Origin of the sequence: Marinobacter sp. EN3 (genome assembly GCF_000475315.1) — a bacterium.
In the GTDB taxonomy this organism is placed as follows: Bacteria; Pseudomonadota; Gammaproteobacteria; order Pseudomonadales; family Oleiphilaceae; genus Marinobacter; species Marinobacter nauticus.
This window is the reverse complement of record NZ_AXCC01000074.1, coordinates 56,622-171,964: the sequence shown is the minus strand read 5'-3', so window position 1 is coordinate 171,964 and position 115,343 is coordinate 56,622. Positions and strand designations below refer to the sequence as shown.

General features: G+C 59.0%; 97 protein-coding genes and 1 pseudogene (1 of these 98 only partly in view). 54 read left to right on the top strand and 44 right to left on the bottom strand.

Features of this window, described 5'->3' with window-relative positions:
* Positions 1 to 16 precede the first annotated feature (16 nt).
* The 3 genes from Q675_RS36170 to Q675_RS36160 all read left to right on the top strand — a co-directional run bounded on the left by Q675_RS36170 (position 17) and on the right by Q675_RS36160 (position 1,453).
* Complete coding sequence (locus Q675_RS36170; protein WP_023012122.1) at positions 17 to 736, top strand: lysophospholipid acyltransferase family protein; 720 nt, start codon at positions 17 to 19, stop codon at positions 734 to 736.
* 71 nt (positions 737 to 807) lie between these two features.
* Complete coding sequence (locus tag Q675_RS36165) at positions 808 to 1,050, top strand: GlsB/YeaQ/YmgE family stress response membrane protein (RefSeq protein ID WP_011787088.1); 243 nt, start codon at positions 808 to 810, stop codon at positions 1,048 to 1,050.
* A gap of 1 nt (position 1,051) precedes the next feature.
* The gene (locus Q675_RS36160; protein ID WP_011787087.1) at positions 1,052 to 1,453 is read left to right on the top strand and encodes an MAPEG family protein; all 402 of its coding nucleotides are present in this window, start codon (positions 1,052 to 1,054) and stop codon (positions 1,451 to 1,453) included.
* Between the two features lie 57 nt (positions 1,454 to 1,510).
* On the opposite strand, the gene Q675_RS36155 is transcribed toward Q675_RS36160, so the two are convergent.
* Positions 1,511 to 1,951, bottom strand: coding sequence for an OmpA family protein (locus tag Q675_RS36155; protein ID WP_022993252.1), 441 nt, complete (start codon positions 1,949 to 1,951; stop codon positions 1,511 to 1,513).
* 225 nt (positions 1,952 to 2,176) lie between these two features.
* Between Q675_RS36155 and Q675_RS36150 the strand changes: the two genes are divergently transcribed.
* Complete coding sequence (locus Q675_RS36150; protein WP_023012121.1) at positions 2,177 to 3,628, top strand: rhomboid family intramembrane serine protease; 1,452 nt, start codon at positions 2,177 to 2,179, stop codon at positions 3,626 to 3,628.
* Positions 3,629 to 3,646: 18 nt separating this feature from the next.
* On the opposite strand, the gene Q675_RS36145 is transcribed toward Q675_RS36150, so the two are convergent.
* On the bottom strand, positions 3,647 to 5,101 hold the full coding sequence (locus Q675_RS36145; protein WP_031211822.1) for a hypothetical protein: 1,455 nt from the start codon (positions 5,099 to 5,101) through the stop codon (positions 3,647 to 3,649).
* 264 nt (positions 5,102 to 5,365) lie between these two features.
* Between Q675_RS36145 and Q675_RS36140 the strand changes: the two genes are divergently transcribed.
* From Q675_RS36140 to Q675_RS36130, 3 genes are all read left to right on the top strand, one after another.
* Positions 5,366 to 5,935, top strand: a complete 570-nt coding sequence (locus tag Q675_RS36140) for an SCO family protein (RefSeq protein WP_023009437.1) — start codon at positions 5,366 to 5,368, stop codon at positions 5,933 to 5,935.
* A gap of 11 nt (positions 5,936 to 5,946) precedes the next feature.
* A complete protein-coding gene (locus Q675_RS36135; protein ID WP_023012119.1) occupies positions 5,947 to 7,470 on the top strand; it encodes a methyl-accepting chemotaxis protein in 1,524 nt (507 codons plus the stop codon).
* A gap of 180 nt (positions 7,471 to 7,650) precedes the next feature.
* A complete protein-coding gene (locus Q675_RS36130; protein ID WP_226538079.1) occupies positions 7,651 to 8,952 on the top strand; it encodes a methyl-accepting chemotaxis protein in 1,302 nt (433 codons plus the stop codon).
* Here Q675_RS36130 and Q675_RS36125 read toward each other — a convergent pair.
* Both Q675_RS36125 and Q675_RS36120 read right to left on the bottom strand, forming a co-directional pair.
* A complete protein-coding gene (locus Q675_RS36125; RefSeq protein ID WP_023012117.1) occupies positions 8,949 to 9,941 on the bottom strand; it encodes a two-component system response regulator in 993 nt (330 codons plus the stop codon). The genes Q675_RS36130 and Q675_RS36125 overlap by 4 nt on opposite strands.
* A complete protein-coding gene (locus tag Q675_RS36120; protein ID WP_023012116.1) occupies positions 9,935 to 12,835 on the bottom strand; it encodes an MHYT domain-containing protein in 2,901 nt (966 codons plus the stop codon). Before Q675_RS36120 ends, Q675_RS36125 begins: the two co-directional genes overlap by 7 nt.
* Before the next feature lie 215 nt (positions 12,836 to 13,050).
* On the opposite strand from Q675_RS36120, the gene acnA reads away from it, so the two are divergent.
* Positions 13,051 to 15,813 (top strand): aconitate hydratase AcnA, encoded by a 2,763-nt coding sequence (acnA, locus tag Q675_RS36115; protein ID WP_023012115.1) that lies wholly within the window; start codon positions 13,051 to 13,053, stop codon positions 15,811 to 15,813.
* Here acnA and Q675_RS36110 read toward each other — a convergent pair.
* The 4 genes and pseudogenes from Q675_RS36110 to Q675_RS36100 form a co-directional block, all read right to left on the bottom strand.
* A complete protein-coding gene (locus tag Q675_RS36110) occupies positions 15,810 to 17,726 on the bottom strand; it encodes an ATP-binding protein (protein WP_023012114.1) in 1,917 nt (638 codons plus the stop codon). The two genes, acnA and Q675_RS36110, sit on opposite strands and share 4 nt — an antisense overlap.
* A 12-nt stretch (positions 17,727 to 17,738) precedes the next feature.
* On the bottom strand, positions 17,739 to 18,419 hold the full coding sequence (locus Q675_RS38675) for a sensor histidine kinase (protein WP_413771522.1): 681 nt from the start codon (positions 18,417 to 18,419) through the stop codon (positions 17,739 to 17,741).
* Positions 18,420 to 18,527: 108 nt separating this feature from the next.
* Positions 18,528 to 19,784 (bottom strand): annotated as a pseudogene (locus tag Q675_RS38670) (GAF domain-containing protein); the annotation flags it as partial.
* Positions 19,771 to 21,495 (bottom strand): ATP-binding protein, encoded by a 1,725-nt coding sequence (locus Q675_RS36100; RefSeq protein ID WP_023012112.1) that lies wholly within the window; start codon positions 21,493 to 21,495, stop codon positions 19,771 to 19,773. The gene Q675_RS36100 and the pseudogene Q675_RS38670, both read right to left, overlap by 14 nt.
* 161 nt (positions 21,496 to 21,656) lie before the next feature.
* On the opposite strand from Q675_RS36100, the gene Q675_RS36095 reads away from it, so the two are divergent.
* From Q675_RS36095 to Q675_RS36065, 7 genes are all read left to right on the top strand, one after another.
* Positions 21,657 to 23,342 (top strand): diguanylate cyclase, encoded by a 1,686-nt coding sequence (locus Q675_RS36095; RefSeq protein ID WP_023012111.1) that lies wholly within the window; start codon positions 21,657 to 21,659, stop codon positions 23,340 to 23,342.
* Positions 23,343 to 23,366: 24 nt separating this feature from the next.
* The gene (locus tag Q675_RS36090) at positions 23,367 to 24,506 is read left to right on the top strand and encodes a response regulator (protein WP_023012110.1); all 1,140 of its coding nucleotides are present in this window, start codon (positions 23,367 to 23,369) and stop codon (positions 24,504 to 24,506) included.
* Positions 24,503 to 24,895 (top strand): response regulator, encoded by a 393-nt coding sequence (locus Q675_RS36085; RefSeq protein WP_023009447.1) that lies wholly within the window; start codon positions 24,503 to 24,505, stop codon positions 24,893 to 24,895. The genes Q675_RS36090 and Q675_RS36085 overlap by 4 nt, the downstream gene beginning before the upstream one ends.
* A 69-nt stretch (positions 24,896 to 24,964) precedes the next feature.
* The gene (locus Q675_RS36080; RefSeq protein ID WP_023012109.1) at positions 24,965 to 25,285 is read left to right on the top strand and encodes a DUF2288 domain-containing protein; all 321 of its coding nucleotides are present in this window, start codon (positions 24,965 to 24,967) and stop codon (positions 25,283 to 25,285) included.
* A 61-nt stretch (positions 25,286 to 25,346) separates the two neighbouring features.
* A complete protein-coding gene (locus Q675_RS36075) occupies positions 25,347 to 26,255 on the top strand; it encodes a lysine exporter LysO family protein (RefSeq protein ID WP_023012108.1) in 909 nt (302 codons plus the stop codon).
* A gap of 108 nt (positions 26,256 to 26,363) precedes the next feature.
* On the top strand, positions 26,364 to 27,320 hold the full coding sequence (locus tag Q675_RS36070; protein WP_011787072.1) for an ABC transporter substrate-binding protein: 957 nt from the start codon (positions 26,364 to 26,366) through the stop codon (positions 27,318 to 27,320).
* On the top strand, positions 27,317 to 29,596 hold the full coding sequence (locus Q675_RS36065; RefSeq protein WP_023012107.1) for a diguanylate cyclase domain-containing protein: 2,280 nt from the start codon (positions 27,317 to 27,319) through the stop codon (positions 29,594 to 29,596). Before Q675_RS36070 ends, Q675_RS36065 begins: the two co-directional genes overlap by 4 nt.
* Here the strand turns inward: Q675_RS36065 and Q675_RS36060 are convergent.
* The 3 genes from Q675_RS36060 to Q675_RS36050 all read right to left on the bottom strand — a co-directional run bounded on the left by Q675_RS36060 (position 29,578) and on the right by Q675_RS36050 (position 33,269).
* Positions 29,578 to 31,185 carry a Na/Pi cotransporter family protein gene (locus Q675_RS36060; protein WP_023012106.1) on the bottom strand — a complete coding sequence of 536 codons (1,608 nt, stop codon included), beginning with the start codon at positions 31,183 to 31,185 and terminating at the stop codon, positions 29,578 to 29,580. The genes Q675_RS36065 and Q675_RS36060 overlap by 19 nt on opposite strands.
* 69 nt (positions 31,186 to 31,254) lie before the next feature.
* Positions 31,255 to 32,463 carry an HD-GYP domain-containing protein gene (locus Q675_RS36055; RefSeq protein ID WP_022993238.1) on the bottom strand — a complete coding sequence of 403 codons (1,209 nt, stop codon included), beginning with the start codon at positions 32,461 to 32,463 and terminating at the stop codon, positions 31,255 to 31,257.
* A complete protein-coding gene (locus tag Q675_RS36050; RefSeq protein ID WP_023012105.1) occupies positions 32,460 to 33,269 on the bottom strand; it encodes a TatD family hydrolase in 810 nt (269 codons plus the stop codon). The genes Q675_RS36055 and Q675_RS36050 overlap by 4 nt, the downstream gene beginning before the upstream one ends.
* Before the next feature lie 119 nt (positions 33,270 to 33,388).
* Here Q675_RS36050 and Q675_RS36045 point away from each other — a divergent pair, with 119 nt between their 5' ends.
* The gene (locus Q675_RS36045; RefSeq protein WP_023009454.1) at positions 33,389 to 34,219 is read left to right on the top strand and encodes a polyphosphate kinase 2 family protein; all 831 of its coding nucleotides are present in this window, start codon (positions 33,389 to 33,391) and stop codon (positions 34,217 to 34,219) included.
* Between the two features lie 10 nt (positions 34,220 to 34,229).
* Positions 34,230 to 35,501, top strand: coding sequence for a D-amino acid dehydrogenase (locus Q675_RS36040; RefSeq protein WP_023012104.1), 1,272 nt, complete (start codon positions 34,230 to 34,232; stop codon positions 35,499 to 35,501).
* Positions 35,502 to 35,503: 2 nt separating this feature from the next.
* Here Q675_RS36040 and Q675_RS36035 read toward each other — a convergent pair whose 3' ends face one another.
* The gene (locus tag Q675_RS36035; protein ID WP_022993234.1) at positions 35,504 to 35,875 is read right to left on the bottom strand and encodes a hypothetical protein; all 372 of its coding nucleotides are present in this window, start codon (positions 35,873 to 35,875) and stop codon (positions 35,504 to 35,506) included.
* Between Q675_RS36035 and Q675_RS36030 the strand changes: the two genes are divergently transcribed.
* Positions 35,874 to 37,118: a methyltransferase gene (locus Q675_RS36030; protein ID WP_031211812.1), complete on the top strand. Its 1,245-nt coding sequence runs from the start codon at positions 35,874 to 35,876 to the stop codon at positions 37,116 to 37,118. The genes Q675_RS36035 and Q675_RS36030 overlap by 2 nt on opposite strands.
* A 77-nt stretch (positions 37,119 to 37,195) precedes the next feature.
* Here the strand turns inward: Q675_RS36030 and Q675_RS36025 are convergent, their stop codons facing one another.
* Together Q675_RS36025 and Q675_RS36020 are read right to left on the bottom strand one after the other, a co-directional pair.
* On the bottom strand, positions 37,196 to 38,401 hold the full coding sequence (locus tag Q675_RS36025; protein WP_023012102.1) for an OmpA family protein: 1,206 nt from the start codon (positions 38,399 to 38,401) through the stop codon (positions 37,196 to 37,198).
* A 168-nt stretch (positions 38,402 to 38,569) separates the two neighbouring features.
* The gene (locus Q675_RS36020) at positions 38,570 to 40,894 is read right to left on the bottom strand and encodes an ATP-dependent helicase (RefSeq protein ID WP_031211811.1); all 2,325 of its coding nucleotides are present in this window, start codon (positions 40,892 to 40,894) and stop codon (positions 38,570 to 38,572) included.
* 57 nt (positions 40,895 to 40,951) lie between these two features.
* Here Q675_RS36020 and Q675_RS36015 point away from each other — a divergent pair, with 57 nt between their 5' ends.
* A complete protein-coding gene (locus tag Q675_RS36015; RefSeq protein ID WP_031211810.1) occupies positions 40,952 to 43,093 on the top strand; it encodes a tRNA(Met) cytidine acetyltransferase TmcA in 2,142 nt (713 codons plus the stop codon).
* A 69-nt stretch (positions 43,094 to 43,162) separates the two neighbouring features.
* On the top strand, positions 43,163 to 43,750 hold the full coding sequence (locus Q675_RS36010) for an ankyrin repeat domain-containing protein (RefSeq protein ID WP_011787060.1): 588 nt from the start codon (positions 43,163 to 43,165) through the stop codon (positions 43,748 to 43,750).
* 1 nt (position 43,751) lies between these two features.
* Here the strand turns inward: Q675_RS36010 and Q675_RS36005 are convergent, their stop codons facing one another.
* A complete protein-coding gene (locus Q675_RS36005) occupies positions 43,752 to 44,861 on the bottom strand; it encodes an enoyl-CoA hydratase/isomerase family protein (RefSeq protein WP_023012099.1) in 1,110 nt (369 codons plus the stop codon).
* Positions 44,862 to 45,075: 214 nt separating this feature from the next.
* On the opposite strand from Q675_RS36005, the gene Q675_RS36000 reads away from it, so the two are divergent.
* Complete coding sequence (locus Q675_RS36000) at positions 45,076 to 45,414, top strand: c-type cytochrome (RefSeq protein WP_011787058.1); 339 nt, start codon at positions 45,076 to 45,078, stop codon at positions 45,412 to 45,414.
* A gap of 26 nt (positions 45,415 to 45,440) precedes the next feature.
* Here the strand turns inward: Q675_RS36000 and ppnN are convergent, their stop codons facing one another.
* Positions 45,441 to 46,823, bottom strand: a complete 1,383-nt coding sequence (ppnN, locus tag Q675_RS35995; RefSeq protein WP_011787057.1) for a nucleotide 5'-monophosphate nucleosidase PpnN — start codon at positions 46,821 to 46,823, stop codon at positions 45,441 to 45,443.
* Between the two features lie 121 nt (positions 46,824 to 46,944).
* Between ppnN and thiI the strand changes: the two genes are divergently transcribed.
* The gene (gene thiI, locus Q675_RS35990; protein ID WP_023012098.1) at positions 46,945 to 48,399 is read left to right on the top strand and encodes a tRNA uracil 4-sulfurtransferase ThiI; all 1,455 of its coding nucleotides are present in this window, start codon (positions 46,945 to 46,947) and stop codon (positions 48,397 to 48,399) included.
* On the opposite strand, the gene Q675_RS35985 is transcribed toward thiI, so the two are convergent.
* On the bottom strand, positions 48,400 to 49,413 hold the full coding sequence (locus Q675_RS35985) for a histone deacetylase family protein (protein ID WP_023012097.1): 1,014 nt from the start codon (positions 49,411 to 49,413) through the stop codon (positions 48,400 to 48,402). It abuts the gene before it with no gap.
* Between the two features lie 205 nt (positions 49,414 to 49,618).
* Between Q675_RS35985 and Q675_RS35980 the strand changes: the two genes are divergently transcribed.
* Positions 49,619 to 51,067: an NAD-dependent succinate-semialdehyde dehydrogenase gene (locus Q675_RS35980; RefSeq protein WP_011787054.1), complete on the top strand. Its 1,449-nt coding sequence runs from the start codon at positions 49,619 to 49,621 to the stop codon at positions 51,065 to 51,067.
* 67 nt (positions 51,068 to 51,134) lie between these two features.
* Here the strand turns inward: Q675_RS35980 and Q675_RS35975 are convergent, their stop codons facing one another.
* The 4 genes from Q675_RS35975 to Q675_RS38485 form a co-directional block, all read right to left on the bottom strand.
* A complete protein-coding gene (locus Q675_RS35975) occupies positions 51,135 to 51,548 on the bottom strand; it encodes a substrate-binding domain-containing protein (protein ID WP_023012096.1) in 414 nt (137 codons plus the stop codon).
* Between the two features lie 9 nt (positions 51,549 to 51,557).
* Entirely contained in the window at positions 51,558 to 52,763 is a 1,206-nt protein-coding gene (locus Q675_RS35970) for a hypothetical protein (protein ID WP_023012095.1), read from the bottom strand.
* A gap of 28 nt (positions 52,764 to 52,791) precedes the next feature.
* On the bottom strand, positions 52,792 to 53,928 hold the full coding sequence (locus Q675_RS35965; protein WP_011787051.1) for a methyl-accepting chemotaxis protein: 1,137 nt from the start codon (positions 53,926 to 53,928) through the stop codon (positions 52,792 to 52,794).
* Between the two features lie 222 nt (positions 53,929 to 54,150).
* On the bottom strand, positions 54,151 to 54,405 hold the full coding sequence (locus Q675_RS38485; protein WP_023012094.1) for a hypothetical protein: 255 nt from the start codon (positions 54,403 to 54,405) through the stop codon (positions 54,151 to 54,153).
* Between the two features lie 252 nt (positions 54,406 to 54,657).
* Here Q675_RS38485 and uvrD point away from each other — a divergent pair, with 252 nt between their 5' ends.
* Positions 54,658 to 56,823 carry a DNA helicase II gene (uvrD, locus tag Q675_RS35960; protein WP_023012093.1) on the top strand — a complete coding sequence of 722 codons (2,166 nt, stop codon included), beginning with the start codon at positions 54,658 to 54,660 and terminating at the stop codon, positions 56,821 to 56,823.
* Positions 56,824 to 57,193: 370 nt separating this feature from the next.
* On the opposite strand, the gene Q675_RS35955 is transcribed toward uvrD, so the two are convergent.
* From Q675_RS35955 to arsH, 3 genes are all read right to left on the bottom strand, one after another.
* Complete coding sequence (locus Q675_RS35955; RefSeq protein ID WP_023012092.1) at positions 57,194 to 57,991, bottom strand: undecaprenyl-diphosphate phosphatase; 798 nt, start codon at positions 57,989 to 57,991, stop codon at positions 57,194 to 57,196.
* Between the two features lie 124 nt (positions 57,992 to 58,115).
* Complete coding sequence (gene arsB, locus Q675_RS35950; RefSeq protein WP_023012091.1) at positions 58,116 to 59,186, bottom strand: ACR3 family arsenite efflux transporter; 1,071 nt, start codon at positions 59,184 to 59,186, stop codon at positions 58,116 to 58,118.
* 9 nt (positions 59,187 to 59,195) lie between these two features.
* Complete coding sequence (gene arsH / locus Q675_RS35945; RefSeq protein WP_023012090.1) at positions 59,196 to 59,912, bottom strand: arsenical resistance protein ArsH; 717 nt, start codon at positions 59,910 to 59,912, stop codon at positions 59,196 to 59,198.
* Between the two features lie 90 nt (positions 59,913 to 60,002).
* Here arsH and Q675_RS35940 point away from each other — a divergent pair, with 90 nt between their 5' ends.
* The 8 genes from Q675_RS35940 (at position 60,003) to Q675_RS35905 (ending at position 67,072) form a co-directional block, all read left to right on the top strand.
* Entirely contained in the window at positions 60,003 to 60,359 is a 357-nt protein-coding gene (locus Q675_RS35940; RefSeq protein WP_022993220.1) for a metalloregulator ArsR/SmtB family transcription factor, read from the top strand.
* Between the two features lie 45 nt (positions 60,360 to 60,404).
* The gene (locus Q675_RS35935; RefSeq protein WP_023012089.1) at positions 60,405 to 61,409 is read left to right on the top strand and encodes an ArsJ-associated glyceraldehyde-3-phosphate dehydrogenase; all 1,005 of its coding nucleotides are present in this window, start codon (positions 60,405 to 60,407) and stop codon (positions 61,407 to 61,409) included.
* Position 61,410: 1 nt separating this feature from the next.
* On the top strand, positions 61,411 to 62,622 hold the full coding sequence (arsJ, locus tag Q675_RS35930; RefSeq protein ID WP_023012088.1) for an organoarsenical effux MFS transporter ArsJ: 1,212 nt from the start codon (positions 61,411 to 61,413) through the stop codon (positions 62,620 to 62,622).
* Positions 62,615 to 63,286 carry an SDR family oxidoreductase gene (locus tag Q675_RS35925; protein ID WP_023012087.1) on the top strand — a complete coding sequence of 224 codons (672 nt, stop codon included), beginning with the start codon at positions 62,615 to 62,617 and terminating at the stop codon, positions 63,284 to 63,286. The genes arsJ and Q675_RS35925 overlap by 8 nt, the downstream gene beginning before the upstream one ends.
* Positions 63,287 to 63,293: 7 nt before the next feature.
* Positions 63,294 to 63,902, top strand: a complete 609-nt coding sequence (locus tag Q675_RS35920) for an ATP-binding cassette domain-containing protein (protein WP_036193790.1) — start codon at positions 63,294 to 63,296, stop codon at positions 63,900 to 63,902.
* A complete protein-coding gene (locus Q675_RS35915) occupies positions 63,889 to 64,686 on the top strand; it encodes an ABC transporter permease (RefSeq protein ID WP_023012085.1) in 798 nt (265 codons plus the stop codon). The genes Q675_RS35920 and Q675_RS35915 overlap by 14 nt, the downstream gene beginning before the upstream one ends.
* Positions 64,687 to 64,764: 78 nt before the next feature.
* On the top strand, positions 64,765 to 65,940 hold the full coding sequence (locus tag Q675_RS35910) for an MFS transporter (protein ID WP_023012084.1): 1,176 nt from the start codon (positions 64,765 to 64,767) through the stop codon (positions 65,938 to 65,940).
* A 40-nt stretch (positions 65,941 to 65,980) separates the two neighbouring features.
* Positions 65,981 to 67,072 carry a DUF3524 domain-containing protein gene (locus Q675_RS35905; RefSeq protein ID WP_023012083.1) on the top strand — a complete coding sequence of 364 codons (1,092 nt, stop codon included), beginning with the start codon at positions 65,981 to 65,983 and terminating at the stop codon, positions 67,070 to 67,072.
* Here the strand turns inward: Q675_RS35905 and Q675_RS35900 are convergent.
* Positions 67,069 to 67,473 (bottom strand): acyl-CoA thioesterase, encoded by a 405-nt coding sequence (locus tag Q675_RS35900; RefSeq protein ID WP_011787037.1) that lies wholly within the window; start codon positions 67,471 to 67,473, stop codon positions 67,069 to 67,071. The genes Q675_RS35905 and Q675_RS35900 overlap by 4 nt on opposite strands.
* A gap of 192 nt (positions 67,474 to 67,665) precedes the next feature.
* On the opposite strand from Q675_RS35900, the gene Q675_RS35895 reads away from it, so the two are divergent.
* The 6 genes from Q675_RS35895 (at position 67,666) to Q675_RS35870 (ending at position 74,292) form a co-directional block, all read left to right on the top strand.
* A complete protein-coding gene (locus Q675_RS35895; protein WP_036149910.1) occupies positions 67,666 to 68,718 on the top strand; it encodes a substrate-binding domain-containing protein in 1,053 nt (350 codons plus the stop codon).
* A 141-nt stretch (positions 68,719 to 68,859) separates the two neighbouring features.
* Positions 68,860 to 70,248 (top strand): phosphate ABC transporter permease subunit PstC, encoded by a 1,389-nt coding sequence (pstC, locus tag Q675_RS35890; protein ID WP_011787035.1) that lies wholly within the window; start codon positions 68,860 to 68,862, stop codon positions 70,246 to 70,248.
* Positions 70,241 to 71,515, top strand: a complete 1,275-nt coding sequence (gene pstA, locus Q675_RS35885) for a phosphate ABC transporter permease PstA (RefSeq protein ID WP_011787034.1) — start codon at positions 70,241 to 70,243, stop codon at positions 71,513 to 71,515. The genes pstC and pstA overlap by 8 nt, the downstream gene beginning before the upstream one ends.
* Positions 71,516 to 71,526: 11 nt before the next feature.
* On the top strand, positions 71,527 to 72,414 hold the full coding sequence (pstB, locus tag Q675_RS35880; RefSeq protein ID WP_011787033.1) for a phosphate ABC transporter ATP-binding protein PstB: 888 nt from the start codon (positions 71,527 to 71,529) through the stop codon (positions 72,412 to 72,414).
* A 31-nt stretch (positions 72,415 to 72,445) separates the two neighbouring features.
* The gene (gene phoU, locus Q675_RS35875; RefSeq protein WP_023012082.1) at positions 72,446 to 73,168 is read left to right on the top strand and encodes a phosphate signaling complex protein PhoU; all 723 of its coding nucleotides are present in this window, start codon (positions 72,446 to 72,448) and stop codon (positions 73,166 to 73,168) included.
* A gap of 101 nt (positions 73,169 to 73,269) precedes the next feature.
* Entirely contained in the window at positions 73,270 to 74,292 is a 1,023-nt protein-coding gene (locus tag Q675_RS35870; protein WP_023012081.1) for a CNNM domain-containing protein, read from the top strand.
* A gap of 64 nt (positions 74,293 to 74,356) precedes the next feature.
* Here Q675_RS35870 and Q675_RS35865 read toward each other — a convergent pair whose 3' ends face one another.
* The 5 genes from Q675_RS35865 to mnmH form a co-directional block, all read right to left on the bottom strand.
* Positions 74,357 to 74,722 carry a histidine triad nucleotide-binding protein gene (locus Q675_RS35865; RefSeq protein ID WP_011787030.1) on the bottom strand — a complete coding sequence of 122 codons (366 nt, stop codon included), beginning with the start codon at positions 74,720 to 74,722 and terminating at the stop codon, positions 74,357 to 74,359.
* Positions 74,723 to 74,758: 36 nt separating this feature from the next.
* Positions 74,759 to 76,054: an FAD-dependent monooxygenase gene (locus Q675_RS35860; RefSeq protein WP_023012080.1), complete on the bottom strand. Its 1,296-nt coding sequence runs from the start codon at positions 76,052 to 76,054 to the stop codon at positions 74,759 to 74,761.
* A 77-nt stretch (positions 76,055 to 76,131) separates the two neighbouring features.
* Positions 76,132 to 76,689 carry an aminoacyl-tRNA deacylase gene (locus Q675_RS35855; protein WP_014422884.1) on the bottom strand — a complete coding sequence of 186 codons (558 nt, stop codon included), beginning with the start codon at positions 76,687 to 76,689 and terminating at the stop codon, positions 76,132 to 76,134.
* A 161-nt stretch (positions 76,690 to 76,850) separates the two neighbouring features.
* A complete protein-coding gene (locus tag Q675_RS35850; RefSeq protein ID WP_011787027.1) occupies positions 76,851 to 77,684 on the bottom strand; it encodes a mechanosensitive ion channel family protein in 834 nt (277 codons plus the stop codon).
* Positions 77,685 to 77,817: 133 nt separating this feature from the next.
* Positions 77,818 to 78,921 (bottom strand): tRNA 2-selenouridine(34) synthase MnmH, encoded by a 1,104-nt coding sequence (mnmH, locus tag Q675_RS35845; protein WP_023009473.1) that lies wholly within the window; start codon positions 78,919 to 78,921, stop codon positions 77,818 to 77,820.
* Positions 78,922 to 79,035: 114 nt separating this feature from the next.
* Between mnmH and Q675_RS35840 the strand changes: the two genes are divergently transcribed.
* Positions 79,036 to 79,692: a 50S ribosomal protein L11 methyltransferase gene (locus Q675_RS35840; RefSeq protein WP_023012079.1), complete on the top strand. Its 657-nt coding sequence runs from the start codon at positions 79,036 to 79,038 to the stop codon at positions 79,690 to 79,692.
* A 463-nt stretch (positions 79,693 to 80,155) separates the two neighbouring features.
* Here the strand turns inward: Q675_RS35840 and Q675_RS35835 are convergent, their stop codons facing one another.
* Entirely contained in the window at positions 80,156 to 80,560 is a 405-nt protein-coding gene (locus Q675_RS35835) for a teicoplanin resistance protein VanZ (RefSeq protein ID WP_023012078.1), read from the bottom strand.
* A gap of 95 nt (positions 80,561 to 80,655) precedes the next feature.
* Here Q675_RS35835 and cysZ point away from each other — a divergent pair, with 95 nt between their 5' ends.
* The 5 genes from cysZ to Q675_RS35810 all read left to right on the top strand — a co-directional run bounded on the left by cysZ (position 80,656) and on the right by Q675_RS35810 (position 87,733).
* Entirely contained in the window at positions 80,656 to 81,405 is a 750-nt protein-coding gene (gene cysZ / locus Q675_RS35830; protein ID WP_023012077.1) for a sulfate transporter CysZ, read from the top strand.
* A gap of 18 nt (positions 81,406 to 81,423) precedes the next feature.
* The gene (rapA, locus tag Q675_RS35825) at positions 81,424 to 84,285 is read left to right on the top strand and encodes an RNA polymerase-associated protein RapA (RefSeq protein ID WP_023012076.1); all 2,862 of its coding nucleotides are present in this window, start codon (positions 81,424 to 81,426) and stop codon (positions 84,283 to 84,285) included.
* A 138-nt stretch (positions 84,286 to 84,423) separates the two neighbouring features.
* Positions 84,424 to 86,871, top strand: a complete 2,448-nt coding sequence (locus Q675_RS35820) for an acyl-CoA dehydrogenase (RefSeq protein WP_011787021.1) — start codon at positions 84,424 to 84,426, stop codon at positions 86,869 to 86,871.
* 14 nt (positions 86,872 to 86,885) lie between these two features.
* A complete protein-coding gene (crcB, locus tag Q675_RS35815; protein WP_011787020.1) occupies positions 86,886 to 87,266 on the top strand; it encodes a fluoride efflux transporter CrcB in 381 nt (126 codons plus the stop codon).
* A gap of 260 nt (positions 87,267 to 87,526) precedes the next feature.
* On the top strand, positions 87,527 to 87,733 hold the full coding sequence (locus tag Q675_RS35810) for a cold-shock protein (RefSeq protein ID WP_008172950.1): 207 nt from the start codon (positions 87,527 to 87,529) through the stop codon (positions 87,731 to 87,733).
* 62 nt (positions 87,734 to 87,795) lie between these two features.
* Here Q675_RS35810 and Q675_RS35805 read toward each other — a convergent pair whose 3' ends face one another.
* Positions 87,796 to 88,599, bottom strand: coding sequence for a dienelactone hydrolase family protein (locus Q675_RS35805; RefSeq protein ID WP_011787019.1), 804 nt, complete (start codon positions 88,597 to 88,599; stop codon positions 87,796 to 87,798).
* A 260-nt stretch (positions 88,600 to 88,859) separates the two neighbouring features.
* Between Q675_RS35805 and Q675_RS35800 the strand changes: the two genes are divergently transcribed.
* The 3 genes from Q675_RS35800 (at position 88,860) to Q675_RS35790 (ending at position 94,249) form a co-directional block, all read left to right on the top strand.
* Entirely contained in the window at positions 88,860 to 89,471 is a 612-nt protein-coding gene (locus Q675_RS35800) for a Yip1 family protein (RefSeq protein WP_011787018.1), read from the top strand.
* Positions 89,472 to 89,682: 211 nt separating this feature from the next.
* A complete protein-coding gene (locus Q675_RS35795; RefSeq protein ID WP_011787017.1) occupies positions 89,683 to 91,413 on the top strand; it encodes an alkaline phosphatase D family protein in 1,731 nt (576 codons plus the stop codon).
* Between the two features lie 103 nt (positions 91,414 to 91,516).
* Positions 91,517 to 94,249 carry a cation-translocating P-type ATPase gene (locus tag Q675_RS35790; RefSeq protein WP_023012075.1) on the top strand — a complete coding sequence of 911 codons (2,733 nt, stop codon included), beginning with the start codon at positions 91,517 to 91,519 and terminating at the stop codon, positions 94,247 to 94,249.
* Here Q675_RS35790 and Q675_RS35785 read toward each other — a convergent pair.
* Entirely contained in the window at positions 94,230 to 96,650 is a 2,421-nt protein-coding gene (locus tag Q675_RS35785; protein WP_023012074.1) for a D-xylulose 5-phosphate/D-fructose 6-phosphate phosphoketolase, read from the bottom strand. The genes Q675_RS35790 and Q675_RS35785 overlap by 20 nt on opposite strands.
* Positions 96,651 to 96,830: 180 nt before the next feature.
* Between Q675_RS35785 and Q675_RS35780 the strand changes: the two genes are divergently transcribed.
* Positions 96,831 to 97,121, top strand: coding sequence for a type VI secretion system PAAR protein (locus tag Q675_RS35780; RefSeq protein ID WP_011787014.1), 291 nt, complete (start codon positions 96,831 to 96,833; stop codon positions 97,119 to 97,121).
* Here the strand turns inward: Q675_RS35780 and Q675_RS35775 are convergent.
* Entirely contained in the window at positions 97,118 to 99,721 is a 2,604-nt protein-coding gene (locus Q675_RS35775) for an EAL domain-containing protein (RefSeq protein ID WP_023012073.1), read from the bottom strand. The genes Q675_RS35780 and Q675_RS35775 overlap by 4 nt on opposite strands.
* A gap of 229 nt (positions 99,722 to 99,950) precedes the next feature.
* Between Q675_RS35775 and pbpG the strand changes: the two genes are divergently transcribed.
* Both pbpG and Q675_RS35765 read left to right on the top strand, forming a co-directional pair.
* Positions 99,951 to 100,877 carry a D-alanyl-D-alanine endopeptidase gene (pbpG, locus tag Q675_RS35770; RefSeq protein WP_023012072.1) on the top strand — a complete coding sequence of 309 codons (927 nt, stop codon included), beginning with the start codon at positions 99,951 to 99,953 and terminating at the stop codon, positions 100,875 to 100,877.
* A gap of 16 nt (positions 100,878 to 100,893) precedes the next feature.
* The gene (locus tag Q675_RS35765) at positions 100,894 to 101,373 is read left to right on the top strand and encodes an asparaginase domain-containing protein (protein WP_022993207.1); all 480 of its coding nucleotides are present in this window, start codon (positions 100,894 to 100,896) and stop codon (positions 101,371 to 101,373) included.
* A 10-nt stretch (positions 101,374 to 101,383) separates the two neighbouring features.
* Here the strand turns inward: Q675_RS35765 and Q675_RS35760 are convergent, their stop codons facing one another.
* The 4 genes from Q675_RS35760 to Q675_RS35745 form a co-directional block, all read right to left on the bottom strand.
* Entirely contained in the window at positions 101,384 to 102,079 is a 696-nt protein-coding gene (locus Q675_RS35760) for a pseudouridine synthase (protein WP_023012071.1), read from the bottom strand.
* A complete protein-coding gene (locus Q675_RS35755; RefSeq protein WP_022993205.1) occupies positions 102,079 to 103,107 on the bottom strand; it encodes a metal-dependent hydrolase in 1,029 nt (342 codons plus the stop codon). The genes Q675_RS35760 and Q675_RS35755 overlap by 1 nt, the downstream gene beginning before the upstream one ends.
* A 117-nt stretch (positions 103,108 to 103,224) precedes the next feature.
* Positions 103,225 to 103,938 (bottom strand): THxN family PEP-CTERM protein, encoded by a 714-nt coding sequence (locus Q675_RS35750; RefSeq protein ID WP_022993204.1) that lies wholly within the window; start codon positions 103,936 to 103,938, stop codon positions 103,225 to 103,227.
* Between the two features lie 152 nt (positions 103,939 to 104,090).
* The gene (locus Q675_RS35745; protein WP_022993203.1) at positions 104,091 to 105,323 is read right to left on the bottom strand and encodes a lytic murein transglycosylase; all 1,233 of its coding nucleotides are present in this window, start codon (positions 105,321 to 105,323) and stop codon (positions 104,091 to 104,093) included.
* 218 nt (positions 105,324 to 105,541) lie between these two features.
* Here Q675_RS35745 and Q675_RS35740 point away from each other — a divergent pair, with 218 nt between their 5' ends.
* Positions 105,542 to 106,438, top strand: a complete 897-nt coding sequence (locus Q675_RS35740) for a response regulator (protein WP_023012070.1) — start codon at positions 105,542 to 105,544, stop codon at positions 106,436 to 106,438.
* 11 nt (positions 106,439 to 106,449) lie between these two features.
* On the opposite strand, the gene phoR is transcribed toward Q675_RS35740, so the two are convergent.
* The 5 genes from phoR to Q675_RS35715 form a co-directional block, all read right to left on the bottom strand.
* Entirely contained in the window at positions 106,450 to 107,772 is a 1,323-nt protein-coding gene (gene phoR, locus Q675_RS35735; protein ID WP_011787005.1) for a phosphate regulon sensor histidine kinase PhoR, read from the bottom strand.
* An 85-nt stretch (positions 107,773 to 107,857) separates the two neighbouring features.
* Positions 107,858 to 108,550: a phosphate regulon transcriptional regulator PhoB gene (gene phoB, locus Q675_RS35730; RefSeq protein ID WP_023012069.1), complete on the bottom strand. Its 693-nt coding sequence runs from the start codon at positions 108,548 to 108,550 to the stop codon at positions 107,858 to 107,860.
* A 121-nt stretch (positions 108,551 to 108,671) separates the two neighbouring features.
* The gene (gene ubiA, locus Q675_RS35725; protein WP_023012068.1) at positions 108,672 to 109,556 is read right to left on the bottom strand and encodes a 4-hydroxybenzoate octaprenyltransferase; all 885 of its coding nucleotides are present in this window, start codon (positions 109,554 to 109,556) and stop codon (positions 108,672 to 108,674) included.
* Between the two features lie 66 nt (positions 109,557 to 109,622).
* On the bottom strand, positions 109,623 to 110,189 hold the full coding sequence (locus Q675_RS35720) for a chorismate--pyruvate lyase family protein (RefSeq protein ID WP_023012067.1): 567 nt from the start codon (positions 110,187 to 110,189) through the stop codon (positions 109,623 to 109,625).
* Positions 110,170 to 110,727: a hypoxanthine-guanine phosphoribosyltransferase gene (locus Q675_RS35715; RefSeq protein ID WP_023012066.1), complete on the bottom strand. Its 558-nt coding sequence runs from the start codon at positions 110,725 to 110,727 to the stop codon at positions 110,170 to 110,172. The genes Q675_RS35720 and Q675_RS35715 overlap by 20 nt, the downstream gene beginning before the upstream one ends.
* A gap of 281 nt (positions 110,728 to 111,008) precedes the next feature.
* Here Q675_RS35715 and Q675_RS35710 point away from each other — a divergent pair, with 281 nt between their 5' ends.
* From Q675_RS35710 to tesB, 3 genes are all read left to right on the top strand, one after another.
* Positions 111,009 to 111,176: a rubredoxin gene (locus Q675_RS35710; protein ID WP_008173532.1), complete on the top strand. Its 168-nt coding sequence runs from the start codon at positions 111,009 to 111,011 to the stop codon at positions 111,174 to 111,176.
* 15 nt (positions 111,177 to 111,191) lie between these two features.
* Positions 111,192 to 112,349, top strand: coding sequence for an NAD(P)/FAD-dependent oxidoreductase (locus Q675_RS35705; protein ID WP_023012065.1), 1,158 nt, complete (start codon positions 111,192 to 111,194; stop codon positions 112,347 to 112,349).
* 125 nt (positions 112,350 to 112,474) lie between these two features.
* Entirely contained in the window at positions 112,475 to 113,335 is an 861-nt protein-coding gene (gene tesB, locus Q675_RS35700; RefSeq protein ID WP_011786999.1) for an acyl-CoA thioesterase II, read from the top strand.
* On the opposite strand, the gene Q675_RS35695 is transcribed toward tesB, so the two are convergent.
* Positions 113,302 to 115,343, bottom strand: the 3' portion of a protein-coding gene (locus Q675_RS35695) for an EAL domain-containing protein (protein WP_031211799.1). It continues 520 nt past the right edge of the window; the window shows 2,042 of its 2,562 coding nt (coding positions 521-2,562); the start codon falls outside the window, past its right edge — the gene reads right to left on this strand; the stop codon is at positions 113,302 to 113,304. The genes tesB and Q675_RS35695 overlap by 34 nt on opposite strands.

Genomic DNA, 115,343 nt, shown 5'->3' with positions numbered 1-115,343 from the left:
GATCGGATCAAACAGAATGTCACAAGTTCGAAAAATCCTGGCCTGGCTCAGTGTTCCTGTCGTATGCCTGGTTATGATGTTGCTCTACCTCTTACGGCCTTTCAATCCTGACAACAACCGTATCCTGGGCTGGGTCGTGGCAAGAGTCGGCCGATGTATTCTGGGAATGAAGCGCCCCCTCTACGGCGCTGAAAACATGCCCAAGGATCGGCCGACCGTGATTATCGCCAATCATCAGCAGAACGATGATCTGTTTGTAATGGGTGATTTGCTACCGCCGCGTGGGGTGGCGGTTGGTAAATCTTCACTGGTTTGGGTGCCATTCTTCGGGCAGGTATTCTGGCTGGGAGGCAACATCATCCTGAATCGCGGCCGTGCGGCGAAAGCTGTGGCCACCATGCAGGCCACCAGCGACGCCATTAACCGGGAACGCAAGAGCATCTGGGTATTTCCGGAGGGAACCCGCAGCCGTGGCCGTGGCCTGGGTAGCTTCAAGAAAGGGGCATTTCACATGGCCGTTGCCGCTGGCGCACCCATCACCATGGTGTGTGCGGGCGAATACCATGGCAAATCCAGAGGCTGGACCGGACGACGGGAGCCTGTGCCTTTGCGGATTCTCCCGCCAGTCGAAACACAGTGCATGACCAGCGAAGACATTCCCGAATTGATGCACCGTTGTCGCCAACAGATGGAAGAGGCCATTGCTGACCTCGCACTTACCCACGGAACTGCTTGAACAGCCAGTGAAAACAGGGCAGTCTTTCGGACGAAACTGACGCTGATTCTGGACATCTGGGGAGTGACATAATGAACCTGATCTGGTTTCTGATCATTGGTGGTCTGGCCGGCTGGCTGGCCGGACTGATCATGAAGGGCAAGGGCTTTGGCGTGTTGGCCAACATTGGTATCGGGATTGTCGGCTCGTTTATTGGCGGCTTCCTGTTTGGCCTGTTGCAGCTGTCGGCCCACGGTGCCATTGGTCGCCTGGTTACCGCAACAGTCGGGGCCGTGCTGCTGCTGGCCATCGTCAACAAGATCAAGAAGGGCTGACATGATCGTACCTGTCACTGCTGTTTTTGCGGCTGTCACTGGCCTGCTGTTGCTGGTGCTGTCGGCTCAGGTGGTCAAGTACCGGCTGAAATACCGCAAGGGTCTGGGCGTCAATGAGGATCCGGAGTTCGAAGCTGCCGTGCGGGCCCACGCCAATCTTGTGGAATACGCACCGCTGGGTTTGATCATGCTCGCCATTGCCGAGCTCAATGGCGTTTCCGGTTCGCTGATCTACTGGACCGGGATGGCGTTGGTGGTCGGCCGCATTCTCCATGCCTGGGGAATGATCAACGGCAAGGGCGGGCCTCATTGGGCACGCATGATTGGGATCCTGCTAACCTGGCTGGCGATTCTGGTTGCGGCACTGTTGCTGTTCTGGAACGTCTGGCAGGTATATGGCTGAAACAGTGTCCAGCCATTGAAGAACGGGGCCTTGGGGCCCCGTTTGTGTTTCTGTCGATTACAGCGCCCGGGCGACGTCCAGGCTCAGGTATTCCAGTTCCACACGCCGGTTGGCGGCGTGGTCCTCCGGCCTGGTCAGCGGGCGATCCGAGCCCCAGGTGGCAAGCAGGATGGACGATTGCGACACGCCTTCCTGAATCAGTAGCCGGGCCACAGCGTTGGCTCTGAGCCGGGCCAGAAACCGGTTGTATTCGGCAGAGCCAAAGTTGTCGGCATGGCCGTGAATGCGAACCTGCATGCCGGGGTGCCCTTTGATATAGGCCGCGTGCCGCTTGAGCATATCGATATCCGGGGCATCCAGCGTGTGTTTGTTGAAACCGTAGTGGAATCGGGTACGGTGGGGGCGGTCGGCGTCGGCCGACAGTTGCCCGTTGGCGCCCGCGAAGGCCAGGGCGGCCTTGGCCAGCATATCGGGGTTGTCCAGAACAAGTACGGTCATTTGCTGCTTCCTCGAGTCGAGTGCCCGGCGTTTTTTGTTATGTCCCCTTCACTATTGATGTCAGAGGCCATAACGGCAATTGGCGAATGGTCGATAGCCGCCCGGGTTCTATAGCTACCGATTGAATGGCATTTGTGTGACTGTGTGATTACACCGGGAAAAGAAGGCCCCGCTGTGGTAAAAAGCAGCTTTTCAGGGACAGATTATGATGAATTGTGACCGCCCATGCTGATTATTCCTGCCGAGAATGCCGTAAACTGGAAACGCCCACCCTGGGTAACCCTGGGCCTGATCATGGCCTGCCTGCTCGTCTTTCTGTTCTACCAGGGCGGAGACGACCGCAAGCTCGAAGCCGCGCTGGAAGACTATCTGGAGAGCGATTTGCTGGCCCTGGAGGCCCCCGCCTATGAGGACTACCTGCAGCGGGAAATCCAGTTCGAAGGCAACCAGCAGCGGGTTCTGGAGTTGCAGGAGTTCCAGCAGCTTCAGGAAAATGAGGAGGAACTCTGGCAGGCGGTGACGCTGCTGCTGGATCGTGAGTTTTACCAGTATCTGCAGCAGAACCGGGATCTGATCTGGGCCCCGGCCGAGCGTAACCTGTGGCTGGAGCAGCGCTCGGCGATCGAGCAGCAGTGGATCAGCCGGATGAGCGCCTATCAGCTGGGACTGGTGCCGGCAGAGCTCTCGCTGTACACGCTCATTTCCTACCAGTTCCTGCACGGCGGCTGGGGCCACATTATTGGTAACCTGCTGTTCCTGTTCCTGCTGGGTTTTACCGTGGAAAAAGCGCTGGGCCCGGGGCGCTTTCTGGTGGCTTATCTTGTCTGCGGTGCCTTGTCCGGCCTGGTATTTACCGCCTTTTCCATGGGTAGTCAGGTACCTCTGGTGGGCGCGTCCGGCTCCATTTCCGGGTTGATGGGTATGTATGTGGCTATTTACGGGCTGCAGCGCATCCGCTTCTTCTACTTCCTGGGCGTTTACTTCAACTATTTCCGGGCACCGGCCATCGCCATGCTGCCGGTCTGGCTGGGCAAGGAAATCTATGACTACTGGTTTGCCGGTGCCACCGGTATTGCCTATATGGCCCATGCCGGTGGCCTGGCGGCCGGTGCAGGGTTGGTGTGGCTGCTGGGTCAGAGCTGGCTGCAGGTGAAAGACGAGTTCTTCGAACCGGAGCAGGAAGAACAGGACGAACAGTTCACCAAGGCCTATGGCCAGGCCATGGCCAGCCTCGGCCGCATGGAGTTCGACCTGGCCCGGCGCCAGTTCGAGGCGTTGCGGGAGCGTTATCCGGAACGGCCCGTGCTGCTCGAGCACCTGTATCAACTGGCTAAATTAAGGCCGGACCTGGACAGCTACCGGATGCGTGCCGAAGAAATGATGGCCGATGCCATCGCCCGGCGGCAGCCGGAACAGATGGTGGATGTCTGGCAGGAGTATCTGAGCAAGGGCGAGGCCTATCATCCGTTGGCACCGGAGGCGCACAATCGTGTGCTGTTCGCCAGCCTGAAACGCCATGATTTCAAAGCCGCAGAGAAGGCGTTTGAACGCATGCGAGCCAAGGCCGAACCGGACATGGTGAATGAAGCCTGCCGGCTACTGGTGGCGGAGTTCGAGAAACTGCAGATGGAGCCGAAAGCGCGCCATTACCGGCAGCTGTTGCAGGTTCACGGCTGAGGCGTGGCAGGCACGCCCTCAGTCTGAAACCTGAAAGCTCGCTTTTGGCCCTTTCAACGGTTGTTGGTTCGCCGCCTGTTCCAGCCAGACATCAATATGCTCGTGGGCCGGATGGTTCACGCAGCGCTTCTTGATGAACGACAGGAAAGCACTGGCTTTTTCCCATTGCTGCAGGCCATTGGCCAGGGCCTGGGCCACAATCAGATAGGCGGGTGCCAGCTGCTCGCTGTCCGGGAAGCGTTTGTGGAAATCCTGCAGTAAACGGATGGCCGCTTTGTGATGGCCCCGATGGTACAGGGTGCCGGCACACTGCACCGCCAGTTCCGGGTCGTCCAGCTGGAACTTCGGCTCCACCATTTGCAGCGTCTGTAACAGTTGATTCAGCCCGTCTCCATCATGCCGTTGGGCCAGCCAAGCCATAATCCTGGGGTGGTAGCGGTACAGCTCTTCGGTATCATTGCGGGCGGTCAGCAGCTGGTAAAGCTGGCCGATGCGGGCAGGGTTGGTCCGGTCCCGTTTGAGGGCTTCCTTGAGCATGCTCTGCACACGGTCGTAGTTGCCGTCTTTCAGGTTCATATCCAGATCGGCATCAAACCGGCTGCTGCGATCCCGCTGGTGTTGGTCGGTTTCCGAAATCTCGTCCTGAAGGTCTGAGGCAAAACCGAGTTCTTCCTGATACTGGAACAGCAGGTAGCCCAGCATGTGAAACAGGATCAGGGTAAAGGTACTGTTCAGGAAACCGGCCAGAGGTTGGGCCACCCACATGGGGAAATGGTTCACGGCAAAATCCTGCGCCGCGCCGGAAGCCAGGGTGAGCAGAATCAGGTACCCGTAAAGCAGGAAGTAGGGCGTGCCGATGCGTGAGATCAGCACCGCCAGGTTCATGGGGTTTACAGCAGCGCCCACAGAGCGTTCCATGGCAAGCACCATGATGCTGGCCGGCAGTGCCAGTATCACAAACGCCACGGCCAGCATCATCAGTATCGGCCCGCCCAGCATGGCGGCGGCGCCTACCAAACCGCCCATCAGCACAAACACCAGCAGTTGCAGCACCACAATGTCAAAACCGCTGCCGGTAAACGCCACCGACACGGGTGGCGGTTTCAGATGGCCTTCCGCGGTGTGGTTGATCACCGCATAGGTGTACTTGAACAGAGCCAGGGCCAGCACGAGCCAGATGATCAGGCCAATAATATTGGCCGGCGCCACCACAGGAACCAAAGTGCAGATGGCGATCACGATCAGCGGATCGGTGTGGAAGGGGTAACGGAAAAACGCCCCCACCCGCTGCCAGAAGGGCACCACCTCAGTGGCGGCGCCCAGATAACGCATGGCTTTACTGCAGCGGGGACATAGCGCCCGGCGCTGGCGGGTATCGGCATCCGGCATGCAACGGCTGCAATAGTGCATCTGGCATTCGCCACAATGCCACTTGGCAGGGTCACCCGGATGGTAATGACAATCGTGCTTCACGTGAGACAGTTCCTGATCCGTCAGAAATCAGCCGCCAATCATGACAGAACTCGACAGTTGCCGCACCCGCTGTGTTCACAGTTGGGTCTCGGTCCGTCTTGTTGTAGTGACGATGGTTATATCTACGCATCTGCCGGGTATGTATGTGAACCCCTGAGCCTTCGCTACGTATCATCACCCTGTAAGGAATATCTCGGAATAACCTTATAAGCCCATGGTTCCTTCAGCCGATAACCTGTTTACCGTTGCTCAGGAGATGACTCAATGCGAACACGTTCTGCGATTACCGGTGTCATCTTGTTGGTGATCGGTCTGTTGGTGTCTTTACCGTTGCTGGGCCATATCACCCGTGATGGCGATTACTACGGCTTCAAAACTAATATTGAAGTACCTCCGTTACCCGGGTATCAGCGTGGCAGCGAGGAGATTCGGCTGGTGTTTTTCGGCTACCAGCATTGCGGCACGGTCTGTCCGCTGCAACTGGTCAACTTGAAGGAGCTTCACGACCGAATGGCCGACGAACCGGTGCGCTTCGTATTTGTAACACTGGATCCCGAACGAGACAGCCAGCAGGAGCTTGACCGGATTATGGCCAGTATGGGCGAGGGTTTTCAGGCCGTCCGGCCCGTATCTCAGGCCGCTGCGCAAGAACTGGCGATGGGGTTTGCCGAATATGCCGCGAAAGTGGGTAACGGTGATCAGTACGATTTCGACCACAGTGCACGGATTTACGCCGTCACCGCAGATAATCGGCGCCATTTGCTTTACAGCTCCCCGGCGCTGGATCTGGCCCGGGTTGAGCAAGACATTCAGCGGCTTCTGTCGCAATTTTGAGGGTTTCAGCCGTGGCAAACAGCATTGCGATTGACGATCTGGCAAAAGAACAGGCGCTGGTAACCGACCGCCAGATGCTCTTTATTCTGTTGGCCCATGTACCTGTGGTGGGGCTGTGGGTGCCCTGGGGTTATGGTACCCATGGTTTTGCACTGGCGGCTTCGGTGTTGGTGGGTGTGGTGGCACTGGCGGGCTACTACCTGCTGCGGGGCACCCGGGCGAGTTCGGTTCTGTTCGCGGCCTGCCTGATGCTGTATTCGGCCATTATGATTCAGGCCCAGATGGGCCGTATCGAAATGCATTTCCACATCTTCTCGGCCCTGGCTCTGGTGATCATTTACCGGGACTGGGTGCCGGTTGTTGCTGCGGCCGTCACCATTGCCGCCCACCATCTGTTATTGACCGCTTTGCAGCTTTCAGAAGCTGAGGTGGGCGGAATGCCATTGATGATTTTCAACTATGGCTGTAGCTGGGGTATCGCCTTCCTTCACGCCGCCTTTGTGGTGTTTGAGGCCGGCATTCTGGTGTTCTTTGCGGTGCAGATGAAACAGGAGAGACATCAGGCATTTCGCATGATGGCCATTGTCCGCGACTTTGACCGGGAACATGATCTGTCCGGCCGCCTGCCCGCCACAGACGGTAACGCCAGTGCCAAATCCTTCAACGACATGATGGAAAAGTCCTGCGAGCTGATCCGGCAAATGCGAGAGTTCTCGCTGGAGCTGCGTCGGAATTCCGAACAGCTGTTGCGGGCGAGCGAGAGCACTCGTCGATTTGTAGATGAGCAGCAACAGCAGGCTGATCAGGTAGCCACCGCCACCAACGAGATGTCGGCCAGCGTGCAGGAAGTGGCGCACAATGCTCAACTGGCGTCGGAAGCCGCCAGCGATGCGGCGGATTCCGCTTCCGCAGGCAGCCAGGCCATGACTTGTGCCCGAACCATGACGGATGCAACCAACAAGGCACTGGAAGACAGTGCCCGAATGGTGGAACAGTTGGCAGGCAAGGTGGAATCCATCGCGCGGGTTACCGGTTCGATTCACGATATCTCCGACCAGACTAATCTGCTGGCGCTGAATGCGGCTATCGAGGCAGCCCGGGCAGGAGAGCATGGCCGCGGATTTGCTGTGGTCGCCGATGAGGTTCGATCTCTGTCGCGCCGCACTCAGGAATTCACCGAGGAAATTCGTGCCACAGTGGATGAGTTGAAGAACCTGTCCGAGGCCACCACTGCCGCCATGGAAATGGGGCAGACGCGCTCCACAGAATCCAACCGGGCGATTCAGCAAGCCGCGGAGGCTATTAACCGCATTGAACAGGCCATTGATTCGGTCAGCAGTATGAACAACCAGATCGCGGCGGCCTGCGAGCAACAGGCAGCCACGTCGTTGCAGATCAACGAGAACATTCATGCGGTTGCGACCCGTAACGCTGAGGTGGCCAAAGAGGCCGACAGTGTGCAGAACATGGCGGGTGAGCTGGAGAACAGCGTGGTCCGGGTGGACGAGTTGATCAGCCGCTACCGGTTGCCCTGAAAACCCGTCAGAAAAATTGATCTGGGTTCTGCAGGATCTGGCGCATCTGCCGTTAATATTGACAGTTATCAAGTTCAAACAAGTCCAATAATTCCGACTGCCGGATCTGCGTGAGTAAGAGCTATGTTCCTGTCTGAAAAACGAGCAAAACAACAGATTCAATCTTTACTTGATAACGGGGTGCCCACACGTTGTCCGGACTGGCTGGTGCCACTGGCAGAGTATTTGTCGTCGGTGCGTTCCGAGGAGCTTTCAGTGGCCAACGGGGCGGTGGATGTCTCCCGCCATATTTCTGATCTGGGCCAGGGCGCTCTGGAGTTTGACGACCGCATTCATAACCTTGTCGCCAATATTCAGACGTTGTCCGCCGCCATTGAGGAAATGTCGGCCAGTGCGTCGGAAGTGGGTGGCCTGGGCCAGGATGTACTGGAGCAAGCCTCCCGGGTAAATGAGTACACCAGGGAATCCATTTCCGCGCTGGAGGATATGGAGGCGCGTCTGGCCGAGGTGGATATCGCCCTGACCCAGGCCAACGAGGAAATGCGTTCGCTGGCGGAGCAAACCCGGAGTATTGAATCGCTTACCAACACCGTGAATGAAATATCCGACCAGACAAACCTGCTCGCCCTTAATGCGGCGATTGAGGCCGCCCGTGCCGGTGAGGCGGGCAGGGGCTTTGCGGTGGTTGCGGACGAGGTGCGGCAATTAGCTGCCCGAAGTGCGGGGGCGGCGCAGGAAATCAACGGGATTGTCTCGCAGATCATCTCCGGCTCTGAATCGGTCCAGTCCCGGTTGGGAAATTCCGTACGTGCTGTGCAGGCCTCGGGGGAAAGCCGGGAGCGGGTGGCGGAGGTGATACATCAGTCCCGGGAGTCCTCGAACATCAACTACGACCAGGCAACCTCCATTGCCGCTGCGGCCGAGGAGCAGAGTCAGGTGGCCGCGGATATGGCGCGTCAGGTCAGTTCCAACTCTGAAGATTCCGATGCTTTGGCCAGTATTTTCCGGGATTTGATGCAGGCGATTCGCCCACTTCGGGACGACACCGACCGCATCTTCAGCCAGATCCGGTTAACCACTCCCTGTCTCGTGCTGGCCAGTGCCAAGCGTGATCATGTGGTCTGGGTGGACAAGCTCATCCGCTTTGCCGTATTCAATGAAAACTCGATCACTGAGGCGGAAGTGAAGGATCACACCCAGTGCCGGCTGGGCCATTTCCTGGCCAGCGACAAGGCTCAGCCCATGCACCAGCTCCGCAGTGCTGACCGGCTGATTAAGGTGGTTCACCCACAAGTGCATAAAGCAGGCCGTGAGCTTTATAAAACGGCCCAGGAATTTCATCAGAAGAGGATCAGTTCTGATCGCTATTCTGAACTCTCCCGGGAGTTGGTAGCCACGCTCAAGTCTTCCTCAGGCGAAGTCATTGACCTGTTGGATGACATGATTGAAGAAGTTCTGAAGCGTGGCGATCTGGGCTGTTAGGCAGCCTCTTCCTGCCAACGCTGGCGCACCTCAAGTATCGCCGGCAGGCAGCGAAAGAAGGCCTCGACCAGTTCCGGGTCGAAATGCTTGCCGCTTTGCTCGCGAATCAAATCCGTTGCCTGTTCTATCGGCCATGCTTTCTTGTAAGGGCGCTCGCTGGTGAGAGCGTCGAAGACATCGGCCAGGGCCACGATCCGGGCAGAGATGGGAATAGCGGCGCCTTTCAGGCCTTGAGGATAGCCGCTGCCATCCCATTTCTCGTGATGATTCTGGGCCACTTCCCGCGCCATATTAAGCAGGTCTGAGCCGTCTTCTCCGATGATCTCCGCCCCGATTTCCGCGTGGCGCTGCATGACAGCCCACTCGTCCGGATCCAGTTTGCCGGGTTTCTGAAGGATAGCGTCCGGAATGCCGATTTTGCCGATATCGTGCATCGGGGCGGCATTGAGCAGGGTGTCAGACCAGGCTTCGCCGAGCCCGGCCTCCAGTGCAATCAGCCGTGAGAAATGGCTCATGCGGATTACGTGCAGGCCGGTTTCGTTGTCCTTGTATTCTGCCGCTCGCCCCAGCCGCTGAACGACGGCCAGCCGGGTCTCTATCAGCTCGTCCATACGCACCAGAGACAGATGATTTTTCACTCTGGCCCGGACTATCGCCGCATTCACGGGTTTGGTTATATAGTCCACCGCGCCCAGTTCAAAGCCCCGGGCCTCGTCATCTGCGTCCGACAATGCGGTGACGAAGATCACCGGAATAGTACGGATATCCGGGTCTGCTTTCAGGGTTTTGCACACCTCGTAACCGGACAGGCCCGGCATCATCACATCAAGCAGGACAAGATCCGGTTTCTCTCTGCGTGCCAGTTCCAGCGCCCGTTCACCATCTTTGGCGAACAGTAGCCGGTAGTGGTCGGAAAGTACGTTGCGCAGCACCTGAAGGTTGGCTGGCTCGTCGTCCACCAGCAGCAGGGTCTTGGTGTCGGTCAGCATTGCGAGGCCTCCAGGGTATCGCGAAAAGTGATCAGAATTTTGGCCGCTTTCTCTGGTTCGAAGTCGTCGAGAGCCTCGTTCATCACATCGGCGATCTCCGTGGGCAGTCCTGGCTTCAGCTGGTCGATAGCGCGTTCCGGAATTTCGCCCTGGCTCAGGCGTTCGATCACTTGTGCCAGCGTTTTCGGGTCTATGGCATCCGGTTCAGTCCAGCTTGCGGGGCGCGTTTCAGAGTCCGCTGCTTGTTCGGTCAGCCACTGGCGTGCCCGATCAAAATCGTTCTGGAGCTCCTGCCACAGGGCCTCCGGCACCGGTTTTTCCGATTTCAGCCGGGTCTCCAGGTTTGCCAGCGTTGCCGCTAAACGCCGGAAACCCAGATTACCGGCAATGCCGCGAACCCGGTGGGCTTCGGCTGTCGGGTTATCGGGGCAGAGCCGGATTGCTTCGGGTTGATTCTCTGGCGCTTGCAACAGACGTCCTGCCGCCCGTAGGTGTTTTTTGGCGTCCGGCCAGAGCTGCCTGAGCGTGACGGTATCTATCGTACTGTCGTCGACATCATGACCTGCATTGCTCGGTGCCGAAGCCTCTATGCCCAGGACTCTGGCCATCTCGGCAGTGAGTTCCGGCAGATTGAGTGGTTTGATGGCGAAGCCGTCCATGCCCGCCTCCAGGGCCTGCCTGCGGTCGTCTTCCAGCACACTGGCGGTCAGGGCGATCACGGGTGTGTAGCTGCGTTGGGCGGCGGCTTCATGTTGCCGAATGGCCCGGGTGGCGTCGTGACCGTTCATGCCGGGCATCTGCACGTCCATCAGAATCAGATCGAAGGCCTGGTTGCGGTAGAGGTCCACCGCTTCCTGGCCGTTGGCGGCCGTGGTGACGTCATGTTTGCGGTGAAGCAGCAAAGTTCTCAGTAGTTCCAGGTTTTGTGGCACATCATCGGCAACCAGAATGCGCAAAGGGGGAAGCGCGATTTCCTGGTCTGCCAGCGTATCCTCGTCCACGGCCTGGCCGGTGGGCAGGGGCAGTTCTACCTGGAACACCGAGCCTTCGCCCGGGCTGCTGGTTACGCTGATGGTGCCACCCATCAGTTCCACCAGTTGGCGGGCAATGGTCGTGCCCAGGCCGGTGCCACCGAAGCGACGGGTCATGCTGGAATCAGCCTGGGTAAACGGCTCGAAAATCCTGTCGATGCGATCGGCGGAAATACCAATGCCGGTATCCTCAACCCGGATAACCACTTTGCCCGCGGCGGGCTCCTGCACCTGCAGGGTGACGCCACCCGTCTGGGTAAACTTGACCGCGTTGCTTAACAGATTCAGTACCACCTGCTGAACGCGCAGGGGATCGCCCTGGTAGTAATCGCCGGCCTGATAATCCAGTGTCAGATACAGCCCTTTGCGCGCCGCGTTCAGGGATTGCGTGGCAATCACCTGGTCACAGAGCCGGCGCAGGTTAAAATCGTGCAGTTCGAGTTCGGTATGACCACCGTCCAGTTTGGCGGTGTCCAGTATATCGTTGAGCAGGTTAAGCAGAGACCGGGCCGAGGTTTTCACCACGCCAAGATGCCGTGCCTGGGTTTCATCCAGCGGTGTGTCCAGTACCAGGTCTGTGAAGCCGATAATGGCGTTCATCGGGGTGCGGATTTCGTGGCTCATGTTGGCCAGAAACGCACTTTTGGCGGCGGCAGCCTGTTCTGCGTCCTCTTTTGCCTGGCGCAGATCGGTTTCCATGCGATGGCGCTCGGAAATGTCAGTGATGAAGCCTACAAAGGTGCTGATGCCACCCAGCCGGGATTCACCAATGCCCAGGCGCACCGGTATCTGGTGGCCATCCTTATGCAGCGCCCAGACTTCGCGGCCTGAACCGATGATTTTACGTTCCCCGGTGCGCAGGTAGTTTTTCAGATAGCCGTCGTGGGCGCCCCGATGGGGGTTGGGCATCAGCATGTTGATATTCTTGCCCACGATTTCATCGGCGTTGTAACCGAAGATGCGTTCTGCCGACTCGTTAAAGGACAGTACGATCCCCCGATCCGAGATCTTGATAATACCGTCCACGGCGGCATCAACGATGGTGCGCAGTTCGCTGGCGGTTTCCTGGCTGCGCCTCATCAGGGCGCGATAGCGGGCCACCGCGTTCACCCCGGATGCGAGCAGGCTGAGGGTTACCGTTACGAATGCAATGGTCAGTGCCAGAACGGTGTGGCTGTTGCTCCCGGGCAGAAAATCCGGGGCGGGCTGGCCGATAAACCGGGCGGCTTCCATCGCAGCGTAATGCATGCCGGCGATGGCCAGCCCCATCACGGTACCGGCGAGTAAACGGCGCTTGTACCCACGCAGGCGAGTTCTATGGCGCAGCCCGAAGCTGATCCACAGCGCCAGGGTGCCCAGCATCACCGCCACCACAATCGACAGTGCGAATAACGTTGGGTCGTAGCGAAGTGCCGGCCCGATCTCCATAGCGGTCATGCCGAGATAGTGCATGGCACCGATGCCGGCCCCGACCACCACGCCACCACCGATCAGTCGCGGCCCGGTCAGTTCGTGCCGGGCCAAAAGGCTGAGTGCCACCCATGAAGCAAACAGACTTGGGACGGCGGATAGTGCGGTAATCCAGGGGTGAAAATGCACATGGGTAGGCATTTCAAAGGCTAGCATGCCAATAAAATGCATGGACCAGATGCCAATGCCCAAAGCGGTTGAACCGCTGAACAGGTGCAGGCGCTGCATGTAAAGGGTGTTGCTGCGGCGCGCAGCGGCAACCAGGGTTAGCCCCAGGTAGGAAGCGCCCACAGAGATCAGCAGAGACAACATCACCAGGCCATAGTCGTATTGGCCCGACACCAGCTTGTCGGTCTCTGGATTCAGAACAAAGAAGTGATCAAGCGCCAGCAAGCGAGATTCCTGTAAAAGCTGAAGAGATTTGAGGTATGTACGGTATCAGTACGGGATTGGCTTAAGTATCGTCCTTCTGTTTAATTTGTATACGCCAGGTCACGGATGATACTGACAGTATTCACCGGGGTAATGCAGAACATTCACAGGACTACAGTTGAACTCTCGCCATTCGATGCAATAGTTAAAGGAGATTTCCGAAGAGGAGGCATCGCATGTCGAGTTCATCCCTGAGTAAAGACAGCCTGAATACTCTCTCCACCCTTAGCGCGGGTGGCCAGACCTACCACTACTACAGTTTGCCCAAGGCAGCGGACACCCTGGGCGACCTCAACCGCCTGCCGTTCTCCCTGAAAGTGCTGATGGAGAACCTGCTGCGTAACGAAGACGACACCACGGTCGACCGTTCCCACATCGATGCCATGGTGCAGTGGCTGAAGGACCGGAGCTCCGACACGGAAATCCAGTTCCGCCCGGCCCGGGTGCTGATGCAGGACTTCACCGGTGTGCCCGGCGTGGTGGACCTGGCCGCCATGCGCGAGGCCGTGAAGCAGGCGGGTAAAGACCCGGCCCTGATCAACCCGCTGTCGCCGGTGGACCTGGTCATCGACCACTCGGTAATGGTGGACAAGTTCGGCAATCCATCTGCCTTCAAGGAAAACGTCGCCATCGAGATGGAGCGCAACCAGGAGCGTTACGAGTTCCTGCGTTGGGGCCAGCAGGCCTTTGACAACTTCCGGGTGGTGCCGCCGGGCACCGGCATCTGCCATCAGGTGAATCTGGAATATCTGGGCAAAACGGTGTGGCAGAAACAGGTGGACGGTAAAACCATCGCCTATCCGGACACCCTGGTGGGCACCGATTCCCACACCACCATGATTAACGGTCTGGGTATTCTCGGCTGGGGCGTGGGCGGCATCGAAGCGGAAGCGGCCATGCTGGGCCAGCCGGTCTCCATGCTGATTCCGGAGGTGATCGGCTTCAAGATCACCGGCAAGCTGCGGGAAGGCATCACGGCGACCGACCTGGTGTTGACCGTCACGGAAATGCTGCGCAAGAAAGGCGTGGTGGGCAAGTTTGTGGAATTTTACGGTGATGGCCTGAAAGACATGCCGGTGGCCGACCGTGCCACCATTGCCAATATGGCGCCGGAATATGGTGCTACCTGTGGTTTCTTCCCGGTGGATGAACAAACCATCAACTACATGCGCCTGACCGGGCGGGATGAAGCACTGCTGGAACTGGTTGAAAACTACGCCAAAGCCCAGGGATTGTGGCGGGAGCCGGGTCACGAGCCGGTGTATACCGATACCCTGGAGCTGGACATGGGGGAGGTGGAAGCCAGCCTCGCCGGCCCGAAACGTCCCCAGGACAGGGTCGCGCTTACCAACATGAAGGCGTCGTTCGAGTTACTGATGGAAACAGCCGAGGGCCCGGCGGAAAGCCGCGAGGCCAAGCTGGAATCGGAAGGAGGTGGCACGGCCGTCGGGGCTCAGAGTGCCTATTTCGAGCATCCCGCCAGTCAGCCACTTCATATGAATGGTGAATCTACCCGGTTAGACCCGGGGGCGGTGGTCATTGCGGCAATTACCTCCTGTACCAACACATCCAACCCCAGCGTAATGATGGCGGCTGGCCTGATTGCCAAAAAGGCCGTGGGCAAGGGGCTGAAAACCAAGCCCTGGGTCAAAACCTCACTGGCACCGGGCTCCAAGGTGGTGACCGACTACCTCAAAGTGGCCGGCCTTCAGGATGATATGAACCAGCTGGGTTTCAATCTGGTGGGTTATGGCTGCACCACCTGTATCGGCAACTCCGGCCCCCTGCCGGATGAAGTCGAGAAAGCCATTACTGATGGGGATCTCACCGTGGCCTCGGTGTTGTCCGGTAACCGCAATTTCGAGGGCCGGGTGCATCCGCTGGTGAAAACCAACTGGCTGGCGTCGCCCCCACTGGTCGTTGCCTATGCTTTGGCTGGCAACGTACGGGTGGACCTTACCAAGGATCCTCTGGGCGCAGACCAGGATGGCAACCCGGTGTACCTGAAAGACCTGTGGCCAAGCCAGGCCGAGATCGCGGAAGCGGTCGAGAAGGTCAAAACCGACATGTTCCGCAAGGAATACGGCGAGGTCTTCGAGGGTGATGACATCTGGAAATCCATCAAGGTGCCGGAAAGCAAGGTATATGAGTGGAGTGACAAATCCACCTACATCCAGCATCCGCCCTTCTTCGAAGGCATGGGTGAACAGCCCGAGGCCATTGATGACATAAAGGATGCCAACATCCTCGCCCTGTTGGGGGATTCGGTGACCACCGACCATATCTCACCGGCCGGTTCCTTCAAGCCGGATACCCCGGCGGGCAAATACCTGCAGGAACATGGGGTAGACCCAAAAGACTTCAACTCCTACGGCTCCCGCCGGGGCAACCACGAGGTGATGATGCGCGGCACCTTTGCCAACGTGCGCATACGCAATGAAATGCTCGACGGCGTGGAAGGCGGCTTCACCAAATTTGTGCCCACCGGGGAACAAATGGCCATCTACGATGCCGCCATGAAATACCAGGAGCAGGGCACGCCGCTGGTTGTGATTGCCGGCAAGGAATACGGCACCGGCTCCAGTCGGGATTGGGCCGCCAAGGGCACCCGGTTGCTGGGCGTAAAAGCCGTGGTAGCGGAATCCTATGAGCGCATCCATCGCTCCAACCTGATTGGCATGGGCGTGATGCCGCTGCAATTCCCGGAGGGGACTGATCGCAAGAGCCTGAAACTCACCGGGGAGGAAACGATCAGCATTCAGGGACTGTCTGGCGAGATCAAACCGGGCCAGACCCTGACCATGACGGTGAAATACAAGGATGGCTCTACCGAAACCTGCGAGCTGAAGTCACGGATTGATACTGCCAACGAGGCAGTGTATTTCCAGCATGGTGGTATCCTGCATTACGTGGTGCGGGAGATGCTGAAAAACGCCTAGGCGGCCGGGACTTCCAGCCAGAAGGTGGCTCCCTGGCCAGCTTCTGACGTGAAGTCGACGTCGCCCTCCATCCTGGCCATCAGCTCTTTGGTGATGGCCAGGCCAAGGCCGGTGCCACCTTTGCTCCGTCTGTCCGAACTGTCGGCCTGGGCGAATTTCTGGAACATGCGCTCTCTGAATTCCGGAGCGATACCAGGTCCCTCGTCCTGCACGTAGATTCGGAGCCCTTGGCCATGCGGTTTTGTCCAGATACGAATCTGGCCGTTGACCGGTGAGAACTTGATCGCGTTTGACAGGATGTTGTTGAGTGCCTGTGCCAGCCTTTGCTTGTCCGCCTTAACCGTGGTTGTTGAAAGTTCTTGTGCGTTGAGAGTGATGTTTTTTTCGGTGGCGTAGTTCTGGATGTTTTCCAGACTTTCGGTGATCGCCTCAGACACAGGGAATTCGACCACATTGAAATCCATCTTGCCCGCAATCAGTTTCTCGATGTCCAGCAGGTCATTGATCAGAAAACCCAGCTGATCGCTGTTTCTTTGGGCGATCTTCAGCAATTGTTGTGCTTTTCCTGAAAGCTCTCCGACAGCATTGGTCGTTAACAGCGACAGCGCCCCGGAAATGGAGGTGAGGGGGGTTCTGAGTTCATGACTGACGGTCGAGATAAACTCGCTCTTTAATCGTTCCGCCTCTTTTCGTTGGGAGATGTCCTCGACGATGATCCAGATAACGGATTCTTTTCCCTGAAGGTCCAGGCGCAAACCGTGGAGCATGAGCGGCTGGAGAGTCCCATCTGCCATTGGGAAGAAGCCTTCAACTCCGGTGAAGCGAACCTGGCTTGCCAGGCGGTTGGATATTGAAGGTTCGCTGCGTTGTTTATCGCCGGAAAGGCTGCGCACATCGTCGAAATACCCGATGTTGTTGGCTTTCGAGTCCAGTATTCGGGTGAAGCCCGGGTTGGCCTGTAGCAACTCCCCAGAGATCGCGTCATAGAGGGCGATGCCGAACGGGGCGAGTTCAAACAGGCCCCAGAATCGGAGTTGCATCTGGCGATCACGGAGGATGAGTGTCGTTATCCAGAGTGTGCCGGCAATGATGATCAGAGTGACCAGGCCGAGCAGACTACGCAGCAGCCACGGAGAGTCCGGATGGTCCGGCCATCCATCCGCTGGCTGAGCGTAGAGCTTCCAGGAAAATCCCGGCATGGCCATGGTTGTTGAGACCGGCTCTTGCCAGGCTGCATCGGGCTCACCGAAAAACAAGCCTTCATCTATGTTGCCGGAGCCTGTCGTTGAGAGCGCAAAGACAACCTCGGGAGGGAGGCTGTCCAGCCCAATCGCGGTGTAAAGTCGATCCAGATCCAGAATGGCGGAGATAACGCCCCAAACCCGTCCCGTGTCGTTCTCGAAAATGGGAATACGCGCGGCCAGGCCCTGGCCTCCCTGCACCAGATTAATAGGGCCGCTGAAGACTGCTCGCCGGCTCTCCAGTAGCAGGGCCATTTGAGCCTGAGGCAGGCTCTGGCTTCGAAGATCGAGCCCTAGGGCGGCCTCATTGCCATTAAGAGGGTAGATGTGTTTGATGACAAATGCGGGGGCCAACCCGATGTTCAGCAGTTCCGGCGCCAGCTTGAAGATGACGGAAGCCAGCCGCTGAAATCGCTCTTCGCCGATGTCGGGTTGGACCGCAACGTTTGCGGCGAGCCCCCATACTGTCTGTGTGTTTTGCAGAATGGTGGCGCGCAGACGCAGCCCCAGATCATCTACCTTCTCTTGCCAGTTCGCCCGCACATCGGCCCGGTGTCGTTCCGTTGCGGTTGAGTCGATCGCCAGCGCGAGCCCGACCGTAAGCAGGCATACCGTTAATCGAGCAAGCCAGACCAGGCCGAAAAAAGCTTGTTCTTGTTTTTGTGTGCTCATGTCAATGCAAGCTCATGTTAAGGGTAACTCCAGCCAAAAGGTGGAACCCTGCCGCTCGGCCGAGTTGAACCCGACACTGCCACCCATCTTCGTCATGATTTCTCTGGTGATTGCCAGTCCAAGGCCGGTCCCGCCTTGTCCGCGGGTAACAGAGCCATCTGCCTGCGCGAACTTCTGAAAGATCCTGGATCGGAAGCTCTCAGGTACGCCGATCCCCTGGTCTTTCACCGAGATGCGGACCGCCGATTCTGACGATTCAATATCGACGAGGACTTCGCCGTGCTCGTGTGAGAATTTGACGGCGTTGGACAAAAGGTTGGTGAGAGCCTGTTTCAGCCGGATGCTGTCAAACAGCGCCGTGAGCCCCGGTGAACCGTCCCGCAGAGTGATGCGCACCTGACGCTGTTTGGCGAAGGGCTGGATTTCTTCAATGGCTGTGGTTACGCACGTTCCAATGTCCTGTTCCTCAGACGCGATGGGCATGTTGCCCGCAATCAGTTTTTCGATATCCAGGAGATCGTCTATCAGCAGCTTCAGGTGGTCGGCGTTGCGCTTTGCGATGGAGAGCATGTGACGGCTTTTCTCGTCGATGTTCCCCGTAACGCCACCCAAAATCAGCCCCAGGGACCCGGAAATCGAAGTGAGGGGAGTTCGCAATTCGTGGCTGACGGTGGAGATGAACTGATTCTTCATCTGCTCGGCTTCGTATCGCTCGTTGATGTCTACGATATAGCCGTGCCAGAGAATGCTGCCATCCGGCAGCTTTTCCGGGTTGGCCTGGCCCTCGACCCAATGCCAGTTGTGGCCTTGCCACTGAATTCGATAACGCTGGTGCCAACGGCTCAAAGTGTCTGCGGACTGTTGAATGCTCTCCGCAACCTGTGGAAGGTCTTCAGGGTGGATAACGCCGAAAACCGGACTGGCATCGTTTGCCGCAGCTTCGGCGCTGATGTTGTAGATCTGCTGGATACCTTGGCTGGTGTAGGGGAAGGTGCTGTGGCCGTCCGGCCAGAGACGGTACTGGTAGAGCATTCCCGGCGCGTTGCTGACGAGTTTTTCCAGGGTCTCGGCCTGCCGGGACTGGTGAATGGCGTCGGCGACCCAGCGGGCCAGCAGGTTTACAAACATCTTTTCCGTTTCGGTAAACGGTGGTTTGCGCGGTATGGAGGATGAAAAGTTCAGAGTTCCGAACAGTGTGTCATCTATCCAGATTGGCGCGGCCAGGTAGCTTTCCAGACCAAACTCGGCGTAGCAGGGATGATCCTGAAATCGCGAACGCCCCATGTGGTTGATGGCGAGCACGTCACCCCGCTCAAGAAGAATGGAGCAGTAGGTTTGCTCAACGGGCAAGGTGAGTCCGTTCTCAAGTGCCTCGTTTCGGCGCGCATGGTGCCAGAGTACGGTGTAGGCGCCACCATTGATTTCGCTGACAATGGCCGTTTCTGTTCCCAGGAAATGGTTGGCCTTGTTGAGCGCTAGCGGAATGGCAGTATCAAGATTGCCTTTCACTTCCAGAACGATTTCGTTCAGTGTATTCAGTGCACGGGTGCGCTCACTGTAGTAGTTGCCCAGCTCCTGAAACTGCAGTTCGCGTTCGATGATATCGGCCAGGTCTCTGAGTGTTTTCTCGTCCCGGTTCGAAAAGCCTCGAGGTTTTTTGTCGATAATGCATAGGGTGCCAATGCGAAAGCCGGAGCGGTCCTCCAGCGGTGCGCCCGCATAGAAACGGATGTGAGGTTCTCCCGTGACCAGGGGGTTGTCGGAGAAGCGTTCATCGGCGAGGGCATCGGAAACCACGAAGGCTTCGGATTTCAGGATGGCATGGCCGCAGAACGAAATGTCACGACCGGTTTCCCGGACTCCCAGGCCATAGCAGGACTTGAACCACTGGCGTTCCCGGTCGACCAGTGACACCAACGCAATCGGCACATCGAACGCCTCGGCGGCAAGCCTTGTTACCCGATCGAAGCGCTCCTCCGGGGGAGTGTCGAGCAGCTTTGTCGCCTCCAGGGCGGAGAGCCGTTGTGGTTCTTCGGGTGGGTACTCAGGTGACTTCATGATCAGGCTCCCTTGAGGTCTCCTGGCGGGGAATGTCGAGCCAGAAATGGGCCCCTTGCTGGTAATAGTAGCCCACTTGGCCGTGCATCAGATGGGCCAGCTCACGGCAAATGGCCAGCCCCAGGCCAGTGCCGGACTGTGCCTGTTTTGAGGATGGGTTGGCTTGTGCAAACCGCTCGAACAGATGTGGGATAAACTGCTCATCCACCCCCGGGCCGTGGTCCGAAATGATGAATCGGATGGTGTTCTGATTAACCGTCCGGGCGGACAGCTGAACGGCGGCGCCAGTGGGAGAGAACTTGATGGCGTTGCTGATAAAGTTGTCCAGTATCTGTCGGAGTCGCTGGGGGTCGGCTCGGACCACCAAGGGTTCAGGGGCCGGGACTGCGCACAAAGAGACACCATAATGGGTGGCCATTGAGCGATTGCCTTCAATGGCCTGCTCCAGGGCTTCACTGACCTGGATTGTGCCAATCTGCAACATCATTTTTCCGGCGATGGCTTTATTGAAATCCAGCAGATCTGAAATCAGCAGCTGCAGTTGTTCGCCGTTGCGCAGCGCTACTTCCACCATTTTCCTGGCCTTTTCCGGAAGCTCGCCGGCCGCCTCCCGGTCCAGCAGTTTCAAAGAACCGTTGATTGAGGTCAGAGGCGTTCTCAATTCATGACTCACGGTGGCCACAAACTGGTCTTTCATCTGGTCCAGAGCTTCCCGTTCCTCCATCAGCCGGTTGAAGGCCAGCGCGAGATTGCGGGTTTCCGGCGGGCCCTTGGGCTTCAAGCGGCGGGTATCCGATGCGCCGTCCACCATGGCTCTTATCCGTGTGGACATGTGTTCCAGGGGCCGGGTGGCAGTGCGCCCGAGTAGCCAGGCTGCTGTGGCCAGAATCAGTGCAGCCAGTACGCTGAGCAGCAGAAAGTTTTCAAATGAGGCCCTGGCCGGGCCAGTCACGCCTTCATAGGGCTCGGCGCGCAGAAACAACCAGCCGACACGCTCCAGATGACGGGTCGCATAAATCCAGCGTTTACCGGATTTGTCGGTCACTACCCCCGATGTGACGCCAGACAGCGCTGCGTCGATAATCAGGTTCTCGCCGGGTGGCGGTAGCTCAGGCATCGGAGCCCCTGGGGTCAGCGAATCCACCTGTGTGAAGTGCCCGGTATCGAGCACCTTGAAGATGGCGTTACTTTTTTCACTCAAGGAGTCGGGAATGATGCCGGATTCAGCCAGGTTGATGCTGCCGCCCGCCAAGCCCAGCAGATCGCCGTCGTCACTGACAATGGGAGCCAGAAAAGATAGCAGTGGCAATCCGGTGGTGCGGCCGATAATGGGACGGCTGATCACCGCTTGCCGGCTAGTCAGGGCTTCCCGGAAATGCGGGCGGTCTGAGTAGTCAGTGCCGATTCGTCTGGGCACAAAACGGTTCTCTGCAATGGCGACACCCTTGTCATCAAAAATGAGCAGGCCGCCTTCGAAATAGCGTTCAAGACTGGGCTGGCGCCCGAGAAGCTCTTTCAACTCAGGCAGAGGGCGCAGGTTGTCGCCGTCCGTGAGAAAAGCCGAGAAGGCCTTCAGTGCCTCCAGGCGAATCTGAAGCTGTTGGTCCACAATGCGCGCAGCCGAGTCGGTTTCCAGCAGCTGCCTTTGGGTCAGAACGTTCTCGAAATCCCTTACCAGCCCGTTGTAGGCAAAAAACAACACGGCTGCCATGGTCGCAATACTGCTGGAGATCGTAATCAGGGTAACGCGTATACCTAACGATGGGGATCTCAACGGTAATCCTTAGTGGCGTGGTCGAGAGCGGAAAAACGTGCTTACATAGAGCTTAGAGTATTTCCAGAGTCGGAAAAACCAGGATTCGGGGAGTTTTTTTGGATAACCAACGGCAAGACGACATCAGTGATCGCCTGAACGTTCTGAAACTGCGTTTTATCGAGCGTTTAAGGGGCGAGTTGACCTACCTTTCGGGGTTCGCGACCCTGATTCGAGAGGGCCGGGTGGATGAGCTGACCCTCAGCGACTGTAGTCAAAGGTTGCATAAGTTGGCGGGATCTGCGGGCACGTTTGGTTTCCCCTCCCTTGGAGAATTTGCGCGAGAGCTCGAAAAACGTCTCAAGCGGGAGCAAGAAGCTTTGGCGGAGGAATCCGACGCCCAGTTCGATTGTCTTCCCGTTGATGAAAATGTCGCCGACCAGCTTGAACTCCTGATTGGCATCGCCGATCTGGATAACCCGTTGTCCACGGAGCGGGAGCGATCGGCGCAAGCCGATGAAGAGCTGGTCTCCCATGGCATGCAGGTTCGGCTGATCGTGGTTCTTGATGCCACGGATCAATTGGCGTCCTTGCCGGATGAATTGCAGAAATACGGGTTTTCTGTCGAGACGATAGAGAGCCGGGAAGGCGTGGTGCAGGCTTCAAGTACTGATCCTGGTAATGCCGCAGCCGTGATCTGCAGCGATGCCAGTATTGAAAGTGTGGCTCGTTGGTTGGAGGCCCATCCCCGCGGCGCCTATCAGCCACCGGTGCCGGTTGTTTGCATCGGACAGGCCGAAAACTTCGATCGTCGCTATCACGTTGCCCAGCACGGGGCACGTGCGTTCATGTCGGCGCCGGTGGACCTGCCCGAACTGGTGGAGCGGCTGGAAACCCTGGTTCAGGAACTGGCCGCCGGCACCAAGGGCCGCGTGATGATCGTCGACGACGACCGAGAACTGGCTGAGCACTATTGCCTGGTGCTCAATTCTGCCGGTATTGAGGCCCATGCCGTATCTGACCCTTTGACGCTGCTGTCAGAACTCTATGCGTTCGAGCCTGAGCTGTTGCTGATGGATATTGAGCTAGGCGCGCATTCTGGCGTCATTCTGGCTCGGATGATCCGCTTCCATGCCCGCTGGTTGAGCCTGCCGATTGTTTACCTGTCTTCCGAAGATGATCCGGAGCGCCAGCTTCGTGCGTTGTCCGGCGGTGCCGATGAGTTCCTGGTCAAACCGATTTCAGACGATTACCTCATCCGGGCCGTCCAGATGCGCTGTCATCGGGCTCGGCAGCTGTCTGAGCTGATGAACCGCGATAGTCTGACGCGACTGCTGAAACACTCGGTAATCAAACAGGAAGTGGAAAGGGAGCGTCAGCGTTGCACCCGGGGCGATTACAGCTCTGTTGCGGTTCTGCTGGACATTGATCATTTCAAGCAGGTAAATGACACCTGGGGGCATGCACAGGGTGATGTTGTCATCCGGACTCTGGCCAATCTTTTGCGCAACCGGCTGAGGGAATCTGATGCCATCGGTCGCTACGGTGGTGAAGAATTTCTCGTGGTACTGCCGCATTGTGAGCCGCCAGCTGCCCTGCGACTTATGTCCGGTATTCTTGAGAGTTTTTCTGAACTGGAGTTTTCCAGTGAAGACGACGTGTTCCACGTGACGTTCAGCGCCGGGGTCGCAAAAATCAATGATTTTTCTGCCGGTGATCAAATCATTGAAGCGGCTGACAAGGCACTCTATGAGCGGAAACGAAACGGCCGCAATGGCGTTACGCTGTATACAGCTAACGCGTAGGTCAATCATGCTGCGGAGAATGCCTTGAAAGCATTGGTGCTTGAAGACGATGATCTCTTTTCGGAGCTGCTGGAGACCGTAGTGGCGGGGCTCCGTCCAGGCATGCGGGTGACGGTGGCGAGCCGGCTGTCTGAAGCCTTCCGATATGTTGAAGATGACGATTTTGATCTGATTATTGCGGACTGGAACCTGCCGGATGGCTCGGGGCTGGAGCTGGTTCGCAGGGTGCGTTCGGCTAAAGCGACCATGCCCGTTGTGATCGTCTCGGCCCGGGCCGATCGGGACTCCGTATTGAAGGCCGCCCATTACGGCATCAATGGCTATATTACCAAGCCGCTGGACGTTCGTGTCCTGCATAAGAAACTCACCGATCTCCTGTCCGATACTCCTGCGAAGCTGCCTTCGATCTCGAGTTATCTGGCCGATGCGCTGGAGAACATTACGCAGTTGCCGTCCGATCTGGATGCTGCTGAGATTCTGGATTTATTCCGGCGTCAGGACGAGCTTTCTGCATCACAACTTGCGGAACGATGGCGGGATCAGCCAGCGTTGACATTACGTTTGCTGGATGTCGCCAACAGTACGTCGTTTCGCCGCACGGGGGAGCCTCTGGATACAGTCCGGGACGCGATCAGTTCGATCGGGGTTGCGATGGCGTTGAACCAGGCGTTGGCATTGTCACTGGATGTTTCCAGAAACATCCAGCATCTGCCATTGCGTGCACGGGCTGACACGTTTTACGAGCAGGCGTTCACTGTTGCGACCTCTGCCCAGGCTATGGCGCTGAGACTCAAAAAGCAGCCGATGCTGTTCCAGCAGGCTGGCCTGCTCAGTCGCCTTGGTGAGATGGCCCTGGTCAAAGTGCTGGATGAATACGTGGCGCTGGGTGGCGAGGTGGAGGAGGCCGCGTTTGAAGCCCTGTTTCGGGAATGGTCCGCACCGTTTGGAAATCGACTGAAAATTCACTGGCATCTGCCACTTGGTTTGAGAGAGTTGATTGGTGCAGTGCATTCGCTTGGTTCTGACTGTACCCGTGAAAACCGACTGTTGATGAGGGCGGCCTCTCTGGAAGCGGCGGGTGAGAAAGCCGGCGAAGAATGCCAGCGTTTACTGCGACGGCTGGGCCTGGATGAGACAAAATCAGAGGAGTTAAAGCCCTCGTGAGTCAACAAGTTGATCGCGTGCTTTACGTTGAGGATGATGAGGACATTCGCAGTGTGGCTGAGCTGGCACTGGTGGATGTGGGCGGCTTCGATGTCTGCCTGTGTGCCTCCGGTCAGGAAGCCCTATCACGCATTGAGGAATTTGGACCGGATCTGGTTTTACTGGATGTGATGATGCCGGGTATGGATGGGCCTCAGACTCTGAAAGCCTTGCAGCAGCGCCCGGAGGGGCTGAATATTCCGGTTATCTTTATGACCGCTCGTTTACAGCCCTCGGAAATTGAGGAATACCGGTTGCTGGGCGCCATCGGTGTCATTCCGAAACCCTTTGATCCCATGACTCTGGCCGATGATATCCGGCGTCTGGTGGCCGACAACCCGGAGCGTTGAAGCGGGTGCGTCGTCATTGGTTTTAGGGTAGGCTGGCGCCCCGCAAATGAACTGATCACCGAGGTTGTCATGTCATCCCCCCAGTCGCCGGAAGAAATCAAGGCCAAGCTCAACCTGGAGACCTCCCGCATTCACTGGCATGAGCTGCAAACCTATTATGCCCGTGGCCAGGTGGTGCGAGTGGCGCCAGAGCTGGATCTGCTCAATGTGGCAACCCAGTTGGCGGCGGACAACAAGGCCCAGTTCGAGCACTGGATGTCCGGAGGGCAGGTGGGCGAGGTGGCGCCTGACCTCGCGCGCGCCTGGTACGACCGCAATGCGGAACTCTGGGCAGTCGTCATTGCCCCCTGGGTGCTGGTACAGGACCGTTCTGGTGAGCGTCTTCACTGAACGTCCCCGGTTTTCTCCCTAGCTGTCCTGCTCTTTATCCCTGTATTCGTTCGAGGTTTTCATGCTGACCGGTGCGCTCCTGATCCTGGCCCCGTTGTTTCTGGGCTTTGCCATTGCCCTCTCCAATCGTCAGTTGATGACCGTGATTCACTATTCGGTGGAGGGCCTGGTGTATTTCATCCTGGCCCTGTTGGGATTGGGGCTCGGACAGATGGAAGGGCTATTGGGCCAACTGGGTACCATGGCTGCCCAGGTAGCGGGGCTGGTGCTGGTCTTGCTGGTGGCGAACATGGCGGGCCTGTGGCTGTTTCACCGTTGGCAGCCCATGCACACGGAGGCGGCTGAAACCGGTTCCAGGCCCGGTTATGGCCGCCTGTTTCTGGCAGGCCTCAAACCGCTTTTGTCCGTGCTTGTCGGTGCTCTGCTCGGGTATTTCCTGTTCCCGGATCTGCCGATGGTGGACGATGTGGCCACCTGGGCGCTGATGTTGCTGCTGTTCCTGATCGGGCTGCAATTACGTAATGCTGGCCTGTCATTGCGCAAGCTGCTGATGAACCGCCAGGGGCTGGGCATTGCACTGGCTCTGGTGGTTAGCTCCCTGGTGGCGGGACTGGCTCTGGTGCCTGTGCTGGATATTCCCTGGCATCAGTCTTTGGCCCTGGCCTCCGGGTTTGGTTGGTATTCTCTCTCAGGCATTGTTATTGGCGATGCCCTGGGGCCGGCCTGGGGCGGTGTTGCTTTCCTGAACGATGTCCTGCGGGAGATCATCGCTCTGGCCCTGATTCCGCTGGTGATCCATGCCCGGCCGGCCATGGCCATCGGCTACGGCGGAGCCACCGCCATGGATTTCACACTGCCGGTCATCCGTAGTAGTGGTGGTCTGGCCTGTGTGCCGGTGGCCATTGCCTCCGGCTTTCTGCTGTCCTTCCTTTCGCCGGTGCTGATGGGGGTTTTTCTGTCGCTGGGATAGGTTGATTTTGCTCAATTTGACCCGGTGCAATGCTTTGGTCAGATTTACGGTTATAGTGGCTACGGATTAGTATGCAAAGACTACCCACCTCTGTCCCGGAGCTTCTGGATGCACCGCCGTCACTTTCTGCACCTGACGATAGCTGCCGCTGTTGCTGCGGGAATGAGTGGTTGCTCCCGGCGAGATCATCTGAGAACCGGCATTCACCCCTGGATTGGTTACGAACCCCTGTACCTGGCAGAAGAATTCGGCTGGCTACCGGAGACAGTGCAGTTGGTGAAAGGCCAGGGGGCCAGTGATTCCATCAGCGGACTGGTCTCCGGCAATCTGGACGCCGCAGCCCTGACTCTGGATGAAACCCTCAGGGTTCTTGCCGCCGGGGTGCCCGTAAAGGCCGTTGCCGTCACTAACGTTTCCGTGGGCGCGGACGTGCTTCTGGTGCGGCCTGCAATTACCAGCCTCTCAGATTTGCAGGGCCGACGGGTCGCGGTGGAGCTCGGTGGCGTGTCCGGCATCATGTTGTTTTCTGTGCTTGAGCGCGCGGGCTTGACCAGTAACAACATATCGGTGGTGAATTTACCGGTCCACGAACATATCGGGGCCTGGCAGCGTGGTGATATCGACGCTTCCATCAGCTACGAACCGGAGGCCTCCCGGCTGGTGGCCGAAGGTGCGGTACGTCTGTTTGACAGCAGCCAACTGCCGGAAACCATCTTCGATCTGCTGGTGGTCACGGATGCTGCGGCCAGTCGGCAGCCAGCTGCGGTACGGGATCTGGTGAAAGGACATTTTCTTGGCCTGCAGCATCTGGTTCGCAACATGCACGATGCGGTCTATCGGGTAGCCACACGCCAGGAGGTGTCACCGGATATGGTGCGCCAGTCCCTGGCAACCGTGATGTTGCCGGAACTCTCGGCCAATCACCGGTACCTCACGCACAACGGTCGGCTGGAAGTGGTGGCGAAGACCCTGGCAAGTATTATGGTTCGTGAGGGGCTGATGGATAAGCCCCTGCGCTATGAGCACCTGACCGATCCGGCTTTCCTGCCTCGGAGCCTGCCATGATAAAGGCTTTGCTTTCCCACTGCCTGGTTTGGCTGTTGCTGGTTGCTGCCAGCGTGCCGGCAGCGGTGGCAGCCGGGGACTCGGTAACGCTCGGCGTTTTTGCCTACCGGCCGGACAATGTGATCAATGAACGCTATCAGCCCCTGGCCGACTACCTGACCCTGGAAACCGGCATGGCAGTGAACCTGAAGGTTTTCAATCAGGATGATATGAACCGGGCCCTGGCGGCCAACCAGATCGATTTCTTCCTCACCAATCCCAGCCACTTCCTGGTGATTCGCAGTGAACGCAGTCTGACCGGAGCCCTCGCAACCCTGCGCCGCAGCTGGCGGGGCGAAACCACGGGCAGTATTGGTGGCGTGATTATTACCCGTGTTGAACGGGACGATATCAACCGCCTGCAGGATCTGGAGAAAAAGAGTATTGCTATGCCGGGGCTGACGTATCTGGGGGGTTATCAGGCCCAGGCGCTGGAGCTGGTCAATGCGGGCGTGGATGTCCGCCGCCACAACCGGATGGTGTTTCTGGGCAATCACGATAGGGTAATCCGCTCGGTGCTGTCGGGCGATACCGATGTCGGATTCATCCGTACCGGTATCTATGAAGAACTGCTGAGCGAGAACCCGAACCTTGCCGGCGAACTGAAAATCATCAATCCGCAGCAGCTTCGAGGCTATCCGTTTGTTCTGTCCACCCGGCTGTACCCGGAGTGGCCTCTGGTTTCTCTGCCCCATGTCGACAGCAGGACGGTACGCCGGGTTGCTTCCGCCCTGTTTGCTCTGGAGCCAGAGCATGCGGCGGCGCAGGCGGCCGGTCTGGCCGGGTTTTCGCCGCCTGCAGATTACCAGTCGGTCGAAATGCTGAGCCGAAGCCTGCGGATGCCGCCGTACGATCAGGTGCCGAGGGTAACCTGGGTCGACATACTCCACCAATACCGTAACTGGGTGATTACCGTTGCTGTGCTGTTTGTACTGCTGGTGATTACGAGTCTCTGGCTCGGCCGCAAGAAAAAGCAGCTGGCCTCTGAAGAGCGCAGGCTGCGCACACTGATTGCCAGTTGGCCCCAGCCGATGCTGATGATCCGCAATGGTGAACTGGTGGACTGCAACCGGGCGGCTGTGGATCTGGTTGGCTATACCTCCGAAGCTTCGTTGTTGGGCAAGTCTCTGGCGGCCTTCTCACCTCATAGCCAGCCGGATGGAGCTCCGTCGTCACAGAAATCCGAGGCGCTCTTTACCCGGGTGACGGCTGGAGAGGTGTCCCAGACGGAATGGCTGTTTGTGCGTTCGAACGGGGAACGGGTGTGGGTGGCCATGACCTTGGCCCCGGTTTATGAACACGGCAGCGACATCCCTTCGGTACTCTGTTCCTGGCATGACATCACTCGCAGAAAGCAGGCTGAGGAACAGCAGCGGTTGGCGTTAAGGGTGTTCAAGAATGCCCGGGAAGCTATTTTTATCACCGATGCCCACGGCGTGGTGATGGACATCAACGAGTCCTACACCCAGATCACCGGGCGGGATCACAAGTCTGCCATTGGCAGCCTGCCGCCCATGCCGGTAGATGAGGGCAGTGCCATACTGGTGGCCGCCAGCAGGCATGGGGTGTGGAGCGGGGAGTTTGCAGCCCGGCACCAGGACGGCCAGGCCATTGTCTTGAACCTGAGTCTGAGCAGTGTGCTGGACGAGCAGGGCGAACTGTCTCACTTTGTGGGGGTCTTCAGTGACATCACAAGGCAGAAAGAGATTGAGAAGCAGCTTCGGATCATGGCCCACTACGACGCCCTGACCAATTTACCGAACCGGGTACTGTTCTCGGATCGTCTGCACCAGTCCATGGCCCAGGCCCGTCGGCAGAATTACCGGTTGGCGGTTGTCTACATCGATCTGGACCAGTTCAAACCGGTGAATGATGCCTTTGGTCACGATGCCGGTGATGGCTTGCTGGTGGAAGTGGCCCGGCGCATGCGTGCCACCCTCCGGGAGGAGGACAGTCTGGCACGATTGGGCGGCGATGAGTTTGCCGCCATCATCGTCAATGTCCCGGACGCGGTTACTCTGGATATACTGCTCTCGCGTTTGCTAACGGTCATTGCCGAACCGGTCTGGGTGGCCAATCACAGCGTTGAAGTGTCTGCGAGTATGGGGTACACCCTGTACCCTCAAGGCGAGGAAATAGACGGAGATCAGCTGCTTCGCCAGGCTGACCAGGCCATGTATCGGGCCAAGCGTGAAGGCAAGAACCGCTATTACTGTTTTCAGGATGCCGATGCCTGATCATGGCTTTGGTTGAGTAGCCCCACGCCGTCCTGCCAATACAGCGCCTTGCTCCACTGATCGGTGAGCCGGCGCACGGCGCTGAGCTCATCCAGAACCTGAGCCCCCAGGCTGGAACTGAATTCCCGCCGGATCATCTTCTGCAGGGTGGCTGCTTTCAGCTGATGGTAGACGGTTTCGGCTTCCTGTAGCTGCTCCGGTACGGGCGTTTCTGAGGCCACCAGCGCCCGAATAACCTCAAAATAGCGGTTGAAAACCGACTCCAGCGTCTCGAAATCCGTGCGCCGGGCCAGCGCCCGAAGTCGAACCAGATGCAGGGTCAGCTCGGTGGCTTCAGCCAGGTAACGACAGGTGCGAATGCTCAGCGTCAGGGCATCTACCACCGACGGATGCATTTTCTCGGCTCTCAGGCGCCCGATGTAGTCGGTGATGGCCAGATTCAGGTTGCGCACGGCATCGGCCTTCGGGCGTACATCGGATTCCGCCAGGCTTTCCCGATCCAGGCATACCCGCAGCAACCCCCGGCTGTGGCCAATCAACCGCTTCATCTCCTGATCTACGGCGCCGATGGCCAGTTCCGGTGTCGTCACCAGAGTGTCATCGAGATAGCGGGGTTCGGCGTTGTCCTCTTCCTTGCTGCGAAACAGCCGGCCGAGAAAACGGGCAAACGGTTGGGTGAAGGGCAGCATGATGGCGGCACCCAGAACGTTGAACAACGTATGGAATAAGGCCAGAGAAACCGCCGGGTTGGCTTCCAGATCCAACATGTTGGTCAGGGTATTCACCAGCCAGAGCATGGCCGGCAGCACCAGCAGGGCGATGACGCCGGTGACCAGGTTGAACAGGATATGGCCGGTGGCCAGCCGGCGGGCGTTTGCTGTGGCTTTCAGGGCCGACAGCGCGGCGGTCGAGGTTGAGCCCAGATTGGCGCCAATCACGGCGGCGGCGGCATTGTCGAGCGGGATCAGGCCGCCAGCTGCAGCGGTGAGTACGATGGCCAGGGCGGCGCTGGAGGACTGGGTAAGAACCGTGGCCAGCAGGCCAATCAGCATGAAGGCCGGCAGGCCATAATCGGCGCTGATCAGGTGGCCGTTCTGGAAACCGAGAGCCGACGACTCGAGCGCGGTTTTGAGAATCGACAACCCCAGGAAAAACAAGGCAAAGCCTGCCAGAGCTTCCCCCAGAAACTGGTTTCTCGGGTTGCGGCTGACCAGTTTGAAGCCCACCCCGGCGGCCAGCAGTGGCAGCGCCATGGCTTCGATCTTGAAGCCGAAGCCAATCAGGCTGACCAGCCAGCCGGTCATGGTGGTACCGATGTTGGAACCGAAAACAACGCCCAGGGACTGGGCCAGAGTCATCAGGCCGGCATTAACAAAACCAATGGTTGCCACGGTCACCGCCCCGGAATGCTGCACGATACCGGTAATAACAAAGCCGGCAAACAGTGCCCGCAGAGGCGTTCTGGTCCAGTGCCCCAACATATGGCGCAGATGATGGCCGGCGGCGTTTTTCAGACCATTGGTCATCATCTCCATGGCCAGGAGAAACAGGGCCAGACCGCCCAGAACCTGGAAAACCGATGACAGCATGATGGGTTATCTTTTTTATGGATGGGGCGTTAACACAAGCCTAGCAGAGCCCGGGCAGCTTTCAGAGTGTCAGACCAGAAACTTTCGGATATCGAGTTTGTAGTCGTCTGGATCGACCGCCCGAACGATCCGGTCCTGGTTGCCGGGGCGAGACAGATCGATGGTATGCACGGTTACAGGCATTCGGAACTTCGTGTTGTACATAACGCGCACCACGGGCAATCTCTGGTCAGATTCATTCGTTTCGATGACCACGCCCAGCTTGCCGCTTTCAAGTAAGACCAATGAACCTATCGGGTACAGCCCAACGCAACGGATAAACTGTTTCACCAGCGTCGGATCCAGGTGATCCCCGGACCACTCCAGCAGTTTCTTCAGCCCTTGAGTCGGCGTCAGGCCTTTGTGGTAAACCCGGTCGGCAGTGATGGCATCGTAAACATCCGTGATGGCAACCATGCGTCCGTACTCGGTGATTTCGTCGCCTTTGAGACCTTCTGGATAGCCGCTGCCGTCCAGTTTCTCATGATGTTGGGCGGCGGTTATCACGGTGATCTCGCCGATGCCTTCGGTGCTGGCAAGAATGTCACGGGAATGGCGGGCGTGCAGCTTCATGACCTCGAATTCTTCCGCCGTCAGTCGGCCAGGTTTGTGCAGAACCTCATCGGGCGTAAGAATTTTTCCGATGTCGTGCAACAAAGCGCCTACGATGGTCTGGTGCAGAACATCCTGAGAGAGTTGCCGGTAATGTCCGAACAGTGACATCAATACGCTCAGATTGACTGAGTGTTCCAACAGGTAATTGTCTTTCTCGCGGATCCGTCCCAGGCAACTCAGGGCATTGGCATTGCGTAGTACCGAATTTTGCAGCTCGTCTGCGAGCTGGTGAATCGGGGCCACATCAATTGCACCACCAATCTTGACGTTGTTCATGAAACTGCCCACCAGGCTTTGGGCCTGGCTGTGCACCTGTTGAGCAATAACTATTTCTTCTGCCAGAGGGGCCTTCGGGGTGTATCCCGGCTTCAGGGCTCCGGCGTTCTGCAGGGCCGTTTCATTGCGCTGATCCACATGCGCCGCCGGCTCGGAATCCTGGCAGTCGGCGCCACGGGTGACATCAATGTAGATATATTGCACGCCCATCTTGCGGATTTTTTCAATGGTCTCTTCCCGCTTGATCACCCCTTGCTTGCGCTGGGTGTTATGGGGGATCCAGTCGTTGTTCAGGTCGGTGATGTACATGCCGACCTTCAGGGCGGAGACAGGAATGCGCTTGATCATTGATGGGGGAAAAACGTTCTCAGGCTATTTTGATAGGTCTGACTTAATACCTGATCCATCGGCAACTCCTTAACGTCGGCAATTTTCTCGGCCACGAACGGCAGGTAAAACGGTGCGTTTTCACGGCCGCGATAGGGTACGGGTGTCAGGAACGGGGCATCGGTTTCCAGCAGGATCTGTTCGATGGGCGTCATGCGTACGATATCGCGCACGTTCTCGGCCTTATTGAAAGTGGTGATGCCGTTGAAGCCCAGGCACCAGCCCTGGTCGATGGCGTATCGTGCCAGCCCGGGCCCGGAGGTGAAGCTGTGAATAACCCCCCGGCGCTCAAGAGAATGCTCGAACTCTTTCAGAATAGCTATGGTATCGTCGTCGGCGTCGCGGCTGTGAATCACCACCGGACGGTCGCTGTCGCAGGCAATCTGAAGCTGCCGGCGAAACACGTCCCGCTGCACGGCGCGATCGGCATTGTCGTAGAAATAGTCCAACCCGATCTCGCCGACGGCCACGATCTTGTCGTCGGTGGCATGCTGGCGAATCTCCGCCTCCACCTCATCGGTGTAGGTTTCCGCTTCATGGGGATGAATGCCCTGGGTACCAAACACCCAGTCAGCCGAACCAGCCAGCTCGCGCACTGCCGCCAGGTTCTCAGGTGACACGGCAATGGTGATCACCTTTTCGATGTTGACCCGCTGGCTTTGCTCCAGGGTATCGGACAACGGCCGGTCTTTCAGGTAGTCCAGATGGCAGTGGGTCTCGATGATCGGGTGATCGAATACGGGAATCTCACGACGTTTCTTGCTCATGCCGGGGTACTAGACTCCATCAGGGTCGGTGTGTGGATGCTATTCTGAGAAGCGAATCACACAAGTTTATCACTTTGTACGATTACTGACCTGCATCGTGGCGATAGGGAGTTTCCTTGATGAAGTATACGGCGTTTGCCCGTTCCTGGTTCCTGAATCCCGACAAGCCGGCTCTCGAAGGCTATCCCTCTCTGTACGAGGGCGAAGACAAGCTACCTGCGCTTGAAGCCAGTCTGGAGGACATCGGAGAGTACCAGAGGCGGTTGTGGGCGAATCGTAAGCGGGCATTGCTGGTCGTCATCCATGGCCCGGACACCAGCGGCAAGGACAGCCTGATCCGGACGCTGGCCACCTATGCTGACCCGGCCGGCTTTCATGCCTGGTCATTCGGGCGACCCAATGAAACGGAAGCAGCGCATGATTTTCTCTGGCGGGTGACGCCCTATCTCCCCGCCTATGGCCAGATGGTGGCCTTCAACCGTAGTCATCATGAGGCCGTGATCGGGGAGCGGGTATGGCCCGTGCGTGATGCCGAAACCTATCACTGGCCGGCCCGGTTCGAGGCGATACGACATTTTGAGCGTCACCTGGTCAGCGAAGGCACCTGTGTCGTAAAAATCTGGCTCAATCTCTCCGAGGATGAGCATAAACAGCGATTGCTCAAACGTCTGGACAAGCCCAGGAAGCGCTGGAAGTTTGACCGCTCGGACATCGAGGGCTGGAAACAGCGCACCCGTTATCAGGCCTTCGCCGAGGAAGCCCTGGCTCAGACCCACACCGAGGAAGCCCCCTGGTTCATTGTGCCCGGCGACCGCAAGCCCCAGGCCCGGGCGATTGTGGCGGCACTGCTGGCCGAGGTGCTGAAACAGCTTGCGCCGGACTACCCGGCCGAACATCCGGATGTACTGGAAGACTATCGTCAGCTGCTGGCAGCGAATGGTGTCAGCTAATGGAGGTATTATGCACATCGCAGTGGTAGGTGGTGGCGTGGTGGGTGTTACCACCGCCAGAGAACTGATTCGCCGGGGGCACCAGGTGACCCTGCTGGAGCGACACGACCTTGCTGGTAACGAGACCAGCAAAGGCAACGCCGCCCAGCGGTCTTACGGTGTGGTTTACCCCTGGGCTGATCCCTCCATGGTCTTCAAGGCACTGCCTTGGCTGTTCAAAACCGACGGCCCGCTCAAGCTGCGGGTGCCGCCTTCGGTAGAAGCCATCAAGTTTATGTTTGCCACCCTGCGCTATGCCTGGAGCCCGGGACTGTTTGGCCTGAACAAACGGGCCATGCTGCGTCTGGGTATCCACAGTCGGGAGCGCTTTCTGGCCCTGGAACAGGAGCATGACCTGAGCTTTGATGGCGACCACAAGGGCCTGCTGCACCTGGCCAGCACCCCTGAGGCCATGGATGATTATCGTGAGATTCACGACCTGCTGAATGAGCTGGGCATCGCTTCGCAGCTGCTCACGCCCGAGCAGGTTCGAACCGCGGAGCCGGGTATGACCGGAGACGGGCCCCTTTATGGTGCCATCAGCTATGACACGGACGGCACCGGCGATTGCCACCTGTTTTCTCGGGCACTGGCGCAGGTGTGTGAACAACAAGGGGCAACCTTCCACTATGGTGTCGAGGTTGAGCGGCTGTTGTTTGATGACGAGAAGGTGAACGGGATCGAGTATCGAACCCGCGGCGGCGAGTTAGCCACCCTGGAAGCGGATGCGGTGGTGGTTTGTGCCGGATGCTGGTCACCGCAGCTGGTTCGGCCTCTGGGGCTGGAGCTGCCGATCTACCCGGTCAAGGGTTACAGCCTGACGGTACCCCTGAGTGATCCGGACAAGGCCCCGGCCAGCACGATCCACGACGATAACCTGAAGGTGGTGTCTACCCGGTTGGGTAATCGGCTCCGGGCCACGGGCTTTGTCGAATTGGCGGACTTCAATCGCGACATTCCTGAGGCGCGCATCGCCACTATCAAGAAATCCGTGCGTTCACGCTTTCCCGGCTGCGCGGATCTTGAGGCTGCCGAAACCTGGACCGGTTTCCGCCCCATGACTCCGGATGGCCCGGCCATTATTGGTCGCGGACCCCGCCGGAACCTGTTTCTGAATACCGGCCATGGCACCTTCGGCTGGACCCTGTCGGCGGGCAGCGCCTCGGTGATTGCCCAGGTCATCGACGGTGAGGAGCCGGCGGTGCCACTGGATGCCTTCCGGCCCGGAAGGTTCCAGGAATAGGCTCAGAGTTTGCGCTCGAGGTTGCCGCACAGGGTGTGAGCAAAGCCGACGTCCCGTTCGGAAAGCATGGGCAGGCGCTGGAATACCCACTGCGACAGCTTGCTGTCGGCCGGTGCCTCCAGCGCCGGTAACAGTGTTTCCAGGCGTTGTCGCAAGGCGCCGAGGCTGGCATCCGAGGCGACCTCGGGCGTGCTGTTACTCTGGCGCGCCAGTCCGGACAGCTCCCAGGCATACAGCATGACCGCCTGGGACAGATTCAGGGACGGATAGCTGACCGCCATCGGAAAGCCGGTAAGCAGATCGCACAGGGCCCGCGCAGCGGCGCCGACATTTTCCGGGACTTTCGGTTCAACCAGTACAAAGGCCAGTTTCATGACATTACCTCCGGCGGCGAGTTTACACCAAGCCTCGGGTTGTTTTTACCAGCGCTGGCAGTCTTTGAATGACTGGCTGCGGGAACTGGAGCCACTCTGGCGCCCCATCCCGTTCATGGAACCTGCCCCCGCCTGGCGCGACGCGCATCCGGACCTGGCGCGCTGGCTGGAGGCGCTTCCAGAGGTGGAGTGTCAGGACTGGGAGGAGCGGCTCCCGGAACTGTCCTCGGTGTTAGCCGGCTATGTCCCGGCGCTGGCCCGGTACCGGGATCTGCTTGATTTACCCCGTCTGGCGACCGAGGCCGAGGGCCGGCAGGCGGAACTGGCGGAGGTGGCCGCCGTTGATATGCCTGGCCGAAAACGACAGCAGGCCGGCGCATTCGCCGCTGCAATTTCGCCCCTGGGCTATCCGGTACTGGACTGGTGTTGTGGCAAGGGGCATCTGGGCCGGACCCTGGCCCGGCGGGGTGTGGTGCAGGTAACCGGATTTGAGTGGAATCCGGAACTGGTGACCGATGGCAACCGCCTTGCCGAACACTATGGCGACCCGGTTCGCTTGTCTCATCAGGATGTGATGGTTGATGGCCTCAAACTGCCTGAGCGCCACCATGGGGTGGCGCTGCACGCCTGTGGCGATCTGCACCGCCGGCTGATGCAATCTGGTGCCCAGGCCGGTTTGCCCCGGCTCAGTCTGTCACCCTGCTGCTATCATCTGACCGGGGGTGAACGGTATCAGCTTCAGGCCCGGCAAACCCGGGAGTATGGCGAGTGTTTGTCGGTAGACCGCAACGATCTGAGGCTGGCGGTTCAGGAGACGGTCACGGCACCGGAGCGGGTGCGCGAGCAAACCACACGCATCAGTACCTGGCGTCTGGGGTTCGATGCGCTGCAACGGGAGCTGACCGGTAACGGGCACTACCTGCCGGTGCCGTCGCACCCGGCCCGGCTCAATAATGGCCGTTTCGAGGACTTCTGTCGCTGGGCGGCGGCGAAGAAACAACTGACACTGACCGCCGATGTTGACTGGGTAGAATGGCTGGCACGCGGTGAGGCACGATATCGTCAGGTGCGCCGGCATGAACTGCTGCGCCATCTTTTCCGGCGGCCCCTGGAGCTCTGGCTGGTCCTGGACTATGCCGTGTTTCTGGAAGAACAGGGTTACCGGGTTCGACTGGGCACCTTCTGTGATCGCCAGCTGACGCCAAGAAACCTGTTACTGGATGCAGAACGTGAGGGCGGTTGAAAGCCTGAGCGCTTTCTGACTGCGGAATCAAAAAGAAAGGCGCCCGAAGGCGCCTTACCGAGGTTGCCCGGATTGCCTTAACGGCGAACCTGGATGCGTGCCTCAACACGACGGTTCTGGGCACGGCCAGCCGGCGTATCATTGGTGGCAACAGGCTCGGCTTCACCATAGCCCACCGCGCTGACACGGTCCGGATCGACCCCCAGAGGCCCGGTCAGTCGACCGGCAACCGCTTCTGCCCGGCGCTGGGACAGAAACTGGTTATAGCCCGCTTCACCGGCGCTGTCGGTATGGCCAGCGATCTCAACGGTGGTTTCCGGGTATTCCTCCATGAAATCGGCGACGCGACGAATTTCGTTGTCATAGGCGTCGTCAATAACAGAGCTGTTGGTGGGGAACTGAACCCGCAGTTCAATGGTTTCCACCGTTTCAGTAATGCCCTCACAGCCGGTTTCATCGACCGTGGCGCCCGCGGTGGTGTCCGGGCATTGATCCTGGCTGTTCACCACACCGTCGTTGTCGCTGTCGAGCTCACAGCCGCGACTGTTAACCTCGGCCCCGGCTGGGGTGTTGGGACACTGGTCGCGGCTGTCCGCCACGCCGTCATTGTCGCTGTCCAGCTCGCAGCCGCGGCTGTCGACGCTGGCACCGGCCGGTGTGCCCGGGCACTGGTCGCGATTATCGGGCACGCCGTCGTTGTCGGCATCGGCCGGGGCTTTCGGGGCCGGGGCAGAAACCGTGCGGGTAAAGGCCCAGCTCAAGCCGAGCGAGACCATGGTGTCGAAGGTGCTTTCATCAATGCCATGGAATTCCCGCAGATCGCCACGAATAGAAATGCCATCACTGACGTTGTAGCGGAAGCCGGTACCCACATTGACACGGGTTTCATCGTGGTCAGACCCTGCCGAGCGGTAGGAAATGGAGTCTCCCAGCCCGAAATCGGCATGGCCCGCCCCCAGAGACACGTAGGGATTCCAGGCAGCTTCCGGGCCGGCGAAGTAATAGGTGCCGTCTACCCGGACTTCGTCGAAATCGGATTCGCCAGACACATATTTGCGGTCGGCATCGGCCCGTGAGTACACGGCTTCAACTGACCAGTGAGGGCGGAAACGGTACTCAACACCTACACCGAAGGTGCCGGTTTCACTCAGGTCCCGTTTATCGTCGAAGAGCTGGAAGCCGGCAAACGGGTTGATGTAGATGGTTTCCTGGCGTTCCGCCAGGGCTGGTGTTGTAAGGGATGTTGCAAGGGCGGCCAGAGCGACCGGGCGCATGAGCTTCATGCAGAACCTCCTGTCTGATTATTATGTCCTGAAGCTGTCTCCGTTGAAGACGGATAAACTCCGGTAAAACACCACGTTACTGAAAATCTAGGCCAGTAAGCCATAAAACACAAAATTTGGCATCTCTCGACGTCCTCGCATTTGTACGCAGCCTTCACAGGCGACAGATCAATCACCCGCTGGCGTGAAATACAGGTGCGCGCTTTTTTTACTGAAATTCAGCCTGTCGCCATTGCCAAACCGGACCTCGAACGAGCTTTCATCTTCCGAGATAACCTCGCCCGTGCCAAAGATGGCATGGGTCAGACGCTGCTGATGCCACACTGGTTCCGCCGTGTTTTGGCTCACTGTTCCTTCGCTTTCCAGCTGAACGCCCTCGCGTTCAGCGTATCGCAGACTCACGGGGGTTAACGGGTGGTCCAGCCTCAGGGGCTGGTCTGTCGGGGCAGTACCGGTATCCAGCGCGGAGCCGAGTTCCTGGGCTAATCCAAAGCACAGTTCGGAAACAAATCGACTGGGACCTTGGTCGCCCGCCAGATGCGGGCTGGCCGGGGAGGGCCGGGTAATCAGGTGCAGATGGTGGCGGGTGCGGGTCATGCCCACGTAAAGCAGCCTGCGCTCGCTTTCCAGCAGGGCCCGGGCATCGTCCTGGGGACGAGGGCTGTAGGGCAGATATTTCTCCTGCAGGCCGGGAATGATTACCACGGGCCATTCCAGTCCCTTGGTTCGGTGGATGGTGGACAGCAGGACACCCTCGTCCCGATGTTCGCTGGCCTGTTGTTTCAGCAGGCTCAGGTGGTCCAGGGCTCCGTCGGCATTGACTTCCAGGCTTTTCAGGTAGTCGCGAAAACCCTGAATGGTATCAATCCGCTCCTCGGCACTGTCATGGGTCAGTGCGAGACTGCGAATACCCTCATAGAGATCCATGTGCTCGGCATAGACTGTGATCAGGCCAGCTACCGGCCCCTGATAGCGGTCGAGTTGCTGCAGGACTTCACCGAGTTTTTTCAGCTTTCTGGCCGCCATGGGCGCCAGGGCGTCGAAATCCAGACTGAGCAGCCGTTCGTGCCAGCCGGTGTCGAACGCCGCCAGGAACCGGGCCAGGTTTTCCAGTTCCGGTTCTTTCAGGCCCACATGGGGGAACCTCAGAATCTGGCGGGCAATGTCCAGTCGGTCATTTTCTGCGAGCTTGTCGAGCCGACGGGTAACCACCAGCAGCAAGGCCTGCACCGCCTGAACCTCGCGGCTGAACAGCGCGCCCTTACCGGCGTCGATCCGGTAGGGGATCTGGCGTGCCAGCAGTTTCAGTTCAATCGGCACGCTCTGGCTCCAGACCCGGAACAGGATGGCGCTCTGGCTCTGTTGTTCCGGCGCGAGTCCCTGCAGGATAGAAAGCACCTGGTTGCCATCGTTTTCGGCCTGATGCAGATGGATTTCGGTGTCGGGGGTGCCCGGGTGGGAATGGCACATCACATCCCGGCGGCCGGTGTTGTGGCAGATCAGATGGTTGGCCAGCAGTGCCACCCGGTGGCCGTAACGGAAGGTGTAGCTGAGGGTCTGCTCAAGCGGGCTTTCAAACTCATCACTGAACTTGCGCAGAATGAACTCGGGCCGGGCACCACGGAATTCGTAGATAGTCTGGTCCGGGTCGCCGACCACGGTTACCCGGGCGCGGTCACCGGCCACATAACGCAGAAGCAGGTGCTGGATCTCGTTGGTGTCCTGGTACTCGTCCACCAGGATCAGATCCATTTTGTTACCCACCAGGCGCTGCAATGGCGGGTTCTGATGGATGGCCATCACCGGCTCATACAGCATGTCGGCGTAGCTGATACGGCTTTCGCTTTTACGCCACTGCTCGAAGGAATGGAACAGGTCGATCAGGTAGCGGTGTTTGTCGGAGTAGCCCAGCTCCTCGAATACCACCTCCGCGGGTGCCAGCCCGGTTTTGACGCGGTCGATAAAGCCGGTGGCGGTTTCGACAAAATCCTTCTTGTTGCGGCGGATTTCATCGGCCAGTTCCTCCGGTGCCAGCCGCCGGGTCAGCAGCCAGGCCTGGAAGCCGATCTCCTGTTCGGTCAGGATCTTTTCCGAAAAGCCCGGCAGATAGCCTTCGCGGACGAACCGACGATACAGCCGAAGGCCCATGGCGTGGTAGGTGCGGATTTCCGGCAGAGCCAGCCCGCTCTGACTGCAGACGGACTGTAACTTGCGCTCAAAGTCCACCTTGGCGCTGCGGTTGAACATCAGCACCAGCATCCGGTCCGGATCGTGGCCCTGGGCCAGCAGGTAGCGGATGCGCCAGGCCAGCGTGGAGGTTTTACCACTGCCCGCCACGGCCGTAATCACCGCATGCTCGTAACCGGCCGTGATGATGGCGCGCTGCTCGTCGGTCAGGTAATCCGGTAGGGACAGGTGGTCGGGGGCTTGGGTTTGGCTCGGCATAGTCGCTATTGTACTGGGCAACTGGTAGTGCGGATAGCGCTGCCGCATAATCCCGGCATAACTCAGGCTCCGATACATTCTTATGCCCAGCAGGTCCGAATTAACGTGAGTAATCAAACCGAGACAACAGCCTCTGACTGGTGCGCGTTCCAGCAAGCCCTGGCGGATAGTGGCCAGCGCCGGATGGTGTTGGTTGAGGGGGAGCGGCAGGTTGCGGTGGCCCGGGTAGCCGGGTTGTTGCAGGCGTTGTCGAGTGCTGAGGGAATTTGGGTCGGGCGCGAGCAGGATGCGGCCAGGGCTGGGCTCGGTCATCTGCGTGTTAAAGATTACCAGCGTGTACTGGGCCGGGAACTGCCCGTACTGGTCTGGGATGGCTGGGAGGGAACGTCTCCGGACGCGTTTGCGGCACTGTCCGGCACATTACGGGCCGGTGGATTGCTGTTCTGGTTGATGCCCCCGCTGGCGCAGTGGTCGGACTTTGACGATCCGGACTATGGCCGAACCGGGCTGGATCGGACGAGTGCTCATCCCTTTGCTGCCCGGTTGGCGGCGATACTGGCCGAAGATCCCGATGTCATTAGGCTTGTGGCGGAAGATGCCAGCGTGCCTGATCTTAACCGGCCGGAACCGGTCAGGACGGGCTTTCAACCCGGGCAGACGGCCGAGCAGCAGGCTCTGGTTGCCGACATTGTGCGCACTGGCCAGGGCCGCCGCCGACGGCCGCTGGTGATTACTGCCGATCGTGGGCGCGGCAAATCTGCGGCACTTGGCATCGCTGCTGCTCGCTTGCTCGAATCAGGCCGGAAACGGGTGCTGGTGACGGCGCCTTCAGCGGATAACGTGGCTACCCTGTTCGGTCACGCCCGGCAGGAACTGGGTGATGCTCTGGCAATGGATACGCCGACTCAACTGACCACCCGGTCCGGTCATGAGTTGTGCTTTCTGCCACCACAGGAGTTGTTGTCGCAGCGGCCGGCGGCGGAAGTGGTCATGGTGGATGAAGCGGCCGGGTTGCCGGCGCAGTGGCTGAAAGCCGTGTTACTGGGCTGGCCGAGGGTGGTGTTTGCCAGTACGGTGCATGGCTATGAAGGTACCGGCCGGGGCTTTGCCTTGCGTTTCCGACAGATTCTGGAGCAGGAAACCCCGCACTGGCGCGCAGTCAGCGTTCGTGAGCCGATTCGCTGGGCAGAAGGCGACCCGTTGGAGCGGCTGATCTTCCAGCTGTATCTGTTGTCGGCGGATGCGCCGGAGCCGGAATCGGTTGTCACCGGCGACGTGCGCATTGAACGCTGGCAACCTGCCGCGGCCAGCGAACAGACCCTGGCGGAGGCCTTTGGTCTGCTGGTCAATGCTCATTACCGGACCACGCCCGGCGATCTACGGCAGTGGCTTGATGACCCCGTCGCGCTGACCTGGCGCGCCAGTGTGAAGGGGCAGACCATCGGCGTGCTCTGGGCGTCCACAGAGGGAGGCCTGGCTCCGGAGCTGGCGGATGAGATTGTCGCCGGAAAACGGCGGCTCAGGGGCCATCTGCTGGCCCAGTCACTGGCCAATCATGGGGGGATGCCCACTGCCGCTACCCTGAAAACCCTTCGAGTGGTCCGCGTAGCGGTGGCGGAATCGGCACGCAGGCTTGGGGTCGGCCAACGGCTGGTGGCGGCTGCCCATGAGGCCTGTGTTCAGGATGGAATGGATGCATTGGGTACCAGCTTTGGCGGCGAACCGGGTTTGTTGGCGTTCTGGCACCGATGTGGCCTGCGCATCGTGCGTATGGGTCTGAGCCAGGAGGCGTCCACCGGAGAGTTTTCCCTGCAAATGCTGATGGGCACCTCTGAGCCGGGGCAGCAACTTCAGCAACAGCTGAGCACCCGTTTCGCCAGACACTGGCTCGCTCTGGTGCCCCGCCATTGGCCTCAGCTGGACCATGAGCTGTTGCTGGCCGTCTCCGAAGCTTTGCCCTCACAGGTATGGCTAGATGACGATGATCGGCGGGATCTGACCCACTTTGCGTATGGCTTTCGCGGATTTGAACTCACTTTGCCGGTCTTGCAGGGGCTTTCTGTCTGCAAGGGTATGCCTCAACGAATTCAAAGCCATCCGGAGGCAATGCTCTGGTGTCGTGCCGTATTGCAGGGCTGGTCCTGGGCACAGTTGCAGGATGCCGGGCTTTGCCGGGGCCAGCGAGACGCAGAAACGCAACTGCGATTGCTGGTACGTGAACTTCTGCAAAACGAGGCGGAGTTGTGACCGGTTCGATTTAATTCCGGTGACTGGCTGAGCAGAATAGCTGCAAAACGCAAACAAGAGACTTCCGACATGGGCAGGGACGCGAGCAGCTATTTCCACCTGGTATTTTTCCTGGCACTGACGCTGCTGGCCGGATGCAGTACAACCGGGTCAGCACCTGAAACCAGAGAGGCCGGTGCCGGCCCGGAGGAACTGATGGCTGCGGTGCGCGCCAATGAGGATCGGGCGGTACTTGAGCTGCTGTCCATGGGGGTAAGGCCGGATGCCCAGGCCAGAGCGGAGCAAACTCCGCTTATGGTGGCTGCCACCAACGGTAACCGCCGCATTGTCCGGTTGTTACTGGCTGCGGGCGCAGAGGTAAATGCACGCAGTGCCGACGGCAATACCGCGGTGATCCAGGCTGCTGAAAATGGTCATCTTGCGGTGGTCCGGGCCTTGCTGGCGGCGGGCGCCAACGTGAACGTCAGCCAGGGTGGCGAATCCCTGTTGATGAAAGTGGTGGCCAGCGGTGACCTTCTGACCGCCGAGATGCTACTGGCGGCCGGTGCCGATGTGCACTATCGCCGGGCGGATGGCACCACCGCTCTGGATCTTGCCCGCGCCAGCAACAATCAGGATCTTGAAATGCTGCTGGTGCAGGCGGGCGCCGCCCGCTGATTCAGAGGCTGTCCAGCATCATTGGGTCGGTCGTGTCATCCCACACCGGCTGAAAATGCCGTTCAACCACCTCTTGCGGTACTTCGGCAACCGAGGGATAAGACCACTCTGGGGCGCGGTCCTTGTCTACCAGCAGGGCGCGAATGCCCTCGGCCAGATCGGGTCTCCGGGTGCACTCTTCGGCCATGGCCAGCTCCATGCGGAACACATCTTTCAACGACATCTGCTGGCCTTTCTGTATCTGGTGCCAGATCAGCCAGGCGGTGACCGGGCAGCCGGTCTTCAGGGTATGGATGCACGCCTGCCACCAGGGGTCGGTACTCTCCGAATTCCCGAGTTTTTCAACGATGGCCGGTAGCTCATCGCCTGCACTCAGGCGTGCGATGGTCTGTTCGTGCTGTTCCAGGTGCCCCGGAGCCAGCGTGCGGTAATCCAGCGCTTCCAGCTGGTTCAGCAGGCGGAACAGGCGGTTGTCGTCGGCGGCGGTTTCACCGCTCCAGCGTTCCTCCTGCAGCCGTTCAAGCAGGGCGCTGCTCTGGTCTGCTTCGATCACCATATCCGCCAGGCCCACTCGCAAGGCGTCGGCGACATTCAGTCGAGCGCCAGTCAGACCCATAAACAATCCGAGCCGGCCCGGGAGACGGTTCAGGAACCAGCTCGCGCCCACATCGGGGAACAGACCGATGCTGATCTCGGGCATTGCCATGGTGACATTCGGGTAGATTAACCGGTAACGGCAGGCCGCCAGCAAGCCCAGGCCCCCGCCCATGACAATGCCGCCGGCCATGCCCACCACCGGCTTGGGGAACCGGTGCAGGGTAAAGTCGAGACGGTATTCCGCCGCAAAGAACCGCGCGGGTGCGGCTTTATCGCCATCGCCGGTCAGTGCCGGGTACAGGGCCCGGATGTTGCCTCCGGCACAGAACGCCCGGTCTCCCGCCCCCTGCAGAACCACCAGGCAGATACGGGAATCCTCGGCCCATTGCGCCAGCGCCTGCTGCGCCTGGTTGACCATTTCCTCGGTCAGGGCATTGAGTGTGCCCGGCTCGTTCAGGGTGAGCAGGCCGATGTGTCCTTCCCGGCAGGGGAGCTCCTGTACCTCAACTGGCATGGCTTGGTTCTCCGGTGGTATCTCTGATTGGGTATTTGTGGTTTGTTCGTACTGTCGTTCACTACGCTCAGGCGTAAAAGAGGACTATGGTCGCACGAAAGTCCTTGATCTATCACATTTGAGCTCACGGGCGGGTGTGCTATAAGTGAAACCTGAGTTACTGACCGGTTTTATGCCGGAATGTGAACGTTAAAACGATGAGAGGGTTAACACAATGAATCTGAAGCATCTTGCAGTAGCGGGCCTGTTCGCAGCTGGCGCGATGGTACCGGTCGCTTCCATGGCCGCGGGTGACATCGAAGCTGGTAAGGCCAAGGCCGCCGTTTGTGCCGCGTGCCATGGCCAGAACGGTATCTCTCAGGTGCCCATCTATCCGAACCTGGCTGGCCAGAAAGAGCAGTACCTGGTTGCAGCTCTGAAGGCGTACAAGGCAGGCCAGCGTCAGGGTGGACAGGCTCCGGTGATGCAGGGTCAGGCCACAGCCCTGAGCGATGCTGACATTGCCAACCTGGCAGCTTACTACGCCAGCCTGCCGGCCGACGGCGGCAAGTAAGACGTTGTGTTTGTCAGTGGTGCGGCTCAGGCCGCACCACTGACAATGCGATAGCTCGGACGGTAGGCTGAGGATCCGGGTAGCTTCATCCGGTTCTGCGCCACGAACTGCTCCAGCATGGCCTCCAGAGGCTTGATCAGCGTCGGGTCGCCGGCAATTTCAAACGGCCCTTTCTCCTGCACCTGCCGGATTCCGCTTTCCTTCACGTTACCCGCCACAATCCCGCTGAACGCTTTGCGCAGATTCGCCGCAATCAGGTGAACCGGTTGATCGCGATGCAGTTCCAGAGCCCGCATGTTGTCATGGTTCGGCTCGAACGGTAGCTGGAATACCGGATCTATCTTCAGCATCCAGTTGAAGTAGTAGGCATCCTGCATGGCGCGGCGGAAGGTCTCCACGTCTTTCATGCCCTGCTTCATGGTCTGGGCGACCCGTATCGGATCATCGATGATGATCTCGTATTTGCTGGCAGCCTCATCGCCCAGGGCGTTGCGGATAAACTTGTCGATCATTTCGAAGTATTCGGCATTTTCCTGGCGGCCGGTAAACACCACCGGGAAAGGCAGGTCAACGTTGTCCGGGTGCAGCAGAATGCCGAGCAGGTACAGAATCTCCTCTGCGGTGCCTACGCCGCCCGGGAATACAATCACACCATGGCCACAGCGAACAAAGGCCTCGAGACGCTTCTCGATATCCGGCATGATCACCAGCTCGTTTACAATCGGGTTTGGCGCCTCGGCACCGATAATGCCCGGCTCAGTAATGCCGATGTAACGGCCATTCTTCACCCGTTGCTTGGCGTGGCCGATGGTGGCGCCTTTCATCGGGCCTTTCATGGCGCCCGGGCCGCAACCGGTGCAGATACTCAGGCCGCGCAGCCCCAACTGGTGCCCGACATCCTTGCTGTACTGGTATTCGTCGTGGCTGATGGAATGGCCGCCCCAGCACACCACCAGGTCTGGCTGACGCCCCGCCTCCAGTACCCTGGCGTTGCGCAGAATGTGGAACACCAGATTCGTTAGGTCTTCGGGGTTGTCTTTGCGGAAGCCCGCCACGCTGTTGGGCAGGGAGTGGCTGTAAACGATATCGCGCAGCACAGAAAACAGGTGTTCCCGGATGGCGCGTAGCATTTCGCCGTCCACAAAGGCGTGGCCGGGCGCATTGATCAGTTCCAGTTTCAGCCCCCGGGGCTGGGGCACCAGCCGTACATCGAAATCGGCGTGGGCTTCCATCAATTCCTTACAGTCGTCGGTTTCGACGCCGGTATTGAGCACGGCCAGTGCACACTGACGGAACAGGCGATACAGACCACCCTCGCTCTTGTCCTTGAGCCGGTTTACCTCGTAGTTGGAAAGGATCTCGAGGCTGCCCTCGGGGGAGACCAGGGCATTCATGGTGGTTTCAGTCATCGTTGGTGAAGCTCCTGATGGTTTCGGCAATGACGGATTTTGAGCCAGTCTGGCGAAAGGGTACACTAAGGCCTTTCTGGCTTTTACGCCACCCGACGTTATTCCGATCAAAGTCTTTTTTATGAAATTGCTGATTCGTCCCGCCCCGGAAGTGGCTATCAAGAGTAAACCCGTTCGCCAGCAGCAGATGCGCCAGTTGCGGCAGAATATCCGTAAATTACTGGCCCGGCTGGATCCGGAGATCCGTGTGGATGGCAGCTGGGACCGGGTGGACGTGGATGTGCCCGATGGCCGCAGCCTTGCCGGCCCGGTGATTGATGAGTTGGTGCGCATTCCCGGCATCTCGACCATCCAGGAGATCGGGGTGTTTCCGTTTGTCGATCTTGACGATGTGGGCGAAAAGGCGGTGCAGGCCTATGCCGAACGCCTGAAAGGCAAGACGTTTGCCGTTCGCGCCCGCCGCCATGGCGATCATGATTTCCGTTCCATTGACCTGGAGCGTTCGGTGGGTGCGGCGTTGTTGCAGGGCTCCGGCGCCAAAGGCGTAGATCTGAAATCACCGGATTTGGAAGTTCGTATTGAGGTAAAGGACGACAGCTACCACATTGCCCATCGTCGCCACGAGGGTCTTGGCGGTTATCCGCTGGGGACGGTAGAAACGGTGATGACGCTGATTTCCGGCGGCTACGACTCGTCGGTGGCTGCCTACCTGATGATGCGCCGTGGTATTCGCAGTCATTATCTGTTCTTTAACCTGGGCGGTGCGGCCCATGAAGTGGGCGTGCGCCAGGTGGCTCACTACCTGTGGGAGCGTTATGGTTCGTCCCACAACGTCAAGTTTATTTCTGTGCCGTTTGAGGGTGTGGTCGCCGAGATCATGCGCTCGGTCAACCATCGCCACTGGGGCGTGGTGCTCAAACGGATGATGCTCAAGGCCGCTGCCGAGATCGCCCGGGATTACAACGCCTCTGGGCTGGTCATGGGCGATGCGGTGGCCCAGGTCTCCAGCCAGACCCTGACCAACCTGAATGTGGTGGACCGTGCCAGTGACGAGGTGGTGCTGCGCCCGCTGATCGCGATGGACAAGCAGGAAATCATTCGAATTGCCAAGGACATCGGTACCGAGCCGTTTGCCCGCAACATGCCGGAGTATTGCGGCGTGATTTCCAGCAAGCCGGTCACCCGTGCCAGGCTGCATCGCGTGGAGGAAGAAGAGGCGAACATGGACCCGGCCGCCCTGGCCGATGCCATCGCTAACCGTACCGACACCATGGTCAGCCAGCTCCTGGACAGCACCCAGACGCCGGAAGAGGTGGAGTTGATCCAGACGCCGTCGGTAGATGACGTGATTATCGACGTTCGCCACCCGTCTGAAGAAGAACGCTCGCCACTGACCCTGACCAACAACGACGTGCTCAAGATTCCTTTCTACGAGCTGAATCAGCAGGTGGCGGAACTGCCGGGCAACCGCCAGTACCTGCTGTACTGTGACCGGGGCACCATGAGCCGCATGCACGCCGGCCACCTGAAGGCAGAGGGGCATGGCAATATCAAGGTGTATGCCCCGGCGGTCTGATCAGCCCTCCAACCCCTTGAAAAACTGCTGGACGTTCTCGCTGAGAGCGTCCAGGTCATACCCGCCTTCCTGCACCACCAGCGTGGGTAAACCCAGCTGACGAAGGTGCGTGCTCAGCCGGCAGAAGCCTTCGGAAGTCACCGATACTTTCGCCTGCGGGTCGTTCTTGTAGATATCGAAACCCAGGGTCAGGATCAGCACATCCGGCTGGTACAGGCGAATGGCGGCCACGGCTTCATCCAGTTTGGCGAAGAAATCCTCCTCGCTGGAGCCGTGGGGCATGGGCAGGTTGATGTTGTAGCCATAGCCTTCGCCTTCCCCACGTTCGTCCTCGAAGCCGCTGACCACCGGATAGAAGTTGGTGGGGTCGCCGTGGATGGAGATGTACAGCACGTCGCTGCGGTCGTAGAAGATCTCCTGAATGCCCTGGCCATGATGCATGTCGGTGTCCAGGATCACCGTTCGCGGGAACCGGCTCTTCAGGTGCTCGGCCGCGATGGCGGCGTTGTTCAGGTAGCAGAATCCACCGGCGGCGTCCTTGCGGGCGTGATGGCCCGGTGGCCTGCACACGGCGTAGGCGTTGCGTTCTCCGGCGATCAGCGCGTCGGCGGCACCCAGAGCGGTCTGAGCCGACCAGTAGGCCGCTTTCCAGGTATTCTCGCCAATGGGGCAGCTGCCGTCTGCCAGGTAACAGGCGGCTTCTGCCAGGATGCCCCGCATGGCGTTGGGGGAACGTACGAAAATGTTCGACATCACCTCGTCGCCCCAGTCTTCCATTTCCATCCAGCGCCGGTGTGCGGATTCCAGGAATCGCAGGTAACCCAGGTCGTGCACCTTGGAGATCGGGCCGGCGCCCTGGTCGGCCGGCTGCAGTACCGGGATGCCCATGGCTTTCAGGCCTTCGAGCATCTGGCCGGTGCGATCAGGCACCTCCTGAGGCTGGCGCATCTGGCCTCGGGTGAAATACGTCTTCGGGATGTGCAGGTCCTGCGTCGGATGAAAAAATGCTTTCATGAATCCGTCTCCTTGGGGTGTCAGGGAGAGCCTGTAAAAACTCTCCTTCGAGTATAGGCAGTCACCCGCCCGGGTCAAAAATGACGGCCAGGAAATCTCCCCCTGACTTTACAGGCCGCTACTCAGGATCCACTATGAAAGGCACGCGTTGCTTATGAACTCCGCCCCGGTCCGGGGCGTCACCAGTCATGCAAGAGGAGCCGAGATGATCGAGTCACCACTACTGGAAAACCTCACAGGCTACATTGGCGGGCGCTGGAAAGACTCTGCCGGCGGTGCCACGTTCGACGTTTACAACCCGGCCACCGGCTCGGTGATTGCCAAAGTGCCGTCGATGCCGGAGGAAGATGTTGTGGCAGCGGTGGAGGCTGGACAATCAGCGCTCCGGCTCACCAATCCCTGGCCGATTGAAACCCGCCGCAAGTGGCTGGAGGATATTCGTGACGGCCTGAAAGAAAACCGCGAAGAGATTGGCCGCATCCTGTGTATGGAGCATGGCAAGCCCTGGAAGGAAGCCCAGGGCGAGGTGGATTACGCCGCCGGTTTCTTCGATTACTGTGCCAAGCACATCAGCGCTCTTGATTCCCACACGATTCCGGAAAAGCCCAAGGATTGCACCTGGACGGTTCACTATCGGCCTGTGGGCGTAACCGGGCTGATTGTGCCCTGGAACTTTCCCATTGGCATGATCGCCAAGAAGTTGTCGGCGGCCCTGGCGGCGGGTTGCCCCTCGGTCATCAAGCCGGCCAGCGAGACGCCGCTGACCATGATCGCCTTTTTCAGCGTGATGGATAAACTCGACCTGCCGGATGGCATGGTCAACCTGGTGATGGGTAAGGCCAGCGTGATCGGCAAGGTACTGTGTGAACATAAAGATGTACCCATGCTCAGTTTCACGGGCTCTACCGAAGTGGGCCGCAAACTGATCGTGGACACCGCCGAGCAGGTTAAGAAGCTGGCACTGGAGCTGGGTGGTAATGCCCCGTTCATCGTCTTTGACGATGCCGACCTGGAGGCCGCCGCCGATAACCTGATTGCCAACAAATTCCGCGGTGGCGGCCAGACCTGTGTCTGCGCCAACCGGATTTTTGTGCACGAGAAGGTGGCTGATGCTTTTGGCCAGAAGCTGGCCGAACGTGTGAACAAGATGACCGTCGGCGACGGCATGAACGATGGCATCGACATCGGCCCGCTGATCAACAAGCAGGGTTTCGACAAGGTGAAGCGGCACCTGCAGGACGCCCTCGACAAGGGCGCCAGCCTGGTGGCTGGCAAACAACCAGCGGAACTGGGCGATGGCCTGTTCTTCCCACCCACGGTGGTGCAGGGCGTGGACCGGGAGATGTGCTGTTACCAAGAGGAGACCTTCGGTCCGTTGGTGCCCATGGCGCTGTTCCGTACCGAGGAAGAAGTCATTGATGCCGGTAACGACACGGAGTTTGGCCTGGCCTCGTACGTGTTCACCGCCGATGCCGAACGTGCCCAGCGGGTGGCTGCCGGCCTGCGGTTTGGTCACGTGGGCTGGAACACCGGCACCGGGCCGACACCGGAGGCGCCGTTTGGCGGTATGAAAGCCTCGGGTATTGGCCGGGAAGGTGGTCTGGAAGGGCTGTTTGAATTCGTGGAAGCCCAAACCGTGCCGAGAGGTTTCTAGGCAGCCGGTCTTCAAACAGCAAAAAGGCGAGCTTCGGCTCGCCTTTTTGCGTTCTGCACGGCTGTGATCAGGGCGTCAGGATAACCTTGACACTGTCGTCCACATCCGCGGAATCGATGTAGCCGATGGCGCCTGGTGTGGAGGCGACCTGGGCCTTCATGCCCGAAGCACTGCCGGCTTCCACCGGAGGTTGACCACGACCGGTGAACACCTGCTGGGACCAGAAGGCCTTCAGTTGGGCGTCGTTACGGCCGGTCACCTTGTCGTGGAACTCGGCACGGGTGGCGTTGCCTTCCGGGAGTTCAAACGGCTTCGCGCTCTGGCCATTTGGCAGGGCTTTGCTGCGGTTCAGATACAGATCCCGTACTTCGTTGGCGCTGATGCTGTCCGGGCCGGACGGGTTGCCGATCACCACGACTTCGGCCAGGGCCAGGGGGCTTGCCAGCAAGCTGGCCGCAAACAACAGGCTAAGCTTTTTCATGGGGCCTCCTTAGAATGCCGAGTCGATTTTAACGGTGTAAACGTTGGTGCTGTTGGTGCCGGAAGCCAGAATATAGCTTGGGTTCAGGTTGCCAGTGCCCTTATCGAAACCACGGGAATGCGTGTAATCGGCTTTGATGGCCACGCCCGGAGTAATGTCCCAGCGCGTGCCGATGCTGAAGTCTTCACGCTGATAGTTCAGGATGGATTCGGGGGCTATCGGAGTACCGCCGGAAGTTGTAACAAAACCCAGTCGCTCATCATCATCTTTACTCTCAACCCAGCCGACAGCGACGTAGGGCGTCCAGCTGCCAAACCGATGGCCGACAGACAGGTATGCGGAATCGGTATCGGTAAACTTGCCGTCCAATTCAACACGGGTGACTTCACCAATGATCTGCCAGCTGCCGTCATCATAGCTGGCGCCGAGACCATAAAAGTTGCCTCGGTCTCCATCAGCAATCACAGTGTTGATGTCCGCGCCAGCTGGGGCTTGCGCTGCCAGGCGAGTCGCATCAATATCCGCCTCGGCGGTCGCCGCCACACCACGCAGGGTCCACACGTAGTCGGTCCAGGTCAGGTTCATGCCTGCGATGTTGCGCAGCTGTACGTCGCCGGAGTTGCCATCTTCATCGGTAAAGCCGGTGAAGCCGGTTGCGGTCAGCGAGGAGTTGTCGAAGTTCAGGTTGTAGCTGGCATCCGCACCAACATAGCTGGTCACGGCAATCGGGCCATACACGCTCTGGGGCGGGCGTGCCCACGGCTGGGCGTAGCCGACTTCCAGGGAGTCGGAGTACATGAAGAACGGAATCCGCATCTTGCCGGCCCGAATCTGCAGGTTGTTGGTGGGGCGGTGGCTCAGATAGGCCCACTCCACCTGGGGTTCCCAGTCATCTTCGCCCCGGCCGACCAGTTGCATCACAATCTGGCTCTTCTGTGTGACGTCAAAGGTGCCCTGCAGGGCGAACAGGCTCAGATCCGCCACTTCGGATTCGTCGGTGATTCCGGCGTAACCGGCATCGTTGCTGGCCCGGGCGAAACCGGTGCTGAAAAAGCCGTTGAAGCGAATGCCGGTGTCTTTCGCGGAGTTCAGCTGTTGTTGCATGGCATTCAGCTGCTGCTGCATGCGCTCGAGGGTGTCCTCGGTACTCTGTGCCAGAGCCGGGGTCGCGGCAATGGCGAGCGCCAGGGGCGCTGCAGTAAACAGTTTTTTCATCAGGAGTTTCCTTTTTCTGGGGTTTTACTTAAACGCGGAACTGCCCGGCCACGCTCTGCAAGCCATTACTGACGTCCTGGATCTTGCGGCTGACCGTATCCAGCTCATCGGTGCTTTCCATCACGGCCTCGGCGTTGCGATGCATGTCGCCCATATGGCCAGTGACTTCGCTGAAGGTGGTGCTTTGTTCATAGGTGGCTGCGGCAATCTGCTCGTTCAGCTCGCTGATTTGCTGAACGTTCTCAAGAATCTTGCGCAGGACCTCGCCAGACTCGGTGGTCGCATCCACGCCCTGCCTGGCCATGTCTACGCTGCCTTGCATGGAATGCACGGCGGCGCCGGAGGCTTTGGAGAGTTCTGAAATCACCTGCTGGATTTCTTCGGTGGCCTTGTGGGTGCGCACCGCCAGGCCGCGTACTTCATCTGCGACCACGGCAAAGCCACGGCCGTGTTCACCGGCGCGGGCGGCCTCAATGGCGGCATTCAGGGCCAGCAGGTTGGTCTGCTCGGCCACGGTCTGAATGGTTTCCAGCAGACCGCCCACCTTCACGGAGAACTCGTCGAACTGGTTGACCAGGCTGGCAGTGTTCTCGATTTCTGCCATCAGTCGCTGGATGGTCTGTATGTTGCCCTCGACCTTCTGTTGCCCGGTGGTCGCAAACTTGGATGCGTCCTGGGTCTGGTCGGAGGCGCTGGAGGCAAAGCCCGCCACTTCCTCAACGCTTTTTACCAGCTCTTCCACGGAATTGCGGGTGGAGGAGATGGCCTGGGCCTGCTGGCTGATGCGTTCAAGATTGGTGCGGCTGGTGCTGCCCAGATGCGTGGCGACGCCGTTAAGCTCACCGATGTCCTGCTGGATGGTGGCAAAGGATTTATGCAGTTTTTCAACAAAGCGGTTGAACTGGTCCACCAGATCCCGGAGTTCATCCTTGCCGGTGTACTCGATGCGGGAGGTCAAATCGCCTTCGCCAGAAGCCATGTTCCGCAGGGAACTGATGATTTGCTGCAGGCTGCCGGAGACCGATCGACCGATAATCAGGCTCAGTGCAATCAGGACAACCAGGGCGACCACCACAATTGTCACGGAGACGGTGGCGGCTTCGCTGCTGGCCGCCGTGGTGTCGTCGATGGCCTGGGTCAGGCGGCTCTCCATGGCATTACGCATCTGGTCGAGATCCGAGCGCAGGCCCGCCAGGCGCTCGGCGTTGGCGGATGCTTCCTGGCCTATGCGACTGAAATCGGCGGTGCCCTCGATAATCGCGGTGGCGATGCGAGTGGCGGTGCTGTAGTAGCCGTTCAGTTCGGATTTCAGCGCTTTTACGTCGCTCTGCTGGCTCGGGTTAAGCTGGGCAATGCGGTCAAGATTCTCGATGATCTCGGCGAGTTGCTATCGGGTAGCCGCGATCTGCTGATCGTCGCCTGTGGTCACGGCGCTGTTGATCTGGTTTTCGATGAGTTGCAGCAGACCCCGGTTGATGGTGGAGAGTTCCAGGGACGGATAGAGCTGGTTGCGCACCTCACCCAGTCGTTCCGAGTTGTTTCGTTCCGTGATGATGGAAAAGGCCTGGCTCACTACGAAAGCCACCACGGCTACAATCACCAGCAGCGCGAGTTTGTGTGAGATTTTGAGAGATGAAAGCATGTATGAAATCCCTGTATGCGTGGCCCACAACTCTGAACGGCGCGAGTGTAGGTTGTTTTTTGAACGCATGACACAGAATTAATGTGTCAGTGTGTTAAGTGCTGTATCGGCCACACTGGCTGTCTCTTTAAGCCTAGAGCCTTGAATTGGCCTGTATATACTCTTGAGGGGGTAGTTTGTGCCAGGGGAGGCAGCCGGGCTCTTGGCTGGTATACTGGGCTGTAAATTTAACCAGTAATGAAGCCTTGCTCCATGGATGTCTCTCATATTATTGATTCCCTGAACGACGCCCAGCGCGAAGCGGTGACGGCGCAGAACGACCATTTGCTGGTGCTGGCCGGTGCCGGCAGTGGCAAAACCCGCGTGCTGGTGCACCGGATGGCATGGTTGATGTCGGTTGACCGGGTGCCGCCCACGTCCATTCTGGCGGTGACTTTCACCAACAAGGCCGCCAAGGAAATGCGTTATCGCGTGGAGCAGATGATGCAGATTCCCACCCGTGGTCTGTGGATCGGCACCTTTCACGGAATTGCCCATCGTTTGCTTCGTTCCCACTGGAAAGACGCCGGCTTGCCGGAAAACTTCCAGGTGTTGGACAGCGACGACCAGTTGCGGCTGATCAAGCGAGTGATGCGGGAAAACCGCATCGATGAAAGCCAGTGGCCGCCGAAACAGGCCCAGTGGTTCATCAACAGCCAGAAAGACGAGGGCTTGCGGGCGGATCATATTCAGGAGAATCCGGGCGATCACTTCACCAACACCATGCTGAAGATCTACCGCCAGTACGAGAAGCTCTGCCAACAGGGCGGCCTGGTGGATTTCGGTGAACTGCTGCTGCGTTCCCACGAACTCTGGCTGCATCGTCCGGAATTGCTGAGTCACTACCAGCAGCGCTTCCAGCACATGCTGGTGGACGAGTTCCAGGACACCAATACCATTCAATACGCCTGGCTTCAGGTGCTGGCCAGCAACCGGGTGCCGCTGACGGTGGTGGGCGATGACGACCAGTCCATCTACGGCTGGCGGGGCGCGAAGATCGAGAATATCCAGCAGTACCAGCGGGATTTCCCCAATTCCCGGCTGGTGCGGCTGGAGCAGAACTACCGCTCCACCAAGACCATTCTGAAAGCCGCCAACTCGGTGATTGCCAACAACCAGGGGCGTTTGGGCAAGGAACTCTGGACTGACGGGGTGGAAGGTGAGCCGATCAGCCTGTACGCCGCGTTCAACGAGCAGGATGAAGCCAATTATATTGCCGATTCCATCTCGGCCTGGGTCAGCGAGGGCAATCTGCGCAGCGAGTGCGCCATTCTCTATCGTTCCAATGCCCAGTCCCGGGTGCTCGAAGAAGCCCTGATGCGCCAGGGTATTCCTTATCGAGTTTACGGCGGGTTGCGGTTCTACGACCGTCAGGAAATCCGAAACGCGCTGGCTTACCTGCGCCTGGTGCATTACCACCGGGACGATGCCGCCTTTGAGCGGGTGGTGAATATTCCCACCCGCGGCATTGGTGCCAAGAGCCTGCAGGAAATTCGTGAATACGCCACCGGCCAGGGTATTTCCCTGTGGGAATCGTCCGAGCGGTTACTGGCCGCAGGCCAGGTGAAGGGTCGGGCGAAAACAGGCCTGCAGCAGTTTATGGAGATCATCAACACGCTGTCTGAAATGGCGGGTCACGCTTCCCTGCAGGGGCTGATGAAGCAGGCGATTGAGTCCAGTGGCCTGAAGGATTATCACGCCAGTGAGAAGGGCGAGAAGGGCCATGCCCGGGTGGAGAACCTGGAGGAACTGGTCAGCGCGCTGGCGGATTATGATGTAGAAGAAGGCGTAGATCCGCTGGCGGAGTTTATTGCCCAGGCGGCGCTGGATGCCGGCGAATCACAGGCCGATGCTCATGAGGACAGTGTGCAGTTGATGACGCTGCATTCGGCCAAGGGGTTGGAGTTTCCGATGGTGTTCCTGGCAGGTGTTGAGGAAGGTTTGTTCCCGCACAGTATGTCGCTGGAGGAGCCCGGGCGCATGGAGGAAGAGCGCCGCCTGGCCTATGTGGGCATTACCCGGGCTATGAAGAAGCTGGTACTTACTTACGCGGAATCCCGTCGCTTGTATGGTCAGGAGAAGTTTCACGCACTGTCCCGGTTTGTGCGGGAGATCCCGGGGGACTGTCTGCAGGAGGTGCGGTTGCGTAATACGGTGACGCGGCCGGCGATGGTGGAGCGACCGAATGAGAGTCTGTTTGCCCAGGATTCGGCCCAGCAGTCCGGTTTCAGTCTGGGCCAGCGGGTGCGCCATCCCAAGTTTGGCGAGGGTATCGTGATGAACTCAGAGGGCACCGGGCATCACACCCGCGTGCAGGTGAACTTCGATGAGGGCGCCAAGTGGCTGGTGCTGGCTTATGCGCCTTTGGAGGCCTGTTAAACGGTTGAGTTAGCGTCATGCAGCCTTCGAGTAAGGGGGCTGCATGACGGTGGGAACGTCTTTCCAAAAAGCGCTCGAGCCGTCCACGGGCGCTTGTGTTCCGCCATCCCTGGCTCCACAAATTTTTGGAAAGACGTTCCCACCGCCATGCTCTGACGTTTCGGCAATCCGCAATAGTCCATGATCCCTGATTTCTTGGAAGGCTAGCTCAGAAGTTCGGGGCAGGTATCGGGGTGTGCCTCCCAAAAATGTGTGGAGCCAGGGATGGCGGAACAGAAGCGCCACAGGGATGTGCCGCCAGGAGCGGTTTTTGGGAGGCACACCCCGATACCTGCCTGACTCCAAGGTCAGCAATTCAAACTGCAGACGGTCACATCAAGACGGCGTAGATTACACCCGCCAAAATGATCCGGTAGATCACATACGGCCACATGCCCACCTTGTTCAGCCACTTCAGGAAGAAGTGGATGGCGGTAATGGCCATCAGGAACGAAGTGACGCCGCCAATCAGGAAACCATTCCAGTCCACGATTACGTCGGATGTGGCCACTTCCAGCAGCTTTACCGCCGACGCCAGCACGATAATAGGAATCGCCAGCAGGAATGAGAACCGGGAGGCGGTTTCCCGGGTCATGCCCAGGAACAGGCCGGCGGTGATGGTGACGCCCGAGCGGGAGGTGCCGGGGACCAGGGCCATGGCCTGGGCGACGCCAACGATAACAGCGTCTTTCCAGTTCAGGGAATCCATGGTGCGTTGGCGTTTGGGCAGCCAGTCGGCGATGCCAAGAAGGATGCCGAACACCAGGGTGGTGAAGAAGATCACCGAGGCGCCCCGCAGTTCGTTGTCGATCATGTCGAGCAGGGCCAGGCCCGCGAGGCCCGCCGGGATGGTGCCGATCACCAGGTACCAGGCCAGGGCGCCCTGGCCGACGATTTTGCGCTGGCCCATGGAAATCAGGCCGTCCCGGGCGATGCCGAAGACATCCCGGCGGAAGTAGAGCACCACGGCCAATAGCGTGCCCACGTGCACCGACAAGTCGAAGCCGACGCCCTGGTCTTCCCAGCCAAAGAAGGCCGGTGTCAGGATCAGGTGGGCGGAGCTGGATATGGGCAGGAATTCGGTCAGTCCCTGGAGGAGGCCAAGGAAAAGGGCCTGGAAAATATCCATTCTTTTAATTCCGGTCGGTGGTGCTGATTAACGGGTTCGACGCTCAAAAAACGAGCGCGATATTAGCAGGGTGGTTGTCGGCTGAACAGGCGCGGATAGCGACGCGCCTGTTCGGCTTTATCGTTCAGGCCGGGAACTTGTCCCGGGTGTTATTGGCGATGCGCACCAGGGCGAGCATCAAGGGCACTTCCACTAGTACGCCCACCACCGTGGCCAGGGCCGCGCCGGATTTCAGGCCGAACAGGCCGATGGCCGCCGCCACCGCCAGCTCAAAAAAGTTGCTGGCACCGATCATGGCCCCTGGGGCGGCGATGCAGTGGCGCACCTTCCAGAGCCTGGCCCAGCCGTAGGCGAGCAGGAAGATAAACACCGTCTGGATAACCAGTGGCACCGCAATCAGCAGTATGTGCAACGGATTTTGCAGAATGACTTCACCCTGGAAGGCGAACAGCAAGACCAGGGTGACGATCAGCGCGGCAGGCGTCACGGGGCTGAGGCGTTTCATAAATACGTTGTCGTACCACTGTTCGCCGTGGCGTGCGATCAGGGTCCGGCGGGTCAGGTAGCCGGCGGTGAGGGGAATCACGATGTATAAGACCACCGACAGAATCACCGTATCCCAGGGCACCTGGATGTCGGAAATCCCCAGGAGGAAGACCACAATGGGCGCAAAGGCGAACAGCATGATGATGTCGTTCAGGGATACCTGCACCAGGGTGTAGGCGGCATCGCCTTTGGTCAGGTAACTCCAGACAAATACCATGGCGGTGCAGGGCGCGGCACCCAGTAGAATGGCGCCGGCCAGGTATTCGCTGGCCTGTTGTGGGGCGATCCAGGGTTTAAACACCACCATCAGGAAAAACCAGGCAATGGCGAACATGGTGAAGGGTTTGATCAGCCAGTTCACGATAGTGGTGATGGCGAGGCCCGTCGGCTCTTTTCGCACCCCGACCACGGCGCTGAAATCGATCTGCGCCATCATCGGGAAAATCATCGCCCAGATCAGGATGGCGATAGGGATGGACACCTGGGCGTATTCAAAGCGGGACAGGGTCTCGGGAATCGAGGGGGCAAGCTGCCCGAGGGCTACACCGGCCACAATGGCCAGTGCCACCCACACGGACAGGTAACGCCCGAACAGGTCCAGGCCGCCGTCAGTGGTTTCAACCGTGTTCACATCGCTTTTGCTGCTCATGGCATATCCTTAAATGGAACGTTGGTTCACACGCTTCGACAGTTCTTCGGCGCTTTCCTTGCGTTCGGAGTAGCGGTCGGTGAGGTAATCACTGCGGTCCCGTACCAGCAGGGTGAACTTTACCAGCTCTTCCATGACATCCACGATGCGATCATAGTAAGGCGAGGGCTTCATGCGATCATTGCCATCAAATTCCATGAAGGCTTTGGGCACCGAGGACTGGTTCGGAATGGTGACCATGCGCATCCACCGGCCCAGCACCCGCAGCTGATTAACGGCGTTGAATGACTGGGAGCCACCACATACCTGCATCACTGCCAGGGTTTTGCCCTGTGTCGGCCGAACCGCACCCAGGGACAGCGGTATCCAGTCGATCTGGGTTTTCATGATGCCGGTCATGGCGCCGTGGCGTTCCGGGGAGCACCACACCATGCCTTCACTCCACTGCACCAGTTCCCGCAGTTCCTGAACCTTGGGATGGCTGGCGTCTTCGGCATCGGCCAGGGGCAGGCCGCGGGGGTTAAAAATACGGGTTTCCGCGCCCATGGCTTCCAGCAGGCGGGCGGATTCTTCCACCGCCAGGCGGCTGAACGAGTGTTCGCGCAGGGAGCCGTATAGCAATAGAATCCGGGCTGGATGCTCGGAGGCCGGGGCCTCGAATACCTTCGATGCCGTGGGAGCATTGAACAGCTCAGCTTTGATGTTGGGAAGATCCGCGGTTGGCATGTTGATCGTCGATCCTTTACGTCATCACTGTGTCACACTAATATGCGAAAAACTGCATATTCGAATAAGCGTATATATTGGTCGGTAAATATGAAAGGTCAAGCCCATTACAATCCGATGACCCTGTTCAAGGCCCTGGGAGATGAACTCCGGCTTGCGGCCACGCTGTTGATCCACCGTCAGGGTGAGTTGTGCGTGTGCGAATTGATGGCGGCGTTTGAGGCGCCTCAGCCAAAAGTCAGCCGCCACCTGGCATCTCTGCGTGAAGCTGGCTTGCTGGAAACAGAGCGCCGGGGCCAATGGGTCTATTATTACCTTAGTCCGCACCTGCCAGACTGGATGGTGCGGGTGCTGGAGGAAACTGCCGTTAACAACCCGGCACTGATTAAGCAGCCGCTGGCCAGATTGCAGGCCATGGCGGATCGCCCGGCGGTGCAGTGCCCCTGATCCTTTATCGCACATGCGGATCGCGAAGGTCGCAAGGAGAACATCATGAGCAAGATCAAAGTAGGCATTAACGGGTTTGGTCGCATTGGCCGGCTGGCGCTGCGGGCGGCCTGGGGCTGGCCAGAGTTCGAATTCGTCGCCATCAACGATCCCGGCGCGGACACCCACACGCTGGCGCACCTGTTGAACTTTGACAGCGTACACGGCACCTGGAGTCGTGAAGCGATGGCCGATGGTGACGATATGCTGATTGACGGCCAGCGCATCCGGGTAACCCACAACAAAGCCATTGCCGAGACCGACTGGTCCGGCTGCGACCTGGTGATCGAAGCCAGCGGTGTGAACAGGAAGGTGGCTGTGCTGCAGGGTTACCTGGACCAGGGTGTCAAACGGGTGGTGGTCACCGCCCCGGTGAAAGAGCCGGGTGCGAAGAACATTGTCATGGGCGTGAACGAGGGCATTTTCGACCCGGCCAATGACCGCATCATTACCGCGGCTTCCTGCACCACCAACTGCCTCGCGCCGGTGGTGAAGGTGATCCACGAGAAGCTCGGTATCAAACACGGCTCCCTGACCACCATCCACAGCCTGACCAACACCCAGACCATCATCGACGCGCCCCACAAGGACCTGCGCCGGGCCCGGGCCTGTGGCAGCTCGCTGATTCCCACCAGCACCGGTTCCGCCACCGCGATCATCGAGATCTTCCCGGAGCTGAAAGGCAGGCTGGATGGCCATGCGGTGCGGATTCCGCTGATCAACGCGTCGCTGACCGACTGCGTGTTTGAAGTGGAGACACCGACGGACCGGGATACGGTCAACCAGCTGTTGAAAGAGGCCGCCGAGGGCGAGCTGAAAGACATTCTGGGCTACGAAGAACGCCCGCTGGTGTCCATTGACTACAAGACCGACCCCCGTTCGTCCATCGTCGATGCCCTGTCCACCCTGGTGGTCAATGGCACCCATGTGAAAATCTATGCCTGGTACGACAACGAATGGGGCTACGCCAACCGCACCGTGGAACTGGCCCGCAAGGTAGGGCTGGCCTGATATGAGCGCGTCCATCCGCCAGTACCTGGTGATCACCGGTAACTACTGGGCCTTCACCCTGACCGATGGCGCCCTGCGGATGCTGGTGGTGCTGCACTTCCACCAGCTGGGCTACTCGCCGCTGGAAATCGCCCTGTTGTTCATCTTCTACGAGTTTTTCGGGGTGGTGACCAACCTGGTGGGCGGCTATCTGGGGGCCCGTATGGGCCTGAACCGCACCATGAACATCGGGTTGTTCCTGCAGATTGTTGCATTGGCCATGCTGGCGGTGCCGGCCGCCATGCTCACGGTGCCCTGGGTGATGGCGGCACAGGCGTTGTCGGGTATTGCCAAAGACCTCAACAAGATGTCGGCCAAGAGCGGTATCAAGCTGCTGGTACCGGATGAGCAACAGGGCACCCTGTACAAGTGGGTGGCGATTCTCACCGGCTCCAAGAACACCCTGAAAGGGGTGGGATTCTTTCTGGGCGGCGTGTTGCTGATGGCCGCCGGGTTTACCGGTGCGGTAATCCTCATGGCGGTAGCGCTGGGGCTGGTGTGGCTGGCCAGTCTGTTCCTGCTGGGTCAGGACCTGGGCAAGAGCAAGGCCAAACCCAAGTTCAGCGAGATCCTGTCCAAGAGCCGGGCCATCAACGTGTTGTCGGCGGCCCGGATGTTTCTGTTCGGCGCCCGGGACGTGTGGTTTGTAGTGGCGTTGCCGGTGTACATGGCCACGGTGTTCGGCTGGGACCACTGGAAAGTTGGCGGCTTTATGGCCAGCTGGATTATCGGTTACGGTTTTATCCAGACCCTTGCGCCCAGAATCACCGGCCACGCCAACGGTAAGTCCGGTGCCGTGATCTGGGCGGCAGTGCTGGCGTTGGTTCCTGCCGCCATTGCCGGGGCTCTGTTGGCCGGTTGGTCGGCACAGGTGGTGGTGATTGGCGGTTTGCTGCTGTTCGGGGTGCTGTTTGCCATCAACTCCTCGCTGCACAGCTACCTGATTGTCAGCTACGCCCGGGGTGACGGCGTATCGCTGGATGTGGGGTTCTATTATATGTCTAACGCCGCCGGCCGGCTGCTGGGCACCATTCTCTCTGGCTGGGTGTACCAGGCCTACGGGCTGGAAGCCTGTTTGTGGATTTCCGCTGCCCTGGTAGCCACAGCGGCAGCGTTGTCAGTATGGTTGCCGGAACGAGCGGAGAAACCAATAGGAGAGAAAGGCTATGTCTGATTCCAATGTAGTGCTCATCACCGGTGCCAATCGTGGCATCGGCCTGGAGCTGGCCCGGCACTACGCCGCTGAAGGCTGCGAAGTCATTGGCGTATGCCGGCAGTCTTCCGACGAGCTGGCCGGTGTGGCAGCTCAGGTGGTCGACGGTGTGGATGTCACCACCGATGCCGGCATCGATAAGCTGAAATCCAGTCTGGCGGGCAAGCGTATCAGCTTGCTGATTAACAACGCGGGGCTGCTTCAGGACGAGCAGCTGGGCGGTATCGACTTCGACTCCATTCGCACCCAGATGGAAATCAACGCCTACGCGCCACTGCGCGTGGCCGAAGCCCTGGCGCCTCTGATGGGGCAGGGCAGCAAGATTGCCAATATAACCAGCCGGATGGGCTCTATCGCCGACAACGACTCCGGCGGCCGTTATGGCTATCGGGCCTCGAAGGCTGCGCTGAACGCTTTCGGAAAATCCCTGGCGGTGGATCTCAAACCCAGGGGCATTGCCGTGGCGCAGCTGCACCCCGGTTATGTGAAAACGCGAATGGTGAACTTTGGCGGGCTGATCACGCCGGAGGAGTCTGCCAGGGGGCTGGCCGAGCGCATTGCCAATCTGACTCTGGAGAACACCGGGTCGTTCTGGCACAGCAATGGTGAGGAACTGCCCTGGTGACTTGGCTTTGACCGGGCTGTTGTTGCAAGGGGTCAGCGTTGGCGCGCTGAGTGAAGTAACGCTGACCGTTCCCGGCGGACAGGTAGTGTGCCTGTCCGGTGCCTCTGGCAGTGGCAAGAGCCGGTTACTGCGCGCGGTGGCCGATCTGGAGCCCCACGGCGGTCAGATTTCTCTGGATAACCTCAATCAACAGAGCGTACCGGCACATCAGTGGAGGCGCCAGGTGGTGATGGTGCCGGCGGAAAGCCAGTGGTGGTTTGATGATGTAAGCGCCCACTTTCCCGAGGGGGCTGGTGAGCGTTTGCCTGCCGCTCTGGGCTTCCCTGCCGAGGTGATGGACTGGTCAGTCAGCCGGTTGTCCTCCGGTGAGCGGCAAAGACTCGCGTTATGGCGGGCCTTGATTCAGGAACCAGATGCGCTGCTGCTGGATGAACCGACCGCCAATCTGGATAACGAATCGACAGAGGCGATCGAACGCTGGCTGTTGCAGGAAATTGAACAGCGGCAGATCGCCACTCTGTGGGTCGCCCATGATTCCGCCCAGATTCATCGGGTAGCCAACGTTCACTACCGGATTCGTGGATCCGCACTGGAGCCTGTCCATGGAAGTGATTGACCTGGCCTGGTGGAAGCTGGGCCTGGCGGCCTTGCTGGTACTGGCTTTGGCAGCGACAGCCTATTTGGGGCGTCTGGGCATTACCCGTAGCCTGTTGGTGGCGGCCATACGAACGGTTATTCAGCTGGCTTTGATTGGCCTGGTATTGGAAGCCCTGTTTGCCTCTTCCGCCTTCTACTGGATTGCGCTGCTGGCGGCGGTCATGTTGCTGGTGGCTGGCCGGGAAGTGGTGGCGCGCCAGGGCCGACGCCTGAAAGGCGGGTGGGCGTTCGGGATCGGCACCGGCGCGATGTTCGTGTCGTCATTTACCGTGACCGTGCTGGCACTGGCGGTGGTGATTGGTCCGGAGCCCTGGTATACCCCTCAGTATGCGATTCCTTTGCTGGGTATGATGCTGGGCAACACCATGACCGGGGTCAGCCTGGCTCTGGATCGTCTGAATGATTCGGTCTGGCGCCAGCGGGCGGTAATCGAGAACCGGCTGATGCTGGGCCAGACCTGGCAACAGGCACTGGAAGACATCCGTCGGGAAGCCATGCGCAGTGGCATGATGCCCTCCATTAACGCCATGGCAGCAGCCGGCATTGTCAGCCTGCCCGGCATGATGACCGGCCAGATACTGGCGGGCAGCCCGCCCGGGGTGGCGGTCAAATACCAGATTCTGGTGATGCTGATCATTACCGTCGGTACCGGTTTTGGCGCGGTCATGGCAGTCAGCTGGGGCGGCCGGCGTCTGTTCGATGACCGGGAGCGCCTGCGGCTGGATCGTTTAACCAAACCGTGACCGGGCACCAAAGTCGCATGGGGTCTCAGTCGGGTTTCGAGCTAGGCTTGGCTTTCCGGTAACCACAAAGACAATAATATGACCAGCCTACTGCAACGTTATCCTTTGCCAGTCATTGTGCTAGCACAATTGTTCGGCACCTCCCTCTGGTTCAGTATCAACGGGGTCTGGCTATCCCTGTCCGCCGAACTCGGGTTAGCGGAATCGGATCTGGGCCGGCTTACGCTGTCGGTTCAGGCGGGTTTTATTGCCGGTACGCTTGCTCTGGCGGTGACCGGCCTGGCGGATCGCTTCGGCGCCAGCCGCATCTTCCTTATTTCGAGCCTGATGGGCGCACTGGCGAACGCCGGCTTTGTAGTTGTGGCCGGGGTGTTTCCGCTGGACAGCCTGTTCCGGTTCGCTACCGGCCTGTGTCTGGCCGGAATCTACCCCCTGGGTATGAAACTGGTGATTGCCTGGACACCCAAATATGCCGGCGCCGCCCTGGCCTGGCTGGTGGGTATGCTGACCCTGGGCACCGCTTTGCCACATCTGATGCGAGGGGCAACAGCAGGTATGCCCTGGGAGTGGCCACTGTTTGCATCGTCCTGTCTGGCGCTAATGGGCGGGCTGTTGGTGTTTCTGCTGGGTGACGGGCCGCACCTGCCCAAAGCCAGCGGGCGGCTTCCCCTGAGACAGGGCTTGTCGGCTTTACGCCTGCCCCGGTTCCGGGCCGTGGCGGGCGGTTATTTTGGCCACATGTGGGAGCTTTACGCCTTCTGGACGCTGGTGCCGCTGTTGATCGGGCGAGAACTGCAGCGGCTGGGACAGGGTGATGCCTTGATCCCCTGGTTGTCGTTTGCGGTGATCGGTATGGGTGCGGCTGGATGTATTGGCGGCGGCCGGATCAGTCGGACTCGGGGCAGTGAGTGGGTTGCCCGGCGGGCGTTGATGGTGTCCGGGGCATTGTGCCTGCTCTATCCCTGGATGAACGGGCTGCCACCGGAGTTGTTGCTGGCGGTTCTACTGGTTTGGGGCGTCGCTGTGGTGGCCGATTCCCCGCAATTCTCCGCGCTGGCTGCAGTCACGGCCCCGAAAGAAACCGTTGGCTCATCTCTGGCGGTCATGAACGCGGTCGGCTTTGGCCTGACCCTGCCGGCCATCTGGCTCACCAGTGGGCTCTGGAATGCCTGGGGGGGGTGGGTAGCGTTGCTGCTTTTGCCGGGACCGGTGTTCGGCCTGTGGTCCCTGAGCCGGGGGAAGTCCGAGGCCTGATATACTTGCCGATTACTTCGACCTCCTGCTTTGGACCGTCATGACCCAACGCATTCTGTTATTGTCCGCTTATGATGCTGCCAGTCATCAGCGCTGGCGCGAGCAACTGGTCGCCATGCTGCCTGACTATCATTGGCAGACGCTGGCGCTTCCGCCCAGGTTCTTCCAGTGGCGGATTCGAGGTAATCCGGTGAGCTGGCTGGATCAGCCCGGCCTTGAAGAATCCTGGGACCTGGTCATTGCCACTTCCATGGTTGATCTGGCCACCTTGCGCGGGCTGCACCCTCGAATCGCGAACACCCCCTGTCTGCTTTATATGCATGAGAACCAGTTTGCCTTTCCGGTCAGCGATCAGCAGCGGAGCCGGGTGGAGCCGCAGATGGTCAATCTCTACAGCGCTCTGGCCGCCGATGCGGTGGTCTTTAACAGTGCCTGGAACCGGGACAGCTTTCTGCAGGGCGTCGAGGGCTTTCTCAACAAGATGCCGGATGCGGTGCCTTGCGGGGTGATAGAAACGCTCAGGGAAAGGTCTTCGGTGCTGCCGGTGCCGATTGAAGACCGCTTGTTTATCGAGCAGCCACGGTCCGTGAACCGGGAACGGCCGCATCTGTTATGGAATCATCGCTGGGAATACGACAAGGGGCCCGACCGGTTGTTCGGCCTGCTGGAACAGCTGGAGCAGCGCAAGCTGGACTATCGCATCAGTGTGGTGGGTGAAGGCTTTCGCAGCCGCCCGCAAGCCTTTGACCGGATTTACCAGCAATTTGCCCGCCGCATTGAACACTGGGGCTTTCTGGAACACCGGCAAGATTACGATCGGCTGTTGCGCAGTGCCGATATTGTGGTGTCGACGGCACTGCACGATTTCCAGGGCCTGGCGATGCTGGAGGCGATGGCATCCGGGTGCTTGCCGCTGGCACCGGACCGGCTGGCCTACCGGGAATATGTGCCGGCAGACTGCCGATACCGGAGCCTGGACTCTGACCCCGGCGGCGAAGCCCTGGCGGCGGCTGAACAGCTGGCACGGCTGTTAAAGCAACCTCCCGAGCCGAACCCGCCACAAGGCTGGCGGGCGTCAGAACTGGCCCCTAAGTACCAGGCGCTGGTTCAGCAGTTGATGGCGCGGGCTTAGTGGTTCTGCTCCGGGACTTCCCGGATGCGCCCATGCTCATCAATCGCCACGTACACAAACAGCCCTTCAGTCACCTTGCGGGGTGTCTTGGAGGCGCGGTCCAGTGTCCAGACTTCCACGTTGATTTTCATGGAGCTGCGGCCGATGTCCACCAATTCACAGTAGCAGCCCACCTGGGAGCCCACACGCAAGGGTGACAGAAACTCCATTCTGTCCATCGCGACGGTGGCATTACGGCCCTGGGAAATGCGACCAGCCATGGTCGCTGCCGCAATATCCATCTGTTTGACCAGCCAGCCGGCGAAGACATCGCCGTTGGCATTGGTGTCTGACGGCAGTGGCACCACCTGCAGCATCATCTCGCCCCGGGGGGCCGGTTTGTCATCATCGTACGCAGTCATCAGGATCGCCTGTACAGCTTGTGAGTTGTTTTCTGTGCATGGTAACGGGCTGGCGCGGGGCTGCAAGAAAATTTGAACAATGACAGCTATATTTCAAAAGCTGTAACAAAGTTGTCACAGAGTGCCCCTAGGATGCATTCATCGGTAAAGCAGATCCGACACAACGTCCAAAGTAAATAATGGAGACTCGACGTGATGAAACTGAACAAAGCACTTGCAACCGTTGCGCTGGCCGGCTCTGTTGCCGCCCTGTCTGCACCGGCCATGGCCCGTGACACCATCAGCATCGTGGGCTCTTCCACCGTGTATCCGTTCGCTACTGTGGTAGCCGAGCGTTTTGGTGCCAACACCGATTTCCCGACACCCAAGCTGGAATCCACTGGTTCCGGTGGCGGCCTGAAGCTGTTCTGTCAGGGCGTAGGCACCCAGCACCCGGACATCACCAACGCTTCTCGTCGTATGAAGCCGTCCGAGTTTGATCTGTGCCAGAGCAATGGCGTGAAGGACATCACCGAGTTCCGCATTGGTTCTGACGGCATCGTGATCGCCAGCTCCAAAGAAGCCGAAAATCTTGAAGTAACTCTGGAGCAGCTGTTCCTGGCGCTGGGTAAAGAAGTACCCAACCCGAAAAACGAGAATGAGCTGATCGCCAACCCGTACAAGAACTGGAGCGACATCGATTCCAGCCTGCCGAACAAGCCGATCCGTGTGATGGGGCCGCCTCCGACTTCCGGTACCCGTGACTCCTTCAACGAGCTGGCTCTGCAGGGCGGCTGTGAAGACCTGCCTGCAGTTGCCAACATGAGTGAAGATGACATGGAAGGTGTGTGTCAGAGCATTCGCGAAGACGGCGCTTTCATCGAAGCGGGTGAGAATGACAACCTGATCGTCCAGAAGCTGATTGGTGATACCGGCATGTACGGCGTCTTCGGTTACAGCTTCCTGGAAGAGAATGCTGATCGTCTGCAGGCTGCTACCCTGAACGGGAAGGTGCCAACTGCCGAAGGTATCGCTGCCGATGAGTACCCGGTTGCCCGTTCACTGTTCTTCTACGTGAAAAAAGCCCACGTTGGTGTTGTTCCTGGCATCCAGGAGTACGCTCAGGAGTTTACCGGCATGGGCGCCATGGGCCCGAATGGCTACCTGAAAAGCGTTGGTCTGATCGTTCCGCCGCGCGATGCGCTGATGGATCTGCAGGAGAAGGCTGAAAAGATGCCTAACCTGACCAAAGACGAGCTGATGTAAGCGCGGACTACCGCGAGTAGTGAGCGAAAGGGTGCGGCTCTGAAGGGCCGCACCCTTTCGCACGTAAAATAGTTGAAAGTGCGAATTGGTTTTTTACGCTTTACACTTGTGACCTGCTAAACGTGTCAAACAGGAATTTTCATGCAACCGGCTAACCTCATGCTATTGGTCATTGCCTTCGTGGTGGTGGCTTATGGTCTTGGATATGCCCGCTCCCGCTCATTGGCCATGCCGATGGGTGGTATCCGGCATCTCAAATCCCTGCCGTTCTATTACGGTGCCCGTGCTGCGCTCTGGTGCGGCATTCCGGCATTGATTGTGCTGGCACTGTGGGCGGCATTTCAGGGTAAAGTCATTCAGTTGCTGGTGATCGGCTCCCTGCCACCAGACCTGGTGCCGGAAGGGGCAGGGCAAGCCAGTCTGCTGCTCAGCAAAATCAGCAACGTGGCCAGTGGCGCCCTGCCTCCGGGCTTTGTCGAGGCTCCGATTGCCGAGGCAGCCGAGCGGTTGCAGGCGTTGCGTGCTCAAAGTCGGCTCTACATGTCGGTTCTGGTTGTTGCCGTTGCGGTGCTGGCCGGCTTTCTGGGCTGGATCCGGATCAGCCCGAAGCTGAATGCCCGGAGCCAGGTTGAAACCACCCTGAAATGGATCTTTTTCGCGTGCGCTGCGCTGGCGATCCTCACCACGGTTGGCATTGTCTTTTCGGTTGCCTTTGAAACCTTCCGTTTCTTCCAGAAGATTTCCTTCTTTGAGTTTTTCTTCGGCACCCAATGGAGCCCCCAGACGGCGTTGCGCGCCGATCAGGTGGCAGCCGAGGGCGCCTTCGGGATGGTGCCCCTGTTTACAGGCACGCTCCTGATCTCTGCCATTGCCATGGTGGTTGCGGTACCGGTAGGGCTTTTATCGGCCATCTATCTGTCTGAGTATGCCAACAAGCGGGTACGGGGTATTTTCAAGCCGCTGCTGGAAATGCTGGCGGGTATTCCGACTGTGGTTTACGGCTTCTTTGCCGCCCTGACGGTGGCGCCGTTTATCAGTGATTTTGCCGCTTCCCTGGGTATCAATGCGTCTTCCCAAAGTGCCCTGGCAGCCGGTGGGGTGATGGGCATCATGATTATTCCTTTCGTTTCCTCTCTTTCCGACGACGTTATCAACGCCGTGCCGCAAACACTCCGGGATGGTTCGCTGGCACTCGGCGCCACCCAGTCCGAGACCATGAAAAAGGTTATCTTTCCTGCGGCGTTGCCCGGGATCATGGGCGGGATACTGCTGGCGGTATCCCGGGCCATTGGTGAAACGATGATTGTGGTGATGGCTGCAGGCCTGGCGGCGAATCTGACCGCTAACCCGCTGGAATCGGTGACCACCGTAACCGTGCAGATTGTCACCCTGCTGACCGGTGACCAGGAGTTCGACAGCGCCAAAACTCTGGCCGCCTTCGCCCTGGGTGCGATGCTGTTCCTGGCCACGCTCCTGCTTAACGTTATTGCTCTGAAAATTGTCCGCAAATATCGGGAACAGTATGACTGATCAACGTTCACAGGCGGAACTTGTCCGCCAGTCACTCAAGCGCCGTTACCGCAAGGAGCGCCGCTTCCGTGCCTATGGTATCGCTGCCATCGCCATTGCCCTGTCGGCTCTGGTGATCCTGTTTGCCGATATTATTGGCAAGGGCCATACCGCCTTTATCAAAACCACCGTTACCCTGGAGGTGGATATCGACGGTGAGGCCATGTATCTGGACGACGCGTCCGACGAACGCCAGATGAAAATGGCCGACTTTGTCGAGCCCTTGATCCGCGCCTTGATGAAAGAAATCCCGGAAGCCGGGGAGTCGGACAGGGACGATGTCCGAGATCTGATCAACCCCTATGCCTCCAATCAGCTGCGGGATGCGCTTCGGGAAAACCCGGAGTTGCTTAATACCACCCAGACCATGACCTTCCTGTCCCATACCGATGTGGATGTGTACGTCAAACATGCCGGGGATGAGAACTACTCCATCAAGCTGAACGAGAAGCAGCAGGCGTGGGTAGATACATTGTACGAGCGCGGCGTGGTGGATACCGGTTTCAATGACGTGTTTTTCAGCCGGGGCGATTCCCGGGATCCGTCCCGTGCCGGCATTCTCGGGGCGATTGTTGGCTCTTTGCTGACCATGGTTGTGACTCTGGCGCTGTCGTTCCCGATCGGGGTGGCTGCGGCCATCTATCTGGAGGAGTTCGCGCCCCAGAACAAACTGACCGACTTCATTGAGGTCAACATCAACAACCTGGCGGCGGTACCCTCGATCATCTTCGGTCTGCTGGGTCTGGCCGTGTTCATCAACCTGTTCGGCATGCCCCGTTCGGTGCCAGTGGTGGGTGGTCTGGTACTGACCCTGATGACCCTGCCCACTATCATTATTTCCAGCCGTGCGGCGATCAAGAGTGTGCCGCCTTCCATCCGTGAGGCGGCCGAGGGCATCGGTGCCTCCAAGATGCAGGTGGTGTTGCACCATGTGCTGCCGCTGGCCATGCCTGGCATGCTGACCGGTTCCATCATCGGCATGGCCCAGGCCCTGGGAGAGACTGCACCCTTGCTGTTGATTGGCATGGTGGCCTTTATCGTGGATGTGCCCGATGGTTTCTTCGATTCCGCCACGGTATTGCCTGTACAGGTGTTCCTGTGGGCCGGCAGCCCGGAGCTTGCCTTTATCGAACGAGCGTCAGCAGCCATCATGGTGCTGCTGACTTTCCTGATTGGAATGAATGCATTGGCCATCTGGCTTCGTAAGCGTCTTGAGCGCCGGTGGTGAGGAGGAGTTATATGAATACCCTGAATACAACGGTAACCAGTGAGGCTGATGTGCCCGAAGAGAAGGCCATTCCGGTGCAGGACGAACGACCGGCAGAGACAGTGATTGAAGAGGGTAAAACGGTCGGAACGCCGTTTGCCGACGATCCCAAGTTCAAGTTGCGCAACGTCGAGGTTTTCTACGGTGAAGACCGGGCCATCAAGAACATCAGCCTGGATATTGCCCGTAACGAGGTGATTGCGTTTATCGGGCCGTCGGGCTGTGGCAAGTCCACCTTCCTGCGTTGCCTGAACCGCATGAACGACAGCATCGACATCTGTCGGGTCAAGGGCTCTCTGCAGCTGGACGAGCAGGACATCTACGATTCCAAGCGGGATGTGGTGGAGTTGCGTGCCCGAGTGGGTATGGTGTTCCAGAAGCCGAACCCGTTTCCCAAGTCGATCTACGATAACGTGGCATATGGCCCACGCATCCATGGCCTGGCCAATCGCAAGTCCGATCTGGATGACATTGTAGAGAACAGCCTGCGCAAGGCGGGGCTCTGGAACGAAGTAAAAGACCGTCTGGATGCCACCGCCACCGGGATGTCCGGTGGCCAGCAGCAGCGGCTGTGTATTGCCCGCGCGATTGCCGTGAGCCCGGAGGTGGTGTTGATGGACGAACCCTGTTCCGCACTCGACCCGATTGCTACGGCCAAGGTTGAGGAGCTGATTGCGGAGCTGTCCGAGAGCTATACCATTGTCATTGTGACCCACTCCATGCAGCAGGCGGCCCGGGTATCCCATCGCACGGCCTACTTCCACCTTGGCCATCTGGTGGAAGTGAATGAGACCGACAAAGTATTCACCTCTCCGGAACATGAGCTGACGGAGTCATACATTACCGGCCGTTTCGGCTGATGCGTGTTCGGGGATAACGGAGACAGACACTATGCCTAATAAAAAGGATGACGTTTACGGGGATCACATTTCCCACAAGTTCAATGATGAACTGATGGAGCTGAAGACCCAGTTCCTCAAGATGGGTGGAATGGTGGAAACCCAGGTTGATCGTGCGGTGCAGGCCCTGGTAGACGGTGATGGGCATCTGGCAGAGGAAGTGCGCGCTAACGACAAGAAAGTCGACAAGATGGAAGTTGATCTGGACGAAGAGGCGACCCTGATCATTGCCCGTCGTCAGCCGGCAGCGCGGGATCTGCGCCTGGTGATTTCGGTGATCAAGATGGTGGCGGATCTGGAGCGGGTTGGCGACGAAGCCAAAAAGATTGCCAAAATGGCGATCAAGCTGACGGAAGAAGGTCAGGCGCCGAGGGGCTATGTGGAAATTCGCCACATCGGTACCCACGTGCTGACCATGCTGCATGACTCACTGGATGCCTTTGCCCGGCTGGATTCCGAACAGGCACTGCGGATCATGAAAGAAGACAAACGGGTGGATGAAGAGTACCAGGCTGCGGCCCGTACCCTGCTGACCTTCATGATGGAAGATACCCGGAATATATCCCGCTGTATGTCGGTGATGTGGGTGCTTCGTGCCCTGGAAAGGGTGGGGGATCACGCCTGCAATATTGCCGAGAACGTGATCTTCATGGTCAAGGGCGAAGACGTTCGCCATACCCCGATGGAGGAAGCGGAGCGGGTGGTCAGCCGCTGACCCGTAACCTTGTGAAACTGCTGCCATTGGTGGCAGTTTCCCCCTTGTTCCGGCCAGCAGTTACGCTATCATGGCCGGGACAAATCCACGTCTGAGGCCCTATGATTCTCCTTGTCGCATTCGCGATTATCTCCATCGGTTTTTCGTTTATCTGTTCTATCCTCGAAGCAGCTTTGCTGTCTATCACGCCCAGTTACATCGCGTCTCTGAAAAATGATCGTCCACAGCTGTTCGTGCGCTTGCGCCGGCTCAAGGACGAAATCGACGATCCGCTGTCTGCGATCCTGACCCTCAATACCATTGCCCACACCGCTGGCGCTACCGGCGTGGGAGCCCAGGTGGCGGTTGTCTTCGGTGAAGCCTGGCTGGGTGCGGCGTCAGCGGCGATGACCCTGGCAATCCTGATTCTTTCGGAAATTATCCCGAAAACCATTGGCGCCAAATACTGGCGTGTGATCGCACCTTCGTTGCCAGCGGTGCTGGGTTTTATGATGAAAGCCCTGTTGCCCTTTGTCTGGCTGTCGAAGCAGGTTACGCGGCGGATTGCTCCCGGTGACGGAGATACTGACATTCGGGCCGAAATCAGCGCGCTGGTGGAGATTGGTCGTGATCAGCAAGCTCTGGACGAAGATGAGCGCCGGATTATCCACAACGTGCTCCGGTTCCACGAGATCAAGGTCAGTTCCATTATGACCCCTCGCACGGTGTGCAAGTTTATTAATCCGGACACCACCGTGCCGGAATTCCGGGACAGGGTGATGAAGTCGCCCTTTTCGCGCTACCCGATGATTGATGAAGACGGGGAGACCCTGGGGTACGTGCATCGGGCAGACCTGATCAGCATGAGCGACGATGACGACCTGCAAAGCCGGCTGCGCCAGATCAAACAGGTAAAGGCCAACACCAACATCGAGTTCCTGTTTTCGGAAATGCTGCGGGAGCGCCAGCACATTGCGGTGGTGTACGACGAGCTGGGAACCTGGCTCGGGGTGGTGACTCTGGAGGATATTCTGGAAACCCTGCTGGGTACGGAGATCATGGATGAGACCGATAATGTCTCCAACCTGCGCCGCTATGCCAAACAGCGTTGGAGCCGACGATTGAAGCGGTCGGCCGTGCAGTAATCAAAAAGGGCAGCCTCGGTGCTGCCCTTTGTCATTCTGTGCGACAAGTCTGTGAGAAGGATGCTCAGGCCTGTTTCATCTTGTCGGTGTACGGCGGCCAGCCCAGGGGTTTGCCGGCGAGCAGATGCAGGTGAATGTGGAACACGGTCTGGCCGGAATTCTCACCGCAGTTCATCACTACCCGGTAGCCATCGTCGGCAAAGCCCATGTCTTTGGCCAGCTTTGCCGCCACCCAGTAAAGATGGCCGACCAGCTCACGGTCGTCTTCCCCAATGTCATTGATGGTGGCAATGGCTTTCTTCGGAATGATCAGCAGATGCACCGGGGCCTGTGGATTGATGTCCTTGAAGGCCAGGCTGATGTCGTCTTCGTACACGATGTCGGCGGGAATTTCCCGGTTGATGATCTTGGTGAAGATGGTTTCAGACATAACGGCTCCTTGTGTCGAGTAAATGCGCGTACGCCACTATAGGCCACCCAGGCCGGGCAGGCGATTAACGATTTGTTGAATCGGCGCGGGCAACTGTTCATCCAGGCCCATGGCGTAGCGAGCGACGCGATTGCGCGCGAACGGCAGTACCCGGGCAGCGCCAAGCCCGAGATTGCGGGCCAGGTGCACTGGCGGAATGGCATTGCTGAACAGGTGGTAGAACAGATCCATGGTCAGCATCATCCGCTGGTTGGCGGGCCGGCGGCGATGTTCATAGAGTTTGAGCCAGTGCGCACTGGCCAGGTCTTCGCCCCCGCGCCGGGCTTCTTTCAGCACGCCCTGCAGGCATTGGGCGTCCTGGAAGCCCAGATTGACGCCCTGGCCCGCCAGCGGATTGATGGTGTGGGCGGCGTCGCCTGCCAGCACCACCCGGTTCTGGTAATAGTGCTTGGCATGCTGGCGGGCGATGGGAAAGCTGGCCCTGGCGTCAATGTGGGTCAGTTCCGGTAGTCGTTCGGGGAAATGCTGCTGGATCTCAGCCATCAGTTGCTGTTCGCCCATGGCCTTGAGTTCGTCCAGTCGGGCCGGGTGGTCGTACCACACCAGGGAGCCCCAGCTCTCTCCGGGGTGTTGCTCGCCAGCGCTGTGCAGGGGCAGGAAGGCCCTGGGGCCGCTGGGGTAAAAACCCTGCCAGGTAATGTCTTCCACATTGCCCCGATAGCGCACCGAGATCACCAGGGCCTGCTGTTCGTACTGATCCCGGGTAACACCGATACCCGCTAACTCCCGCACCCGGGACATAGCGCCATCGGCGCCGACCACCAGCTGGGCCTGCAACTGGCTGCCATCATCCAGGGTCACCGTGGCGTACTCTGTGCTCTGGACCAGGTCCCGAACGCTGTGGCCTGTGATCAGGGTGACGTCAGTTTCCGTTTCGGCGGTTTGCCACAGAGCCAGTTGGGTAATGCTGTTCTCAACGATATGGCCAAGATGCGGCGCGCCCAGGCTGTTGGCGTCGAATTCCACCTCAGTGAGGCTTCGGGGCACCAGTCGTTTGAGCGGATTTGGTGTCTCGTCCCAGACCGCCAGGCGGCAATAAGGGGTAGCGCGCATGGCCAGTATTCGTGGCCAGGCACCCAGGCTGGCCAGATAGCGCTTGCTGCCGGCACTGAGGGCAGATACCCGGATATCCGGGTGGCTGTCTGGCTGATAGGGGGCGGGGGAAGCCTGGTCGATCAGGGCCACGCGGATGCCCTGCTGGCCCAGCCCGGTGGCAAGTGCGGCGCCGACCATGCCGGCGCCTACGATGATGGTGTCAAAGGTCTGTGTCATATCCGGTTCCTGTCTGCTGGCCTCAGTTTACGCGATGCCGTGCTGCAGACAAGCGACCGGGGTCAATCCCGGGTGGATCAGTAGCCGGCCATGGAGGTAGCCGGTGTCTCCTCCCGATTGCCGGAGCGGCGGGGGTTGCGGACCAGCCAGGCCGGTTTGCGGGCGCCCGGACGGGTGAAGCCCTGGTTGATGACCATGGGTTGTACCAGACTCAGGAAGTCCCGGGTGTTCATGTGAATGGATTCGCTGTGGCTGCCGGCGGCAAAGGCCAGTTCCGGTTGCTCGGTTAAAGCCTCGGCGCAGTAAACGCTCATGCCAAAGAGGTTGCCAAACGGCGGCATGGCGCCCACTTCGCAATCGGGGAAGCGATCCTGAAAGGCTTGTTCGTCGGCCAGGTCGACAAAATCGGTGTCCAGAATCTTGCTCAGTCTGTCCCAGCGAATACGCCAGGTGGCCGGCATCACCAGCATGGCCATTTTGCCATCGAGTTCGATAATGACGGTTTTGACTACCCGATCTCCGGCGATCTTGACGTGATGGGCCAGTTCCTGGGCGGTAAAGGCTGGGGGGTGAGAGAGGCACATGTAGTCCACACCTGCCTCATCCAGAAATGTTTTCAGCTGCTTTGCCGGCATGTTCACAACCTCCTGACAGCATCGACAGTGTTGTGGAGCCATCCGCCTTTCCCGGGCCGGGCCCCGATGGCAGGCGGGGTTTTTACCCCGCCTTGTCGTCAGCTTAGTTCAGGATACGCACTTTGCGAGTTACCGGATGTTTCCATGTGAAACGGTTCCGTTTAATCAGCCTTGTACATGTGCACGTCCCGTTGAGGGAAAGGAATCGAAATGCCCTCGGCGTCGAAGGCCTTTTTCACCCGCTCCTGCATATCCCAGTAGAACGGCCACAGATCGGCGCCCTTGGTCCAGGCGCGCACCGTCAGGTCTACCGAGCTTTCGCCGAGGGCGCCAACAACGATCAGCGGCGCCGGGTCTTTCAGGGCGCGCTCATCCTCTTCGATCAGGCGTTTGCAGATGGCCTTGGCCTTGTCGATGTCATCGCCATAGCCAATGCCGAAGCTCATGTCGCAGCGGCGGGTTTCGTAGGCGCTCAGGTTGGTCAGGCTGGCGTTGGAAAGCTGGCCGTTGGGGATCACGATCCGGCGATTGTCGAAGGTGTCGACAATGGTGTAGAGGATGGTGATTTCCCGCACCGAGCCCAGAAAGCCCTGGGCATCAATAACATCGCCGACCTTGAAGGGTTTAAAGATAAGGATCAGCACGCCACCGGCAAAGTTGGCCAGGCTGCCCTGCAAGGCCAGGCCCACCGCCAGGCCGGCGGCACCGATGATGGCGACAAACGAAGTGGTAGCGATGCCCACCATGGAGGCGACGGAGATCAGCAGCAGAATCTTCAGAATGGCGCTGATCAGGCCACAGAGAAACTTGTTCAGGGTCGGATCTTTTTTGCCAAGGCGGTTGTCCAGCACCCTGACGAACCGGTTGATCAGCCAGAGGCCGATAATCAGCGTAACAATCGCCAGCAGAACCTTTGGGGCATAAGCCATGATCAGGGCAATGGCCTGATCCGCCCATTCAGAGGCCTGCCCGTTAGCACCGAATAACTCTTCCATAGGGAAAAACTCCTTGATCGTTAATATTTTCTGAGTGAGTTCTTATCGACAAATGACGTGGTTCAGCGGGATTTGTCTGAACCAACTATATAGCAGAGAAAGCTGTACACGGCATTACTGCCAACGCCCAGGATTACGTGCTGGTGCGGGATCTGGCCCACTCGGTGATGACTTCGGGGCCGCCCCGTACCAGTATTTCGCCCTGTTTCTGGGTAAGCTGGTAGTCGTACATGGGGTCGTAGTAGTCGGTCAGCAGGGCCTCAATCCAGCCATGATGCCCTTCCAGGGAGCCATTGGCTTCCTGTTGATCCAGAGCCTGCAGCATCAGGTTACGGAGTTTCTGGTAACGCTCGCCGCCCAGGCGTTTGCGAATGCGGTCGATGGCGCTCAACAGGTAGTCCCGGAAATTCAGCCAGCCGGCGTCTTCACCGTCCCTGGCCCGGTAACTGGCCAGCATGCCTTCAACGTAGTCGGCCCGGATGATGGCAATACGCTCTTCCATGGCCTGTTCCAGAATCAGCAGGGGTGATTCAGACATCCGGGCCCGAAGGGTTTCCGGCAGGGCGCAGCGGCCAATCAGGCGGCTTTCGTCTTCAAGGTAGATTGGCCCTCCCGCTTGGTGCCTGGCCTTGAGCATGGCCACCGCCAGCCGGTTCTCGAAGTCGATCTGGGAGGGTTGGGGAGTTACCTGCCGGCCAAAGCTGGAGCCCCGGTGATTCGCCAGGCCCTCCAGATCGACCGGATTGGGCAGTTGCATCAGTACCCGGGTCTTGCCAGTACCGGTGCGGCCGCTGAGAATCCGGAACTGACCTGATTCGATCTGTGCTTCCAGGCTGTCAATGAGGAAGCGACGCAGGGCCTTGTAGCCGCCTTTCACCAGCGGGTAGTCGATGCCGGAGTCCCTGATCCACTGCTGGGTCAGGCGCGAGCGCAATCCGCCCCGGAAACAGAACAGATACCCCTCCGGGTGTTGTGCCACAAAGCGCTTCCAGGCTTCAATTCGCTGGGCCTTGATGTCGCCGGAGACCAACTGGTGCCCCAGTTCAATGGCCTTGTCCTGGCCCTTTTCCTTATAACATATGCCCACCCGGTGCCGTTCTTCGTCGTTCATCAGCGGGGCGTTTTCTGCAGACGGGAAGCTACCTTTGGCAAATTCCACCGGCGCCCGGACGTCCATCAGCGGCACATCGTTCAGGAACAGGTTGAGGTAGTCGTCGGTATCGGGTCTGCTGGCCATATCAACGGATCACTGTGATTCAGGGTGAGGCGGCAGTATACCGAACCGGCGATATCCCGGCATCCCGGACAAGGGTACAATCCCACGTCCTTTCAGCACTGGCGAGGGAAAATTATGAGCCCGGATGTTCTCAATCGGCATCTTCAGAAAACACTGAGTCGAGGTCGGGTGGCGGTTTCGGCGCCTGCGGGCTGCCCGGATATCCAGCTGTATCTGTTTGACCCGGGGGTGCTGGATGGACCGTTGAGCCATGATGAAGCCCAGGCTGTGGTGGCCGAGCCGGCGTACTGGTCGTTCTGCTGGGCCAGCGGGCAGGTGCTGGCCCGGTGGATTCTGCAGCATCCGGACGTGGTGGCTGGCAAGACCGTGCTGGATTTTGGTTCCGGTTCAGGGGTCGTGGCTGTCGCCTCCGCACTGGCCGGTGCTGCCCGGTCCATAGCCTGCGACATCGACGCGGCAGCGCTGGATGCCGCGGCCGCCAATGCCCGCCTGAACAATGTGGAGATTGATCTGTGTGACGACTGGGCAAGCCGGCCCGGGAGGGTCGATCTGATTACCGCTGCGGATGTTCTGTACGACCCTGAAAATCGCCCGTTACTGGCGGCCTTCGAAGCAGCCGCGCCCCAGGTGCTGCTGGCGGATTCGCGAGTGAAGGACCTTGGACATCCCGGTTATGTGCAGAAGGCTGTGATCGAAGCCAGAACCTGGCCGGACCTGAATGAGTTTGAGGAATTCAACAAGGTGAGGATCTATCTGGCCGGCGGAGACTGAATTCTTCTGACCAGAAAAAACAAAGGGCAGCCATCAAGCTGCCCTTGAACAGGTACTGAACCGCCGTCCGGGGCAGTTCAGATTCGGAACAGGTTGGCGCCTCCGTGCGCGATGGGCAACTGCCGTGTTGCCATTCCTTGCTGCCGTTCCCTGGTGCCAGCATCCGAGCCGACGATCCGATTCGTTATCCCTTAAGCGAAGCGTCCCTGTGTCCCTGCTTCTCCCCGCAGTCCGTGCCGGGGTGCATCCAGTGCGTCGTCCTTTCCCTGTCATCCTTGACGGTGTTCATATTACCAATGCCAGCTTTACAAACGTGTGAACTATGCACGCAGAGCGCGCTGCCGAACTCGCCAAACACGGGAAAGTTGTTACAAATCATTCATGTAGATTTTGGTCTGTAACTGGAGTTACAGACTGCGTACGAGATGTCACAGGGAGTTCCTACAGGTTTGTAGGAAATATCTCACAAGGATTCGGGCGATTTTCGCAAATCCGTTTCTTGAACCAGCCGAAGTCCCGGCCAAGGCAGCAGGCCAAGCCCGATGCCAACTGCATCCGCTGTCAGATCTGCGAGGGAGAAATCCCGGTACGGCAGGTTGGCTTGCACCACCTCCAGTATCAGGCCGAAAACCAGCAAGGCGGGGGCATACCAAAGCACAGAAAGCCGCGGCCATGCCAGGCGGGTCACCAGGGTGAGCTCCAGAAAGGCAATCAGATGATTGATCTTGTCATTGGGCGCCGCAGGGATGGGGTAACTGTTACTGGTGGTTGCCAGGTAAAGGATCGCAGCAATGGAAACAAACAGCGCTGCCTGCCATAGCCGTTGCATGGCCAGAATGGAGACGATAATGGAACGGATGCGGGGCATAGTGGAATCCGAGAGTCCTCGCGGGCTGTGGGAATGGTTCCGACATGATATGCTTTGCGCCCCGTTATTGTCATGGCAGCGGAGGATCACCAGTAATGCTCAAGGGTAACTTTTTTCGTGGGCTGGGCTATCTGGGGGAAGGCTTCGGGCTGATTCGCCAGCCAGGCCTCCGGTTGTTTGTTGTCATCCCGCTGATCATCAACATCCTGCTTTTCGGTCTGCTGTTCTATTTTCTGGCTGAACTGTTCACCGCCATGATCGCTGCGGCCATGGCCTGGTTGCCGGACTGGGCCTGGTTGCAGGCTCTCGATTGGTTTTTCTGGCTGCTGTACGGCGTGGTGATCCTGCTGATGCTGGCCTATGGCTTTGTGATCGTGGCCAACCTGATTGGCTCTCCCTTCTACGGTTACCTGGCAGAGCTCACTGAAAAACAGCTGACCGGTCAGGAAGTATCTACTGACGATAGCTGGTCCGCCATTATCAAGGACATTCCCCGCGCGCTCTGGCGGGAGGTTCAGAAGATTGCCTATTACCTGCCCAGGGCTCTGGGCTTATTCATTATTGGCCTGATTCCCGTGGTCAACCTGGTGGCCGCTGTGTTCTGGTTTTTGTTCAACAGCTGGATGATGGCGCTGCAATATGTGGATTATCCGGCCGACAATCACAAGGTCAGCTTTCCGGCTCTTCGTAAACTGTTGGGCGATACCCGGCTGTCGGCTCTCGGTTTCGGCCTGCCGGTCGCCCTGGCGGCGATGGTGCCGGTGCTCAACCTGTTTGTGGTGCCAGCGGCGGTGTGTGGTGCAACGGCCTATTGGGTTCGGGAAAACGGTTCAAACAATCAGTAATCAGTCATCGGAGGTTTCTTGGAAACATCGGAATTTGTCATCGGCCAGCGTTGGGTCAGCCACAGCGATACTGCCCTGGGTCTGGGTATCGTGACGGACATTTCAGGTCGCCGAGTCACCCTGGGATTCCCCGCCGCCGATGAGGAACGCACCTATGCTATCGACAATGCGCCCCTGTCACGGATCGTGTATCAACAGGGCGAGGAGATAGAGACCTTTGACGGTGAGCGCTATACCGTGCGCGCAGTGGAAGATCTTGATGGCGTTCTGGTGTACCACGCCGATGACGGTGAGAATATTCAGCCGATTTCCGAGGTTAAGCTGGCGGGCTCTGTGAATTTTTCCGCGCCTCATCAGCGCCTCTTTGCCGGCCAGTTTGATCGCAACGGTGCCTTCCGGCTTCGAGTCGCCACCCTGCAGCACATGGACCGTCTGCGGGCGTCGCCGGCCCAGGGGCTGATTGGGGCGCGCACCCAGCACCTGCCGCACCAGCTTTATATTGCCCACGAAGTGGCCCGCCGGCATGCTCCCAGGGTTCTGCTGGCCGATGAGGTTGGTCTGGGTAAAACCATTGAGGCAGGTCTGATTCTTCATTATCAGCTGCAGACCGGTCGAGCCCGCCGGGCGCTGATTGTGGTGCCCGATTCACTGATCCACCAGTGGCTGGTGGAAATGCCGCGGCGTTTCAATCTGCGCTTTTCCATTATTGATCAGGCCCGGTACGACGACCTCAAGGCCGAAGAAGATGATGTCGACGCTCTGGTTAACCATATTTTTGGTGATGACGATGCGGTTAACCCGTTTGAATCTGACCAATTAGTGCTGTGTAGCCTCGACTTCCTGGTGCGCAGCGAGAAGGCCCGCAAAGACGCGGTGGCGGCGGGCTGGGATCTGATGGTGGTGGACGAAGCTCATCACCTGGCCTGGTCGCCGGAACAGTCCAGCCCGGAATACGATGTGGTTGAGCAGTTGTCCGGTGCCAGCCAGGGCCTGCTGCTGCTGACCGCAACACCGGAACAGATCGGCGTGGCCAGCCACTTTGCCCGCCTGCGCTTGCTCGACCCGGCCCGGTTCCACAATCTGGAGACCTTCCGGGAAGAAGAGCAGCACTATGAAGTGATCAATCAGGTGGTCCGGCGCCTGCAGCAGGCGCCGGATACTATCTCAAAAGACGATCGGCAGGCCCTGGCCGGTTGGCTGGGAGATGAGCTGGACGAATTGCTGGCCCGGGATGATGCCCACCAGGCGGTGATCGATGCGTTGCTGGATCGTCACGGCACCGGGCGAGTGTTGTTCCGGAATACCCGGGCCGCCATTCAGGGCTTCCCGGAGCGACAGCCGTTACCGGAACCCCTGCCGTGCCCGGACCTGTATGAACACCATCAATACGGTGTCACCGGGCTGGCGCCCGAGCAGTCAGTGGATGAAGAAGACTGGCTGGCTCAGGATCCCCGGGTGAGCTGGCTGGAGAAGAAACTGGCCAGCCTGCGCCCGGCCAAAGTGGTGGTGATCTGTGCCAAAGCCAGCACGGCCATGGCACTTGAGCATTATCTGCAGTTACGGGCCGGTATTCGCAGTGCAGCCTTCCACGAACACCTTAGTCTGATTGAGCGCGACCGGGCCGCGGCCTATTTTGCCGATACGGAGCAGGGGGCGCAGGCGCTGATCTGTTCGGAAATCGGCAGCGAGGGGCGCAACTTCCAGTTTGCCCACCATTTGGTGCTGTTTGATCTGCCGGCCAATCCGGATCTGCTGGAACAGCGCATTGGTCGCCTGGATCGGATCGGCCAGACCGAAGCGATCCGTATTCACATCCCCTATCTTCAGGGCACCAGTCAGGAGGTACAGTACCGCTGGTTCCAGGAAGGGCTGAATGCGTTTGCCGAGAGCTGCGCCGTGGGTGTTGCTGTTCAGGAACATGTTCAGGGCCAGTGGCAGCAGGCCCTGGACGGAGACGAAAGCCAGTTGGAGCCACTGGTGGCGGCCAGTGCGTCTGAGACGGCGCGTCTGAAAGACATATTGCACAACGGCCGGGATGCGCTGATTGAACTGAACTCCTGTCGTGTTGATGAGGCTGAGGCTTTGATCGCCGGGATCGAGGAAGAGGAGAATGCTGCTGAAGTCCGTGACTACATGATTCAGGCTTTCGATATCCTCGGCGTCGACCTGGAAGACCACAGTGAGCATGCGGATATCCTGAAGCCGGGCGAGCAGTTCCAGGCCGGCCTGGTGGCGGAGCTTCCGGAAGACGGGCTGACCGTTACCTGGGATCGTCAGCAGGCGTTGCAGCGCGAAGATATGGCGTTCATGAGCTGGGAGCACCCGATGGTTACCGGGGTGATGGATTCGGTGAATAGTTCCGGTCTGGGCAAGGCTGCCCTGGCCAATCTCTCGGTCAAGGCTCTGCCCCCGGGGACGCTCCTGCTGGAAGCCGTATTCGCGGTGCATTGTCCGGCGCCCGAATCGCTGCAGTTGACTCGGTATCTGCCCGTTTCGCCCCTGCGCCTGGTGGTGGATGTGAATGGCCGGGATCTGTCCAAGGCTCTGCCCCATGAAAGGCTGAATGAGCTTTGTTCCAATATCCGTCGACGCACGGCCCAGGCCATCGTGCCGAAAATCCGGGCCGAGGTGGAAACCATGGTCGACCACGTCGAGACACTGGCGGAGCCGCATCTGTCACCGCTTCGCGAACAGGCGCTGGCGAGGGTAGAAGACAGCTTCATGCCGGAGATTCGGCGTCTGGAAGCACTGCAGAAAGTGAACCCGGCCATCCGCAACGAAGAAATCGACTTCCTGCGCACCCAGCTGGATGCCGCCCGCAGTGCTGTAGAGCATGCGTCCCTGGCCCTGGAAGGTATCCGTGTGATTGTCACATCGTAATGGTGCTAACCGACTGAACACTGGTCATTATCTGGCGAACAGACATCTGTTAGGGTAAGTTGAACGTAACGAAGTGTAGTCAAAGGGCTCCGGCACTGGCCGGAGACTCCAATCCATGGAAGACAGAGAGATCCTGAGATGACTTTGATTCTTTTTCTGGTGGCTCTGGCCGGCCTGCTGTACGTGATGCGCCGGGAATCCGGTGCCAAACCCGCCATTGGCGTGATGGTTGTGGTAGGTGTGCTGTCCCTGTTTCTGGCCTCTGGCTGGCTTGCTTTTGTCCTTCTGGCGGGCGCGGCCGTTACCGCTGTTGCGGGTTTGCCCCAGTTCCGGCAGAGCTGGCTCACCCCTCGGGTGTTTGCCATGTTCAAGAAGGTGGCGCCCAAGGTGTCAGACACTGAGAAAGTGGCTCTGGAAGCGGGTACCGTTGGTTGGGATGGCGAACTGTTCACCGGTCGCCCGGATTGGCACAACCTGCTGATTAACCGCCACACCGGTTTGAGTGAGGAAGAGCAGGCCTTCGTCGACGACCAGTGCACCCACGCCATTTCCATGTGTAACGCCTGGGATCTGGCGGTTGAGCGTGCCGATCTGCCCAAGGAACTCTGGGATTTCCTGAAGAAAGAGAAGTTCTTCGGCATGATCATTCCGAAGGAATACGGTGGCCTCGGGTTTTCCGCCAAGGCCCAGACTGCAGTGCTGCAGAAGCTGGCCGCCAACGAAATGCTGATGGTCACGGTCGGCGTGCCCAACTCCCTCGGCCCGGGCGAGCTGCTGGTGAAGTACGGTACCGAAGAGCAGAAAGACTATTATCTGCCGAGACTGGCCGATGGCCGGGAAGTCCCCTGTTTTGGCCTGACCGGGCCTCGCGCAGGCTCTGATGCCACTTCGCTGCCAGACACCGGCATCGTCTGCAAGCAGGAAGTGGATGGTAAAGAAGTGGTGGGTATCCGCCTGAACTTTGAAAAGCGCTGGATTACGCTGGCGCCAGTCGCCACGGTGGTCGGGCTGGCGTTCCGGATGTTTGACCCGGACGGGCTGCTGGGGGACACCAAAGACTACGGCATTACCTGTGCGCTGATCCCCCGGGATACCGAGGGCATGGAAATCGGACGGCGCCATTGCCCCATCGGGTCCCCGTTCATGAACGGCCCGATCAAGGGCAAGGATGTGTTCATCCCGCTGGACTATATTATTGGTGGCCAGGAAATGGCGGGCCAGGGCTGGCGTATGCTGGTTGAGTGTCTCTCGGTGGGTCGCTGTATCACCCTGCCGTCCGGTGCTGCCGGCGCCGCTGCCTATGCTGTGGGCACGGCCGGTGGCTTTACCCGAATTCGCCGCCAGTTCAATACGCCGGTGGCGGAGATGGAAGGGGTACAAGCCCCGCTGGCCCGCATTGCGGCTAAAACCTACATTGCTCAGGCGGCGGTTAATCACACCGCTAATATGATCGATCGGGGCGAGAAGCCGGCGGTACCGTCCGCTATCCTCAAGTATCACCTGACCGAGTTTCAGCGTGAAATCCTCACCGATGCCATGGATGTGCACGGTGGTAAAACCGTAACCCTTGGACCCCGCAACTACCTGGGCATTGGTTACAGTGGTGCGGCGGTGTCGATCACCGTTGAAGGCGCCAATATCATGACCCGCAGCCTGATGATCTTCGGTCAGGGTGCCATCCGTTGTCATCCGTATGTGCTGAAAGAGCTTGCCGCGAAGGACAATGACGATATCAAGGCGTTTGATGAGGCGTTCTTTGGTCATGCCGGGCTAATCTTTGGCAATGCCGCCCGCGCCTTTACGCAGGCGCTGGGCCTGGGCAAGGCTGATGTGCCATTCGACAGTGCCTCCCGCAAGTATGCCCAGGCCCTGGCGCGGTTCAGCTCTGCCTTCGGCCTGTGTGCCGATGCGGCCATGACAACCCTGGGCGGCGAGCTGAAAATGCGCGAGCTGATTTCGGCACGCCTGGGTGACATGCTGGCGAATCTGTACCTGGCTTCCATGGTGCTGAAGAACTGGCACGAAACCCAGCCGGTGGATGGCGAGAAAGAACTGATGCAGTACAGCCTGGCCTATCTGCTGCATCGTACCGAGCTGGCACTGGACGAGTTCCTCCAGAACCTGCCGAACCGACCGGTGGCACTGGCTCTGCGAGCTATTACCCTGCCGCTGGGATGCCGTTGGGATGCGCCCCATGATGATCTGGCGCGCAAGCTGGCCCGTTCCATCACCACCGATACTCCGGTTCGCAACAAGCTGATGGCTGGTGCCTGGACTACAGACGGGGAAGGCACGGTGGAAAATCCCGTCGCCCGCTATAACGGTCTGTTGAAAGACTACGACAAGGCCGAGCAGCTGTATCGGAAGGCCACCAAGGCTTACGCCAAGGGCGAACTGCCGATGACCGCACTGCATCCCGAGGAGCGTTTTGAGGCCGCCCTGGAGGCCGGTGTATTCAGCAAGGAAGAAGCCGACTTCATGCGCCAGTATGAAGAGGTGGTGCTGGAAATGCTCACCGTGGATGATTTCCCGTTTGACGAGTTTGCCCGAAACCGGGAAACCCTGATCGACCACAACCCGGCCTGAGGCGGCCGGGTAGCATGTGGTGGTCGGTTCTTGCAGTCAGCGTTGGTGCCGTTATAGGCGCCAACCTGCGCTGGGGGCTTGGGCTCTGGCTTAACGCCAGTTATCACGCCGTTCCCTGGGGCACACTGGTTGCCAACCTCAGTGGTGGCTGGCTGATTGGCGTGTTGATGGCTTTTTTCAGCCAGAGCAGTGTGCTTTCGCCGGAATGGCGTCTGTTTGCGGTGACAGGTTTGTGTGGCGCCCTGACGACTTTCTCGACCTTCTCGCTGGAGATGTTCGCCGCGCTTCAGGAAGGCAAGTGGGGTATGGCCCTGGTCGGAATTCTGGCCCATGTTGTTGGCTCTATCCTGATGACAGCACTCGGATTTCTGACTTTTTCCCTGGTGCGTGGGTAAGCCTGCGGGCGAGTCAGAATCTGTGGGTATCACTACCTACACAAATTATTGAAATTACGCTTGGCAAGCCCGAAATTCCAGAGTAGAGTGGGTTCGTAGGAAAGAATCAGTAAAGCAGTTCATGAATAAGACGTACCTCCGCAGTTAGTAGTGACCGTCCTGTTTTTGATCCCGCGAGTTCTGTTTTTCCGTTACACGCTGACCAGCACCCTATGAGTGTGTGGCAGCAGATAATATGATTGATTTCAGGAAGTTTAAGTATGTCTACTACTACCGGTACTGTTAAGTTCTTCAACGAAGCAAAAGGCTTTGGCTTTATCACTCGTGAAGGCGGCCCGGACGTATTCGTTCACTACAGCGCCATTCAGGGCTCTGGTTTCAAGACCCTGGCCGAAGGCCAGCAGGTCGAGTTCACCGTAACTCAGGGCCAGAAAGGTCCTCAGGCGGAGAACGTTGTTGCTCTGTAATCCCCTGAGGATTCAGCAATAACCCAAAAAAGGCAGCCGAGGCTGCCTTTTTTGTTGCCTGTTTATTCCCCGAAAATTTCCTCGTAAAAACGCATGGTGCCCTGCCATGAGCGCCGCGCAGCTGCTTCATCATAGGCGATTGGCATGCCGAACTGTTCGGCCACCTTATCGGCATTGGGATTGGTGAAGGAATGTTTCACGCCGGGAAAGCTGACAAGCGTCAGATCCACTTCGGCATTCTGCATTTCCCGAACCAGCCCGGCCACCTGTTCCGAGGGAACCATGTCATCTGCGCCGCCTGTGTAGACCTGCACTTTTGCTTTTACAGCGCCAGCTTCGGCCTGCAGCGGGCTGCCCAAGGCACCGTGGTAGCTGACTACGCCATCCAGATCCACGCCCATACGAGCCATGTTCAGGACCACGGCACCACCGAAGCAATAGCCTTGGGCAGCAATACGGTCTGGGTCAACGCTGTCATGGTTCTGCAGAAGTGCCTTGGCTTTCAGGAAGCGGGCTTTAACCTGCTCCATGTTGCTTGTGGCTTCTTGCATGAACTTCTGGGCGGTATCCGGATGGTCGGCCTGTTTGCCGGAGCCATACATATCCAGTGCGAAGGCGGTATAGCCGGAGGCTGCCAGCTTTTCCGCCTGCTCCCGGGCAAAGTCATTGTGGCCCCACCATTCGTGTACCACCAGCACGCCGGGGCGTTTCTGGTCGGACTCGTCGTCCCAGGCCAGGTAGCCGGTGAAGGTTTGGCCGTCTACGGTGTATTCAATGGTTTCGGTCTGCATTTCTGCAAGCGCCTGTGTGCTGGTCATAAAAAGGGAGAGGATTGCTGTGGGTACTGCGGTTCTGATACGGATCATCGCGTTTTTTACTCCTTGCCAGGATTGGTGACACTTCCATGATTACGTTGGCAGCCAGAAAATCGATCCAGACTCACTGGCGTGTCCTGTTCTCAGAACAAAACGGTCTTATAGGCCGGATCTGATAAGTAAAGAGAATCAATGCCGGCTTTCCCGAATCTGATTCTTGACTATAGTTAAGAACAGGAACGGTTTTAAGTCCGAAATGGTTCGGGCACCGTATCCACCCATACCAACAACAGCAATAAAGGGGGTGGTTTATGCTTCTGTCCCATGCGTTTGGTCTCTTCACCCACCCGGAAGATGAGTGGGTATCCATTAAGAAAGAACACGAACATCCAACTCGTCTTTATGTGGCGTACGTCGTCGTTCTGGCGGCCATAGCGCCAATCTGTGCCTACATCTCGACGGCCCATTTTGGTTGGTCTATCGGTAGCGAACGGCTGATCAAGCTCACCGAAATCAGTGCCCTCCAGATGAGCGTTCTGACCTACCTCGCCATGCTGGTGGGGGTCTTCGCCCTCGGGTACGCCATTAACTGGATGGCGAAAACCTATGGCGCCAAGGAAGAGCACGTGCCGTCTAACGGTATTGCCCTGGCAGCCTATTCCTGTACGCCACTGTTCCTGGCCGGTTTTGCGCTGCTGTACCCGGTGCCCTGGTTCAATGCTGTGGTGTTTCTGGCAGCGGCCTGTTACGGCGCCTGGCTGATGTACGACGGCTTACCGATCGTCATGGGCATCGAAAAGGAGCGGGCGGTCATGTACGGAGGGGCTCTACTCACGGTGGCACTGGTGATCCTGGTATCCACCCGAGTCGGTTCGGTCATTCTCTGGAATCTGGGGCTCGGGCCGGTGTTCGTCAGCGGCTAGCCAAACACGTTATTCATTCGGTCAAAACGGGAGCTTCGGCTCCCGTTTTTTGTGACTGCCGTCTGCTTGCGATGCACCTGTCGGAATTTGCCATAGCCCTGTCGCAATCCGGCAACGCGTTCTTCATATCTCTGGTCTAGCTTTTCAGGCCAACCGGTTTTGGTTTCCGGGCACGATAAAAAGCATATGACGAACATGACAGGGGTGGACAATGGCTAGACTGACGAGACGGGATTTTCTGAAAGCATCGGCACTGGGTATGGGGGCGGTGGCGATTTCCAGCGGCCTGGCGGGGTGTGTGCTGGACAGCGATGACAAACGGCGGGTTGATTTTACCCATGGTGTGGCCAGTGGTGATCCGCTACAGGACAGCGTTATTCTCTGGACCCGGGCCGTGCCCGAGCGTGGCAGCAAGGTGAAAGTAGGTTGGGAAATCGCCACCGATGCGGAGTTTGCCTCGGTGGTGCGCTCAGGAACCGCCGAAACCACCGAAGATCATGATTTCACCATTAAGGTGGATGCCCAGGGGCTGATGCCGGGCCAGCGTTACTATTACCGTTTCCGCTCCTCGGGTGCCACCTCTCCCGTAGGGGCCGCGACTACCTTGCCGGAAGGGTCGGTAGAGCAGGTGCGACTGGCTGTGGTGTCCTGCTCCAACTACCCGGCCGGTTACTTTCACGTATACCGTGAAGTGGCAAACCAGGCGGACCTGGATGCTGTGATTCATCTGGGCGACTATATCTATGAGTACAGCAGTGACCCGGACAGCTATGCCTCGGAAGATGCCCGGGCTTTGGGCCGGACCTTCCCGGAAAACAATAACCGGGAGTTGCTGACACTGGCGGATTATCGCCGCCGGTATGCTATTTACCGGCAGGATCCGGATCTGCAGCTGGCCCATCAGCGGTTACCGTTCATTGTGGTGTGGGACGACCATGAAGTGGCTAACGATACCTGGCGTAACGGTGCTGAAAATCACGATGACTCTGAAGGCGATTTTGATCAGCGCAAGCTGTCGGCGCTGCAGGCCTTCTTCGAGTGGATGCCGATCCGACCGGTGATTGAAGGTAATGACGAGGCCATCTATCGCAGCTTCCGTTTTGGCGATCTGGTGGATCTGCATATGCTGGATACGCGCATTATCGGGCGCGATCAGCAGCTGGATTACCTGAATTATCTGAGTGAAAGCGGGCTGAACGCACAGCAATTCATGGCCGATGTGGCTGATCCAAACCGGACACTGTTGGGCGCTGAACAGCGTTTATGGTTACAGAACAAGCTGGCTACGTCATCCGGGCGATGGCAGGTGCTGGGGCAGCAGGTGTTGATGGGGCGCATGGATTTGCCTGCGGAATTGTTGCTGGGTATTGCCACGGGAAACGTTTCGGAACTGCCGCAAGCTCTGGCGGAACTTGCGACTATCAAATTCCGAGCCCTGCAGCGCGACCCCACACTCACTGAGCAGGAACTGAGCCGAATCAACACGGCCGCGCCCTACAATCTTGATGCCTGGGACGGCTATCAGGCCGAAAGAGAAGTTGTTCTGGGCATGGCGCGGCAATTCGACAAAAACCTGGTGGTGCTGGCCGGAGATACCCATAACGCCTGGGCCAATAATCTGAAGGATATGAATGGCAACCAGGTGGGTGTGGAATTTGCCACTGCCTCGGTGTCTTCTCCCGGACTGGAGGACTATCTGGGACTGCCTGATGCCATGATTGCCGATGCAGAGCAGGGCATTGGCCTGCTGGTGGATGGTCTGGACTACCTGAACATCAATCAACGTGGTTATATGGTGGTTACGTTCACTCAGGAGGAAGCCCTGGCTAACTGGTATTTCGTGGATACCGTCAAGAGCCGGGAATACACCGTTGATAACAGTCGGTCTGCGGCACGGAAGACCTTGCCGGGTGCCGGGAACCGAACGGTCGATCCGGTATAGCCAACCGGGCGCGGCTATACCAGCCTTCGGTTTGACCTGGCGCATTGGCGGTATCGGCAGAATCCTGTGTAGTTGACCCAGACCTTAGGCAGGGAGCAGGGATATGTCAGAAGTCAGCACGCCAGGTTCACAGCGGACACTAGCCGGGGGCGCACAGTCTCAGCCCTGGCATGCCCTGGCCGCAGAACAGGCGCGGGTTCTTCTGGAAGCGCCGGAGCCTTTGACCGACGAAAGTGCGCGGGCCAGGTATGAGAGGTTTGGTCCCAACCAGTTGTCAGAGGGTAGGACGTCCGGCCCCCTGGCCCGGCTCGGTCGCCAGTTACGTAATTTCCTGATTTATGTACTGCTGACCGCAGCGGCCATCACCGGTGCTCTCGGACACTGGGTCGACGCCGGGGTGATTCTGGCGGTGGTGATTGTCCAGACCCTGGTCGGCTTCATCCAGGAAGGTCGGGCCGAGCAGGCATTGTCCGCTATCCGTCATATGCTGGCTCCCCGCGCCCGCATTGTCAGGGCCGGCGGCCAGCATCAGGTGGATGCCGGCGAGCTGGTACCTGGTGATACCGTGCTGTTGGAGGCTGGTGACCGTGTGCCCGCCGATCTTCGCCTGGAAAAAACCAACAACCTCAAGATTGAGGAAGCTATCCTGACGGGCGAATCCGAGGCGGTGGACAAGTTCCCCGATCCGGTGGACGAGCAGTCGGCCCTCGGCGACCAGACTGGCATGGCGTTCTCCGGCACCATGGTGGCCACGGGCACCGCCCGGGGCGTTGTCGTACGTACCGGTATACATACCGAAATCGGCCGCATTTCCGGCCTGCTGGCTGATACCACCAGTCTTAAAACTCCGCTGCTGGAACAGATGGACCGGTTTGCGCGGGGGCTTTCTCTGATTGTCATCGCGACCGGCATTCTCATCTTCTTTGGCGGTCTGGTGTTCAGTGGCCTGGAATTCCGGGAGTTGTTCATGGCGGTGGTGGGCCTGACGGTGGCAGCCATTCCTGAAGGCTTGCCTGCCATTCTCACCATTACCCTTGCCATTGGTGTGCGCCAGATGGCGCGTCGCAAGGCGGTGGTACGCCGGATGCCGGTGATCGAAACCCTGGGCGCGGTTTCAGTCATTTGCTCTGACAAAACCGGCACGCTCACCCGTAACGAAATGATGGTGACTACTGCTGTGACCTCCGGTGAGCGCTATGAGATTACCGGCGAAGGTTATGGTAGCGATGGCATGGTCTGCCGGGGGGGGAAGCCGGTCACCGGCGATGGGGTGCTGGCTGAGCTTGCCCGGGCGGCGGCACTGTGTAACGACGCCAGCATTATTGGCAAAGACGGGCAGCCTTCTATTCATGGTGACCCCATGGAAGCCGCGCTGAAAGTGTTTGCCGGCAAGGCGGAATTTGATCATGTGAACAGTGCCTCCGGCTGGCCACGGGTTGATGAGGTTCCCTTCGATACCCGCATACGGTTCATGGCCACATTGCATCACGACCACCACGGTCACGGTATTGCCTATCTCAAAGGCGCTCCGGAACGGATTCTGGCCATGTGTGCGCACCAGGTATCCACCGACGGTGGAACGGAGCCGCTGAGCACGGAGCACTGGGAACGGATCATTACGGAAATGGCTTCCGAAGGCCTGAGGGTGCTGGCACTGGCGCGCAGGCCAATGGCGAAAGGCAGCCGGGAACTGGTGCTGGAAGAGCTGGAACAGGGCGCTGAATTGCTGGGGGTGGTGGGCTTGCTGGATCCGCCCCGGCAGGAGGCTATCCGCGCTATCAAAGAGTGCCACGATGCCGGTATTCGGGTGAAGATGATTACCGGCGACCACGCCCTGACGGCCGGTGCCATTGCCCGAAAACTCGGGCTGCGTAATGCCGACCGGGTACTGACCGGCAAAGAGCTTGATGACCTGGATGAAGATCAGCTCCGGAGTCTGGCCGGAGAGGTGGATGTGTTTGCCCGCACCAGCCCCGAGCACAAACTCAGGTTAGTGAAAGCGCTGCAGGCACTGCATGGTGTGGTGGCCATGACCGGTGATGGCGTCAACGATGCCCCGGCACTGAAGCGGGCGGATGTTGGCATTGCCATGGGTGTAAAGGGCTCGGAAGCGGCCCGGCAGGCGTCATCGGTGGTGCTGCTGGATGATAACTTCGCCAGCATTGCTGCGGCTGTCCGGGAAGGGCGCACGGTTTACACCAACCTGCGTAAGGGCATTGCCTTTATGCTTCCGATTAACGGGGGGGAATCCGTCAGTCTGATCACCGCCTTGCTACTGGGGCTCACGTTGCCCATTTCCGCCTTGCAGATTCTCTGGGTGAATATGGTCAGCTCGGTGCTGCTCGCCATGACCCTGGCATTTGAGCCGCCCGAGCCCGGAGTCATGCGGCAACCTCCCAGACCACGGGACGAGTCCTTGCTGCAGGGATTTGTGGTCTGGCGGGTGGCGTTTGTATCCCTGCTGTTTCTGGTGGGTATCTTCGCGGCCTGGTTCTGGGTCATGCATCGTCATCAGGACCCGGTGCTGGCCAGCACCCTGGCGGTCAACACCCTGGTGGCGATGGAGGTTTTCTACCTGTTTGCGGTGCGTTATCTCGACAGTGCCTCGATTACCCTGCGGGGGGTGCTCGGCACCCCCGTTGTGCTGGCAGCGATCGCAGCGGTCGTGGTATTGCAGTTGTTGTTCACCTACCTGCCCTGGTTCCAGCACACCTTTACCACTGCGGCCCTGAGCCTGGAGCAGCTGGCGTTTTCCGTGGTGGCTGGTGTTGTGGTTCTGCTGGTGTTGGAACTGGAAACTGCGATACGTAACCGGGTCAAGGCAGTCCGCGGGTAATCACTCCCGGATCGCCTCGGCCCTCCACCGCGGCCAGTTCGGCGCTGGAGAGCCATTCTCCGGGAGGTTTGTCCATCACCTCGGCGCAGGCCGCCAGGGCATGGCCCCAAGAGCAACGGTTGGCGAACAGCATGCCCGCTTCATTCAGGGTACCACCCCGATTGATGTAGCCCAGTACCCGGGAATGGCCGGGATGCGGGAACAGCGTGTGAAGGTGTCCGCGAAACACTTCCGGCCGCATATGGGTCAGGGCAACCCGTCGGTGCATGCGATGGGGGAACAGACGCTCCCGCTCAAACTCGGTCAGGCAGGAGGTGGCTTCCATCGGATCCCGGGGTTGACGGAAGCGCCCGGGTTCCTGCAGATAGACCAGCCGGAACGGTGTGCCGGTCTCGCGCAGACGCTCGCAAGCCCGTATGGCCTCGGAAAGCTGATAGGCGCCATTGGCAATCAGCAGCAGGGGTTCTTCGCCAGCCGAGGTATCCTCGTCCACCACCAGTGCGCCGTGTCTTGCCAGTGCTTCGGCTTCGCTGCCGTTGAAGACGCACGGGCGCTCCCGTTTCGGGATAACGAGGCAACTGATGCGGCCCCGCTCCCGGTAAACCGATGGCAGAATCGCCAGGGCGCTGTTGTAGTCAGCCGGGAAAATCACCCGGGAGACATCGCTCATTTCTCCCAGTAAAGCCTCACAGAAGCTGGTGTCCTGGTGGGATTGCTCGTTCTTGCCGTTTTCCCATGTGTGCGAGGTGGCAATCACTGGCAGTCCCAGCCATTGGGGTGGCCGGCCCACTTCTTTCTGATGTCGGGCGAAGATCAACTCCTGGCGGATAGCGCCGAGCATTTTCACGCAGAAGGCTTCGTAGCTGGCCACCAGATTCAATCCCGCTTTGTTGGCCAGGCAGGCAGAGACGACCGCCTCTTCATTCAGTGCCGTAATGATCTTGCCGTGTACTGACTCGGCCTCGTTCTCCGGGTCGTTCACGCGGTGCTTGAGGCTGTGGAGCACGCCTTTGAGTCGGTTGCTGGCGAGTTCGTCCGGGTTGCCGACCCGGGGCCGGAGTTCCGGGTTGTCCGCGACCAGAGCCTTGAAGAATTCATCAACGGCAGTCATGGGTGAGCATTTGTTCTGAGCCCAGGGCAAAACCGGAATGGCAGGTTCCGAGGGACGGCGAAGCGCCAGCGGGTGATCCCGCTCCAGTGGCCGGCCCTGTTGGCTGTGTTCATTCAGCTCGGATACCGCCAGGTTCAGCTCCTGCGGTTTTACCCATAGCGGTGTTGCGTACTCATTGAACAGCTCCCTGGATATGGCATCCATACGAGGATTGCCGGGCAGAGGCAGATTGTGAGCTGCGTTTTCTCCGGCGCCATAGAAACCATAGCCTTTCACGGTCTCTGCGATACCGTAGGGTATGCGAACCGGGTAGCTGGTCTCACCTTGTTGCGCAGCAGTGCCATGGGCTGCTAGTGCCTGCTCCATGTCGTACATGGCACAGACGAAGGCCGCGGGATCACGGCCGTCAAATCGCACCGGGTCAAAGCCCCGGTGTTGCAGGTGCTGCTCAAACCGTTCCAGACCCTCTCGGGTACCAAGCTCGGTTCGTTGTTCAATGCGACGGCCATTGGCAATCATCACCGGCAAGACCAGTCCGCAGTCCTCGGCACGCCACCATCGGGGTATCCAGTCACTTCCGCGCTGTTCTTCGGCGGCGCCGTCGGAAAGGAAGGCCACCAGAGATTCACCGGGCAGAGGCATATGTGCGTACTGCAGCTCTGCAAACCCAAGGTAGCCGCCTTCGATAATGCCCCCGGCGGTATGGGGGTTTACGTGGCTGCCCAGGGGGGCGGCCATCGTGCCATCCGGTTTCTGGCGATAGCTGTAGAAGTCGGAGGCCAGTCGAGATAGTCCCTCAGGCGCCAGGTAACGGGCGCGTTGCTCGGGATGCAGATTGCCGGTCAGAACGTTGAGTGCATCCACGGCGGCCACACAATGCCCTTGTCCCATCAGCCAGCTGCGGGTTTTTCCGGTCAGGTTGTTGAGGGCCAGGTAGGCCGCGTAGGCAGGCACCATGTTCAGGGCGCCTCCGGTATGGCCTTCCGGCGAAGCCTTGAAATCCTGGGCGACCAGGGGGGCGCCGGCAATGTCCACCCGGTTGCAATAGGTCATGTGCACCACCAGCCACAGGCCGGCGCTGGTGAGCCGGTCCAGGGCGATCAGCTTCCGGTACACCGTATCTTCATCCGGTTGGTGCCCGGCACTAACCAGTTTTCCAGCGAGTTCCCGGACTCTGGCGGAGGTCTGTTCGGAGTGCCGGATAACGCCATAGCCCTGCTGCCAGCAATGGAAGGCTGAGCCTGGTGTTGCCTCGTTGGGCGCCTGAACGGGTTCAGTGGGCGATGACATGACGGCCTCCATGGCTGATGAGTGTGAAGGAAGTGTAAAACGGACCGCCGTCAGCCCCCTTGATGCAGGTCAGTCGTATCTGCATCTTTTAGCATGCACTGAGCTGGTGCGGGACTTGGGTCCGTGCGGATTTCGGTATAGGATGGTGGCTCAGGACTCAATGATGAAAGGAATCAATCCATGAGTAAGGCAATAGTATTGCTGGGCGATCTCGGTATGGACCATCAGGGATTCCCGCCCACACCGGTGATTGCCGGTTCCCCCGATGTTCTCGTGGACGGTAAACCCGTTGCCCGGGTAGGCGATCCGCTGCAACCCCATTCAAAGCCCAAGCATCCGCCCCATCCCCGGGCCATTGCGGCCGGTTCCGGAACCGTGATGATCAATGGCAAACCGGCTGCGGTTACCGGCGGTGCTGTATCCTGCGGGGGCGTTACCGTTGGCAGTGGAACGGTGATTATCGGCAGCTAACGGGTTTTGTGTTCCAGGCTGAATGGGCGGCCCCAGTAATAACCCTGCCCCTGCAAGCCCGGAAACTGATGCAGCCAGAGTGCGATGGTTTCGTCTTCCACGCCTTCGACCACCACATCCAGGTCCAGGGCTGTGCCCAGCTCAAGAGCGGCACGAAGTATTTTCTGTCTTGAGGGGTAATCCAGTACCCCCTCCAGAAAACTGCGGTCGATTTTCAGCTCATCCAGCTCGAATTGTGCCAGGGCGCCAAGTGATGAGTGGCCGGATCCGAAGTCATCCAGTGCAATCCGGAAGCCCATCGCGCTCAGGGTCCGGATGGTGCTGCGGGCCGTTTCCGGATCGGTCATCATGGCGGTTTCGGTAATTTCCAGGCTGACGTTGGCCGGCTCCAGTTTGTGTCGTCGGACGATGGCGCCGGCTTCCTCGTGGAACAGACTGTGGGCCAGATCCTTGGCGGAAATGTTCACCGCGACCGTAATATCACGCCCATACTGTTCACGAAGCTGATGGCTGTCCCTGCAGGCTCGGTCCAGAACCCAGAGTGTGACCGTGTGAATGATCCCCACTTCTTCGGCCAGGGGAATCCACTGGCTGGGCGCAATCCTGCCGAATTCCGGGTGCTGCCAGCGAATCAGGGCTTCCAGTGAGCCAATCCGGCCATCGCGGATGTTGATCTTGGGCTGGTACTCCAGCCACATTTCGCCGGAACGCAGCGCTTGTTCCACATCCAGCATCAGCATTTGCTGGCGGTATTGCCACTCGGCAATGGCAGGATCATAAACCACCAGCGGCAGGCTTTCGTCCAGTGAGGCAAAGCCGGCACAGGCGAGTACGCCGGCCGGTTCTGCAGCATGTTCCGGGGCGTGGGCGACGCCAACCGAGGCGGCCCAGGAAAAGGAAAAACGGCCCTCACGGAAGTTCTCGGACAGCCAGCGGCTGATGGCCTGCAGGCGTTGGCTCTCCAGCGCCTCGTCGGGATGGCGCAACAGGGCAAAAGCATGGTTGACGGTGTCCAGGGTGGCCACGCTGTAACCGTTGATCATCACCAGTTGATCGCCCACCGTTTGCTTCAGATACCGGTTGAGTTGCCGCAGATACTGCTTCAGGAGTTCTTCGGCCGCTCGGTAGCCCAGGGCCTGTTCCAGTTCATTGAACCGGGCCAGGCGAATCATGCACAGGGTGTAGGGCGTTTTGTGGCAGTCCAGCGCGCCCAGGGTTTCCTCCAGCATGGGCCTGTTTGGCTTTCCGGTTACCCTGTGGGTTTTCAGCAAACGGTCATAATCACGCTCAATGCTGGCCCGGAGTTTCTGTTCCTCCTGAACCCGTATGTCTGAGCTCATGCGTTTCTTGCGTTCTTCCAGCAGCAGTTTACCCACACCACTGGTCAGGATCAGGGAGCCGGTGGCTGCGCCCAGGAAAAAGGCGGAGTCGGTCACCGCATTCACGGGTAGCCAGCCAACGGTACGAAGTGATGACGTGACAGCCCCGATCACGATCGCCAGTACCGACAGGGCATAGTAACGGGCGTAAACGTGGCTGTTCAGCTGGCGCAGGCTCAGGGCAAAGATGAACAGCCCGCCGACGGCACTGCTCATCAGGAAGGCATGTTGACCCAGGAATTGAAACCCAAGAGGCGCTGCCAGCAGGTGCGCTCCGGCAAGAAGGCTGAAGGCCCGGAGTATCCGGGCTTCCGTGCGGGTCAGTTGGAGGAAGTGTGGGGTGAATTCGCAAAGCGCGATCTGGCACAGCGGCAGACTGATGCTGAGCAGGGCATTGAGCTCTGGCAGTGCCGGCCAGATCAGCCACAGCCCCAGGCCGTCCATCACCAGCTGGCTGTAGATAACACTGATCATCAGCACGCTCAGCCAGGCCAGGCCCGGTCGGCGGAGCTTGGCCACAATACTCAGGTTGAGTAAGAGTGCAAACACCAGCAGACCGGTGACAAACGACTTCCAGGCGGTGATGGCGGTGCCGGCACCGAGAGCCTCGGCGCTGTCTGACAGAATGACCGGCAACAGTACCGGGCCGTGATTCTGCACTTCCATCAGCAGGGTGGTGGTGCCCGGTTGCAGCGTGACCGGCCAGACCCACTGCGGTAGCGCCAGGAATCGTTGATCGAAGGGGTATCGGTCGCCCATGGCGGGTAGGTGTTCGATGCTTCCGTCCGGGTGAATCAGGGCAGGTTGCAGGTGGTCCAGGTAAGGTGCAGGTACTGTCACCTGGCTGTTCGCAGGTTCTGACGTCGGGTTTTCGAGTGTCAGCCGGAAAGTTGCGGGTTTGTAGGGATAGCCGATTCCGGAATAGCGGGTATCCGTCCGGCTCCAGACTTCGGATTGCCAGAGTCTGTCTTGCAGTACCTTGCCCAGGGGGTGGATCAGATATTCGATCTGGCCAGCGATGCGAGGGCCGTTTGTGGCGCTGTCGGTCTGCACCGAAGGACTGACCGAAAGAGTCGGCGGATCCTGCCAGAAGGTCGTCGCAAGTCCGTAGGTAATGGCCAGGAGAAGGATGACAAACGGGAACGACTGGTGCAGCCACGCCGGTAATCTGTCCGAGCGGGTTTCCCTGGAGAGAGTCTGGCCGAGCGACGGAGAGTCCATCCTGAACGCATCCTGAAACTGGAAAGCGGCACCGTTACACTCTGGTTACAATGATTAACGAGATGTAACGAATTGATTTGATTAATATTTTACAGGAATTTAAGATTTTTTGCATTTGCTGTTTAAAACGCATGATTGAAAATGAGACCTGCGTTCGGCCCGTCTGCGCTGATATAGTTCGCGCTATTGACCCATTCCTTGTTAAGGCCTGAGAGGCAGGTAGTTCACCATGCGTTATTCCGTGTTTGTCACTGTTGTCGTCTTTTTCCTGGCGGTGTCCGGCCAGAGCCTCGCCAGTCCGGAGCGGGCGCCGAACCTGGCGTCGGTGCAGGCAGCGGCGGCCGAAGTTGGCAAAGAGGGCCTGCTGTTCGGTAAGCACGCCGATCGCCCGGTACCGGTGGCGTCGATCACCAAGCTGATGACGGCACTCGTGGTGGTGGAATCGGGACAGGATATGGACGAGTGGCTGACGTTCGAGGAGCGTCATGTCGAGGCTGCCGCGAACGCCTGGAGCCGCATTCGGGTGGGTTCTCAGCTTCGGCGCCGGGATGTGCTGCGGATTGCCCTGATGTCATCCGAGAACTTTGCTGCCTACACTCTGGCGCGTGTCTATCCGGGTGGCTTCGACGGTTTTGTTGCCGCGATGAATGCCAAGGCAAAAGCTCTGGGGATGCTTCAGACCCGATTTGTTGACCCGACCGGTCTCTCTACCGGCAATGTGTCCACGGCAGCGGACCTGGTGATCCTGGCGCGTGCTGCGCTCAAGCATCCCGAAATTCGTGAAGCCTCGACCACCGGCTACTACCGGGCCGAGTTCCGCAAACCCCGGTACAGCCTGTCGTTTGGCAATACCAATGCGTTGGTGCATCGGGACAGCTGGGGCGTGAGCCTGAGTAAAACCGGATACCTGACAGAGGCGGGGCGTTGTCTGGTGATGGTGTCGGAGATGAACGGAACGCCCGTGATCACGGTTTTGCTGGACTCTCTGGGTACCCGGTCTCCGATGGGGGATGCCGGCCGAATCAAGCGCTGGCTTGCCACGGGTCAACCAGGTTCGGTGGCGCCGGCCGCGAAGCGTTATGCACAGGAAAAAAATTCAGCTCTGATGGCGGCAGAGGCAGAACAGTCTCGAACCACCACGGCGTCCTCACAATAAAGGAACAGCTCAGACCATGATTGAGATACTGACCACCGGTGGCACCATCGATAAGGTCTATTTTGATGCCAACAGCAAGTTTGAAATCGGGGACAGCCTGTTGCCGGAACTGTTGACGGAATCCAACATCCATGACGGCTATGAGGTTCGCCCCCTGATGCGCAAGGACAGCCTGGAGCTGACCGATGCGGACCGCCAAACCATTCTGGAAGCAGTCAAGGCTTCGGCCAGCCAGCGTATCCTGATTACCCATGGCACCGATACCATGGCGCAGACCGCCGAGGTACTGAAATCGGTAGCCGATCGCACGATTGTGCTGACGGGCGCCATGCAACCTGCGCGCATGCGGCGCAGCGATGCTACCTTCAACGTTGGCTTTGCCTGGGCCGCGGTGTCGCTGTTACCGGCGGGGGTCTATATCGCCATGAACGGTGAGGTGTTTGAAGCAGGTTCAGTGCGGAAAAATCTGGCAGCCCAGCGGTTCGAACGTGCCTAGGCCGAGGCCTTCACTCTGTTACTGAGCGGATTTCCTGATAGGTCAGTGCCCGGAATTCTCCGGGCGCCAGCTTATCATCCAGTTCAATGCTGCCGATACGGAAACGGTGCAGGGCCTCAACACGATTGCCAACCGCCGCCAGCATCCGTTTGACCTGGTGGTAACGGCCCTCGCTGATGGTCAGGTCGATGACCTTGTCGCTGTGTACACGGACCTCGGCGGGCCTGGTCGCCGTGGTTTCACCGTTTAGCATGACGCCTTTTTCAAGCGCCCGGCGGGCCTCGTCCGGGATAGCCTCAGCCAGCCAGACCCGATAGCTTTTGCGGCATTCCCGGCGGGGGGATGTGACCGCGTGGGACCATTGGCCATCACTGGTCAGCAATAGCAAGCCAGTGGTGTCCTTGTCCAGCCGCCCGGCGATATGAACCCGACTGGCCAGGCCGCGGGGCAGCAGGTCGAGTGCCGTTGGCTGGCTGCTGTCGGTGGTGGCACTGAGCACTCCAGCGGGTTTATGCATCATCAGGTAGATATCGCCGGGTGGGTTAACCGGTTTTCCATCAAGATGAACGGACTGTTCGGCCTCCACCTGGCGATTGGCCTGCCGGCAGGTTTCGCCATCCACCTTCACTCGTCCCGCTGACACGACCTTTTTCGCCTCTTTGCGGGAAAGCTCTGTACCGTTGCTCAGATATTGATCCAGCCGCATCAGCAGGAGCTCCCGTGGTTGGGAGCAGACAGCGTGGCCAGGCACAATACCGGTACCTGGCCGGTCATTCGATTCCACAACAGGGGCAGGGCGGCCCGGTTCAGCGCCGGGCGGGGCAGGCGATCGCTGGCCAGTGGCTGCAGTCCGTCTTCGGCGGTTTCCGCCAGGATGAAGGTGAAAGGGTGAGCGCCGGGTATGCCCAGCCGGATATCCGTTGCGGTTATCTGAGTGCCGTTCTGCTGGTAGTCCAGGAAACCGCCGGTAAACCATTCCAGCCGCCGGGCTTCCGGCAGCTCGGCGACAAGGCGGGCAAGCTCTGGTTGCCGCGGGAAGCGTTCCAGTACCAGCTCGTCGCTGGCATCGAGGAAACCGGTCACTACTTCGATTCTTTGCCCGGCACTGACCGCTGTGGCACGCCAGAGAACGGTGTTGAATGGCATGGGTTGAACCATCAGGGCCGCCTGCTCCATACCGGCGTTCGCCAGCGCCGGTCGCACCCGATCGGTGATGATCTGTTGTGCAATCAGGGTCCAGCCGAGATAAAGGCTGGAAAGAAGCAGTCCGGCGGCAACGGTTCTTGACGCCGGTGGGCGATACAGAAAGGCCAGACAACCCGCCAGTAGTGGCAAGGTATAGAGCGGATCAATAATAAAGATACTGTTGATCGCCACGGGCGGGCCAATGGGCCAGAACAGCTGGGTGCCGTAGGTGGTAAAGGCATCCAGCAACGGGTGCGTGATCAGGATCAGACCAACCAGAGCCAGCCATCGCTGATAGGAAATGAGCGGTTTCCAGCGCCACAGGCCCCAGGCGATAAGCAGAGACAGTGGTGCCAGAATAAACAGAGAGTGGCTGAACCCCCGGTGCTGGGTAAAGTTGGCAACCGCTGTGCCATAGTCGATGACCACATCCAGGTCGGGTAATGTGCCGAGCAACGCACCGGTAAGAAGGGCCGATCGCCCCAGGGTTTTGCCGGCAACCGCGCCCGCAATGGAAGCGCCAAGGGCGGCCTGTGTGATGGAGTCCATAATGTCCCGATTCGTGGTGACTGGGTGATACCAGTATTATGCGCGGATTCGGGATTCAGATCACGGGAGGTAGGAATCGCCGGCAGCACAGGGCACTGCCGGCGAAGAGGGGATTGCTCAGACCTTACGGCGGCGCGCCAGTCCCAGGCCGGCCAGGCCGAGGCCAAGCAGCGCGAGAGTGCCGGGTTCGGGTACGCTGCGAGCAGTGAGTTTGGCCAGAAGATCCACTGAATTGATGGATTTCTCATCCGTGATCAGCTCGTGGGTTCCATTTGCAAAGCCGACCAGCTCCAAGCTGTACATGTTGCCATCGAAGACAAACTCTTCATTGGACACAATTCCGTTTGAGAAAAGTACGGTGTCCGCAACCGGGCCATTGTGCTGGTCCCATAGAACAAAGCAGTGGCCAAATATGCAGATTTCAAATGGATTTGACGCGTTGTTCGGTGTTTCTTCGTGAGTAAACGAAAAAGTTGCTTCAGGGTTTCCTCCCCCTTCAAAGCCCAAGGCTACGTCGAGGTCAACGGAGGTGAGCGTATCGCCCGTCACTGGCATATTCACATGGGTGAATTTACCCAATGTAAATGGCGAATCATCATTGATCTGATGAGGCAGCGGATTAAACGCATCAAATTGGTAGCCGCTTCGTTGATCCAGGTGGGCTGGATTTCCCCAGTACACTTCAGAGCCATTTTGTTCATACGTCACACTGGCGCCCTGTGCATTGTTGAATGTGCCTTCGATGGACTCGAGGTTTATCGGGAAGGCAAACGCGGTAGCTGCATAGCCGAGAGTCGCGGCCGCTACGATTCCTTTCATCAATTTAAGCATTGTCCACACCTTACTACTCACAGTTGTAGGATTGCCCGGAAATCGCCAGGCACTGCGAAAGTATGTAGCTAAATGTGTGCCAGTATTTTTATCAAGTAAATACAAAGCGTTACAGCATTTTGTTTCGCTAGATGTAAAAAAACTGGACGCTTTCAGGAGCCGCTGTAAACCCCGAGAGCCGCTAATACCTGTTCTGATGGAAAGCCGTCAGCCACCAGGCCTTCCGCTTTCTGGTACGCGCGAATGGCCTTGCGGGTGTTGGAGCCGAGGATGCCATCGGGTTCGCCGCTCGGGTAGCCTTTGTCATTCAGTGCCTGTTGAAGCTCCAGCACCTGATTCCGTGACAGCGCGGGCTGATCCTCTGGTGGTGGGTTCTGAAGCTTTCCGGCGCCGGCAATCCGGTCGGCCAGATGGCCAACGGCGATGGCGTAGAACTCGGACCGGTTCCAGCCCATGATCACCCGGAAATTACTGTAAACCAGGAAGGCCGGGCCCTGGTGGCCGCTGGGCACGATCAGGGCCGCCTCAATGGGCTCGTTGGCCAGGTGGTTACCGAAGGCATCGGTGATGCCCATCTTGCGCCAGTCTGCCAGGGGCAGACGACGACCATCGGCCAGACTGAAATCAAAGTTGTCGGGTAACAGCACCTCCCGCCCCCAGCGATAGTCGCCATCCCAACCCATGGACTGAAGAAAACGACCGGCAGACATCATGGCGTCTGGAAGGCTGTTCCAGAGATCCCGGCGCCCATCACCATCGGCGTCGACCGCGTGTTTCAGGAATACCGTCGGCATGAACTGCACATGGCCCATGGCGCCGGCCCAGGAGCCTTCCATCTGATCAGCGGGAATAGCGCCTTCGTCAATAATCCGCAGGGCAGCGATCCATTGCTCTGTGAAGAAGCTGCTGCGCCGGGCATCGCAAGCCAGGGTGGCGAGGGCACTGGGCACCTGCATCTTGCCGAAGTAGCTGCCATAGTTGGTTTCCAGACCCCAGAATGCGGCCAGATAGGGGGCGGGAACACCGGTTTCCGCGGTCACGCGGTCCAGGAGTTCACGGTGTTCTGCCAATAATTCTCGGCCTTTGCCGACCCGGGCGTCGTTAACCCGTCGGTTCAGGTAGTCGGCAAAGGTGGTGGTAAATTCGGGCTGTCTTCGGTCCAGCTCAATCACTCTGTCGAGGTGCACCACGCCGGCCATCACGGACTGCACCGTGGATTCACGCACACCGGCGGCGACGGCTTTCTCTCCGAGCGCCTGTTTGCATTGCTCAAACGCCGGTGTGGCGGTTGTTTCGGTTTCTGCCCTGGCAACCAGCGCCAGCGTGCTCAGGGAAATCGCCACCAGGGTACGGCGAATGGCAGTCCGGGAGATCAGGTCAGGCACGGGAATCCTCGCAATAGAGTCATTAAGGCGTTGGCTGCCATGTTAGCGCGTTTTCCGTGTTGGAAAATACCGCCATAGCCTACAGTGCCGCATCATTTTCTGCGGTCACGAGTTCGCCTGACTTTTCGGGTTTGTCGTCTTTTTGTAGCACCCCGGTCACCTTGCCATCGGGATGTTCTATAGTTGGAGCATGAGTGGAATCCGGAGCAGATGTCGTTATGGCAACACTGAAGGCGCTGGTGGTCGATGACGCCAGTTTTGTGAGAGATCTGGTGAAACGGACAGTGCGCCAGCGCTTTCCCGTCATTGAAACTACCGATGCCCAGAATGGTCGGCGGGCCCAATCCCTGATGTCGAGAACCAGTTTTGACCTGGTGCTGTGCGATTGGGAAATGCCGGAAATGTCCGGGCTGGAACTACTGCAGTGGATGCGCCAGCAACCGCAGTACCAGAAGGTACCATTCATCATGATCACCAGTCGCGGCGACAAGGATCATGTCATTGAGGCGGTCAAGGAAGGGGTGTCTGAATACCTGGGTAAGCCCTTTAGCCCTGAGGGATTGAGCAAAAAGATCATCAAGGTGATGGGCCGCCGCCTGAAGGACGCCATGGATCGCAGCGGCAAATCACTGGAAGGGCCGGCGGAGGCGTTCAAGGAGTCCGCCGCCTTGCTCACCCAGAAGCGGGAGGCGCCGGCATCCAGGCCCGAAGCCTCAAAGCCTGAGCCCGTTGCTGATAACCCGCTGCTGAATGCAGGTAGTGCAAAAGCGGCGACCGGCAAGCCTCAGACTCGTGGTGTCATGAGTATGGCCTCTGTGAGGTTTTCCGACAGTACACTGAAATCGGTGGTCAAGGATATCAATCTGACGGAAGTGCGGGTGATCGCCAAGCGGGATCAGGAATTCCCGGGGATTCTCGATCAGGCGGTGGTGGATATCGACATGGGCGATGGCCAGATGGCGCGTCTGAACGGTTACGTGCATCAGTTGCAGGCTGTGGACAAGCGCCAGGATACCGACTTTGTCAGTGTCACTATCCGTTTTGTCGATGAAGACCCGAAGAAGCTGGAGGATCTGTCACGATTTGTGGCCAGGTTCCGGGCCTCAAACCGCTAACTGAGGGCGCCTCAGTCCTCCGGAACCTGTTCGGGAATCCTCTCGACCAGTCGCTCCCTTGGAAAATGGCAGATAAATTCGCTGCCTTCGCCGACTTTGCTGCGAATTTCCAGGTTGCCGTCGTGATTGATCAGCACATGCTTGACGATAGCCAGGCCCAGGCCGGTTCCGCCGGTGTCCTTGTGGCGACTGGGGTCGGCGCGATAGAACCGTTCGGTCAGCCTGGGGATGTGGATCGGGTCAATACCGATGCCGGTATCCTTCACCGACAGGTGGGCGCCGTCGCGATTGGTGCTCCAGGCAACTGTGATGGCTCCGCCGGGCGGTGTGTATTTCACCGCATTAAACACCAGGTTGGAAAACGCACTGCGTAGCTGGCTTTCATCGCCCTGCAGCAGTCGGTGGTCACTGATCTGAACCGTGATCTGGTGGCCCTTGTCGCCGCTCAGGGCCCGGGCATCATGACAGATCTGGTTCAGCAGGGCGTCGACATCGGTCAGGGTGTCATCCACCGTATGCTCGCCGGTTTCGATACGGGACAAGAGAATCAGATCTGTGATCAGGGCCTCCATCCGTGAGGCCTGTGCCGCCATGGTATTGATAGCCCGGCGCCACTTGGCAGGCAGCTCATCACCATGATCCACCAGGGTTTCAAGGTAGCCACTGATCACGGTCAGCGGTGTGCGCATTTCATGGGAAACGTTGCCGACAAAGTCCCGCCGCATTTGTTCAAGCTGATACAGCCGGGTGACATCCTTGGCCACGATCAGTCGGTCATCGTCGCCGAACAGGCTGATCTGGATCTGCAGATGGATGTGGGGCTTGGCCGGCGAGTTGATTTCCAGGGGCTCGCGGTAATCCCGGGTATCGAAATAGGCCTTGAATGCCGGGTTGCGGATCAGGTTATGGATGTACTGACCCTGATCGGTGCTGCGGCGGAAACCCAGCAGGTATTCGGCCGAGCCGTTCCACCACTCCATGGCGCCACGGGCATCGGTCATGATAACGCCGTCGCGCATGGCGTTGGTGGATTCCTGAACCCGGTTGATACGGGCCCGCAGGCGATCCTGGGTCATCAGGTGGTTCTGGTTCAGCTTGTGCAGGCTGTCGAAGATTTCACCCCACAAGCCGATGCTCTGGGGCGCTTCGTCGGAAGCGCTGGGGTTGCCCAGCCACTGGTAAAGGCGCCGGGCCTGGACCAGGGTCCACCAGAGATAGGCAACAAGTCCCACCAGCAGCCCGTAGAGCGGCTCGCCGAAATAGAACCCCACCAGTGTGGTGCCTGCGAGCGCGGTGATGATCAGTCTCAGGTAACGGGACCAGTTGTGTTGCATCCACTACTGCCTTGTCGTATTGCCGGCGCTGATGCCGTGATCGCCGGACGATGAGGGGCGGCCCGGGCTGTCTTCAGGGAGAAAATCAGGCCACTTTGGTGGAAAACCGGTAGCCCGTTCCCCGCACGGTCTGAATCAGATGATCGTACCTGTCTCCCAGCGCCTTGCGCAGGCGGCGGATGTGAACATCGACGGTGCGTTCCTCGACATACACGTTGCCGCCCCACACCTGATCCAGCAGTTGAGACCGAGTATAGACCCGTTCCTGGTGAGTCATAAAGAACTGCAGCAGCCGGTACTCGGTCGGGCCCATATTAATGGCACCGTCGGCCGTGGTCACACGATGGCCGACCGGGTCCAGGGTCAGACCGTCCACTTCGATGGGGCTGTCGACACCCGGAGGTGTGGCACGACGCAGGACCGCCTTCAGGCGGGCCACCAGCTCACGAGGGCTGAACGGCTTGGTGATGTAATCGTCGGCACCGACTTCCAGGCCCTGAATCTTGTTATCCTCTTCCACCTTGGCGGTCAGCATGATGATAGGGATATCGGCGGTGGCCTCTTCTTTCTTCAGCCGGCGCGCAAGTTCGACACCGCTGGTGCCCGGCAGCATCCAGTCCAGCAGGATCAGGTCTGGTTGCTTGTCGATAATCAGGGCATGGGCTTCACGGGCATCCGCTGCCTCCAGGTAGTCGTAATCCGCCATTTCGAGCGCGACCGCAATCATTTCACGGATAGGCGCTTCGTCATCGACGATCAGGACAGTTTTTCCACTCATATGCATCAACCTGTGTCAGACCTCGGGAGTTCTCTGATCAGAGGTGCGAACACACTCCCTTGTAATGTTGCCGAGTCATTACAACGCGTCTTTGTTACAAGTATATGACATGGGCGGGTAGTCAGAACGCCAGATCGAGCGCCAGACCCAGAAACACGGCAAAGCCGGCCCAGTTGTTATTGAGAAATGCCTTGAAGCATCCTTCCCGGTTCCGCTCCCTGGCCAGGTGCTGGTGGTAGACGAAGAGCGTGGCCATGGCCACGACACCGAGATAATAGAACGAGCCCAGTTCCGCCCGCTGGCCCACCATCACCAGAATCACCACCACCATGGTCTGCAGCAGAGCGATGATCGCCCGATCTGCATCACCAAACAGGATGGCTGTCGATTTTATGCCGACTTTCAGGTCGTCATCCCGGTCGACCATGGCATAGAGGGTGTCATAGGCGACAGTCCAGAGCACGTTGGCGGTAAACAGCAACCAGGTGAGCTGACTGAGCTGGTTGGCCTCAGCTGCCCAGGCCATGGGAATGGCCCAGGAAAAGGCGGCGCCCAGAAACAGCTGGGGCAAATGGGTGTAACGCTTCATAAACGGGTAGATAAAGGCCAGCAGTGCACCACCGAATGACAGATACAGGGTCAGGGTGTTGGTAAACAGCACCACCATCAGAAACGACACCAGGCATAGCCCGGCAAACAGGGCGACGGCTTCCCAGGCACGGACCCGGCCGGCGGTGAGCGGGCGGTCTTTGGTGCGTTTGACATGGCGATCCCAGTCCCGGTCGGCAAAATCGTTGATAGCACAGCCTGCCGCCCGCATGAAGAACACGCCGAGGGTAAAAATCACCAGATTGGCAAATGACGGGCCCCCCTCGGCCGCCAGCCAGAGTGCCCAATAGGTTGGCCACAGCAGCAACAAAGTGCCGATCGGGCGGTCGATGCGCAGCAGGCGTGCGTAGTCAGCCAGGCGGGCATGAACGTGGGTGGGCAGGGTGATCTGCAACATAGGAGCTGGTATCCGCGTGTTGATGCGTGAGAGTGCATCCGATTATAGCCAGCGGTAGCGGTAGGGTTAACCCCGGTTGGGCGACTGGTATAACCGGGGTAGAAGATATTCCCCCACCAGAAGAGCGCAGGAACCCCGGTGGAACAGGGATCTGCGGGCAAGACGAGGGTGACCGTTGCTACGGGCTTTGCAGAGACCTGTTTCCAGAGGCCCCCGCTGCCACTCCGGGCTGCTGAACAGATAGGGACCCAGGGGCTTGTTGCCAAGATTGCGCAGGCGGCGGCCATGGCCATGCAGACAGGTCTGTGGGATCACTGTCCGGGCCAGCACCCAAGGGCGGCCGTCACCGCAAAGGCGAACTTCCCGTACCCAGGCGAGCTGGCGCGGTGCCAGGTTCAGGCGCTTTGCCTCTGCAGGGGTTGGGGTCGAAAAACCCTCCCTGAGAATCTCAACGTGAAAGCGTTCCTGACATTTTTGCTGCAGGGCCCGGGTAAACGATCCCTCCACCGTTAGCCAGTAGCGGGCCGGGCCATGAACCTCAGGACAGTAAAGGCCGGCCGCCACCAGCGACCGGTACCAGAACGTGGGAGGTATGCTCAGCTCGGGGGGCTGGTCACAGTCCTTTAACGGCATAGATTCCCGGAGCGTTGCGCCAATAGCCTTTATAATCCATGCCATAGCCTAACAGGAATCGATCCTCAACGTAAAGGCCGGTAAAGTCTGCCTTCAGGCCGGGGCGTGCCTTGCGATCGTGCTCCTTGTCTACCAGCACCGCAGTCAGGACCTCGCTGGCACCATGAGCCAGGCAGTAATCTGCAATGGCGCACAGCGTCGTACCCTCGTCAAGGATGTCGTCGACGATCAGAACCGTGCGGCCTTTCATGTCGGCTTCCGGCTGCAGCTTCCATTCCAGAATGCCGCCGGTGGTCTCCTGGCGGTAGCGGGTGGCATGCAGATACTCCGCCTGAACCGGAAATTTCAGTCGTGGCAGGAGCTGACCGGTCAGGATCAGGCCGCCGTTCATGACGCAGAACAACAATGGGTTGCTGTCTTTGAGGCGATCGGTGATGGCGCTGGCCATGGTGTCGATGGCGGCATGCACCTGCTCTTCGGGAACCAGGCAGTCAGCGTCTGCCATGACCTGGTTCATTTCAGCGACGGTATCGGTCATAACGATCGGGTCCTGTCCAAAACGGCGGATTATACCGAAGTGGGGCGATCGAAGGGAGGGGCGCGGCGGTATTGCCGGGTCTGTAATTGTGGCTATTGGCAGAAAACCCCGATCCGGGCTGTCGGTGGTGGCATTGGTCAACGCCGGTGTCGCGGTTATGATGGCAGCCAATCGGGTGAGTGGTGGTCGGCTGGAACTCGGTCGCATTTTGTGATCTTTGTGCTTGATTGCTTTATTGTTCGACAATAATATCCTCGCAGACAAATCGGTGGGAGTTAGTTATGAAGAAGTGGCAGTGTGTGGTGTGTGGTCTGATTTACGATGAAGCCGAGGGTTGGCCGGAGGACGGTATTGAGCCTGGCACCAAATGGGAAGATGTGCCCGAGGATTGGGTTTGCCCGGACTGCGGTGTGGGCAAGGAAGATTTTGAAATGATCGAAATCGGCTAAAGGCAGGACAGAGTCATGACCGAGCAGACACCTATTGTGATCGTTGGTACCGGTTTGTCGGGTTACTCACTGGTACGGGAATTTCGCAAACTGGATAAGGAAACCCCGGTCATCATGGTGACTGCCGACGACGGCGTCAGCTATTCCAAGCCTATGTTGTCGACCGGCTTTACCAAAGACAAGGACGCGGATGGTCTGGCCCAGGCCAACCCTGAGGCTATGGCCGAGCAACTGGGGGTGGAGATTCGCCCCTGGTCCACGGTTACGGGCATTGATACCGATGCCCATGAGCTCAAGCTGGGCGACCAGTCCATACGCTATGCCAAGCTGGTTCTGGCCTGGGGCGCCGACGTCATCCGCCTGAGTCTGGATGGTAACGCGCAGGACCGGGTTCATTCCATCAACGACCTGATGGATTACCGTGCCTTCCGTAAGGCCCTCGCCGAGGGCAAGCGGGTCGCGATTATGGGGGCAGGCCTGATCGGGTGTGAGTTTGCCAATGATCTGCGCAATGGTGGCTACGAAGTGGATGTTATCGCCCCGGACTCATCTCTGATGCCCAGTCTGCTGCCGGAGGCAGCCGCTGGTGCCGTGCAGGCCGAGCTGGAGAGGCTTGGGGTTCGGTTTCATTTGGGGACGGTGGTTGAGCGGGTAGAGACGCAGGGCAGTGGCGTCGAGCTGATGCTCGGTAATGGTGAGCAACTCCAGGCCGACCTTGTTGTGTCTGCAGTGGGGCTGCGCCCCCGCACTGAACTGGCCCGCGAAGCCGGGATCCGTTCCGGCCGGGGTATTCAGGTGAACCGGGCTCTGGAAACCTCCGCACCGGATGTCTTTGCCCTGGGTGATTGCGCCGAAGTGGACGGGCGCGTTCTGCTTTATGTGCTGCCGTTGATGGCCTGTGCCCGGGCGCTGGCGAAAACACTGGCCGGTGCGCGCACGGAAGTCAGTTACGGCACCATGCCGGTGATGGTAAAAACACCCTGTTGCCCGACCGCAGTCTGCCCACCGCCGATGGATGCCGAGGGCGAATGGCAGGTGGAACAGGACGGGGCTGACGTCAAAGCCCTGTTCCGGAGCCCGGACGGCGACACGCTTGGCTTCGCAGTGACCGGCCGGTTTGCTCTGGAAAAGCAGACACTGGCGAAGGAAGTTCCTCCTATTCACCGGGACTGAAGCTTGCGGCTACCAGTGAGGTTGGCTGGTAGCCGATTGCCGTCTTTGGCAGTTTCAGCCGTTGCGAAATTTTCCTGTCTGGGGTAGAAAACCCGTTCGTGAGCTAACAAAAGACAGGAGCGCGCATGCTGGATGTAACCCGAAAACTGGTGGAGTTGCTGGATCTTTCCCCGATCGGAGACGATCATTTTCAGGGCGACAGTGAGGATCTGGGCTTTCCGCATGTATTCGGGGGGCAGGTTCTGGGGCAGGCCCTGATGGCGGCCAGCCGGACCGTCGAAAATCGCCTCTGCCACTCCCTGCACGCCTATTTTCTGCGCCCTGGCAATCACAGCATGCCGATCGATTATGAAGTTCAGCGGGTTCGGGATGGCGGCACGTTCTCGGTGCGCCGGGTGATTGCCCGTCAGGACGGCAAGGAAATCCTGACCGGTTCCATGTCGTTCCAGGTCGCAGAAGACGGATTGGACCATCAGGTTGCCATGCCGGCAGCGCCGGACCCCGATACGCTCAAGTCGGAGCAGGACTGGGGCAAGCTGATCGCAGATAAAGTGCCGGAGAAAATGCGGGACATGCTGACCCGTGACCGGCCCATAGAGATCCGTCCGGTAGACCCGATGAATCCATTCAAGCCGGAAAAGCGCCCGCCCCATCGCCAGAACTGGTTTCGGGCCCTCGGACCTTTACCGGATGACCCGGTACTGCATCGGTGTCTGCTGACTTATGCCTCTGACTTCTCGTTTCTGGGGACGTCCCTGACTCCTCACGGGCGCACCTTCATGAGCAAGAACATGCAGGTTGCCAGCCTGGACCATGCCATCTGGTTTCATCGGGATTTCCGTATGGATGACTGGCTACTTTATGACAAGGACAGTCCGAGTGCATCGGCGGGCAGGGGCTTCAATCGGGGCAATTTCTTTACCCGGGATGGTGTGTTGGTGGCCTCCACCACTCAGGAAGCACTGATCCGGGAGCGTAAGGCCTGAGGATTGTAGTTGCCGAGCCAGTCAACCATTTCGTTAAAGGGTAGCGGTCGGGTTAGGAAGTAGCCTTGTACCAGATCGCACCCCATGTCGTGCAGCAGTGACAGGGTTTCCTCATCCTCCACCCCCTCGGCCACCACGGTGTAGCCGAGGCTGTGGCACATATCGATGGTGGTGCGCACGATCACTCTGTCCTGCTCCCGTTCCGCGATATCGGTAATCAGCGAACGGTCGATCTTGATTTCTCCAGCCGGCAACTGCTTGATGTAGGACAGGGATGAATAGCCGGAACCGAAGTCGTCAATGGAGAGCGGAATGCCCGCGGCATCAAGCGCATTCAGCGCCCGCAGGGAATTGGTAGGGTCCTGCATCATGGAGGTCTCCGTGACCTCGAAGGTGATGGCCCCGGAGTGGATCTGGTAGCTTTGCATCAACCGTTGCACGAACACGGCAAAATCCGGTTCCCGTAGATTGTTGGGCGAGATGTTGACGGCGATTCCGGCATCCCAGCCGATCTCCAGCAGCCGCCCGCGCATTTCCAGGGCCTCTTTCAGCACCCATCGGGTCAGGGGTTTGATCAGCCCGGTCTGTTCGGCCACCGCGATAATTTCATCGGGCCGAACCGGCTGTTCCCGCCCTGGCCAGCGAATCAATGCCTCAAATCCGGTAATAGCGCGGGTACGCAGGCACAGCTTGGGCTGCAGGAACAGAGTCAGCTCGTTGTGATCGATGGCGTGGCGCAGGTCGGAGACCAGAGTCAGTCGGTCGGCGCTGTAGGAGTCCCGGGAGGATTTGTAGTAGGCAATTCCGCGGTCTCGGGCGCGGTCAGAACCTTCGGCGATCACCGCCCGGCGAATCAGGGTGTTGGCATCGTTTCCGTGAGTCGGGTAGAAAGCCACGCCGAGCTGTGGGTTCAGGGGAACCTGCATGCCAAGGAAATCTACCGGGTAGCGGATCTCTTCAATGCTGCGCAGCACGATTCTGGGTACCGACAGCGCCTGGTCAGCATCCACCACAAAGGCAAAGGTTTGCGGGTCGAGGCTGGCCAGGTAGAAGGTTCGGTTGTCGGTCTGCTCCAGAGAGATGGCCCCAGGTACATCCTTGATCACCGCGTTGTAGTGTTTGGAGGCCAGCTCCAGTATGCGGTCGGTGTTGCGGTGGCCCAGGGTCTTGGTGACCGCATACAGGTTGTCCAGATGGATGATGACCACGCCGAAGCGTTTGCCGCGCTGGCTCCGGATCAATTCGTTCAGGCGCATTTCATAGCTGCTGCGGTTAGGCAGGCCGGTGAGCGGATGATGCAGGGCCTGGTCCATCAGCCGGAGTTCGGCCGCGCGTCGGGCTTCAAGCGCCTTCAGTTCAGCCTCCTGGGCCAGCACTTTCTCCTGGCGTTCGTGATATATCCGGATGGCAAGGGCGAGGCTGAGGAGTATGGCCTGGAAGGCCGAGCCCAGCTGCATGCCATACACAGAGAAGAAGCTGGTGGCAATCAGACCGTACTTATTGGCGGCGGTAATGGCACTGCCCAGAGTGACGGCCCCCCAGGCCAGAGTGTAGTAAACCGCCTGTGGATTGCCTCTGGCCCACTGTATCGGTCCGACAACCGTTAACAGCAGGCAACTCGGCATGGCCAGAGCGACAGCCAGTCGGATACCCGTGCCATAGTCAATCACAGTTGTGGCAAGAGCAATAGCCAGGGCGCCGTTTAGCAGGATAGTGCCGAGTATGAGTCGATCGAGTTGGGGGCTGCATTGCTCCAGTTTCAGAAAGGATCTGGCGAACATGAGTGTGAAAAGCAAGGCCAGTGGTATGGACAGGACCATGGCGTTGCTTTGCAGGCCAGGAAGCGCGGGCCAGATAAACTGGTAGGTAATACCGTTCAGGGTGCCGATCAGGATCAGGTAGCCCAGAGTCGAGAGTACGTAATAGAGGTAGATAGACTCCCGGAGCGCCAGGAACACAAACAGGTTGAAGCAGATGGCGGTAATCAGGATTCCGTAGTACAGAGCGT

Excerpts from the sequence above, each read along its gene's own strand:
- Q675_RS35800 (WP_011787018.1), top strand. The coding sequence starts at position 88,860 with ATGCTTCTGTCCCATGCGTTTGGTCTCTTCACCCACCCGGAAGATGAG.
- thiI (WP_023012098.1), top strand. The coding sequence starts at position 46,945 with ATGAAATTGCTGATTCGTCCCGCCCCGGAAGTGGCTATCAAGAGTAAA.
- Q675_RS35910 (WP_023012084.1), top strand. The coding sequence starts at position 64,765 with ATGACCAGCCTACTGCAACGTTATCCTTTGCCAGTCATTGTGCTAGCA.
- Q675_RS36040 (WP_023012104.1), top strand. The coding sequence starts at position 34,230 with ATGCACATCGCAGTGGTAGGTGGTGGCGTGGTGGGTGTTACCACCGCC.
- Q675_RS35855 (WP_014422884.1), bottom strand. The coding sequence starts at position 76,689 with ATGCCGGCAAAGCAGCTGAAAACATTTCTGGATGAGGCAGGTGTGGAC.
- Q675_RS36110 (WP_023012114.1), bottom strand. The coding sequence starts at position 17,726 with ATGAGCACACAAAAACAAGAACAAGCTTTTTTCGGCCTGGTCTGGCTT.
- acnA (WP_023012115.1), top strand. The coding sequence starts at position 13,051 with ATGTCGAGTTCATCCCTGAGTAAAGACAGCCTGAATACTCTCTCCACC.
- Q675_RS36010 (WP_011787060.1), top strand. The coding sequence starts at position 43,163 with ATGGGCAGGGACGCGAGCAGCTATTTCCACCTGGTATTTTTCCTGGCA.
- Q675_RS36025 (WP_023012102.1), bottom strand. The coding sequence starts at position 38,401 with ATGAAGCTCATGCGCCCGGTCGCTCTGGCCGCCCTTGCAACATCCCTT.
- Q675_RS36000 (WP_011787058.1), top strand. The coding sequence starts at position 45,076 with ATGAATCTGAAGCATCTTGCAGTAGCGGGCCTGTTCGCAGCTGGCGCG.
- Q675_RS36140 (WP_023009437.1), top strand. The coding sequence starts at position 5,366 with ATGCGAACACGTTCTGCGATTACCGGTGTCATCTTGTTGGTGATCGGT.
- Q675_RS35810 (WP_008172950.1), top strand. The coding sequence starts at position 87,527 with ATGTCTACTACTACCGGTACTGTTAAGTTCTTCAACGAAGCAAAAGGC.
- Q675_RS36045 (WP_023009454.1), top strand. The coding sequence starts at position 33,389 with ATGAAGTATACGGCGTTTGCCCGTTCCTGGTTCCTGAATCCCGACAAG.
- Q675_RS36125 (WP_023012117.1), bottom strand. The coding sequence starts at position 9,941 with ATGCTGACCGACACCAAGACCCTGCTGCTGGTGGACGACGAGCCAGCC.
- Q675_RS35775 (WP_023012073.1), bottom strand. The coding sequence starts at position 99,721 with ATGGACTCTCCGTCGCTCGGCCAGACTCTCTCCAGGGAAACCCGCTCG.
- Q675_RS36160 (WP_011787087.1), top strand. The coding sequence starts at position 1,052 with ATGATCGTACCTGTCACTGCTGTTTTTGCGGCTGTCACTGGCCTGCTG.
- Q675_RS35900 (WP_011787037.1), bottom strand. The coding sequence starts at position 67,473 with ATGACTGCGTACGATGATGACAAACCGGCCCCCCGGGGCGAGATGATG.
- mnmH (WP_023009473.1), bottom strand. The coding sequence starts at position 78,921 with ATGGCCAGCAGACCCGATACCGACGACTACCTCAACCTGTTCCTGAAC.
- Q675_RS36030 (WP_031211812.1), top strand. The coding sequence starts at position 35,874 with ATGACATTACCTCCGGCGGCGAGTTTACACCAAGCCTCGGGTTGTTTT.
- Q675_RS36070 (WP_011787072.1), top strand. The coding sequence starts at position 26,364 with ATGCACCGCCGTCACTTTCTGCACCTGACGATAGCTGCCGCTGTTGCT.
- Q675_RS36080 (WP_023012109.1), top strand. The coding sequence starts at position 24,965 with ATGTCATCCCCCCAGTCGCCGGAAGAAATCAAGGCCAAGCTCAACCTG.
- Q675_RS35705 (WP_023012065.1), top strand. The coding sequence starts at position 111,192 with ATGACCGAGCAGACACCTATTGTGATCGTTGGTACCGGTTTGTCGGGT.
- Q675_RS35715 (WP_023012066.1), bottom strand. The coding sequence starts at position 110,727 with ATGACCGATACCGTCGCTGAAATGAACCAGGTCATGGCAGACGCTGAC.
- phoU (WP_023012082.1), top strand. The coding sequence starts at position 72,446 with ATGCCTAATAAAAAGGATGACGTTTACGGGGATCACATTTCCCACAAG.
- Q675_RS36155 (WP_022993252.1), bottom strand. The coding sequence starts at position 1,951 with ATGACCGTACTTGTTCTGGACAACCCCGATATGCTGGCCAAGGCCGCC.
- Q675_RS35790 (WP_023012075.1), top strand. The coding sequence starts at position 91,517 with ATGTCAGAAGTCAGCACGCCAGGTTCACAGCGGACACTAGCCGGGGGC.
- pbpG (WP_023012072.1), top strand. The coding sequence starts at position 99,951 with ATGCGTTATTCCGTGTTTGTCACTGTTGTCGTCTTTTTCCTGGCGGTG.
- Q675_RS35840 (WP_023012079.1), top strand. The coding sequence starts at position 79,036 with ATGAGCCCGGATGTTCTCAATCGGCATCTTCAGAAAACACTGAGTCGA.
- Q675_RS36065 (WP_023012107.1), top strand. The coding sequence starts at position 27,317 with ATGATAAAGGCTTTGCTTTCCCACTGCCTGGTTTGGCTGTTGCTGGTT.
- Q675_RS35940 (WP_022993220.1), top strand. The coding sequence starts at position 60,003 with ATGAAAGGTCAAGCCCATTACAATCCGATGACCCTGTTCAAGGCCCTG.
- arsJ (WP_023012088.1), top strand. The coding sequence starts at position 61,411 with ATGAGCGCGTCCATCCGCCAGTACCTGGTGATCACCGGTAACTACTGG.
- Q675_RS35780 (WP_011787014.1), top strand. The coding sequence starts at position 96,831 with ATGAGTAAGGCAATAGTATTGCTGGGCGATCTCGGTATGGACCATCAG.
- Q675_RS35750 (WP_022993204.1), bottom strand. The coding sequence starts at position 103,938 with ATGCTTAAATTGATGAAAGGAATCGTAGCGGCCGCGACTCTCGGCTAT.
- Q675_RS35785 (WP_023012074.1), bottom strand. The coding sequence starts at position 96,650 with ATGTCATCGCCCACTGAACCCGTTCAGGCGCCCAACGAGGCAACACCA.
- Q675_RS35795 (WP_011787017.1), top strand. The coding sequence starts at position 89,683 with ATGGCTAGACTGACGAGACGGGATTTTCTGAAAGCATCGGCACTGGGT.
- Q675_RS38485 (WP_023012094.1), bottom strand. The coding sequence starts at position 54,405 with ATGCTTTCATCTCTCAAAATCTCACACAAACTCGCGCTGCTGGTGATT.
- arsH (WP_023012090.1), bottom strand. The coding sequence starts at position 59,912 with ATGCCAACCGCGGATCTTCCCAACATCAAAGCTGAGCTGTTCAATGCT.
- Q675_RS38675 (WP_413771522.1), bottom strand. The coding sequence starts at position 18,419 with ATGAAGAATCAGTTCATCTCCACCGTCAGCCACGAATTGCGAACTCCC.
- Q675_RS35740 (WP_023012070.1), top strand. The coding sequence starts at position 105,542 with ATGGCAACACTGAAGGCGCTGGTGGTCGATGACGCCAGTTTTGTGAGA.
- Q675_RS35965 (WP_011787051.1), bottom strand. The coding sequence starts at position 53,928 with ATGCGTAATGCCATGGAGAGCCGCCTGACCCAGGCCATCGACGACACC.
- phoR (WP_011787005.1), bottom strand. The coding sequence starts at position 107,772 with ATGCAACACAACTGGTCCCGTTACCTGAGACTGATCATCACCGCGCTC.
- Q675_RS35985 (WP_023012097.1), bottom strand. The coding sequence starts at position 49,413 with ATGAAAGCATTTTTTCATCCGACGCAGGACCTGCACATCCCGAAGACG.
- Q675_RS36035 (WP_022993234.1), bottom strand. The coding sequence starts at position 35,875 with ATGAAACTGGCCTTTGTACTGGTTGAACCGAAAGTCCCGGAAAATGTC.
- Q675_RS35915 (WP_023012085.1), top strand. The coding sequence starts at position 63,889 with ATGGAAGTGATTGACCTGGCCTGGTGGAAGCTGGGCCTGGCGGCCTTG.
- Q675_RS36165 (WP_011787088.1), top strand. The coding sequence starts at position 808 with ATGAACCTGATCTGGTTTCTGATCATTGGTGGTCTGGCCGGCTGGCTG.
- Q675_RS36170 (WP_023012122.1), top strand. The coding sequence starts at position 17 with ATGTCACAAGTTCGAAAAATCCTGGCCTGGCTCAGTGTTCCTGTCGTA.
- Q675_RS36060 (WP_023012106.1), bottom strand. The coding sequence starts at position 31,185 with ATGCTGTCATCGGTTTTCCAGGTTCTGGGCGGTCTGGCCCTGTTTCTC.
- Q675_RS35760 (WP_023012071.1), bottom strand. The coding sequence starts at position 102,079 with ATGCGGCTGGATCAATATCTGAGCAACGGTACAGAGCTTTCCCGCAAA.
- Q675_RS36075 (WP_023012108.1), top strand. The coding sequence starts at position 25,347 with ATGCTGACCGGTGCGCTCCTGATCCTGGCCCCGTTGTTTCTGGGCTTT.
- cysZ (WP_023012077.1), top strand. The coding sequence starts at position 80,656 with ATGCTCAAGGGTAACTTTTTTCGTGGGCTGGGCTATCTGGGGGAAGGC.
- pstC (WP_011787035.1), top strand. The coding sequence starts at position 68,860 with ATGCAACCGGCTAACCTCATGCTATTGGTCATTGCCTTCGTGGTGGTG.
- Q675_RS36005 (WP_023012099.1), bottom strand. The coding sequence starts at position 44,861 with ATGCCAGTTGAGGTACAGGAGCTCCCCTGCCGGGAAGGACACATCGGC.
- Q675_RS35835 (WP_023012078.1), bottom strand. The coding sequence starts at position 80,560 with ATGCCCCGCATCCGTTCCATTATCGTCTCCATTCTGGCCATGCAACGG.
- Q675_RS35955 (WP_023012092.1), bottom strand. The coding sequence starts at position 57,991 with ATGGATATTTTCCAGGCCCTTTTCCTTGGCCTCCTCCAGGGACTGACC.
- Q675_RS36150 (WP_023012121.1), top strand. The coding sequence starts at position 2,177 with ATGCTGATTATTCCTGCCGAGAATGCCGTAAACTGGAAACGCCCACCC.
- arsB (WP_023012091.1), bottom strand. The coding sequence starts at position 59,186 with ATGAGCAGCAAAAGCGATGTGAACACGGTTGAAACCACTGACGGCGGC.
- Q675_RS36100 (WP_023012112.1), bottom strand. The coding sequence starts at position 21,495 with ATGGCAGCCGTGTTGTTTTTTGCCTACAACGGGCTGGTAAGGGATTTC.
- ppnN (WP_011787057.1), bottom strand. The coding sequence starts at position 46,823 with ATGACTGAAACCACCATGAATGCCCTGGTCTCCCCCGAGGGCAGCCTC.
- Q675_RS35935 (WP_023012089.1), top strand. The coding sequence starts at position 60,405 with ATGAGCAAGATCAAAGTAGGCATTAACGGGTTTGGTCGCATTGGCCGG.
- Q675_RS36050 (WP_023012105.1), bottom strand. The coding sequence starts at position 33,269 with ATGAGCAAGAAACGTCGTGAGATTCCCGTATTCGATCACCCGATCATC.
- Q675_RS35755 (WP_022993205.1), bottom strand. The coding sequence starts at position 103,107 with ATGGACTCCATCACACAGGCCGCCCTTGGCGCTTCCATTGCGGGCGCG.
- Q675_RS35710 (WP_008173532.1), top strand. The coding sequence starts at position 111,009 with ATGAAGAAGTGGCAGTGTGTGGTGTGTGGTCTGATTTACGATGAAGCC.
- Q675_RS35765 (WP_022993207.1), top strand. The coding sequence starts at position 100,894 with ATGATTGAGATACTGACCACCGGTGGCACCATCGATAAGGTCTATTTT.
- pstA (WP_011787034.1), top strand. The coding sequence starts at position 70,241 with ATGACTGATCAACGTTCACAGGCGGAACTTGTCCGCCAGTCACTCAAG.
- Q675_RS35865 (WP_011787030.1), bottom strand. The coding sequence starts at position 74,722 with ATGTCTGAAACCATCTTCACCAAGATCATCAACCGGGAAATTCCCGCC.
- Q675_RS35970 (WP_023012095.1), bottom strand. The coding sequence starts at position 52,763 with ATGAAAAAACTGTTTACTGCAGCGCCCCTGGCGCTCGCCATTGCCGCG.
- crcB (WP_011787020.1), top strand. The coding sequence starts at position 86,886 with ATGTGGTGGTCGGTTCTTGCAGTCAGCGTTGGTGCCGTTATAGGCGCC.
- ubiA (WP_023012068.1), bottom strand. The coding sequence starts at position 109,556 with ATGTTGCAGATCACCCTGCCCACCCACGTTCATGCCCGCCTGGCTGAC.
- Q675_RS35905 (WP_023012083.1), top strand. The coding sequence starts at position 65,981 with ATGACCCAACGCATTCTGTTATTGTCCGCTTATGATGCTGCCAGTCAT.
- Q675_RS35980 (WP_011787054.1), top strand. The coding sequence starts at position 49,619 with ATGATCGAGTCACCACTACTGGAAAACCTCACAGGCTACATTGGCGGG.
- Q675_RS35975 (WP_023012096.1), bottom strand. The coding sequence starts at position 51,548 with ATGAAAAAGCTTAGCCTGTTGTTTGCGGCCAGCTTGCTGGCAAGCCCC.
- Q675_RS35805 (WP_011787019.1), bottom strand. The coding sequence starts at position 88,599 with ATGATCCGTATCAGAACCGCAGTACCCACAGCAATCCTCTCCCTTTTT.
- uvrD (WP_023012093.1), top strand. The coding sequence starts at position 54,658 with ATGGATGTCTCTCATATTATTGATTCCCTGAACGACGCCCAGCGCGAA.
- Q675_RS36020 (WP_031211811.1), bottom strand. The coding sequence starts at position 40,894 with ATGCGGCAGCGCTATCCGCACTACCAGTTGCCCAGTACAATAGCGACT.
- Q675_RS35860 (WP_023012080.1), bottom strand. The coding sequence starts at position 76,054 with ATGACACAGACCTTTGACACCATCATCGTAGGCGCCGGCATGGTCGGC.
- pstB (WP_011787033.1), top strand. The coding sequence starts at position 71,527 with ATGAATACCCTGAATACAACGGTAACCAGTGAGGCTGATGTGCCCGAA.
- Q675_RS35720 (WP_023012067.1), bottom strand. The coding sequence starts at position 110,189 with ATGCCGTTAAAGGACTGTGACCAGCCCCCCGAGCTGAGCATACCTCCC.
- tesB (WP_011786999.1), top strand. The coding sequence starts at position 112,475 with ATGCTGGATGTAACCCGAAAACTGGTGGAGTTGCTGGATCTTTCCCCG.
- Q675_RS35820 (WP_011787021.1), top strand. The coding sequence starts at position 84,424 with ATGACTTTGATTCTTTTTCTGGTGGCTCTGGCCGGCCTGCTGTACGTG.
- Q675_RS35850 (WP_011787027.1), bottom strand. The coding sequence starts at position 77,684 with ATGGAAGAGTTATTCGGTGCTAACGGGCAGGCCTCTGAATGGGCGGAT.
- Q675_RS35870 (WP_023012081.1), top strand. The coding sequence starts at position 73,270 with ATGATTCTCCTTGTCGCATTCGCGATTATCTCCATCGGTTTTTCGTTT.
- Q675_RS36055 (WP_022993238.1), bottom strand. The coding sequence starts at position 32,463 with ATGATCAAGCGCATTCCTGTCTCCGCCCTGAAGGTCGGCATGTACATC.
- Q675_RS35925 (WP_023012087.1), top strand. The coding sequence starts at position 62,615 with ATGTCTGATTCCAATGTAGTGCTCATCACCGGTGCCAATCGTGGCATC.
- phoB (WP_023012069.1), bottom strand. The coding sequence starts at position 108,550 with ATGAGTGGAAAAACTGTCCTGATCGTCGATGACGAAGCGCCTATCCGT.